The following is a 93,601-nucleotide window of genomic DNA, read 5'->3' as shown; positions in this document are numbered from 1 at the left end:
GTGGAGCGGTGGATCGACCGCCCCCGGCACATCGAGATCCAGGTCCTCGCCGACGGCCACGGGCACGTGGTGCACCTCGGCGAGCGCGAGTGCTCCCTCCAGCGCCGCCACCAAAAGATCATCGAGGAGGCGCCCAGCGTCCTGCTCGACGAGGCCACGCGCGCGGCGATGGGCGCCGCCGCCGCCCAGGCCGCCCGCAGCTGCGGCTACGCGGGCGCGGGCACCGTGGAGTTCATCGTCCCCGGCTCCGACCCCTCCGCCTACTACTTCATGGAGATGAACACCCGCCTGCAGGTCGAACACCCCGTCACCGAACTCATCACCGGCCTCGACCTGGTCGAGTGGCAGCTGCGGGTGGCGGCGGGCGAGGAACTGCCGTTCGCCCAGGACGACATCACCCTCACCGGGCACGCCATCGAGGCCCGCATCTGCGCCGAAGACCCCGCCCGGGGCTTTCTGCCCTCCGGCGGCACCATCCTCGCCCTGCACGAGCCGCACGGCCACGGCGTGCGCACCGACTCCGGCCTGAGCGAGGGCACGGAGGTCGGCAGCCTCTACGACCCGATGCTCTCCAAGGTCATCGCGTACGGCCCCGACCGCGCCACCGCCCTGCGCAAGCTGCGCGCCGCCCTCGCCGACACGGTCACCCTCGGCGTGCCCACCAACGCGGGCTTCCTGCGCAGGCTCCTCGCCCACCCGGCCGTCGTCGCGGGCGACCTGGACACCGGCCTGGTGGAGCGCGAGGCGGACGGCCTCGTCCCGGACGGCGTGCCCGACGAGGTGTACGAGGCGGCGGCCGCCGTCCGCGAGGACGCCCTCAAACCCACCGGCCAGGGCTGGCGGGACCCCTTCTCCACCCCCAGCGGCTGGCGGCTGGGCGGCACCCCCACCCCCCTCACCCACTGGCTCAAGGCGCCGGGACTCGACCCCGTCCCCCACCGCCTGCACGACCCCGCCCCCACCGTCACCCCCGACCACGTGCGCGTCACCCTCGACGGCACCCTGCACACCTTCCACCGCGCGGGCGACTGGCTCGGCCGCGACGGCGACGCCTGGCACATCCAGGACCACGACCCGGTGGCCGCTTCCCTGACCGGCGCGGCGCACGCGGGGGCCGACGCCCTCACCGCGCCCATGCCCGGCACCGTCACCGTCGTCAAGGTCTCCCCCGGCGACACAGTCACCGCAGGCCAGAGCCTGCTCGTCGTCGAAGCCATGAAGATGGAGCACGTCATCTCCGCCCCCCACACCGGCACCGTCACCGAACTCGACGTCACCCCCGGCACCACCGTCGCCATGGACCAGATCCTCGCCGTCGTCACCCCCGAGGAGGAGCAGGAATGACCGGCACCGATCCGACGGCCGCGCGGGACGAGCCGCTGGAGCTGGCGGAGGCTCCGCTCCCCATGGTCGTGCCGACCCGGGACCTGCCCGCCCGCGTCCGCATCCACGAGGTCGGCGCCCGTGACGGCCTGCAGAACGAGAAGACGGTCGTTCCCACCGAGATCAAGGCGGAGTTCATCCACCGCCTCGCGGACGCGGGCCTCACCACCGTCGAGGCGACCAGTTTCGTGCACCCCAAGTGGGTGCCCCAACTGGCCGACGCCGAGCAGCTGTTCCCGCTCCTCGGCGACCTCCAGGGCGTGCACCTGCCGGTCCTCGTGCCGAACGAACGCGGTCTGGACCGCGCCCTCGCGCTCGGCGCGCACCGCGTCGGCGTCTTCGCCAGCGCCACCGAGTCGTTCGCCAAGGCCAACCTCAACCGCACGGTGGACGAGGCCCTCGCGATGTTCGCCCCGGTGGTCGCCCGCGCCCGCGAGCAGGGCGTGCACGTCCGCGGCTATCTCTCGATGTGCTTCGGCGACCCCTGGGAGGGCGCCGTGCCGATCTCCAGGGTCGTCCGCGTCTGCCGCGCCCTGCTCGACATGGGCTGCGACGAGCTGAGCCTCGGCGACACCATCGGGGTGGCCACGCCGGGCCACGTCTCCGCGATGCTCGCCGCGCTCAACGCGGTACAGGTGCCGACCGAGCGCATCGGCGTCCACTTCCACGACACGTACGGCCAGGCGCTCACCAACACCCTCGCCGCGCTGCAGCACGGCGTGACGACGGTGGACGCGTCCGCGGGCGGCCTCGGCGGCTGCCCGTACGCGAGGAGCGCCACCGGCAACCTCGCCACCGAAGACCTCGTCTGGATGCTGCACGGCCTCGGCATCGACACCGGGGTCGACCTCGTCCGTCTCAGCGCCACAAGCGCCTGGATGGCCGACCAGTTGGGCCGGCCCAGCCCGTCCCGCACCGTCCGTGCCCTCACGGCCCGCTCCCACGACGAGCCGGCCGACTCCGAGCAGACCGCCTCCCACCAGGAGCAGTGAAGAACGATGGACCACCGTCTGAGCCCCGAGCACGAGGAACTGCGCCGTACGGTCGAGGCGTTCGCCCACGACGTCGTCGCCCCCAAGATCGGCGACTTCTACGAGCGGCACGAGTTCCCCTACGAGATCGTCCGTGAGATGGGCCGCATGGGCCTGTTCGGCCTGCCCTTCCCCGAGGAGTACGGCGGAATGGGCGGCGACTACTTCGCGCTCGGCATCGCCCTTGAGGAGCTCGCCCGCGTCGACTCGTCCGTGGCGATCACCCTGGAGGCGGGCGTCTCGCTGGGCGCCATGCCGATCCACCTCTTCGGTACGGATGAGCAGAAGCGCGAGTGGCTGCCGCGGCTGTGCGCGGGTGAGGTCCTCGGCGCGTTCGGCCTGACCGAGCCGGACGGCGGTTCGGACGCGGGCGGCACGCGGACGACGGCGGTGCGCGACGGCGACGACTGGGTGATCAACGGCTCCAAGTGCTTCATCACCAACTCCGGCACGGACATCACGGGCCTGGTCACGGTCACCGCAGTCACCGGCCGCAAGGAGGACGGGCGCCCGCTGATCTCCTCCATCATCGTGCCGTCCGGGACGCCCGGCTTCACGGTGGCGGCGCCCTACTCGAAGGTGGGGTGGAACGCCTCGGACACCCGTGAGCTGTCCTTCGCCGACGTCCGGGTGCCCGCCGCGAACCTGCTGGGCCAGGAGGGCCGCGGGTACGCGCAGTTCCTGCACATCCTCGACGAGGGCCGCGTTGCGATCTCCGCGCTCGCCACCGGGCTCGCCCAGGGCTGTGTGGACGAGTCCGTGAAGTACGCCAAGGAGCGGCACGCCTTCGGCAAGCCGATCGGCGCGAACCAGGCCATCCAGTTCAAGCTCGCCGACATGGAGATGCGGGCGCACATGGCCCGGGTCGGCTGGCACGACGCGGCGTCGCGCCTGGTCGCGGGCGAGCCCTTCAAGAAGCAGGCGGCCATCGCCAAGCTCTACTCGTCGACGGTCGCCGTCGACAACGCCCGCGAGGCCACGCAGATCCACGGCGGGTACGGCTTCATGAACGAGTACCCGGTGGCGCGCATGTGGCGGGACTCCAAGATCCTGGAGATCGGCGAGGGCACGAGCGAGGTGCAGCGCATGCTGATCGCGAGGGAGCTGGGCTTCGCGGGCTGAGGCCGCGCGGCGGACGTGAGGCGGACGCGAGGCGGACGTGAGGCGGACGTGGCGCGGACGTGACGCGAGGGGCCGCTGGATCCGGAGTTAGCTTAGGTTAGCCTAAGCTCTAGTTCCGGCCAGCGGCCCGTCGCCGTACGTCCACGAAAGCAGAGACCCTCATGCCCCAGGCCCGCTTCCCCCAGCCCTCCCGTCGCGGCATCCTCGCCGCCGGTGGCGCCCTCGGCCTCACCGCCGCCCTGGCGGCCTGCGGCAGCGAGAAGAAGGACGGGTCCGGCAAGACCGAGGGCGGCGGCAAGACCGGGCCCTGGAGCTTCAAGGACGACCGCGGCACGACCGCGAAGCGGGACGCGACGCCGAAGAACATCGTGGCGTTCACCGGCGTCGCCGCCGCCCTGTTCGACTACGGCATCGAGTGCAAGGGCGTCTTCGGCCCGACGACGACCGGCGGCGGCAAGCCCGACGTCCAGGCCGGCGACATGGACGTCAGCAAGCTGACGGTCATCGGCAACGCGTGGGGCCAGTTCAACATCGAGAAGTACGCGGCCCTCGCCCCGGACGTGCTGATCTCCACGATGTTCGACGACAAGGGCACCCTCTGGTACGTCCCCGAGGAGAGCAAGGACAAGATCCTCAAGTTCGCCCCCAGCGTCGGCATCAGCGTGTACGACCGCCAGTTGACCCACCCGTTGCAGCGCATCCAGGCCCTCGCCGAGTCGCTCGGCGCTGACGTGAAGTCCGACAAGGTCGTCAAGGCGAAGAAGCGCTTCGAGGACGCGTCCGAGCGGCTGCGCAAGGTCGCCAAGGCGCACAAGGACATCAAGGTCCTCGTCGGCTCCGCGAGCCAGGACCTGTTCTACGTCTCCGGCTCGAACCTCTCCGTCGACCTGGAGTACTTCAAGGCGCTCGGCGTGAACCTCGTCGAGCCGCCGGAGAAGGCGAAGAAGGCGTCCGGCGGCTGGTTCGAGAACCTCAGCTGGGAGAACGTCGACCAGTACGACGCGGACGTCATCATGATGGACAACCGCTCCTCCGCCCTCCAGCCGGCCGCCCTCGACAAGTCCAAGCCGACCTGGCGCAAGCTCCCCGCGGTCAAGGCGGGTCAGGTCATCCCGCGCGTCGCCGAGCCCATTTTCTCGTACGACAAGTGCGCGCCGATCCTGGAGGACCTGGCCGACGCGATCGAGAAGGCGAAGAAGCTCAAGTAAGGCTTCCGCGACCGCGGTTCACCCAACTTTCTCCGGCTTCACCCGGCTGCCCCCTCCGCCACGGAGGGGGCAGTTCCGTTTTTGCGACCCGAGCCCCCGAGCCCCCGGACAGAGGAGATACAGACAGAGGAGATTAGGTTAGGCTTACCTTAGTTACCTCACCTGGAGGCAGTTCATGCGCTCGCACCTGCTCAATGACACCACCGCGGAGCGGTACCGCAGCTCCGTGACCGAAGGGGTCGAGCGGGTGGCCGCCCGGCTCGTCACCACCTCCCGCCCGTTCACCGGGATCACCGCCGACGACCTCGCGCCCCGCATCGGGGCCGTCGACCTGGACGAGCCCCTGCACGACACCGTCGCCGCGCTCGACGAACTCGACGAGCTGTACCTGCGCGACGCGGTGTACCTCCACCACCCGCGCCACCTCGCGCACCTGCACGCCCCCGCCGTCATCCCCGCCGTCCTGGGCGAAGCCGTGCTCAGCGCCGTCAACTCCTCCCTCGACACCTGGGACCGGTCCGCGGGCGCCACCCTCATCGAACGCCGCGTCGTCGACTGGACGGCCGGGCGCATCGGCCTGGGCCGGGACGCCGACGGCGTGTTCACCGGCGGCGGCGCCGAATCCGACCTGCACGCCCTGTTGCTCGCCCGCGAGGCGGCCGGGGACCGGGACCCCGCCGCCCTGCGCGTCCTCACCTCGGAGGCAGCACGCCCCGGCATCCGCAGGGCGGCCCACGTGCTCGGCCTCGGCGAGGACGCCGTCGTGACGGTCCCCACCGACCGGAACAAGCGCATGCAGACCGTGGCCCTCGCCCGCGCCCTCGAGCGCTGCCGACGCGACGACCTCTCCCCCATGGCGGTCGTCGCCACCGCGGGCACCGCCGACTTCGGCTCCATCGATCCGCTGCCCGAGATCGCCAAGCTGTGCGCGCAGTACGGCACGTGGCTGCACGTCGACGCCGCGTACGGCTGCGGGCTGCTCGCCTCGCGCAGGTACCGGCACCTCCTCGACGGCATCGAGCACGCCGACTCCGTCACCGTGGACTACCACAAGTCCTTCTTCCAGCCGGTGAGTTCGTCGGCGCTCCTGGTGCGCGACCGGGCGACGCTGTCCCGAACGGCGTACCGCGAGCGCGTCCCCGACCAGGCGGACAAGTCCCTGCGCACGACCCGGCGCTTCGACGCCCTGAAGCTGTGGATGACGCTGCGCGTGATGGGCGCGGACGGCGTCGGCGACCTCTTCGACGAAGTCTGCGAGCTGGCCACCGAGGGCTGGAAACGGCTCGTCGCCGACCCGCGGTTCGACGTCGTCGTCGAGCCCCAGCTGTCCACGCTCGCCTTCCGCTACATCCCCGCCGCGATCTGCGCCCCCGCCACGATCGACCGCGCCAACCTGTATGCCCGCAAGGCCCTGTTCGCCGCCGGGGACGCCGTGGTGGCGGGCGCCAAGGTGGGCGACCGCCAGTTCCTGAAGTTCACCCTGCTCAACCCCGAGACGACCGTCGCCGACATCACGGCTGTCCTCGAACTGATCGCCGACCACGCCGAGCAGTACCTGGGAGAGAACCTTGATCGCGCTTGCTGACTTCCGGCCCCGCGCCCACACGGCCGACGACGGCTTCACGCTGCGCCCTCTCGACCCGCTGACCGAGGCGGAGCTGGTGCACGGCTGGCTCACCCACCCCAGGGCCGCGTTCTGGCTGATGCAGCACGCCACGCTGACCGACATCGAGCGCACGTACATGGCGATCGCCGCCGCCGAGCACCACGACGCGTTCCTCGGCCTGCACCAGGGCGTGCCCTCGTTCCTGATGGAGCGGTACGACCCCGCGCACGTCGAACTCGTCGGCCTCTACGAGCCGCTCCCCGGCGACGTGGGCATGCATTTCCTCACCGCGCCCTACGACGTCCGCGTCCCCGGCTTCAGCCGCGGCGCGCTCACCGCGGCTCTGCGGGAACTGTTCGCCGACCCCGCGACCGAGCGCATCGTGGTGGAGCCCGACCTGCGCGACACCTCGACGCTCGCCCTCATCGAGGCCGTCGGCTTCCGCGCCGAGACGATCGTCCAGAAGCCCGAGAAGGAAGCCCTGCTGAGCTTCTGCTCCCGTGAGCGCTGGCAGTAGTCCGCGGTCACCTGCGCCGACGGGCGCCCCGGAGACGGTCCTCCGGGGCGCCCGTCCCCTTCACTGCCTCTGCTTCACTGCCTCTGCGTCACTTCGCGGGCCAGGGCACCTGCGGCGACTTGTAGTACCCGATGCCGAGGGCGTCCCAGCGCGGGGCCTGCGCGGCAAGCCGCACCTTGTACGTGTCCCAGTCGTGCGTGGCTGCGGGCGACCAGCCCAGCTCGGCGATGCCGGGCAGCCGCGGGAACGCCATGTAGTCGAGGTGCGCGGAGGTGGAGAGGGTCTCCGACCACAGCGGCGCCTCGACGCCCATGACCGAGTCCGCGGGAGCGCCCGCCAGATACGTCCCCGGGTCCCAGTCGTAGGACCGCCGCACCTCGACGTAGCCCGCCCAGGAGAGGCCGAGCGGGGTGTCCTTGGTGTACTTGTGGTCGAGGTAGGAGCGGTCGGCCGGTGAGAGGACCAGCTTGGTGCCGTTCTTCGCGGCGTTGACGACCTGCTCGCGCTCGGCGGCGCCCGTCCTGTCGTAGCCCCAGTACTGCGCGACGGCGCCCGCGACGGGCTTGGCGCCGGTCAGCTGGTGCCAGCCCACCACCGTCTTGCCGTACTTGGCGACCATCGGCTGCACCTTCTCCATGAACGCCACGAAGTCCTCGTGACTGGTGGAGTGCGCCTCGTCGCCGCCGATGTGGAGGTACTTGCCGGGCGTCATCGCGGCGAGCTCACGGATGACGTCGTCCACGAAGTCGTACGTGACGTCCTTCTTCGCGCACAGCGAGCTGAAGCCGACCTCGGTGCCGGTGTAGAGCGGCGGGGCGACGCCGTCGCAGTTCAGCTCGGCGTACGAGGCGAGTGCGGCGTTGGTGTGCCCCGGCATGTCTATCTCGGGGACGACCTCCAGATACCGCGAGGCGGCGTAGTCGACGATCTCCTTGTACTGCGCCTTCGTATAGAAGCCGCCCTTGCCGCCGCCGACCTGCGTGGACCCGCCGTACGTCGTGAGCCTCGGCCAGGAGTCGATGGCGATGCGCCAGCCCTGGTCGTCGCTCAGGTGCAGGTGCAGCTTGTTCATCTTGTAGAGGGCGGCCTGGTCGATGTAGCGCTTGACCTGGTCGACGGTGAAGAAGTGGCGGGATACGTCGAGCATGGTCGAGCGGTAGCCGTAGCGCGGCGTGTCCTTGATGGTGCCGCCCGCGATCCGCCACGGACCGCGCTGCCGGGTCGTCCGCTCCGCGGCGGCGGGCAGTTGCTGGCGCACCGTCTGGACGCCGTGGAAGAGCCCGGCCCCCGTCCCGGAGGTGATCGTGAGGGAGCCGCGCGCGGAGACGACGCGGTACCCCTCGTCGCCGAGCGGCTCGTTCGCGGGATCGGCGCTGATGCGCAGCCGAATGCCGTCGCCGCCCTTGCCGGTGGTGACCGGGAGCCGGTAACCGGTGGAGGGGCGGAGGACCTTGGCGAGGTACTCGCCGACGCGCCGTTCCTCCGCGTTGCCCTTGCCGACGAGGATCCGGGTCTTGGCGGTGATCTCGAACCCGGAACCGCCCGCCTCGGCCTTCAGGGGCGCGGGGACGACCTGGCCGAGCGGGGTGACGGGCTGCTCCGCCGCTTTCGGGGCGGGCGCGGCGGCGAACGAGGAAATACCGGCGGCCGCCACGAGCAGCAGCGCGCCGAATAGTCGTGTCGATCTTGTCTGCGATCTCACAAGCGGTTCCCTCCGACGGGCCGGCGCCGCGGGGTGGGGCACGTGTGCGGCGCGTCTGTGGTGGCGCGTGGCGCATCTGTGGTGCATCGCTTCGAACGGTCCTCATTGGAAGCTCGGGCCCCACCGGGGGTCAAGGGGTGGGGGTCGAGGGGTGTAGACCATTTAGTCGAGGGGGCGGTGCGAGAATCCCCGTATGGCGGAAATCATCCAGCGCGACGGCACATGGACCTTCGACGGGGAGACGCTGCGCCTGGTGCCGGGGCACGACAAGAACGTCTCCCTGCTGCGCAGAACCCTCGGCGAACTGGCCGTGCCTCTCCAGGCGTTGGCGGGTGTCGCCTTCGAACAGGGCAAGAAGTCGGGCCGGTTGCGGCTGCGCCTGCGGGACGGCGCCGATCCGCTGCTCCAGGCGGCGGGCGGGAAGCTGGCGGACTCGGCGGACCCGTACCAGCTGCAAGTCGAGCCGGACCGGTACGGCGTCGCGGAGTATCTGGTCGACGAGGTACGCAACGCCCATCTGCTCGAACAGGTGCCGGCCACGCCCTGCGACGCCTATCTCCTCACCGGCCCTTCCGTACCGCTGTCCGTCTCCGCGGGGGACGCCACGGCGAGCTTCGACGGGGAGGCCGTCCGCCTGGAGTGGAACTGGAAGACGGAAGAGGCGAAGGCGGCGACCGGCACGCGGTCGCTGGCGCTCGCCGACATCGCGGCCGTGGAGTGGCAGCCCGCGGTCGGCCTGGAGAACGGCCACCTCCGGTTCACCGTGCGGAACGCCCCGACCAAGGCCCCGGCGAAGTACGACCCGAACTCCGTCGAGCTGTGGGGCTTCAAGAAGGACCCGCTGATGGCGCTGGTGGCGGCCGCCGTCCAGGCCCGCCTGCCGCACCCCGCAGCCCCCGTTGCCCCCGCCGCGCCCAAGGCGCTCGCGGGCGCGCCCTCCGAGGCAGCGGCCCCGGCCCCGCAGCCCCCGGCCGACGGCCACGACGCGCTGCTGCGCCGACTGCGGGAGCTGGGCGAGCTCCACCAGGCCGGGATCCTCACCGCGGAGGAGTTCGCGACGGCCAAGCAGGCGGTCCTGCGACGGATGTAAGACACAGGACGCGTGCAAGAAACGACGCACGCAAGACACGAGCCTGCCCGATTTCGGGCAGGATTCTTGCGAATGGGCATGCGATACCCCAGGATCAACGAATGCACGACGACCTGGTGGACCACCTCACCCGCAGCACCCCGCTCCAGCGGGGCGAAGCTCTGCGGGTCGTCCAGGACGTGCTCGCCTACTTCGACGAGACGACCGAAGCGTTCGTCCGTCGCCGCCACCGCGAGCTGCAGGGTCAGGGCCTGCTGAACGCGGCGATCTTCGAACAGATCTCGGCGGATCTCACATACCGCGCGGTCGCGCCGCCCGAGCTCACCCTCCGGCAGCTGCGCCGCATCATCTACGGCTAGGACACCCTCTTCATGTGTGGAATCGTCGGTTATATCGGCAAGCGTGACGTGGCCCCCCTTCTCCTCGAAGGGCTCCAGCGCCTGGAGTACCGCGGCTACGACTCCGCGGGCGTCGTCATCACCAGCCCCAAGGCCTCGGGCCTGAAGATGGTCAAGGCCAAGGGCCGCGTCCGCGACCTGGAGGCGAAGGTCCCGGCCCGCTTCAAGGGCACCACCGGCATCGCCCACACCCGCTGGGCCACCCACGGCGCTCCCTCCGACGAGAACGCCCACCCGCACATGTCGGGCGACGACAAGGTCGCCGTCGTCCACAACGGCATCATCGACAACGCCTCCGAGCTGCGCGCCAAGCTCACCGCCGACGGCGTCGAGTTCCTCTCCGAGACGGACACCGAGGTCCTCGTCCACCTCGTCGCCCGCTCCCAGGCGGACACCCTGGAGGAGAAGGTCCGCGAGGCCCTGCGCCACATCGAGGGCACGTACGGCATCGCCGTCCTGCACGCCGACTTCAACGATCGCATCGTCGTCGCCCGCAACGGCTCCCCCGTGGTCCTCGGCATCGGCGAGAAGGAGATGTTCGTCGCCTCGGACGTCGCCGCGCTCGTCTCGCACACCCGCCAGGTCGTCACCCTCGACGACGGCGAGATGGCCACCATCAAGGCCGACGACTACCGCACCTACACGACCGAGGGCTCCCGCACGACGGCCTCGCCGACCACCGTGGAGTGGGAGGCCGAGTCGTACGACATGGGCGGCCACGACACGTACATGCACAAGGAGATCTTCGAGCAGCCGGAGGCCGTGGACCGCGTCCTGCGCGGCCGCATCGACGACCGCTTCTCCACCGTGCACCTCGGCGGCCTGAACCTCGACGCGCACGACGCCCGCAAGGTGCGCCGCGTCAAGATCCTCGGCTGCGGCACCTCGTACCACGCGGGCATGATCGGCGCCCAGATGATCGAGGAGCTGGCCCGCATCCCCGCCGACGCGGAGCCCGCGTCCGAGTTCCGCTACCGCAACCCGGTCGTGGACCCCGACACCCTCTACATCGCCGTCTCCCAGTCCGGCGAGACGTACGACGTGCTGGCCGCCGTCCAGGAGCTGAAGCGCAAGGGCGCCCGCGTCCTCGGCGTCGTGAACGTGGTCGGCTCGGCGATCGCCCGTGAGGCCGACGCGGGCGTGTACGTCCACGCGGGCCCCGAGGTCTGCGTCGTCTCGACCAAGTGCTTCACCAACACCACGGTCGCCTTCGGCCTGCTCGCCCTGCACCTGGGCCGCATCCGCGACCTGTCGGTCTCCGACGGCAAGCGGATCATCGAGGGCCTGCGCAAGCTGCCGGGACAGATCTCGGAGGTCCTCAAGCAGGAGGACGAGATCAAGAAGATCGCCAAGCAGTACGCGGACGCCCGCTCCATGCTCTTCATCGGGCGCGTACGGGGCTACCCCGTCGCCCGCGAGGCCTCCCTCAAGCTCAAGGAGGTCTCGTACATCCACGCCGAGGCGTACCCCGCGTCCGAGCTGAAGCACGGCCCGCTCGCCCTCATCGAGCCCGCACTCCCCACGGTCGCGATCGTCCCGGACGACGACCTCCTGGAGAAGAACCGCGCCGCCCTCGAAGAGATCAAGGCCCGCAGCGGCAAGATCCTCGCGGTCGCGCACCAGGAGCAGGAGAAGGCCGACCAGACGATCCTCGTCCCGAAGAACGAGAACGAGCTGGACCCGATCCTGATGGGCATCCCGCTGCAACTCCTCGCCTATCACACGGCGTTGGCGCTCGGCCGGGACATCGACAAGCCGCGCAACCTCGCGAAGTCCGTGACGGTCGAGTAAGACCTGCGACATGAACGACCCCCTGTGCGTGCCACCAGCACACAGGGGGTCGTTCTTCGAAGGGCCGGGGTCGCCCATTACCCCGACCCGCGCCCGCCTCGGCCGGTGGCCGTCACCCCCCGGCCTGCGGGGCGCCCCGGCAGAGCCATGGGTCCGTCGGTGCAGTGACCCTTATGTACCCTTCACAAGGGCACATGCCACCTCTACGCGCGAGTAGATTTATCTGTCCACAATTGCGCCCCATCACGGGAGTTGAACGTGCTACCGGCCAACTCACCGGTAACGACAGGGCGTTACGGGATGACCACGACGGGCCGCTGGGCGCGGCGGGCGAGGCGTCCCGCGACGGAGCCGAAGATGCGGCCGACGATGCCGTGCGTGGAGCCGACGACGATCGCGTCCGCGCTGTACTCGCGGCCGACCTCCTCCAGCTCGTGACAGATGTCGCCGCCGCGCTCGACGAGGATCCACGGCACCTCGGAGAGGTACTCCGCACAGGCCAGTTCGAGGCCGAGCACTTCGGTGCGGTGGTCCGGCACGTCCACGAAGACCGGCGGCTCGCAGCCGGCCCACACGGTGGTGGGCAGCCGGTTGGCGACATGGACGATGATCAGACCTGATCCCGAGCGATGGGCCATTCCGATCGCGTACGCGAGGGCGCGCTCACTGGAGGTCGAGCCGTCGAAGCCGACGACGACGCCGTGCTGGAAGGCGGGATCGCAGGAGTGGCGTGGTTCTTCCGCCGCTTGGGGGGTCGCTGTCGGATCGGCGACCTGCCTCTTGCGGTCCGCGGGTTCGGAGAATTCGTGACCGGCCATCGGTGTCTCGGCGAAGGAGTCCTCTGTGGGAGGGTCGGCTTTTTCAGGTGACGCAGAAGTTCAGGACCTGGAAGGTCGTCCGGGAATCATCTTCCCAACCCCATACCCCCAAGGGTACGGCGACACTCCTCTCCTGCCCAGAGCCTGCGAAAAGCCCCGCACGGAGCCCCGCCGGGGCCATCACAGGCCGCCCGGCGTTCACCGGAGCATGCACGAGCCTCGCCCGTATGGCAATGGTTGCTGCCTCCTACAGGCGGTTTGCCCACCCGTCCGGCGCCACCCGGAGCCCTCCCCAGTGACCCACCGGGTGGCCGGACGTTGAACCTCCGTACCTCACCGCCACAGGGAGCACGCCGTGCCTGGATTCTCGACCGCGCCCCCACCCTCCACCCGCTTCCCGGATTCACCCGAGCAAGGCCCCGAGACGCAACGGGCCCAGCGGCCCCAGCGGACCCAGCACGCACAGGGAGACCGACAGGACGCCCCCGCGCAGGATGCGGCGAGCGACGTGGTCCGCTGGGCCGCGTTCAGTTGCGTGCTGGTCCCCGTCGTCCTTGTGGGATACGGGACGTCGCTGCTCGGCGCCGCCGGTTCGGCGCTCGGCCTGGTGGCCGTCACCGGGGTCTGCCGGGTGCTCCTGCGGCAGTCCGAACGGGGCGCCGCGCGACTGCTTGCAGAACAGAACAACGGGTACCGGGGGCGGCACGGCAGGACGGCCTCAGGGGCGCACAGGGGCACTCGTCACAGTGCCGACAGTGCGCCGGTGGACTGACTGATTCACACACACGCTCCCGTAGCTTTTCAGCCAACTTCCGGGGCCTGGCGATTCCCTGGCCGAACGCCCCCTCAACCCCCGTCCGACCAGGGCTGAAAGGTGCTCTCAGGCCGTCTGCACCCTACGGGGACCGGCCATGGAGCCGAGGCGCACTTCCCAGCAAGCCGCGCGAGTGCAACGCTTCGTGATCGAATGCTTCACGCCAAGTTGCCATGTCGACAATCTGCCGAGTGATGAACTGGTCACCCCGGCAGCACGGGACGCAGTAGATTCGATCTTGACTGTATTACGGCGGGGGACTGGTGGAGGACCGAGGGGAAACGTGCAGGAGCGACAGGCCCAGCAAGCACGTCAAGAACAGGGAGCCGCGACGCCCGAGGGGGGTTTAGCACCATGAGCCACGACTCCATTGCCGCGCCGGAGGCCGCGGCTCGGAAACTCTCGGGGCGGCGCCGCCGGGAGATCGTAGCGGTGCTGCTCTTCAGCGGCGGTCCCATCTTCGAGAGTTCCATACCGCTCTCCGTGTTCGGCATTGACCGGCAGGACGCAGGAGTGCCCCGGTACCGGTTGCTCGTGTGCGCCGGTGAGGAGGGACCGCTGCGGACCACCGGCGGACTCGAACTCACCGCGCCACACGGCCTGGAGGCGATCGGACGGGCAGGCACCGTCGTCGTACCGGCCTGGCGGTCGATCACATCGCCGCCACCACCGGAGGCGCTGGACGCGCTGCGGCGCGCGCACGAGGAGGGCGCCCGCATCGTCGGGCTCTGCACCGGTGCGTTCGTACTCGCCGCGGCAGGCCTGCTCGACGGGCGCCCGGCGACCACCCACTGGATGTACGCGCCGACGCTCGCGAAGCGTTATCCGTCCGTCCACGTGGATCCGCGCGAGCTGTTCGTCGACGACGGGGACGTCCTGACGAGCGCGGGCACCGCGGCCGGAATTGATCTCTGTCTGCACATCGTGCGCACGGACCACGGCAACGAAGCGGCGGGCGCGCTCGCCCGCAGGCTCGTGGTGCCACCGCGCCGGGCCGGCGGCCAGGAGCGCTATCTCGACAGGTCTTTACCTGAGGAGATCGGCGCGGACCCGCTCGCCGAGGTCGTCGCGTGGGCCCTGGAACACCTCCACGAGCAGTTCGACGTGGAGACCCTGGCCGCGCGCGCCTACATGAGCAGGCGCACCTTCGACCGCAGGTTCCGCTCGCTGACCGGCAGCGCGCCGCTGCAGTGGCTGATCACCCAGCGGGTGCTCCAGGCACAGCGGCTGCTCGAGACCTCCGACTACTCCGTCGACGAGGTCGCGGGCCGCTGCGGCTTCCGCTCGCCGGTGGCGCTGCGGGGTCACTTCCGGCGCCAGCTCGGCTCGTCCCCCGCCGCCTACCGGGCCGCCTATCGCGCCCGCAGGCCACAGGGTGAGCGGGCGCTGGAGTCCGTGTCGGCGACGGCGCAGTCCGTGCCCACCCTGGTGGAAGCGGGCCCGGTGCCGTCCCAGACCCGGCGTACGGCGGCCGCGAGCGCGCTCGGCCCATCGGCTTCGGTGCCCACCGAACCCGGCAAGCCGAGCTCGGACATCTACGCGCCAGGACGTGCTCCCCTGCCCGGCCAGAGGAGCGCGCCGTAGGGTAAGACGCATGAACGATCGCATGGTGTGGATCGACTGCGAGATGACCGGGCTCTCGTTGACGGACGACGCACTTATCGAGGTGGCCGCACTGGTCACCGACTCGGAACTGAACGTGCTCGGCGAAGGTGTGGACATCGTGATCCGCCCGCCGGACGCAGCGCTGGAGACCATGCCCGAGGTGGTGCGCACCATGCACACCGCCTCGGGGCTCCTCGACGAACTGGCCGGCGGCACGACGCTGGCCGACGCCGAGGAGCAGGTCCTGGCGTACGTACGTGAGCACGTCAAGGAGCCCCGCAAGGCTCCGCTGTGCGGTAACTCGGTCGGCACCGACCGCGGCTTCCTGCTGCGGGACATGCAGACCCTGGAGGAGTACCTCCACTACCGCATCGTCGACGTCTCTTCGATCAAGGAGCTGGCGCGCCGCTGGTATCCCCGGGCGTATTTCAACAGCCCGGACAAGAACGGCAACCACCGCGCGCTCGCCGACATCCGTGAGTCCATCGCCGAGCTGCGCTACTACCGCGAGGCGATCTTCGTCCCGCAGCCGGGGCCGGACTCCGACACCGCGCGGACGATCGCGGCCAAGCACGTCCTGCCTGCGGAATAGCCGTAGCGAGAGCCCTGTGTACGGGGTCCGGAAAACGTGTGCGCGAGCACCCCTTCGGACCCTGTACACTTTTTCTCGGCCGGTCGGAAGAACGACAAAAGACCGGACATGGTGGGTGTAGCTCAGTTGGTAGAGCACCTGGTTGTGGTCCAGGTGGCCGCGGGTTCAAGTCCCGTCACTCACCCTGATCGAAGAAGGGCCGGTCCGCGAAAGCGGACCGGCCCTTCTTCGTACCCGGAACCTACGCGGCGTACCTACGCGGCAGGCGGGCCGTTGCCGTTGCCCGGGGCCCGGTTGGCCGCGGCCCGCAGGCCCGCCACCGTGAGCGCCACGACCAGCAGTGCGGCCAGCGTCGCGGCGACCGCGGACAGGGCGGGCAGCGGTGCCGCCACCCCGTCGGGCCGCAGCGCGTAGGCGAGCGCCGTGGAGTGGACCCGGTCGTCCACGAGGTGCCCGACGGCCAGCGCCCCCGCCACCAGGGTGCTCGCCACGGCCACCACCGGCGACCTGCTCAGGAACAGGGCCACGCCCGCCACGGCGCAGATGACCGAGACGCCGATCGCGGCCGAGAGGCCGGCCGTGGGCGCGCCCGACCAGTGCGGCGGGAAGTGTGCCGCCGCGCAGAGCAGGAGCAGTACGCCCGCAGCCCGGCGCATCCACACCAGCGCTGTGCTGCCCTGGGCGCGCGCGGCCGCGGCGGCCGGGACGCGTGCGGCGGGGTGGGCGGTCCCGGTGGTCCCGGTGGACGGCGCGAGCTGCGCGGCCGCGGTGGCCGGGGTCCTGGCCTCGACGCTGTCGGAGGCCTTGTGGTCCCGCAGGCTGCCGATCAGCTGCATCAGATCCTCGACGGACCGGCTCGTGCCCGCGGCGTGCACCGCCTCGGCGCCGGTGTGCGGGTCGTGCGGCGGCCGGGAGAGCAGGTGGACGAGGCGGCTCACCTCAGGGATGGGCCGTTCCTCGGCGGCGTGCCGGATGGCCTCGTCCATGTGCCCGGCGGGGCGATCCGGCGGACCGAGGAGTTCGACCAGCCGGGTGACGTCGTCGACGGAGCGGGCCACGGCCGCAAGGCGCAGGACCGACGCGGCGGTCGGCATGTCGGCGGGCGACTGCTCCAGAAGGGTGACGAGGTCGACGACGTCGTCCAGAGGCCTGGAGACCACGGCGACGCGTATGAGCTCGTCCACCGCGTCGTCCTCGTCGTCCTGCGCCACGGGTTCCTGCGCCACGGGTTCCTGGGGTGCGGGTTCCTGGGGTGCGGGTTCCTGGGGTGCGGCGACGGGGTCGTGCGGCGGCCGCTCCGGGGGTGCGGCGCCGGATCCGTGGGCCGTGTCGTGGTCGGCGGTCTGCGGCCACGGGGTGGGCTCGGCATGGGGTGGGGCGCCGAGCTGCGCGGTGCCCCAGTGAAGCGACGTCGAAACCAGAGGGTCGCCCGCTCCGGACCTGTCCCCGGCGGCAGAGAATGACTCAGCGGCCATGTTTCACTTCTCCATTTCAGCGGGACGTCCTCGCCCCGCATGTGAGCGTGTATCCCGTTCTATGCACGGTTCATTCGCCCCGCCACTGGAGAAGTCGCCCGCCGGCGGCTCCGGACGCCGGAACGACGCAGGGGCCGACCCACGGAAACGGGTCGGCCCCTCCGGGTCTCCGGTCGGCGCCGGTCAGCCCGGCCCGGTCAGCCCTGGGCCTTGTGGATCTTCCAGTCGCCGACGTCGGAGCTGCGGTTGAAGTACGCGTTGGTGCACAGGTCGTACTTGCCGCCGACGGCCGTGGTCGTGTTGTTGGTCTCCAGGAAGCCGCCGTTGTCGTCGTAGAGGTTCCACAGGTGGACGATGTCGCCCGCCCTGACGCTCTGGTCGGCCGGGCTGGAGCTCCGGGCGAGGATCCGCCAGCGGCCGGTGCCCGCCGCGCGGTCCCGGGCCTCGGAGGTCGCCACGTCGTACTTGGCGCCCGCGTTCTTCTGCACGTCGCTCGCGTGGCCGTTGGTGTCGAGGTAACCGCCGTCGCCGCCGTACTGGTTGCGCAGGTACACGACGTCGCCGCTGATCACGGGCTGACCGGTCGACTTGCCGGTCGCGGAGAGGATCTCCCAGGTGCCGGTGCCCTTGCCGCGCGAGGGGGTGTCGGTGGTCGACACCTGGTACTTGCCGCCGGCGGCGCTGCTGTGCCCGTTGGTGTCGAGGTAGCCGCCCTGCCAGCCGTTGTATCCGTTCTGCAGGTGGATCTGGTCGCCGTACTTGAGCTCGTTCGCCATCGAACTTCCCTTCGTGGACGACACTGCGTACCGACACCCGCCCGGCAGCCCTCACCGGCGCCGGGCGGGTCAGCAGTCATCTTGGCAATTCAGCTCATTGCTGCGACCGGATTGACAAACCTGGCGAAAACTCGCGTGACGCGCTTCCGGCCACGAAGCGGACAGCACCGGTCCGGACCCAGCCGCCTCACCGGGATGGCCGGACCTGCGTAAGCGCCAGGTCAGCCGCCGCCCCGCCACTCTCCGACCCCGCTCCCGCCACCCCGCCCCCGCTCGCTGCGCCGTGCCGTTCAGCCGACTTCCTTCGTACGGGCCGTAGTTCATATGGCCGTCAGCGGTCGCGGAAGGGCCGGGACTGCGATGAGTTGGACTCGCACGCGTCCCCGAACCACTGGAGGTCCTCCATGCGTCGTGCCCGTGTTCTCACCGCCGCTGTGCTGCTGTCCGGTCTGACCGTTCTCGGAGGTGCCGGACAGGCGCTGGCCGACGACGGGCCGACCGCCACGACCGGCAACAGCCCCGGCATCCTCTCCGGCGACAACATCCAGGTGCCGGTGAAGGTCCCGGTCAACGCCTGTGGCCTCGGCGTGAACCTCCTCGGGCTCCTCAACCCGAACTCCAACAACTCCTGCGCCAACGACAACAGCTAAGGCCGGTCGCAGTGCGAAGCCCCCGACTCGACCGCGAGCCGGGGGCTCACCCACGAGGAGGCACAGTCGCCGCCGCTCAGGACGACGCCCGCTCCACCAGCTCCGTGGGCAGCACGAGCTGCGGGCGGCGCCCATGACGGACACCCGCCCGAGCCCTGTCGCCGCCCGCCCGAGCCCTGTCGCCGCCCGCCCGAGCTCCGCCGCCGCCCCCCGCGAGCGACGCGATCTCCGCGAGCAGGAGGTCCGTCATCGCGCGGCCCATCTCCGTGATCGGCTGACGCACGCTCGTCAGCGGCGGGTCCATGTGCCGGGCGATCGCCGAGTCGTCGAAGCCGATCAGCGCCACGTCCTGCGGAATGCGGCGGCCCGCCGTACGCAGCACCTGACGGGCGCCCGCCGCCATCACGTCCGAGCCCGCGAAGACCGCGTCCAATCCCGGGGCTCGCGCCAGGAGTTCGGCCATCGCGCGGCGGCCGCCCTCCTCCGTGAAGTCGCCCTGCACGATCAGCGCCTCATCGACCGGGCGGCCCGCGCTCTCCAGGGCGTCCCGGTAACCGTCCAGGCGGCGCTGGGCGCCGTACACGTCGAGGCGGCCGGTGATCGTCGCTATGGTGCGGCGGCCACGGGCCACGAGGTGGTCGACGGCCGCCCGCGCCCCCGCGAAGTTGTCCGAGTCCACCGAGGCAAGCGTCTCGTCCGCCGACCTGCGGCCGCTGATCACCGCGGGGATCTCCAGCTGCTCCAGGAGGTCGGGCAGCGGATCGTCGGCGTGCACGGATACGAGCAGGACGCCGTCCACGCGGTGCGCGGCCAGGTACTGGGCGAGCCGCCTGCGTTCCCGGTCGCCGCCCGCGAAGGTGAGCAGGAGTTGCATGTCCGTGTCGGCGAGGGCCTGGCCCACGCCGTGGAGGATGTCGGAGAAGTACGGCTCGGCGAAGAAGCGCGACTCCGGCTCGGGCACGACGACCGCGATCGAGTCCGTGCGGTTGGCGGCGAGCGCGCGCGCCGCCGTGTTCGGAACATAGCCGAGCTCGGCCACCGCCGCCTCGACGGCCGCACGGGTGGGCTCACTCACCCGGGGCGACCCGTTGATCACCCGGGACACGGTGCCGCGGCCGACTCCGGCGCGGGCCGCGACCTCTTCGAGCGTGGGCCGCCGCCCGCTCCGCCCCCTGGGCTGACCAGTCCCCATCTGTGCCTCCCAACGACGCGAATGTAACAGCCGGTTCACGCCGGGCCGCCGGTCCGGACCCCGCCCGGGGACGGCTCCCACACCGCCCGCCGACTGCCTTCAACTCTTGGCGTCCGTCGCCTTGACACCCCCGCGGCGAGCCGCGACTCTTCAAGTCATCACACATGGGAGCGCTCCCACCGTACCTGGCTCTTACACGACCCGCACGTTCCCCGCCCGCGCCCGACAGCGCCAACTCGCCGTCGCGGCACCCCGGTTGACCGAGGGCGGTCGGCACGTCAGGGCATGAGGAGGACGTCATGCGCCACAGGACCCGTACGTACCGCAAGGTGACCGTTCTCGCGGCCGTCACCGCCCTCGCCGCCGGCCTACTGGCAGGCTGCGCCGACGACGGTGACGAGCCGGGCGGCTCGTCGGGCGGCGGAGGAGGCGGCGGGAAGGGGAAGACGACGCTCACGATCGGCGTCTTCGGAGCCTTCGGCCTGCAGGAGGCCGGTCTCTACAAGGAGTACGAGAAGCTCCACCCGGACATCACCATCAAGCAGAACTCCGTGCAGCGCAACGAGAACTACTGGCCCGCGCTGCTCACCCACCTCAGCAGCGGCAGCGGCCTCTCCGACATCCAGGCCGTCGAGGTCGGCAACATCGCCGAGCTGACCACCACGCACTCCGGCAAGCTGATGGACCTCGGCAAGACCGGCGGCGTCGACAAGGACGATTTCCTGGACTGGAAGTGGCAGCAGGGCACCGCCAAGGACGGCAGAACGATCGGGCTCGGCACCGACATCGGACCGACCAGCATCTGCTACCGCAAGGACCTCTTCAAGAAGGCCGGACTGCCGACCGGCCGCGAGGAGGTCGGCAAGCTCTGGGCCGGTGACTGGGACAAGTACCTCGCGGCGGGCAGGCGTTACCAGGCCAAAGCCCCCGAAGGCACCTCCTTCGTGGACGGCGCGACCGGCGTGATGGCGGCCGTGCACGCGTCGGGCAAGGAGAAGTTCTACGACAAGGACGGGGAGCTGGTCTACAAGGACAACCCGGCCGTGAAGGAGGGCTGGGACCTCGCGGCCGAGTTCGCTGAGGCCGGGCTTACCGCCAAGCTCCAGCAGTTCCAGCCCAGTTGGGACCAGGCCATCTCCAACGGCTCCTTCGCCACCCTCTCCTGCCCGCCCTGGATGCTCGGCTACATCAAGGACAAGGCGGGCGACAAGGGCGAGGACAAGTGGGACGTCGCCCCCTCCCCCAGGCCCGGCAACTGGGGCGGCTCCTTCCTGACCGTGCCCGAGGCGGGCAAGAACAAGAAGGAGGCGGCCGAGCTCGCCGCCTGGCTGACCGAGCCCAAGCAGCTCGCCACGCTCTTCGACGAGCGGGCCAGCTTCCCGAGCGCCGACGCCGCGTACGGCCTGCCCGAAGTGAAGGACGCCAAGAACCCCTACTTCGGCGACGCGCCCGTGGGCCGGATCTTCTCCAAGGCCGCCGAGGGCGTGCCGGTCCAGCCCATCGGCCCCAAGGACGGAATCATCTCCCAGTACCTGGCCGACACCGGGATGCTCGGCGTCGACCAGAAGGGAACCGCTCCCGACAAGGCCTGGGACAAGGCCGTGAAGACGATCGACAACGCTTTGGACCAGTGACCGGGATGACGAGCGACGCCACCACCGCCGTGCCCTCCCCGGGAGAGGAGGGCGCGGCCCCCCGCGCCGGGTCGGTCACAGGGCCCGCGGACCCCGCCGATGAGCGCCGCAGGGCACGCCGCAGCCGCCGCTACCGCTGGGACGTCAAGTGGAGTCCCTACGCCCTCATCGCCCCCTTCTTCCTCTTCTTCCTCGCCTTCGGGCTCTTCCCGCTGCTCTATACGGGGTGGGCCTCGCTGCACCGCGTGGAGCTCGGCACGCCCACCGACATGGAGTGGGTGGGGCTGCGCAACTTCACCCGGCTCTGGGACGACGAGTTCTTCTGGCACGCGCTGCGCAACACCTTCACCATCGGGCTCCTGTCGACCGTGCCGCAGCTCATGATGGCGCTCGGCCTGGCCCATCTCCTCAACTACCGGCTGCGCGGCTCGATGTTCTTCCGGGTCGCGATCCTCACGCCGTACGCCACGTCGGTGGCCGCGGCGACGCTGGTCTTCGTGCTGATGTTCAGCCGCACCGACCACGGAATGATCAACTGGGGTCTCGGCCTCATCGGCATCGACGCGGTCGACTGGCAGAACGGCGACTGGACCGCGCAGTTCGCCGTCTCCTCCATCGTGATCTGGCGGTGGACGGGCTACAACGCGCTCATCTATCTCGCGGCGATGCAGGCCATCCCGCACGACCTGTACGAGTCGGCGGCGCTTGACGGCGCGAGTCGCTGGCAGCAGTTCCGGCACGTCACGATCCCTTCGCTGCGGCCGACGATCCTGTTCACCTGCGTCGTCTCGACGATCGGGGCGACCCAGCTCTTCGGTGAGCCGCTGCTGTTCAGCCAGGGCGCGAGCCCCACCGGCGGCTCCGACCACCAGTTCCAGACGCTCGGCCTCTACCTCTACGAGCAGGGCTGGTTCAACCAGCACCTGGGCCGGTCCTCGGCGATCGCCTGGACGATGTTCCTGATTCTCGTACTGATCGGCCTCGTCAACTGGGCCATCAGCCACCGGCTCCGCAAGAGCGCGTGAGGGGATGACGTGACCACCACTCTGTCCACCGGGTCCCGCGAGCAGGGCGCACAGGGCGCGCAGGGCGGGAAACGCCCGCGCAGGCGCGGCGCCGGGCGCCAGCTGCACGGCGGCAAGGTGACGTACGCCGTGCTGATCCTGTTCACCGTCGGCTCGCTCTTCCCGCTGGTGTGGACGGCCATCGCGGCCTCGCGCAACAACACCCGGCTCGCCCAGACGCCCCCTCCCTTCTGGTTCGGCGGCAACCTCTTCAAGAACCTGGAGATCGCCTGGACCGACGCCAACATGGGCACGGCCCTCCTCAACACGCTGGTGGTGGCGGGCACCATCACGGTCGGCACCGTGCTCTTCTCGACCCTGGCGGGCTTCGCCTTCGCCAAGCTCCGCTTCCGCTTCCGCGGCCTCCTGCTGCTGCTCGTGATCGGCACGATGATGGTGCCGCCCCAGCTCAGCGTCGTACCGCTGTTCATGGTCGTGGCCGACCTCGGCTGGACCGACCAGCTGCAGTCCGTCATCCTGCCCACCCTGGTCAGCGCCTTCGGGGTGTTCTTCATGCGGCAGTACCTGATGGAGGCGCTGCCCACCGAACTGATCGAAGCGGCCCGGATGGACGGCGCGAGCAGCTGGCGCGTGATCTGGCACGTGGTCTTCCCGGCCGCGCGTCCCGCGATGGCGGTCCTCGCCATGCTCACCTTCGTCATGGCGTGGAACGACTTCTTCTGGCCGATCATCGCCCTGACCCAGGAGGGCGAGCCGACCGTGCAGGTGGCGCTCGCCGGTCTGGGCCGCGGCACCATCCCCGACCAGTCCGTGATCATGGCGGGCGCGCTGCTCGGCACACTGCCGCTGCTGCTCGCGTTCGTGCTGTTCGGCAAGCAGATCGTGGGCGGGATCATGCAGGGCGCGGTCAAGGGCTGAGCCCGCTGTCATACGACCTTCCGTCCGACCTTCGGTACGACCTTCCGTACGACTTTCCGTATTCCGTACGCCTTTCCGTACGACTCATGGGAGCGCTCCTATGCCTCTGACCTCAGCGAACGCCACCTTTCCGCCCGCCTTTCTGTGGGGCGCCGCGACTGCCGCGTACCAGATCGAGGGGGCCGTGCGGGAGGACGGCCGCACGCCCTCCATCTGGGACACGTTCAGCCATACGCCGGGCAAGGTGCTCGGCGGTGACACCGGGGACGTCGCCGTCGACCATTACCACCGATGGCGCGAGGACGTGCGGCTCATGGCGGACCTGGGCCTGTCCGCGTACCGCTTCTCGGTGTCCTGGTCGCGGGTGCAGCCCACCGGGCGCGGGCCCGCCGTCCAGCGCGGCCTGGACTTCTACCGCGCGCTCGTCGACGAACTGCTCGCGCACGGCATCCAGCCGATGGTGACCCTCTACCACTGGGACCTGCCGCAGGAGCTGGAGGACGCCTTCCCCAGCGGCTCGGCGGCGGGCGGCGGCTGGCCCGAGCGGGACACCGCCTACCGCTTCGCGGAGTACGCGGGGATCGTCGCCGGTGCGCTCGGTGACCGGGTGGAGATGTGGTCGACGCTCAACGAGCCCTGGTGCAGCGCCTTCCTCGGCTACGGGTCGGGCGTGCACGCCCCGGGCCGCACCGACCCCGCCGCCGCCCTGCGCGCGGCTCACCACCTCAACCTCGCGCACGGCCTGGGCGCACAGGCGCTGCGCGACGGGCTGCCGCGCCGCGCCCGGATCGGCGTCAGCCTCAACCCGAGCGCGGTGCGTCCGCTCACCGCGTCGGCCGCCGACCAGGACGCACGGCGCCGGATCGACGCGCTGGCCAACCGCGTCTTCACCGGGCCCATGCTGCACGGCAGGTACGACGACGATCTGCTTGCGGACACCGCGGGCGTCACGGACTGGTCCTTCGTACGGGACAACGACCTGCGCACCGCCCACCACCCGCTCGATTTCCTCGGCATCAACTACTACGCCCCCTCGGTCGTATCGGCCGCCCCCACCGACACCACCGACGGGCCGCGCCCCGACGGGCACGGCGCGAGCGGCCACTCCCCCTGGCCGGGCGCCGACGAGCACGTCGCCTTCCACCGGGCACCCGGTGAACTCACCGCGATGGACTGGCCGGTGGACCCGACCGGCCTGAAGGACCTCCTCCTGGAGTACACCGCTCAGGTCCCCGGGCTGCCGCTCTACGTGACGGAGAACGGGGCGGCCTACGACGACGAGCCCGACGCGGGCGGCACGGTCCACGACCCCGAGCGCATCCGCTATCTGCACGGCCACCTCGGCGCGGTGCAGGAGGCGCTCGCGGAGGGCGCGGACGTGCGCGGCTACTACCTCTGGTCGCTGCTCGACAACTTCGAGTGGGCGTACGGCTACAGCAAGCGCTTCGGCGCGGTCCACGTCGACTACGGGACGCAGGCCCGCACCCCGAAGTCCAGCGCCCACTGGTACGCGAAGGTCGCCGCGTCCGGCGAGCTGCCCCCGAGCACCGACCTGGACTGACCGGGGAGCTCCCCGAGAGCTTCTCAAGCGCACGGAGCCGAGTGGCACGCCCCCGCTCGGCTCCCTACGTTTCGGGTATGCGAAATATTGGACATTCCGCGCCAGAACTGGCGTGGTGAGCGCCCGTGGGCGTTCTCCGCGATCACCCTGAGCTCGCGCTCTTCCTCTGCCTCGCCCTCGGCTACCTGGTGGGCAAGGTGCGTATCGGACCCATCGTCCTCGGCGGCATCTGCGGCACCCTGATCGTCTCCCTGCTCCTCGGCGCCTGGGCCGAGGTCACGGTCGCCGACGACGTCAAGACGATCTTCTTCGCGCTCTTCATCTTCGCCCTCGGCTATATGGCCGGCCCCCAGTTCTTCGCCAACCTCAACCGCAAGAGCCTGCGCTTCTTCGCGCTCTGCGGGATCGAGCTGGTCTCCGTCCTGGCCATCGCGTTCGGCCTGGCCAAGGCCTTCGACCTGGACGTCGGCACCGCCTCGGGCATCCTGGCGGGCGCCGCCACCGAATCGGCGGTGGTGGGCACGGCCACCGAGTCCATCGGCAAGCTGAGCGGGATCAGTCAGGCGCAGATCTCCGAGTACCAGGGGCACGTCGCCACGGCGTACACCGTCTGCTACCTCTTCGGCCTGATCACCATCGTGATCTACACCAGCCAGATCATGCCGATGCTCCTTCGCATCAACCTCAGGGACGCCTCGCGCGAACTGTGGGAGAAGATGCGCGGGGGCGGCGGCGGTCTGGAGGACGACGAGCGCGAGGCGCTGCCCAGCACGGTCGGGCGCACCTTCCTGGTCACGGAGGCCGACGGCAGAACCGTCGGTGACCTGGAGAGCGAGCTCGACGGGCGGATCACCGTCGAGGCCGTCAAGCGCGGCAGCAAGCTCCTCACGCCCTCGCCCGGCCTGGCGCTGACCCTCTCCGACCTGGTCCTGATGGTCGGCCGGCGCGCCAACGTCATCGAGGCGGGACGCCTCGTCGGCCCCGAGACCCCCGGCATCCCCGGCGTCGACACCCCCCTCGCCACCAGCCAGGTCGCCGTCACCGAGAAGGAGACGGAGGGCCGCACCGTCGACCAGTTGCAGCAGGCGCACCCCGAGTTCAGCAAGGACGGCGTGTACGTCACCGACGTACTGCGCGGCGATCAGCATCTGCCCGCGGCCGGCGACACGACGCTGCACCGCGGCGACGTGCTCACCCTGGTCGGCGCCCGCTCCGGCCTGAACAAGCTGGTCGAGCGGATCGGCGCGGTGGTGAAGAACGACACCACGGACTTCGTCTATCTGGGCCTCGGCATCGCGGCGGGCACTCTGCTCGGGCAGGTCGTCGTGGAGTTCGGGGACGTCCCGATGTCGCTCGGCACCGGCGGCGGCTGCCTGATCTCCGGGCTGCTCTTCGGCTGGTTCCGCTCCCGCAGACAGACCTTCGGCGCCTTCCCGCCGCAGGCCGCGAGCACCATCAAGGACATGGGCCTCGCGGTCTTCATCGCCTGTACGGGGCTGGTGTCGGGGCCACAGGCCTGGCCGCTCCTGAAGGAGTACGGGGCGCTGCTCCCGTTCGCCGGGATCGCCATGGTCCTCGTCCCCGCGACCCTCTCCCTGATCATCGGCCGCAAGCTCCTGAAGATCGAGAAGCCGCTGCTCATCGGCGCCATCGCGGGCCAGCAGTGCTCGACCCCCGCGATCACCTCCGTCACCCAGACGGCCCAGAGCTCCGTACCGATGCTCGGCTACACGATCACGTACGCCCTCTCGAACTTCCTGCTGCCCCTGACCGGACCGGTCCTCGTCGGCGTCCTGGGAGCGTGAGCCGTGATCGACTTCCTCAACCGCAACATCTTCCAGCCCCACCCCGAGCTGCTTGTCTTCATCACCGTGGCGCTGGGCTTCCTTTTCGGCAAGCTCCGCTACAAGGCCATCGCGCTCGGCGCCGTCACCGGGTGTCTGATCGCGGGGCTGCTGCTCGGCGCGCAGTTCGAGGTGGCGATCGACGGGACGGTGAAGAACCTCTTTTTCACGATGTTCCTGTTCGCCCTCGGCTACAAGGTCGGCCCGCAGTTCTTCCGCGGCCTCAAGAAGGACGGCCTTCCCCAGGTCATCAATGCCGTCGTGGTCTGTGTGACGGGCCTCCTCGTCTGCTGGGGCTTCGCGGCCCTGCTCGGCTACGGGCCCGGCCTGTCGGCGGGGCTGCTCGGCGGCGCGCTCACCCAGTCCGCCGTGATCGGTGTCGCGCAGGACGCCATCGGGAACCTGCCGGGGCTCTCCCCGGGCGAGGTCAAGAAGGAGGAGAACCTCGTCGCCATCGGGTACGCGGTCTGCTATCCGCTCGGCACGATCCTCTGCGCGATGCTCCTCGCGAACGTCCTGCCCAAGCTGTACCGCAGGGACCTGGCCGCCGAATCGGCCGCGCTGGCCAAGGAGTTGGACGCTCCCACGGACAACCCCGACCTGAGCGAGGGGTACTACGAGGTGGTCCTGCGCGCCTACCGCGTCGAGCGGCCCGACATCGTGGGCCGCACCGTCGACGACTTCGAGAACCAGCAGAAGCAGCTGGGCCGCCGCCTCTACCTCACCGGGGTGCGGCGGGACGGCGAGATCCTGCCGCACGACCAGGGCACCGTGCTGCGCGAGGGCGACGTCGTGGCCCTGAGCGCGATCCGCGGCGACCTGGTCACCTATGACGCGCGGACCCATATCGGCGGCGAGGCGGACGACGTCGAGCTGCTCGGGTACCAGACCGAGTCCCTGCACGTCGTCGTCTCGGAGAAGGCTCAACTCGGCCGTACCATCGGCGAGTTGCGGGCCTCCCCCTTCATGACCGGTGTCTACGTCGACAAGGTGTTCCGCTCCGGCTCCGCGTTCCCCTACCGGCTCTCCACCGAGCTGGAGCGGGGCGACACCCTGATCCTCACCGGTCCGAAGCGCCTGGTGGACCCGGCGGGCCGGGAGATCGGCACGCCGGTGCCGACGTCGTTCGCCACCGACATGGTCTGGGTGGGGCTCGGCATCTTCCTCGGCGGCTGCGTCGGCATCCCCGCGCTGACCGCGGGCGGCGTGCCGATCTCACTCTCCACGTCCGGCGGCGCGCTCATCATGGGCCTGGTCTTCGGCTGGATCCGCGGCAAGTACCCGACGTACGGCAATGTCCCGCCCGGCGCCCAGTGGTTCATGGACACGCTCGGGCTCTGCCTGTTCGTGGCGGTCGTCGGCATCAACGCCGGGCCGAGCTTCACCAGCGGCCTGTCGACGGCGGGCTGGGGTCTTCTGGTGTTCGGCGCCGTCGCCACCGTGGTGCCGCTGCTCGTCGGCTTCGTCGTCGGCCACTACATCCAGAAGATCCGCTTCCCGGTCCTGATGGGGGTCCTGGCGGGCGGCCAGACCACCACCGCGGCGATCGGCGCGATCAACGAGCAGTCCAGGTCCCAGGTGCCGACGCTCGGTTACACGATCCCCTACGCCGTTTCCAACGTCCTCCTGACGATCTGGGGCGCCGTCATCGTCCTGCTCCACCACTGACACCGCTGACACCACTGACACCGCTGACGCGCAGGTTCCGCAACGTAAGGAAGCACCGTGCCCAAGAGCAGCATCTCCCGCGAGCAGATCCACGAGTACTCCCAGCTCTCCCCCTTCGAGCTGAAGAACGTCTTCATCGACCTCGCCCACCGGGCACAGGCCGACAAGCCGGGGCAGAAGGGCACGTCGTCGGTCCAGATGCTCAACGCGGGGCGGGGCAACCCGAACTGGGTCGCGACGGGGCCGCGCGAGGCGTTCCACGCCCTCGGCTACTTCGCTCTCTCGGAGTCACGGCGGGTCTGGACCGCCGACAACCTGGGCGGCATGCCCGAGCCCGCGGGCTCCGGCGAGCGGTTCGACACCTTCGTGCGGCGCCACCCCGACCTGCCGGGCGTCGAACTCCTGGAGAAGTGCGTCGCGCACGCCGTGGAGCGCTTCGGATTCGACAAGGACGCCTTCGTCCACGAGCTCACGGACAGCTCGATCGGCGACAACTACCCCGTCCCCGACCGGATCCTGACCCACACCGAGCAGATCATCCGCGGCTACCTCGCGGACGAGATGTTCGACAAGAAGCCACCGGCAGACAATCTGTCCCTGTTCGCGACGGAGGGCGGCACGGCCGCCATGTGCTACATCTTCGACTCCCTCATGAAGAACGGCCTCCTGAAGAAGGGCGACAGGATCGCCCTGATGGTGCCGGTCTTCACGCCGTACATCGAGATTCCCGAGCTCGACACGTACGAGTTCGACGTCACGTACATCGAGGCGAACAAGTTCGTCGAGACGGGCGTGCGCGAGTGGCGCTACCCGGAGGAGGAGGTCGCCAAGCTGGCGGACCCCGAGATCAAGCTGCTCTGCCTGGTCAACCCCTCCAACCCGCCCTCACTCGCGCTGAGTCGGCGGGTCGTCGACCAGATCAAGTCCATCGTCGCCGAGGCCAACCCGAACCTCGTCATCGTCACGGACGACGTCTACGGCACGTTCGTGCCGGGCTTCCGCTCCATCGCCGCCGACCTGCCGCGCAACACCCTGCTCGTCTACTCGTACTCCAAGCACTACGGCTGCACGGGCTGGCGGCTCGGCGTCATCGGGCTCCACGACGACAACGTCCTCGACGAGATGATCGCCGCGCTGCCCCGGGCGGAGAAGGACCGGCTAGACAAGCGGTACGGGACGCTGACCCTGGAACCCGAGAAGATCAGGTTCATCGACCGCCTGGTGGCCGACTCCCGGCAGGTGGCCCTCAACCACACGGCGGGGCACTCGCTGCCGCAGCAGATGATGATGGTCCTGTTCTCCCTCTTCGACATGCTGGAGGAGGGCCAGGCCTACAAGGAGAAGATCCGCGCCATCGTGCGCCAGCGGCTCGACCTGCTCCTCGAAGGCGTCCAGATGAAGATCAGCGACGACGACAAGCGGGCCGCGTACTACATCGAACTCGACCTGCTCGCCGAGGCGGAGCTGGAGTTCGGCACGGATTTCGCGGCCTTCCTGGAGAAGAACTACGAGCCCATCGACCCGCTGTTCCGGCTCGCCGAGCAGACGGGTGTGGTGCTGCTCAACGGCGGCGGCTTCGAGGGCCCGCAGTGGTCGGTACGGGTCTCGCTCGCCAACCTCGACGACCTGGACTACCTGAAGATCGGCCACCACCTGCGGCGGATCTTCAACGACTACGCGCAGGAGTGGCGGGCGTCGAAGGCCTGACGGGGCGGCGCCCCGGCCGGGTGGGGGTTCCGACCGGGGCGCGTGGGGGGGGTGGTGGCCAGCGGTGGCTACTTGTAGGCCGCGAAGGCCTTGGTGAACGCGAGCGGCGACTGCTCGATCGAACTGCACGTCGGCTGCGCGGAGTTAGCGGCGCCGCCGGGGCAGGCCTTGTCGCGGGTCGAGGACCACATCGAGAGGCCGCCGAGCCCCTTCTTCTCGGCGAACTTCACGAGCTGCTCGGCGTCCTCGACCTTGAAGACCTCGGCCGCGACGTCGTTGACACCGATCATCGGCGTGACGGCGACGGCCTTCCACGCGGCCGCGTCGGAGAGCCCGAGCGCGGTCTTGACCTGCTTCTGGGTGGCGGCGGCGGCCTGCTCGGCGTACGTGCCCATGTCGCCGCTGTAGGAGGGGCCGTAGTCCATGGCCATGATGTTCACGGCGGAGGTCTTGACGCCGTTCTTCTTCGCGTTGGCGAGCAGCTCGGCACCGGGCTGGGTGAGGCCCTCCGGCATCACGGGAAGCGTGAACGACACGTCAAGGCCCGGGTGTTGCTTCTGGAGCCGGGCGATGGCCTGGGCGCGCCGGGTGTTGGCCGCGGTGTCCGGCAGGGCGGCGCCCTCGATGTCGAAGTCGACCTTCGTCAGCTTGTACGCGTCGACGACCTTGCCGTACGCCTTGGCGAGCGAGGCCGCGCTGTCGCACTTCAGGCCCAGCTCGGAGCCCGCCGCGCCGCCGAACGAGACGCGGACGTCGCCGCCCTTGGCACGCAGGGCGCCGATCTGCGCGGCGACCTTGTCGTCGCCGAGGGCTCCGGTGCCGCCCCAGAGGGGCTCGCAGCTGCCGCCGGAGGTGATGAAGGCGAGGTTGAACTCCTTGACGCCGGTCTTCGTGGCCGTGTCCACGAGGTCGTAGGCGGGGGCGAGGGAGGTGTCCACGAAGGGGGCGAACGTGGCGGCGGCCTTGGCGGTGGGGGCCTTCTCCGCCGGGTCCTGTGCCTTTGTCGCGAGGGCCGTCCCGGAGAAGAGGAAGGCGCCGCCACCGACGAGCGTGGCGGCGACGAGCCCCCCTATGACCTTGGAACGGGTGCTCACCGTGCGCCGGTGCGTGCTGCTCATCGCGTGCCTGCCTTAGCTGTACGGGGGTGGGGGTGGGTGTTGCGTGGGGGTGCGGCAGCACGCTAGCCGGGCCGGAAGCGACAAAAAGGCCATGTGGGGCCCGGGTTGAGGATCTTAGGGTGCGCTTAAGGAAGAGATCGGGGCCGATTAAAGATCGGGCGGGTGCTGCGAGGTCGCAGGCTGCACCGTGGCGCAGTACCTGGCCATGGCGGAGGGCAAAATAAAATGAGATAAAGGGAAACATGGTGACCGGAGAGCACAGAAGGACGCTTGCCGCGGGGATCGCCCTCCTCGCCGTCCTGACGGCCTGTCCGGCGGCTGCCCGCGCCACGCCGCTGCCGGTCGCCACGCCCCCGTACCGGGCCGGCCCGGCGGCCGACGTGGTCGACGAGGTCAACCGGCACCGGGCCAGGGCCGGATGTTCACCCGTACACCTCCTGGACTCGCTGAGCCGGGCCGCCCGCGAGCACAGCGCCGAGATGGCCGATCGCGAGCGCCTCACCCACGCCGGGGCGGACGGCAGCCGCCCGATCGACCGGGTGCGGGACGCCGGTTACCGCCCCCGGATGGCCGGCGAGGTCATCGCGGACGGCGCCACCACGGCGGACGCCACCGTCAGACTTTGGGTGGACAGCCCCTCCCACCGCGCCGTCGTCCTCAACTGCCGCTACACGCACGCGGGAGTCGGCGTAGTGGGCGGCTCCGGCGGGCCGTGGTGGACGCTGGACCTGGCCGCGAGGAGCTGACGCCGCCGACGCCGAGGTGCAGCAGGACGCGGTCGCGGAGCGCGTTGGCCTCGTACACGGCCTCAGCCCGCGCTGGGCGCGCGTCGGCGGCGGCGTACGGCAGGGCCCCGGTGCCCCCGCCGCCCCTCCCCCGGGCGGCGCGCGTCCAGCTGGATCCAGATGCGGACCTCCGTGCCGCCGAGTACCGAGCTGCCGACGCGCACGTCGCCGCCCGTCGACTCGGCGAGGCGGCGCACGATGTCGAGGCCGAGGCCCGTGGAGCCGTCCTCGCCGGAGCCCGCGCCCCGGGCAAGCGCGGCCTCCGGGTCGGCGATGCCGGCCCCCGCGTCGGAGACGAGGACGATCACCGCGTCCTCACCGCTGTGGAGGTCCACCGAGAAGGCGGTGCCCTCGCCCGTGTGCCGGAAGACGTTGCCGAGCAACGCGTCGAGCGCGGCGATCAGTTCGGGTCGGGCCACGGGTATCCGGACCGGCCGGTCGACGCCCGCCACCCGGACCTCGCGCCCCTCGTCCTCGGCGAGCGCCGACCAGAAGGCCATCCGCTCCCGGATCACCTCGGCCGCGTCGCAGCCCGTGCCGGGGCCGACCGTCGCCGTCTGCGGTTTGGCCTCCCGCGCCGTGCGGATGATCGTGTCGACCTCGCGCTCCAGCGTCTCGACCGCCGTACGGGTCTGTTCGGCCGCGTCTCCTTCGCCGAGCGAGGCCGCGTTGAGCCGCAGCACGGTCAGCGGTGTGCGCAGCCGGTGCGAGAGGTCGGCCGCCAGCTCCCTTTCGTTGGCGAGGAGTTGGACCACCTGGTCGGCCATCGAGTTGAACGCCACCGCGGCGAGGCGCAGTTCGGTCGGCCCCTCCTCCGGAACCCGCGCCCCCAGCTTGCCCTCGCCGAGGTCGTGCGCGGCGCCCACGAGGCGCTTCGCGGGCTGGACCATGCGGACGCCGAGCCGGTCGGCGACCGCCACCGAGCCGATGACGAGCGCGATGCCGACGCCCGCGAGCACCAGCCACGCCGTGGTCACGCCATTGCTGACCTCGGCCTCGGGCACGTAGATCTCCACGACGGCCGTGCCCGAACTGAGCGCGGTCGGCTGGAGGACCACGAAGCCGCCGGGGACCTCGGTGGTCCTGGCCCGGCCCTTCCTGCGGGTGGCCTCCACGGCCCGCGCCTCGGCCCTCGGGTCGCCGACCTCGAAGGCGGGGGCGCCGTCGACGGCCGGTACGTACACGGCCATCCGTCCTTCGCCGCCCGCCTCCGACGAGGCGACGGCGCGGTTGAGCTCACCGCGGTCGGTGGTGATGGAGAGCGTGGGTCCCATGCCCGCGCCGTGCCGTTCCGCGTTGGAGATGGCCCGGTCCCTGGCCATCTCCTTGACGACGAGGCCGAGCGGCACCGCGAAGGCGACCACGACCATCACCGTGACGGCCAGGCACACCTTGACGAGGGCCCATCTCACAGCGGTGGCTCCGGCAGCGGCGGTTCCAGCTTCACGCCGACCCCGCGCAGGGTGTGGAGGTAGCGCGGCCGGGCGGCCGTTTCGCCCAACTTCCGCCGCAGCCACGACAGATGTACGTCGATGGTCTGGTCGTCGCCGTAACTCTGCTGCCAGACCTCGGCGAGCAGCTCCTTGCGCGGTACGACGACACCGGGCCGCCCGGCCAGGAACGCTAGCAGGTCGAACTCGCGCCGGGTCAGGTCGAGCCGTCCGCCGTCCAGTTCGGCCTGGCGCCGCAGCGGGTCGATGGAGAGCCCGCCGACCTGGAGGACATCGCTCGGCGGCCCCTCACCGGCGGGGACGCGCGCACGGCGCAGCACGGCGGCCATGCGCGCCGAGAGGTGTTCCACGGAGAACGGCTTGGTGAGGTAGTCGTCGGCGCCGTCGTTCAGGAGCCGCACGATCTCCGTCTCGTCGTCCCGCGCCGTCGCGATGATCACGGGGACGTCCGTGATGCCGCGCAGCATCTTCAGCGCCTCCGACCCGTCGAGGTCGGGCAGGCCGAGATCCAGGATCACCACGTCAAAACGGAAATGGGCGACCTCCCGCAGCGCCTCCAGGGCGGTGCCGACGCTGCGCACGGTGTGCGATGCCTCGGTCAGATGCCGGATGAGGGCGGAGCGTACGAACTGGTCATCCTCGACGACGAGCACACTTGCCATGGGCGGCACCGTACGCCATTCGGCGGAGCGCGGTCCTCCCCGGCACGTGCCCGCCCACCGGGCCCGGAGCACGGGTGTTCCACGGGACAGGCGCGCGGGCCGTGGTGCAGTATGGCCCGCGATGCGCAGAGGTCTCCTACACACAATCGCGTGGTCGTTCGCCACCGGCGCGGCGGTCACGCTGTCCTGGTGGGGCGTCCACACGGTGATGGCGGGCACCGCCTACGACCCGCCGCGCGCCCTGCCGCTCGCGGGCGACGACGGTGGCGCGGATCACGCGGATCCGCTGGCGTCCTCGACGCACCGCCCGGCGGCCCCGCCCACCGAAAAGCCCTCGAAGTCCTCGGAACCCCATAAGTCCTCCACGTCTTCGCGGTCACCGAAATCGCCCGATCCCTCCGGGAAACGCACCGGCAAGCACTCCTCTCCCCCGCCCACGAGCTCCAGCACGGGCACGGTGAAGAGCTACAACACCGACGGCGGCCGGGTCGTCCTCGACCTCGGCAAGGACTCCGCGACGCTGGTCTCGGCGACCCCGGCGGCGGGCTGGTCGGTGCAGACGTGGAAGCAGGACAAGTGGATCCGGGTGGAGTTCACCGGGGGCGCGGCCCACGTCTCGGTCTTCTGCACCTGGCACGACACGGCGCCGCGGGTGGAGGTCGACACGTACTGAAGCCTGCGGTCCCGGCCGTCAGCGGAAGACCGACGGGGGCGGCGCGGGCGAGGCGACCGCGCCGGCGTCCGTGACCGCCGCGGCCCCGCCGCTGAAGTCCGTGAGCCCGCGGCCGTGTTCGACCCTGCCGGGGTGCGGGTCGCCCGCGCAGCGCCGGGTCAGCTCGGCGACGGGCAGCGCCCGGTCGCAGCCGAGCAGTACGGCGTTGCCGAAGCGCTTGCCGCGCAGTACGGCCGGGTCGGCGACGAGCGCGAGTTCGGGGAAGAGCGTGGCGGCGGTGGCTATCTGGCCGCGCAGGTGGGCGAGGGGCGGGCCGTCGGCGAGGTTGGCCGCGTAGTACCCGCCGGGCCGCAGGACCCTGCGTACGTCGGTGAGGAATTCGGTGCTGGTGAGGTGGGCGGGGGTGCGTGCCCCGCTGAAGACGTCGGCGACGACGAGGTCGGCCCAGCCGTCGGCGATCTTGGCGAGGCCTTCGCGGGCGTCGGTGCCGCGCACCCGTATTCGGTCCTGGGGGTCGAGCGGCAGTTCCCGGCGGACGAGCCGGACGAGTGCGGCGTCGCGCTCGACGACCTGCTGGGTGGAGCGGGGGCGGGTCACGGCTATGTAGCGGGCGAGGGTGAAGGCGCCGCCGCCGAGGTGCAGGGCGTGGACCGGTTTGCCGGGCGGGGCGACGAGGTCGGCGATGTGGCCGAGCCTGCGCTGGTACTCGAAGGCGAGGTGCGCGGGGTCGTCGAGGTCGACGTGGGACTGCGGGGCCCCGTCCACGAGCAGGGTCCACGCGCGCGGTCGGTCCCGGTCCGGCATGAGCTCGGCGAGTCCGCCGTCGACGTTCTCGACGACGGCTTCCCGCGCTTCCCGCGACCGCTTGTTCCTTGCCATCCGGCCATTATCGGCGTATGCGGGCCGCGCGGCCCGGCGGCGGTGGCGCAGGCCGCTCAGCGACAGTTGTCGGCGGCCTCGATGGTGCGGGCGGCCTGGCCGAGCGCGGCCCGCAGGACGGCCGGGTCGGTGACGGGGTCCGTCTCGCCGTCCGGCGGGAGCAGCCAGCCGGTGCCCGCGACGGGCGGGTCGGGGACGATGGGGCCGCCGGGGCCCGGCGCCGGTTCCGCGTACACGCTCAGGCCGCGTCCGAAGGTCTGGGTGCAGGCGCTGCCCGGCAGGTCCCAGCCGTCGGCGGTGCCGGGGGGCACCAGGAAGCCGAGGGTGTCGCAGCTCCCGTCGTGCAGGACGGGGCCGACGGTGTCGCCCGCGCCGCGGCGCAGGATGTCGACCGCTTCGAGGCCCTGCCTGGCCGGGACCGTGACGAGGTCGCAGCACTCGTCGTCGCAGGGCGCGGGGCCGGGCGGGGCGCTGCTGTCCTGGGTGGGCCGGTGCCGTGCCGTCGTCAGGGACGCCGGGGATGCCGGGGATGTCGGGGACACGTCGTGCGCCGGTGCCGGGGGCATGCCGCTCTTCGTGCCGCTCTTCATACGGGAGTCGCTGTTCGCCGTGCCGATCTCCAACAAGGGGACCCTCCTCGCCAGTGCGGGACCGCATGGCTCCCGCTCCTTGTGGTTCAACGCGGCCCGGCGTCAACAGGCACTGCGGCGCGCCGCTGCAAAGGATGGCAGTTCATGGCAGATCGGGGGTGAGATATCCGGTTTGTAGGCGAACTGGGCGTGGTGGCCCCATCACAGCGGGTACGTTCGTGCCCTGCCGGAACAGGGGCAGCCCCGTCGGAACCAGCGCACGGGCGCGGCGCCCGGTGCGCGAGCGTGGGCACGGTCCGGCACGATCCGTACGAGAGGGTCCGGCCATGGCGTCCTCACCGATGGCATCGTCAACTCAGTCCCCACGACCCAACCTTGCCTTCCGCAGGCTCCGCGGACAGCGCTCGCCGGGCGAGTTCGCCGCGGCGGTACGGCGCGCCGCACGCGAGATCGGCGAGCGGGTCAGCTGCGACGCCCGTTACGTCGGGCGGGTGGAGGCGGGCGAGATCCGCTGCCCCAACTATGCCTACGAACGCGTGTTCCTGCACATGTTCCCGGGCCGGACACTGACGGACCTGGGGTTCGCCCCCCGCGCCCTGGTGCGTGGCAGGGGGGTGCGCGCCGAACCCGACCTGCCCCCGGTCCACCGCCCGGCCGAGTCCGGCACCACGAGCCGGCCACCGACCATGCCGCCGACCATGCCGCCGATCACGATCCACCCGCCACCGACCACGATCCACTTGTACGAGTCCCATCCGTCCGGGTCCGACCCCCGCGCCTGCGATCCGTACGCGGTCCAGACCCACGAGGAGAGCGACGTGCAGCGTCGCGCATTCATGACCGGCTCCACGGCCACCGTGGCCGCGGCCCTCGGGCCCATCGGGCTCACCCTGGGCGGCCCGGCAGAGGCGGCCGCCCTGCAAGGACGCAGGATCGGCGACGCCGAGGCCTGCGCGGTCGAGGCGGCCGTCCGCGCGATCAGACTGCTCGACGACCGGCACGGCGCCGCCGGTCTCTACCGACGGGCGGCCGCGCCCTTGCGCACCGCCTACACCCTGCTCGACGCGGGCACCACGACCCGGCAGTCCACCTCCGACCGGCTGTACGCGGGCGCCGGTGAACTGGCCATCTCCGTGGGCTGGCTGGCCCACGACTCGGGCCGCTTCGACGACGCCCGCTCGCACTACGCCGAGGCCCTCGCGACCGCCCGGGTCTCCTCGAACGCCGCCCTGGAGGCGCATGCCTTCTGCAACACGGCCTTTCTCGCGCGGGACGCGGGACGGCCCCGGGAGTCGGTGCGGGCGGCGCAGGCGGCCACGCACGCCGCCCGGCGGCTCGGCTCCCACCGGCTGCTCTCGCTCATCGCGCTGCGGGAGGCCGGGGGGTGGGCCGGGCTCGGTGACCGCTCCAACTGCGAGCAGGCGCTCGCGCGCGCCCACGCGCTCTTCGACCGCGGGGCCACCGACGCCGACCCGGAGTGGATGACCTTCTTCGGCGCGGCCGAGCTGGCCGGTCTTGAGGCGCAGTGCTGGTCGGCCCTCGGCGAGTGGGCGCGGGCCGCCGGACACGCGCGCCGCGCCGCGGACATCGCCTGGGCGCAGACCCCGCAGTTCACCCGGAACATCGCCCTCTACACCGCCGAGCTCGCCGACGACCTGGCCCGCGCGGGCCGTCCCGACGAGGCCGCGACGGCGGGGCTACGGGTCCTCGCCCTCCTCGGCGAGGTGCAGTCGACGCGCATCCAGTCGATGCTGGCCACGACGGCGCGGGTGCTCCTGCCGCACCGCAGCAGCGCCGAGGTGAGCGAATTCTTGGAGGGGCACGCCTGTCTGCCGCGCGCGGTCTAGCCGCGCTCGGTCCAGCCGCGCTCGGTCCAGCGGTCTAGACGCTCTGGACGCCGCCCGGGACCAGGTGTCCCGTCTCGTTCCACGATTCGACGGCGGGCTCTCCGTAGGCCCAGCCCAGGGTCGAGAGGGACGTCGGGTTGAGGCGGATGCGGGCGGCGAACTCGATGCCGAGCCCCAGCCAGCGGGCGCCGATGACCCGCAGGATGTGGCCGTGCGCGAAGACCAGCACGTCCCGGTCCGCGCTCCTGGCCCACTCGACCACCTCGTCCGCGCGCGCGGCGACCTGCCGCAGCGTCTCGCCCTCGGGGACGCCGTCGCGCCAGATGAACCAGCCGGGGCGGACCGCCTGGATGTCGGCGGGCGTCATCCCGTCGTACGCGCCGTAGTCGAACTCCATGAGCGCGTCCCAGGTGGTGGCCCGGTCGCCGAAGCCGGCGATCTCGCAGGTCTCCCGCGCGCGGGAGAGCGGGCTCGTGCGCACCTCGACGTCCGGGAGGCCGTCGTAGGGCGCGCGGTGCAGCCGCTCCCCCAGGAGCTCGGCGCCGCGGCGGCCCTCCTCCAGGAGGGGGATGTCGGTCCTGCCGGTGTGCTTCCCGGACAGTGACCATTCCGTCTGTCCGTGCCGGGCCAGCAGGATGCGGGGTGCCATGGGACCTCTCCAAGTCGTACGCGTGCCCGCCCGGCCACCTGCGCCGACGGGACTTTTGATGCCTTTTACGGACAGCGAGTGCCTGTCCCCTCCATCATCACCCACCCGGAAACACCCACTCGCCCGGCCTGGCAACCCACTCGCCGATCTCTGCGTCTTAGACGGCCGGGGGATGCCTCGACGGCTCGTGCCCACGCCGTAAAGTGAGGCCGCGGTATACGCCGCATGAACAGAGACGATGGGGGACCGACCGGATGCCGAAGACCGACGTGCCGGGCACTACGGGCATATCCGTCCACCGGCTTCGCTGGTGGACCGAGCTGCCGCTGATCGTGCTGGTGTACGCCGCGTACTCGGCCGGCCGGCTGGTCGTCCGGGGTGACGTCGCCGGCGCCGTCGACCACGGCCTGGGGATCCTCCGGGTCGAGCGGTTCCTGCGGATCAACGCGGAGAGCCCGCTGAACTGGCTCTTCACGGCCAACTCCTGGATCGGTGTCCCCGCGGACTTCTGGTACGCCTCGCTGCACTATCTGGTCACACCGGCCGTGCTGATCTGGCTGTTCCGCAGCCGCGCGGTGCACTACCGCGCCGCACGCGCGTGGCTGATGATCTCCACCATGATCGGCCTGATCGGCTTCACGCTCCTGCCGACCTGTCCGCCGCGGCTGCTGAGCAAGGGCCACGGCTTCGTCGACACCATGGCGCAGTACAGCGACTTCGGCTGGTGGGGCGGCGAGGCGAGCGCGCCCCGCGGCCTCGGCGGGATGACCAACCAGTACGCGGCCATGCCCAGCCTGCACGTGGGGTGGGCGCTGTGGTGCGGCGTGATGCTCTGGCGCTACGGACGCTCGCCACTGACCAGGGTCGCCGCCGTCGCCTATCCGCTGATCACGACGATCGTGGTGATGGGCACCGCCAACCACTACTTCCTCGACGCGGTCGCGGGCTGCGCCGTGATGGGTGTCGGACTGCTGCTCGTACGGCCCGTGCAGCGCCTCGCGAACCCCGTGACGGAGCGGCTGCGGGCACGCTTCCTGCGGCCCTCCACGACCTCGGCCGCCCCAGAGCCCTCAATTGTCAGTGCCGGGTGCCAGACTTCGACGGGTGAGCGAATTCCCCGACAGCGCAAGCAGAGTGCCGCCGCAGGAGCCGAGCCGAGCGCCCGGTCGGCCGCCGCGGGCCGACCGGCCGACGCCGGAGAAGGCGCTCCGGCACCGGCTCACTGAGCTGCGCGGCGCGGACCTTCCCGCGCGACCGCTGGACGCCCGTGCCCTGGCCGCGCTCGCGGCCAACCCCGGGTGCAGACGGCGGGCGCTGCTCGACGGCGCGGGCGTGGACAAGACGGCGCTCGCGCAGTCCCTCGGCTCGCCCTCCGGCTTCGGCCAGTCCCAGTTCGCGTTCGTCCGGGGCAACGCCTTCGAGGCACGGGTCAAGGCCGACGGCGGCGCCGAACTGCTGCGGCTGACCCACGGGCGCCTGGGCGGCGGCCCCGATCCCGTGCCCGGCGAGTCCGCCGTGCCCGACCTGTCGGCGGCGGGCCCCGAGGGCCGCGCGGCGCGCACCGCGCTCGCCCTGCGGGAGGCCACCGGGTCCGGCGGCTGGACGCTCCTCGACCACCCCATGCTGGCCCTGGACGTCGCGGGGACACCCGCCTTCCTCGAGCCGGACGCGGTGGTGGTCCATCCCGACGGCACCTGGACGGTCGTCGAGATCAAGTCCTTCCCGATGATCGACGGCTCCGCGGACGCGGCGAAGGTGGGCGCGGCCGCGCGTCAGGCCGCGGTGTACGCACTGGCGCTCGAGCGGGTGGCCGAGCGCATGGACCCGGCTCCGCGCGTCCGGAACCACGTCCTCCTGGTCTGCCCCAAGGACTTCTCGAACCTGCCGACGGCGTCCGCGATCGACGTCCGCAAACAGCTGTCGGTGACCCGCCGCCAGCTGGACCGCCTCGCCCGCGTCGAGGACATCGCGGCGGAGCTCCCCGCGGGCATCACGTTCGACGTGCGGCGCCCCACCGAAGAGCTGACCGCGGCGGTCGAGGCGGTCCCCGCGACGTACGCACCCGAGTGCCTGGCCGCCTGCGAGCTGGCCTTCCACTGCCGGGACCGGGCCCGCGAGCAGGGCGACGTGACGGCCCTGGGGCGCTCGATCCGCGGTGAGCTCGGCGGCCTGACGACCATCGGCGAGGTCCTCGCGGCGGCTGCGGGGACGGCGGGCGATCCGGCGGATCCGACGGTGGCGGCGTTGCGGAGGGCGGCGGCTTTGCGGGCGTCTGGCGTGGGCGCGGGCGGTGCCCCGTGCTGAGGCCGCCTGCGCTGCGCGGCGCCTCGGTCGGGTGGGGCTTCTGTTGTGATGCGGCGGAGCGCCCTGCCGCTTCGCGGCGGGTTTTTCCCACCCACCCGCCCTTTTTCCTCTCCCCGGAGGTGCGTCCGTGTCGTTGATCGACAGTCTCGGCCGTCTCGAAGCGGTGCGGAGCGGGCGGGCCCAGCCGCGGGCGACCGTGCGGCATCGGCATGTCTCGCAGCGGCCCCTCGTCCTCGTGCCGCTCACCACCGCGGGCGAAACGGGCGCGCCGCTCGGCGCCCTCGTCGGGACCGAGCGCACCTCCCCCCGCCTGCTCGTCGTCCCGCAGCCCCGCGACCGCGACCTGCGCTTCGCGTTCCTCGCGGAGCTCGCCGAGGTCGTCCTGCCGTACGTCGACAGCTTCGCGGGGGACGTCGAGGCGGCCGAACGGAACGAGACCGACCCGGAGACCGGCAAGCGCGTCAAGGTCGAGGTCGAACTCTGCGCGGACGCCCCGCAGCTCATCGTCCCGAGCCGCGCGGGCATCGAGTTCGTGCGGCTGCTCGGCCGTTCCATGCGCTTTCGCCGCACCGCCGAGCAGGACCCCGAAGCGCCCTATCCGGCGCCGCCCCGCGTGCCCCTCCTCGGCCGCTGGCTGACCCACTTCGGGGAGCGTGCCCGCGTCCCCGGCTCGTCGCTGCTCGTCGCGATGACCGAGCTGCTCTCCCGGCACTGGGCGACCGGCCAGTCCAGCCTCGAGGACCAGCACCTGGGCGCGCTGCTCGCCTGGATCGAGGCCCCGGAGGGCACCTCGGGCGCCGAGGCCGCGCTCCGCGCCGAGCTGGTCCGCGACCGTGACGGCCAGCTCCTTTGCCCGCCCGCGGGCCCGGCCACCGACCCGGCGTTCGACAACGACCTGCTCGCCCCGGCCATCGAGCGCTACGACCGCGCGCGCACGGCCCTGGCCGCCGCCGAGGACGGCGTCGAGGCCGACGAGCGGCTCGCGGGGCTGACCGCCGCCGAGCGGGAGATCCACGCCCTGATCGACAGCAGGACCCGCCCCACCTGGGACGCCGTGTGGCGCGGCCTCGACTCCCTGTGCACGCTGCCCGAGGCCCCGCGCGCCGCCGACCGGTGGACCCGCGACCGCTGGTCGTTCACGGGTCACCGCGACCGCGTGACGGCGGGCGAGCCACCGCAGCCGCGCGTCGACGACGCGGTCACCGCGGCCAACAAGCTGGCGACGCGCGAGCGCGAACAGGCCCGCCTGGACGCCCAGGAGGCCCTCGACGACCCGCTGGTGATGGCCGGACGCCGACTCGCGGGCGAGGCCTTCGCCGGTGAGGTGACGGAGGTCGTCATGGCGTACAACGAGGCCAAGAGCCCGCGCCCGCGCCCCCTGGTCAGCGTCCGCACGGACGACCAACCGCATCTCGGTGAGCGCACGAAGGTGTTCCGCTCCCTGGAAGGCAAGCCGCAGACGGCGGAGTTCGTGGCGTACGAGAGCGAGGGCGTCGTCGTGCTGCGCCTCACCGACAAGATGGGCCGCGGCAAGGAGCCCGATCCGGGGTCCGTGCCCGGCAAGGGCGACCGGATCTGCTGGACTCTGTTCGAGCACGAGCAGCGCGGCGGCCCCAAGCTGCCCGATCCCGAGGCCACCCCGTGGACGCACGGCGGGCCGCCCGCCGACCCCGCCAACAGCGCCGACGGCGCCGACGGCGCCGAGCGTCCTGACCCCGTGACCGCGGAGGACACCCTGTGATGCAGCTCGGCCCGCCCGCGGGCGGCACCTTCGACCCCGGCGCCGAGGCCGCGCGCGCCACGGCGGCGATCCTCCACGACACGCTGCACGGCGCGCACCGCGGTGTCGTGGTCGACTCGCCGCCCGGCGCGGGGAAGTCGACGCTCGTGGTCCGCGCCGCCCGTGAACTGGCCGCGGCGGGGCGTCCATTGATGATCATCGCGCAGACGAACGCGCAGGTGGACGACTTGGTCCTGCGCCTCGCCGAGAAGGACCCCGAGCTCCCGGTGGGCCGCCTGCACAGCAGCGACGCCGACCCGTACGACAAGGCGCTCGACGACCTGGAGAACGTCCGCAAGTCGACGAAGGCCGGGGATCTGGCGGGCCTCGACGTCGTCATCTCGACCGCGGCGAAGTGGGCGCACGTCAACGCCGACCAGCTCGACGCGCCGTGGGGGCACGCGATCGTCGACGAGGCGTACCAGATGCGGTCGGACGCGCTGCTCGCCGTGGCGGGGCTCTTCGAGCGGGCGCTCTTCGTGGGGGATCCGGGGCAGTTGGACCCGTTCTCGATCGTCGGCGCGGAGCAGTGGGCGGGTCTTTCGTACGACCCCTCGGCGTCCGCCGTGACGACGCTGCTCGCCCACAATCCCGAGCTGCCGCAGCACCGCCTGCCGGTGTCCTGGCGGCTGCCCGCGTCGGCCGCGCCCCTCGTCTCCGACGCGTTCTATCCGTACACGCCGTTCCGCAGCGGCACGGGGCACGGGGACCGTGCGCTGAGCTTCGCGGTGCCGTCGGACGGGTCGGCGTCCGACCGGGTGATCGATGAGGCGGCGGTGGCGGGGTGGGGCCTGCTCGAGCTGCCCGCGCGCAATACGCCGCGTACGGATCCCGAGGCGGTGCGGGCGCTGGCCCAGGTGGTCCGGCGCCTCCTGGACCGGGGCGGCGCCGCCACGTCGGAGCGCGGTCCTGAGCCCGCGCCGCTCACGGCGGACCGCATCGCCGTCGGCACCGCGCACCGGGACCAGGCGGCGGCGGTCCGTGCGGCCCTCGCGGACCTGGGCGTCAGCGATGTCACGGTGGATACGGCGAACCGTCTCCAGGGCCGTGAGTACGACGTGACGGTCGTCCTGCACCCGCTCTCCGGCCGCCCCGACGCGACCGCCTTCCACCTGGAGACGGGCCGCCTCTGTGTCCTGACGTCCCGGCACCGGCACGCCTGCATCGTGGTCTGCCGCGCCGGGGTCGACGCGCTCCTCGACGACCACCCGTCCACGGAGCCGGTCCAGCTGGGCGTCACGGTGAAGTTCCCCGACGGCTGGGAGGCGAACCATGCGGTGCTTGCGCGGCTCGCGGAGCACCGCGTGCGGTGGCCTCGGTAGGGCCAGGGGGACGGTGCGTCTGCCCGGATGTGTCTGCGGCTCGCCGGTGGCTGGTCGCGCAGTTCCCCGCGCCCCTGAAAAGACCGCCAGGCCCCCCAGGGGCGCGAGGAACTGCGCGAGCAACCCACGAAAAGCCGCAGACGCGTCCGCGGCCCGGCCGTGGCTGAGCGCGCAGTTCCCCGCGCCCCTGAAGGAGCCGCAGGCCCCCCTAGGGGCGCGGGGAACTGCGCGAGCAACCCGCGACCAGCCGCAGGCGCACCCGTGCGGAACCCGGCGGACGCGACTGCGCCCCCGGCGGCGCGGGGCCCCCGGCCCCCTTGTGCGGCAAGGGAGAATGAGAGTCGGCCGGGCACCGGACGGACAGCCCGTACGTACGAGGAGGACACACCATGGCGGAGCCCGAGCGGCCCCGGACCGAGCAGCGCATGCGCCCCGCGCCACTGCTCTTCGAACCCGCGGAAGCCACCGGCGACCCCGAGCACTTCTTCGACCTGGAGTCGATGGAGGACCCGCGCGAGCTGCTCGACCGCGCGACGGAGCTGACGCACGCGTTCCGCGCCGCGACGGACCGGTCGATCGAGTTCCAGGCCATGGCGGCCGCCCAGCTCGCCGACCCGCGCCGGTTCGACCGGCTGACGCTCGCGACCATCGCGGAGCGCGCGGAGTGGACCGAGGACTACGCGCGGAAAATGGTCGAGTTCGGCCGGGACCTGCTGCGCGGCGGCGGCACCGAGAAGCGGTAGCCGCAGGCCGTGGCTACCGGCCGCGGAGGATCTTCTGGCATATGCCAGAAGGGCAAGATACTCCACCCCGCCCCCCACTGTCCCGGTTTCCCGCAACTCTCCGAACGGGAACCCTCACTACCGGTACACATGCCTGCCATGAGCAGTGCTTCCCTCCACGTCTCCACCGCCTCCGCCGCCTCCGCCGCCGTCTCCGCCGTCACCGCCGAAGGGGCCGCCTGGCTCGCCTCGGCCGAGACGTATCCGCGCAGCACCCTCGCCCTCTGGCGGAGCGCCCCCACCGCCCCCGCCGTACTCCCCTGCGGCTCCGCCTTCGACGTCGTGAGCGTCCCCGCGGTCTTCGGGCGGCGGATGCTCGACCGGCTGTGGGCGGAGGGGCCGGGGTCGGGTCCGGTCGCCGCCCACCGGGGCCGCGTCCTGCTCTTCGCCGCCCCCGGCACCGCCCAGCGCCTGCCCGCCCTCCTGGAGTGGGAGGAGTGGGGGTCGGCCGTCCCGTCCGTCCTCTGTCACGGCACCGGCGACGCGGTCACCGTGCCGCCGCTCGCCCCCACCGGCAGCGGCAGCGGCACCGGCACCGGCACCCCAGGGGCCGTCCCGGATGTCGCACCCGGCGCCGTACCCGGCGGCCACCTCGATTCCCGCTGGCTGGTGGCCCCCGACACCCGTCACCCCTGGCTCCCGGGGCCCGAGGTCATGCTCTGGGCCTGTGTCCGGGCGGCCCGCTCAGGGGCCTCCTCCGCCGTGCGCATATCGATTTTTCCTGGCGGCGATCAGGGTGCTAAGGTCTACGACGTCAGCAGGCGCCGCTAGCTCAGTTGGTTAGAGCAGCTGACTCTTAATCAGCGGGTCCGGGGTTCGAGTCCCTGGCGGCGCACAGACGGTGAGAAGCCCCTCGCGAGAGCGAGGGGCTTCTTGCGTGTCCGGGCCGCGGGGGCTCCCGGTTCAACCCGTCGTGACCTGCACCGTCCAGGCCCCGGAAGCCGTCCGCCCCGCCACCTCCACGCGTACGTCCTCGCCGGGCACCGTGAAGCTCTCCCCCGCCCGCACCGGGGCGTCCGCCAGCTGCGGGTACACCGATTCGCCCCAGCAGGCCCCGGAGTCCGGATGGGCGTCGACCACCTCGACGGGGCCGCCGCCCGACGCCGCCTCGTTGCGCACCTCGTAGAGGAGTACGCCTTCCGTGCACGTCGCGTGGTCGTTGCCGAGAGAGCCGCGCGCCTCCATGACGAGGGCCGTGCCCCGGCCCGTGCGGGCCACGGCGAGCCGGGTGCCGCCGAGGCCGCCGGGCGCTTGCGGCGCCGCCAGCGGATCCAGGGTCAGCCGCTCCGTACCCGCTCCCAGGCACCGCACCTGGCGCCGGTCCAGCCAGCCCAGCTTCCACTTGTGCCAGCCGAAGAGGTCGGGGGCGAGACCGAACTGGCTGCCCATGACGTCCCAGTCGCCGACGTAGGTGTCCCAGTCGCCCTTGCCGTCGGTCGGCCGGTGGTACAGGTCCGGCAGGTCGAAGACGTGGCCCGTCTCGTGGGCCAGGACGTTGCGGTCCGGCGGGTGCCGCTCGAAGACGGTGACGATGCGCCGGATGTCCGTACCGTCGGCGCGCATCGGCCGGTCGAAGTTCACCACCTTCGTGGCGTCCGAGTCGACGCCGGGAGCGTCCGGGTCGGCCACGAAGTACACGACGTCGTACCGCGAGAAGTCCACCTTCGGATCGGCGGCGGCCATCGCGTCGCGCAGGTAGGCGGCACGGCGCTTGGCGTTCCAGTCGCGCTGTATGGCGTACGAGAGGGAGCCGTGCGGCATCTGGACCCACTCGGGCTGCGGATGCGGGGTCAGCCGGAACTTTCCGTACGAGGCGCGCTCGAAGAACTGGCTGGTGGCCGGGAAGTAGTCGGCGGCCAGCTCCCCGGGGGTGGACAGGGGCGGGGAGTCCGGGAAGGAGAGGAACACCATCACCGCGTTCAGGTTCTCGATGGGGCGCGGGTAGGCGGTGTTCCAGGTGTCGAGGCCCTCCGAGTGGTGCGCGGTGGTGCGGCGCAGGGCGCACGGGCCCCCGGTGGGCTCGGCGATCGCGGGGCCCGCGACCAGTGAGGTGGCGGCCAGGGCGGTCAGGGAGGTGAGCAGGGCGGCGGTGCTGCGCAGACGGGAGTTCTCCCCTCCACGGGTGAGTCCCCAAGGGGGGAGCTGACGCGGCACGTCGACCTCCGGGTGCGGAATGCGGGACACCCCACCCACCTTGTGATGTTTTGTTGAAGTACGCCCTGTTTGTCTGGCCCTTCCGAGTGAGGGGGAGATGAGAGTGCGACACCCCGAGCGCTCACGGAACGTCACAAGCGATCGGGTCGGAACCGAACCAGTTCAGTGGCGAGCAGAAACGATCTGCCGACGGCGGCGGGCACCGCCCCACCCGGCGATACGGCTGGAACGGGCATCTGGCCAGCCTCTATGATCGGCACACTTTCCTACGCGGGCCCGGCCTCCACACCACCGCCCGCCCTCAGCCGGCCGCCCGACGAGACCTGTTCGAGAACAAACTGCACTGCGGGAGCAAGCGGTGAACGGAACGTCCGAAGGGCCCATCCCCACGACGGTCACAGCGCCCGGAACCCGGGCCGACGTCACGGAGCGTCGCCGCACGGCGAGCGCCGACCACCGCGCCGCCTTCGCGGTCGCGCCCCTGCCCCTCGCCGTCGTCGACGGCGAGGGTCTGGTCCTCAGCGCCAACGACGCCCTGGCCGCCCTCTTCGGCGCGGCCCCCGGGGCGCTGACCGGGAGCGTCGCCGCCGAGCTGATCGACCTGACCTCCGACGCCCGCACCTGGCACGCGTACCGCGAGGTGCTCCGCGGGCGGCAGGCCCGACTGCGCTGCACCCGGCGCCTGAAGCACCCCGACGGGCACTCGCTGTGGGTCCAGATCACGGTCTCGCCGATGCCGGAGGCCGCGGGGCGCGGCGCGGGCGGGGCCGTCGGGCACGGTGCGGGCGGGGCCGCCCTCCTCGCCGCCGCCGACATCAGCGCGCGCCACGAGCTGCAGGCCCGGCTGCGCCACGTGCAGATGCACGACCCGGTGACCCGGCTGCCCAACCGCAATCTCTTCTTCGAGCGGCTCGCCTCGGCGCTCGAAGCTGGTACGTACGACGACACGAGCACCGGCCGGATCGGCCTCTGCTACCTCGACCTCGACGGGTTCAAGGCGGTCAACGACACCCTCGGCCACCGGGTCGGCGACCGGCTGCTCGCCGCCGTCGGGGAGCGGCTCACCCGCTGCGCGGACCGGGCCGGGTACGGCAGGGCTGCGGCGCCGCTGGTCGCGCGCCTGGGCGGCGACGAGTTCGCGCTGCTCGTCGAGGACTCGACCGGCACGGACCAGCTGGTGGATCTCGCCGACACGACGCTGGCGGCGCTGCAGGAACCGTTCGACCTGGCCGGGCAGCGGCTCTCCGTCTCCGCGTCCATCGGCGTCGTGGAGCGGCGTGCCGCGGGCACCACGACGACGGGGCTCATGCAGGCCGCCGACACCACGCTGTACTGGGCGAAGGCGGACGGCAAGGCTCGCTGGACGCTCTTCGACCCCGAACGCAACGCCCACCGCATGACCCGTCAGGCGCTCGCCAGCTCACTGCGGCCCGCCGTCGAGCGGGACGAGTTCGTCCTGGACTACCAGCCGCTCGTGGGGCTCGACGACGAGGGCGTGCACGGGGTCGAGGCGCTGGTGCGGTGGCGGCATCCGCAGTTCGGTCTCCTGACGCCGAATCGGTTCATCGGACTGGCGGAGGAGGACGGGTCGATCGTGCAGTTGGGGCGCTGGGTGCTGCGGCGTGCCTGTCGGCAGGCGCGGGCGTGGCAGCTGGAGCATCCGGCGCGGGAGCCCGTGTTCGTCAGCGTCAACGTGGCGGTGCGGCAGGTGTGGGACTCGGACCTGGTCGCGGACGTCGCGGAGATCCTCGCGGAGACGGGGCTCCCCGCGCGTCTGCTGCAGTTGGAGCTCACCGAGTCCGCGGTGATGGGGTCGGCGGGGCGGCCGCTACAGGCCTTGCAGGCGCTCAGCGACATGGGGGTGCGGATCGCCATCGACGACTTCGGGACGGGGTACTCGAACCTGGCGTACCTGAGCCGCCTTCCGGTGTCCGTGCTGAAGCTGGACGGGTCCTTCGTGCGGGGTTTCCAGTACGAGGAGGGGGAGGCGCACACCGATCGCGCCGACGAGGTCATCGTCGAGGCGATGGTCCAGCTCGCGCATCGGCTGGGGCTCACGGTGGTGGCGGAGTGCGTGGAGACTGCGTCTCAGGCTGCGCGGCTTCGGAAGATCGGCTGCGACACGGGGCAGGGCTGGCTGTACTCCCGCCCCGTCCCGGCGGATCGTATCTCCGTACTGCTACGGGGCGCTTCGTAGGGCGGCGGTGTTCTGCGCGTCGCCCGGTGCGGGTCGTGGTGGGCTGGTCGCGCAGTTCCCCGCGCCCCTGAAAACACACCCCGTACCGCCCTCCGACGCGGTGCCCCGGCAGACACGTCTGCGTGGTCCCGCGCATCGGCCTGTGCGGCTCGCAGGGGGCTGATCGCGCCGTTCCCCGCGCCCCTGAAAACACACCCCGCGCCCCTGACGGGGCCGCAGGCCCCACCTAGGGGCGCGGGGAACTGCGCGACCAGCCACGCACCACCCGCACCAAAAGAACCGCCAGCTCGCCTAGCCAGGCAACCCGTACGCGTTCGCGATGAGTTCGTAGGACCGCAGCCGCACATCGCCCCCGTGCGCGTTGCCCGTGATCATCAGCTCGTCCGCCCCCGTACGCTTCGCGAGGTCGTCAAGGCCCGTGCGGACCTGGTCCGCGGTGCCGTGGATGACGTTGGAGTTCCAGGAGTGGACGAACTCCCGCTCCATCTCGGTGAATTCGTGCGCCGCCGCCTCGTCCGGGGTGGGGACGAGACCGGGGCGGCCCGTGCGCAGGCGGACCATGTTCAGGGCCGCGGCCATGACCTGGCGGCGGGCCTCGTTCTCGTCGTCGGTCGCGAGCGCCGAGACGCCGATGAGGGCGTACGGGGCGTCGAGGAGCGCGGAGGGCTTGAACGACTCGCGGTAGAGGTCGAGCGCCGGAATCGTGTTCTGCGCGGAGAAGTGATGCGCGAAGGCGAACGGCAGGCCGAGCGCTCCGGCCAGGCGCGCGCTGAAGCCGGAGGAGCCGAGCAGCCAGAGGGGCGGGCGGTGCGTGGACTGCACGCCGCCGGGCGAGGTCGCCTGGATGGGCCCGGGGACGGCGTGGATGCGCCCGTAGGGGTGGCCGTCGGGGAAGTCGTCGTCCAGGAAGCGGGTCAGTTCGGCGAGTTGCTGGGGGAAGTCGTCGGCGCCCTCGTTGAGGCGGTCCGTGCGGCGCAGCGCCGCGGCCGTCGCGCCGTCCGTGCCGGGCGCGCGGCCGAGGCCCAGGTCGACGCGGCCCGGGGCCATCGCCTCCAGCGTGCCGAACTGTTCGGCGATGACGAGCGGCGCGTGGTTGGGCAGCATGACGCCGCCCGAGCCGAGCCGGATGCGTCCGGTGTGGGCGGCGAGGTGGGCCAGGATCACGGCAGGCGAGGACGAGGCGACGCCCGGCATGGAGTGGTGCTCGGCGACCCAGTAGCGGTGGTAGCCGCGCGCCTCGGCCAGCTTGGCGATGTCGACGCTGGTGCGCAGCGCGTCGGTGGCGGTGCGCCCTGCGCCGACGGTGACGAGGTCGAGCACGGACAGGGGCACGGGCGCGGTGCCGTGCCGCTCGCCGCGGATGCCGTCGTCGGTCGGGTCCACTGTCACTTGGGGTGCCTCCTGCACTGCGTGCGTACGTCGTCTCGTGGCTCTCGTGGCTACGGAACCCAGAACAGGAGGCTCACTCCGTTTTATTCCCGGCTACCGTGCACGCCATGGCTGATCCCCTGAAGACCCTCGTCGACGGAGTCGAGGTCGACGTGCCCAACACGATCCCGGACATCCGCGCCGCCCTGCCCGAGGGACGGCGCGCCGAGTTCGACCGGGCCATCAACGGGGCAGGGGTCGACGAGATCCACGCCGTGATGCGGCACTGGATGCTGGAGGCCGTGCCCGACCCCGACGCCGAGGCCCGTCTCGCGCGGCTCGCCTCCGACGAGGCGGAGAGGCGGGGCACATCGTGAGCCCTCGCCACCGCAGGAGCCACCGCGTCACCTACGCGCCGCCCGCCGACGACACCCTCGCCAAGATGGGCGACGCCGACGCCTTCCGCGCCGTGCTCAGCCGGACGGTGGGCCGGGACCCGTACGGCCACGGCTCCACACCCGTACGGGACGACCCCGACCGCCGGGAGGCGACGGTCGACGGCGCCATCGTCCTCTACTACGTCTCCGGGTCGGTCCAGACGTTAACGGTGGTCAGGCTGATCCTCAGCCCCTGACCCCTGACCCTGGGCCTCAGGCCCTGACCTGGACAAGCGGCTCCTTCGTGAAGAGGTGTCCGAGGCCGGGCGCGTTGATCCGGCGCTCGGCGAGGCGCAGAGCCTCCCAGACCGTGACCTGGTTCGCCGTCAGGACCGGCTTGCCGAGCGCGGACTCCAGCTCCGCGACGTACGCCGCCGTGTGCAGCGCCGTGTCCGGCAGGAGCACCGCCTGGGCGTCCGGGTGGTCGCCGTCGCGGGCAAGGGCGAGGACCTCGTCGCGGCCCCACGTGCCGACCTCCGCCGCCGTGATGATGCCGCTGCCCCGCGCCGAGACGACCTCCGCCCCTGACGCCTTCAGGAACGCCGCGAAGTGCGCGGCCACGTCCTCCGGATAGGTCGCGGCGACCGCGACGCGGACCGCGCCCACCTCCCGTACGGCGTGCGCGAAGGCGAACGAGGTCGACGAGGCGGGCAGACCCGCCGCCACCGCGAGCTCGCGCACCTGGTCGTGGGCGCCGTCCCAGCCGAAGACGAAGCTGGCGCTCGTGCACGCCCAGACCACCGCCTCCGCGCCGGAGAGCCGCAGTTCCTCGACGCCCGCCGCGAGCCGCGGGGCCGCGCCCATTTCGAGGAGCGCGTCGACCCGGTGCGCGTCCTCGCCGATGTCCGTGTGCACGACCTGCAGCCGGACATCGCTGCCGAGCATCTGCTCCATGCGGGGGTAGTCGTCCTCGGCCGAGTGCCCCGGGTAGAGAAATCCGAGTGCCGTCACGTCCAGCCTCCTCCTTCTGCGGGTGGTCCTTCGGGCAGGCCCTGCGGCGGGGCCGGCGGATCGAGCGGGATCGCGCCCGGTCGTGCCGTCGGATTGATCAGTGCCTGATAGGGCCCTACCGCACGCGTACCCAGCCGACGCAGGGCGGACCACATCGTCACCTGGTTCGCGGAGATCACCGGCATCCGCAGTTCCGCTTCCAGTTGCGGGATGACGTCGTACGTCGGGAGGTTCGTACAGCTGATGAACAGGGCGTCGACGCCGCCGGCCCTGCTCTGGATCGCGCGGCGCGCCATGTCCGCCACGTCGCGGTAGGGGACCTTCCAGATGTGCCGGGTGAGCCCGAGGTAGGCGCGCGCGGCGACGGTGACGTCGGCCTCGCCCAGGTACTCCTCCAGGGACTGGGTCACCGACCAGGTGTAGGGCGTGACCAGCGCGATGCGGCGCGCGCCCAGTTCGTCGAGGGCTTCGAGGAGGGCGCCGGAGGTGGTCACCGAGGCGACCGCGCCCTCCCGCGTCATGGCTTCGCACATCGCGCGCTCGCCCGCGATGCCGCCGACGAAACTGCCCGAGGTGCAGGCGTACGCGAGGACTTCGGGCTCGGCGGCGGTCAGCGCGCGGACCGCCTCGGCGAGCGTCTCGTGCTCGCTGACCAGGCGCGCCAGGTCGAGGCTGACCTCGACGGGCACGTACGGCGTGCGGGTCAGATGGAGCGAGATCTCGTCCGGGATCCACCGCCACAGTTCGCGGTCGAGGACGAAGTCGAAAGGGGCAACGACACCTACACCTCGTTGAGGGTGTGGTCCGCCGAGGAAAGAGACGTCCATGAACAGTCCCCAAGTTCGTGCGTGTGTTCAGGGACCGGCCGGGGGCCGGGGACGAGCGATGCCGGCGACGCGCCGGGACGGCGGGACGGGGATGCCGCGCGGACGAACCACACAGAGTGTGCGAGCGGCTGCACGGAGAGTACTGGTTCGCCGCACTGCCGGTACAGCAGTGCCTCTGTTGACGAAGGTAGGTTCGGGTGCGAGCGTGGTCAATCCGCACATCTCAGACGGCTGAGTCGAGTTTCTGACGCGGCGTGGCCGTACCTCTGACCGGGAAGCGGAATCTCATTGCGAAACGGTTTCCCCTCGACGTCCGATACGACCGTTCTTGTCCTTGACGCCGCACCCCCGACGCCCCCGCCGCGGCTCGGCGGCCTGACCGGCCGCGCCCGCGTGCTGCACGCCGACGGGGACACCCTGGCCGAGCGGCTGCCGCTCGCCGACGTGCTGCTCGTCTGGGACTTCTCCTCCGACGCGGTGCGCCGCGCCTGGCCGGGCGCGGGGCCGAGACCTCGCTGGGTGCACACCGCGAGCGCGGGCGTGGACCATCTGATGTGCCCCGAACTCGCCGCGTCCGACGCGGTGGTGACCAATGCGCGCGGCGTCTTCGACCAGCCCATCGCGGAGTACGTCGCGGCGCTCGTCCTCGCCATGGCCAAGGACCTGCCGCACACCCTGGAGCTGCAGCGCGAGCGCTCCTGGCAGCACCGCGAGACGCGGCGGATCGCGGGCACGCGCGCGTGCGTCGTCGGCTCGGGACCCATCGGGCGGGCCATCGCGGGGACGCTGAAGGCGCTTGGCATCACCACGGCGCTGGTGGGCCGCACGCCCAGGACCGGCGTACACGGGCCAGCGGACCTCGACCGGCTGCTCACGCGCGCCGACTGGGTGGTGTGTGCGGCGCCGCTCACGGACGACACGCGCGGCATGTTCGACGCGCGGCGCTTCGGCGTCATGCAGCCGTCCGCCCGGTTCATCAACATCGGCCGCGGTCCGCTCGTCGTCGAGGACGACCTGGTGGCGGCGCTGGCCAAGCGGTGGATCGCGGGCGCGGCGCTCGACGTCTTCGAGCGGGAGCCGCTGCCCGCGGACAGCCCGCTGTGGACGGCTCCCGGGCTGCTCGTCTCCCCGCACATGAGCGGCGACACGATCGGCTGGCGAGACGAACTGGGCAGCCAGTTCGTCGAGTTGTACGAGGCGTGGGAGGCGGGACGGCCGTTGGCGAACGTGGTCGACAAGGAACGTGGGTATGTCCCGGGGCACTGACCACGCCTCACCCTCACCCCCGTCTGTCTTCTGAGGAGCGTGCATGACCGAGCTCACGGATCTCACCGCGGTACAACTCGTGGACGGCTATCGCAAGGGCGAATTCAGCCCGGTCGACGCGGCCCGTGCCACGCTGCGCAGGGCCGAGGAGACCCAGTCGGCGGTGAACGCGTTCGTGCGGATCGAGCCGGAGACAGCGTTGGCGCAGGCCGAGGCCAGTGCGGAGCGGTGGCGGAAGGGTGAGCCGCAGGGCCTGGTGGACGGCGTTCCCGTGACGGTGAAGGACCTGCTCCTGATGCGCGGCGGGCCGTCCCTGCGCGGTTCGAGGACCGTGCGCCCGGAGGGGAAGTGGAACGAGGACGCGCCCTCGGTCGCCCGCCTGCGCGAGCACGGCGCGGTGTTCATCGGCCGCACCACGACCCCGGAGTTCGGATGGAAGGGCGTGACGGACAGTCCGCGGAGCGGGATCACCCGGAATCCGTACGACACGTCGCGCACCTCGGGCGGTTCGAGCGGCGGCAGCGCGGTCGCCGTGGCGGTCGGCGCGGGCCCCCTTTCCCTCGGCACGGACGGCGGGGGTTCGGTGCGGATCCCGGCGTCGTTCTGCGGGATCTTCGCGATGAAGCCGACGTACGGGCGCGTGCCGCTGTATCCCGCGAGCCCCTTCGGGACCCTCGCCCACGTGGGCCCGATGACGCGGGACGCGGCGGACGCGGCGCTGATGATGGAGGTCATCACCGGCCCCGACAGCCGAGACTGGTCCCAACTGGGCCCGGTGGCCGGGAGTTTCCGCGCGGGTCTCGGCGGCGGGGTGCGCGGTCTGCGCATCGCCTACTCCCCCTCGCTCGGCGGCCAGGTCGCGGTGCGGCCCGCGGTCGCGGCGGCGGTGCGGCGGGCGGTGGAGTCCCTCGCGGCGCAGGGGGCGTACGTGGAGGAGGCCGACCCCGACTTCTCCGAGCCGGTGGAGGCCTTCCACACTCTGTGGTTCAGCGGCGCCGCGCGGGTCGTGCAGCATCTGTCGCCCGCACAGCGGGAGTTGCTCGAACCGGCGCTGCGGGAGGTCTGCGGGCAGGGCGCGCGGTACAGCGCGCTCGACTACCTCGCGGCTGTCGACGTGCGCATGGACCTCGGCCGCCGCATGGGCCGCTTCCACTCGACGTACGACCTGCTGGTCACGCCGACGCTGCCGATCACCGCGTTCGAGGCGGGGGTCGAGGTGCCGCGCGGGTCCGGGCACCGGCGCTGGACGGGCTGGACCCCGTTCACGTACCCCTTCAACCTCACCCAGCAGCCCGCCGCGACGGTGCCCTGCGGGGCGGATGACGAGGGGCTGCCCATCGGGGTGCAGATCGTGGGCGCGCGCCATGCGGACACGGTGGTGCTGCGGGCGGCGCACGCGTTGTACGAGGCGGGCAGCGCGGATCTCGCGCCGCCCACGCCGGTGGTGAGCTGAACGGCGGGGGCGCTCAGGCGCGTGTGAAGTTCAGCGTCTCCCCCTGTGCGCCCGCGCGCCACAGGTCGTTGCAGGCCTCGGCCATCTGGTCGAGGCCTTCGACGATCTGACCCCAGACGATGCCGGGGACCCAGCCGACGTCGCCGTTCAGGAGCAGGTTGTTCCGCTCGTAGAACAGGGCGAGGTCGACGACCGTGGTGCCCGCCTGTACGTCGGCCTCCGCCTCGTAGCCGTACGCCTGGGTGCCCAGTTCCGTGCCCGAGAAGGAGAAATAGCAGAGATCTCCCGGGATGGGAGTGACTGTCGGGTTCTCCAGGGGCGGCTCCCGGTCCGCGAAGGCCGGGAAGAGGGCATAGATCTCATTGCGCGCGTACTTCGCGTGATAGACGTCCGAACCGAGTGGCAGCGCCTCCCACACCGCCGCACAGGTCACCGGAGCCCGGTCGTCGAGCAGTTTTGCCGTGCACTGAACTCCCCGCTTGGCAAGGGAGACTTCGATGAATCGCTCTGGCATGTGTCCCATGCTCCTCCTTGGGTCAAGAGGACAACGATTGCATCAGGGGCCGGAATTCATCGGCATAACTCGCTTCGGGACGGGTAGCCGCGCGCCCATGGCTCCACCACTTGGGAACAACGAGGGATTCACCGGCAGAGCGGTCCGCCGCCGCGCCCTGCTCACAGGAGCGGGCGGAGCGGCTCTGGGCGTTCTCGGGGTCTCGGCATGCAGCCGGGTACCCGACGAGGGGAAGGTTGAGGGGGGCGATCTGCTGGACAGGCTGCGCGACAGCGGTACGGTCAGGATCGGTGTCGCGGGCGAGGTCCCGTTCGGCTATATCGACGAGAACGGCGAGGTCACCGGGGAGGCGCCGGCCATCGCCAAGGTCATCTTCCCGCGCCTCGGCGTGCCCAAGGTCAAGGCGGTGCCCACGAAGTTCGGCGCCCTGATCCCCGGACTCACGCAGGCGCGGCAGTTCGACGTGGTCTCGGCGGGCATGTACATCAACCCGACGCGGTGCGAGCAGGTCCTCTTCTCCGACCCCGACTACCTCATGCTCGACTCCTTCATCGTGAAGAAGGGCAACCCGCACGGCATCAAGGGCTACGAGGACATAGCCAAGAAGGGCCTCAAGCTGGCGAGCGGCACGGCCTACGCGGAGATCGACTACGCCAAGGCGGCGGGCGTGAAGTCCGTGCTCGTCCTGCCGGACCAGGTGGCGGGCATGGACGCCGTGTCCCAGGGCCGGGTGGACGCCTTCGCGGGCACCAACGTCACCGTCCGCACGGTGATCAAGAACAATCCGCGCGTCGAGGCGACGAAGCCCTTCCAGCCCGTCGTCGACGGCAAGCCGGCCTACGGCGCGGGCGGCTTCGCCTTCCGGCTCTCCGAGAAGAACCTGCGGGACGCCTTCAACAAGGAGCTGCACAAGCTCAAGGAGAGCGGCGAACTCCTTCGCATCGTCAAGCCGTTCGGCTTCACGGAGGCCGAGATGACGAAGCTGACCGTGGCCAGGCTGTGTCCCCCGGCGAAGGGCGTCTCGTCATGATGTCGTCGGAGTTCTTCGGGAACTGGTTCCTGCCGGGCGTGTGGATCACCGTCCAGGTCACCTTCTTCAGCGCGGCCCTCGCCTTCGTGATCGCCTTCCCGATCGGCGTGCTGCGCACGAACCGGCTCTGGATCGTGCGGTTCCTCGCCGGGGCCTACTTCGAGATCTTCCGCAGCACGTCGTCGCTGGTCTTCATGTTCTGGATCGCGTTCACGGTGCCGCCCCTGTTCAACATCAGCTTCCAGCCGATGTTCGCGGGCGTCCTCGCGCTCGGCATCACGTACGGCGCGTACGCCTCCGAGATCGTGCGCGGCGCGCTCGCCGCGGTGCCGCCCGCGCAGCGCGAGGCGGGCATCGCCCTGAACTTCACCCCGGCGCAGCGGCTGCGCCGCATCGAACTGCCGCAGGCCTGGCCGGAGATGATCCCGCCGTTCAACAACCTGCTCATCGAGCTCCTGAAGGGCACCTCGCTGGTCTCCCTCATCGCGGTGGCCGACATGACGTTCGCCGGTGACCTGCTGCGGCTCGTGAAGAGCGAGAGCGCGCCGATCTACACGCTGCTGCTCGGCCTGTACTTCGTCCTCGCGTTCATCCTCACGCGCGGCATGCGGCTCCTGGAGCGGCACGCCAAGAAACGGGTCGGGCAGACGCCGGAGAAGACGGGTCTGTTCGGCGGGCTGCGTTCCAAGACGTCGTTCGACGCCGTCGTCGGGTCGGGGGTCAGCAAGTGAACTGGAACTGGGATCACGTCGACGACTTCATGCCGCTCTTCTGGGACGGCGTGGAGCTCACCCTCAAGGCGCTGCTCTTCGGCTCCTTGATCGCCTTCTCCCTCGGCCTGGTCTGGGCCGTCGCCCAGCGCTCGCCGAAGAAGTGGATCCGCTGGCCGGTCACGGTCGTCACCGAGTTCATCCGGAACACCCCGCTCCTGGTGCAGCTGTTCTTCCTGTTCTACGTGGTGCCGGAGTGGGGCCCCTCGATGTCCCCGCTCACCACGGGCATCGTCGGGCTCGGGCTGCACTACTCGACGTACACGTCGGAGGTCTACCGCGCAGGCATCGACGGCGTACCGGCGGGCCAGTGGGAGGCGGCGACCGCGCTCAGCCTCTCCAAGCGCCGCACCTGGACGTCCGTGATCCTGCCGCAGGCGGTGCGCCGGGTGATTCCCGCGCTCGGCAACTACGTGATCGTCATGCTGAAGGAGTCGCCGCAGATGGCCGCCATCGGCGCGCTCGACATGCTGGGCCAGGCCCAGGGCTACAGCCAGACGACCTTCACCTACGAGGCGATCAGCGTGGTCGGTGTCGCCTTCATCGTCATCGCCTACCCGGCCTCTGTTCTTCTGCGACTTTTGGAGCGTCGTCTTGTCCGCTGACAGCAGCACTTCCCAGGAAATCCCCAACCCGGCCGTCGACGGCAGCGAGCTGATCCGCTTCGACAAGGTCATCAAGCGCTACGGCTCGAACACCGTCCTCGACGAGCTGGACTTCTCCGTCGCCTCCGGCAAGCACGTGACGCTGATCGGCCCGTCCGGCTCCGGCAAGACCACGATCCTGCGGCTCCTGATGACCCTGGTGAAGCCGGAGCAGGGCACGATCAAGGTGGGTGGCAAGTACCTCACCCACGAGGAGAAGAACGGCAAGCTCGTCCCCGCGGGCGAGAAGCACGTCCGCGAGGTCCGCAAGAACATCGGGATGGTCTTCCAGCAGTTCAACCTCTTCCCGAACATGAAGGTGCTCAGGAACATCACCGAGGCGCCCGTCAGCGTCCTCGGCATGTCCAAGGACGAGGCCGACGTACGGGCCCGCGAGCTGCTCGACCTGGTAGGACTCGGCGACCGCTGCGACGCCTACCCGACCCAGCTCTCCGGCGGCCAGCAGCAGCGCGTCGCCATCGCGCGCGCCCTGGCGATGCGTCCCCAGGTCCTGCTGCTCGACGAGGTGACGTCGGCGCTCGACCCGGAGCTGGTGGCGGGCGTCCTCGACGTGCTCCGCGACATCGCGCACACCACGGACATCACGATGCTGTGCGTGACCCACGAGATGAACTTCGCCCGGGACATCTCGGACCAGGTGCTCATGTTCGATTCGGGCCGGGTCATCGAGTCCGGGACCCCGGAGAAGATATTCACGGAGCCGGAGCACGAGCGGACCCGCGAATTCCTCAGCGCGGTGCTGTAAGCCCGTACCGGGTTTGACGTGGGCATATGCCAAAGTGGCGCGTTCCCGCCGATCAGGCGGGAGCGCGTCACCAATCTCCTCAACCGTCGCTCCGAATGCGCCACTTGACGGCTATCGTGGAAACCGAGCCCAGCTGTCCGGAACCGTTCCACGCAGGGGGATGCCGTGGCGTTGAAGCACGAGGCGACCACGCCGCACCGCTCCGTCCAGAGCGCCCTGCGGGTGCTCGAGACCGTCGCCCGGCACAGCACCGGCGTGACCGCGGCGCGGATCGCCAAGGACACCGGCCTGCCCCTCGCCCAGCTCATCCCCCTGCTCGGCATGCTGCGCCGCGAGGGGTACGTGAAGCAGCTCACCGGCGAAAGCGCCGGTGCGTACGTCACCGGGGAGACCCTCAGCCGCCTCGGCTCGGCCCACCACCACGCCGAGGCGCTGCGCGAGAAGCTCCAGAAGACGCTGGACGGACTGCGCGACTCCATCGGCGCCGCCGTCTACATCAGCCGTTATGTGGACGGCGAGGTCCGCGTCACCGACTTCGCCGCGGGCCCCCGCACCCCCGCCGTCAACGAATGGGTGGACTTCCGCTCGTCCGCCCACGCCAGCGCGGTCGGCAAGAGCCTGCTCACCCAGCTCGACGTGGATGGCCGCAGGGACCACCTCTCCCGCCACAAGATGGCCCGCCTCACCTCCCGGACGATCACGAACGAGCAGATCCTGCTCAACCGCCTCGCCCGGCAGCCCGCCACGGTCCCGATCCTCGACCTCCAGGAGTACGCGGTCGGCACGGTCTGCGCGGCCGTGCCGATCACCGCGGGCGCCGCGGTGGGGTGTCTCGCCCTCTCCCTGCCGGTCGAGCACGCGCACCGGCTGCGGGAGGCGGCGGACACGCTGAACCGCGGGGCGACACCGGTCCTGCTGTCCCTGGCGATCTAGGGCCATCGGCAGATCCAGCAGGCGAGCATGTGGTCGGACACGTGGTCGGACACGTGGTCGGACACGTGGTCGGAGGCACCCCCGCGCACCAGGTACTATTTATGAGTCAGCAGGCGCCGCTAGCTCAGTTGGTTAGAGCAGCTGACTCTTAATCAGCGGGTCCGGGGTTCGAGTCCCTGGCGGCGCACAGACACCGAAGGCCCTCCGTTCACGCGGAGGGCCTTCGTCATGTCCGGACCAGGGTCCGGCCTGAGTCCGGCCCGAATCCGGCCTCCCGGGGTGCGGTTTCCCGCACCCTCACTCAACGGCAACCCCCATACCGCCGCTGACCTGCACTTTCTAGCGTTGCCTCCATGGACCTCATGACTCTCGCCCTCCCCCAGGAACCCGCGGGGGGCATCGCGGGCTGGGCCGCCGACCTCGTCGACACGATGGGCGGCCCCGGCGCCGGACTCGCCATCGCCCTGGAGAACCTCTTCCCGCCGCTGCCCAGCGAGGTGATCCTGCCGCTCACCGGCTTCGCCGCGGGTCAGGGCGTGATCAGCCTGGCCTCCGCGCTGTTCTGGACCACGCTCGGCTCGGTGGTCGGCGCCGCCGCCCTCTACTGGATCGGCGTCCTCTTCGGGCGCGAGCGCATGCACGCCCTGTGGGCCAGGCTGCCGCTGGTGAAGACCTCCGACCTGGAGCGGACCGAGGCGTGGTTCGCCAAGCACGGCACCAAGGCCGTACTCCTCGGCCGGATGGTGCCGATCTTCCGCAGCCTGATCTCCGTACCGGCCGGAGTGGAACGCATGCGCCTGCCGGTCTTCCTCGCCCTGACCACCCTGGGCAGCCTGGTCTGGAACACCGTCCTCGTCATGGCGGGCTACTGGCTGGGCGACCAGTGGGACGCGGTCGAGACGTACGTGGGCCTCCTCTCCAAGGCCGTCCTGGTCCTCGTCCTCCTCGCGGTCGCGGTGTACGTGGTGGTGCGCGTGCGATCCCGCGACCGGACCGGGTCCGGGTCGTCCGGGTCCGGGTCGTCCGGGTCCGGGTCGTCCGGGTCCGGGCCCCGCCACCGCCGTGCGGACTAGCGGTTCCGGGACTCGGCTAATGTCGGACGATGTGAAGGAGCCCGTGGCCGCCCCGTTCGTCATGCGGGTCTGCGGTGTGCTCGTCGGCTGCCTCACCGCCCTGCTCGGCCTGCTGTACTTCGTCGGCGCCGGCGCGGGCCTCGGCGCCTTCCTGCTCTGGCCGCGCACCCGCGCCCGCGCCCACGCGCTCCTCGCGGCGGGCGCCCGTCGGCTCACCGCCCTGGAGCGGTGGCGCCGGTCCCTCTTCTTCCACGACGTCTTCCCCGAGCACCGCGCCTCCGACCCGCAGGTCCTGCGCTACCTGGCGGCCCGTACGTACTCCGGGCTGCTGTGCGCGGTCGTGGTCGGCCTCGTCGACTTCGGTGCCGTACTCGCCGGGATCTTCGCCGTGTCGCTCACCCGCTCCTCGATGACCTGGGTGGACCTGCTCAGCCAGGTCGTCCTCGGCGGCACCCTGCTCTTCCTCGCCGTGCAGGGCCTGCGCGCCCTCACCGACCAGGACGCACGCCTCGCCCGCGAGTGCTTTGGCCCCTCCGAGCGGGAGCTCCTGCAGCGCCGCATCGACGAACTGGCCACCAGCCGAGCCGCGGTGGTCCGGGCCGTCGACGTGGAGCGGCGCCGCGTCGAGCGCGATCTGCACGACGGCGTCCAGCAGCGCCTCGTCGCCCTCGCCATGCTGCTCGGCCGGGCCCGCCGCGGCCGCACCCCGGAGCGGGCCGACGCCCTGCTCGAACAGGCCCACAAGGAAGCCCAGGAAGTCCTCACCGAACTGCGCGAGGTGGCCTGGCGGGTCTACCCCACCGCGCTCGACAGCGTGGGCCTGCGCGAGGCGCTCGGCGGAGTCTCGGAGCGGTGCGCGGTGCCCGTACGCATGGAGTACGACGTGCCGGAGCCGCTGCCCTCCCCCGTCGAGACGGCCGCCTACTTCGTCGTGTCGGAGGCCGTCACCAACGCCGCCAAGCACGCGGCGGCCGATGAGGTCTTCGTACGCGTCCACGGCGACGGCGCCACGCTCGCCGTCCTCGTCCGCGACACCGGAACCGGCGGCGCCGACCCGGCGGGCAGCGGGCTCACCGGGCTGCGCAGCCGGGTCGCCGCGCTCGACGGCACACTGCATGTCGACAGCCCTCCCGGAGGGCCCACCACGATCACCGCGGAGCTGCCGTGCGCGTAATCCTCGCCGAGGACTCGACCCTGCTGCGGGAGGGCCTGGTCCGGCTGCTCGCCGAGGAGGGCCATGAGGTCCTCGCCGCCGTGGGCGACGCCGACGCGCTCCTGCGCGAGGTCGCGGCGCACACCCCCGACGTCGTCGTCACCGACATCCGGATGCCGCCGGACCACACCGACGAGGGCCTGCGCGCCGCGGTGCGGATCCGCGAACTGCGCCCCGAGATCGGCGTGCTCGTCCTGTCCCAGTACGTGGAGCGCAACTACGCCGCGCAGCTGCTCACTTCGAGCGCCGAGCGGGTCGGCTACCTGCTCAAGGACCGGGTCGCCCAGGTCGAGGAGTTCCTCGACGCGCTGGAGCGGGTGCATGCCGGGGGCGCCGCCATCGACCCCGAAGTCGTACGGCAGTTGCTCATCCGCACCACGCACGTCGACCCGCTGACCCGGCTCACGCCGCGGGAGCGCACGGTCCTCGAAGCCCTGGCGGAGGGCCACACCAACGCGGCGATCGGGCAGAAGCTGCACATCTCGCTGAGCGCGGTCGAGAAGAACCTGAACGCGATCTTCGACAAGCTGGGCCTGTCCCGCGCGGAGGGCTACAGCCGCCGGGTGCTCGCGGTGCTGCGGTATCTGGAGTCCTAGGGCCTGGGTCGGAAGTCGCTCGCGCGGGTTACGAGAGGACGAAGCCGTCCATGAGCAGTGCCGCCGTGAGACCCGCCGCCAGGAGATAGGTGCCGAGCCTCGTCCGGCCGCGGCGGCTCAGTTCGATCACTCCGCCGCAGAGGATGAGCAGCAGGCCGTAGACCCCGACGACCAGGACGGACGAGCGGCTCGCGAGGCGCAGTGCGAGGACCACCGCGGCGGCGGCCATCAGCAGCGAGGCTGCGGCGATGCGCGCGCGGCGGGCGCGGGCCGCGGGGGTGGGGCCCTGCTGGATCGGGGGCATCTCATCCTGCTCGGGGCCGGTTTCGGTCTGCTCTGGCGCGCTCATGGACGTGGATCGTAATCGGTCAGGCGAGCGGTTTTACCGACTTGTGTCCCTTCCCCACGGATTCCTCACCTCCGCCTCGGGGTCCAGGCATCGAGGGTTCAGGCCTCAGGGGTCCAGAAGCGCCGCGCGGCCCCGCGCCTCGTACTGCGCGAGCAGTTCCGTCACATCGGACGGCGTGAGCCCGCGGTAGGCGGACGAGCCCGGCGGGCGCCACCAGACGGGGTCCTGGCACCGGAACCCCTCGCGGCGCAGCTCGCCGCGGGCCACCTTGCTGGTCGCCGTCACCGGCATCCGGGGGACCACCCGCACGAAGCGGGGCGCCATTTTCGTCCCCAAGTCCGTTTGGGAGAGCAGGAATTCGGCGAAGTCGAGCGGATCGAAGGGGGCGTCGGGCGGGGGCGCGAGCGCCGCCATGACCTGGTCCCCTGCCACCGGATCCGGCACCGCGTAGACCGCCACCGCCGCCGCCCCGCCGTACCGCGCGAGGATGTTCTCGATCATCGCCGCCGCCAGGTTCTCGCTGTCCACCCGCAGCCGGTCGTCCTGGCGCCCGGCGAAGTAGAGGTGGCCGTCGGCGTCGCGGTAGAAGAGGTCGCCCGTCCAGTACCAGCCGCCCCGGACCCGTTCCGCCTGCGCCGCGTCGTTGCGCCAGTACCCCTCGAAGGGGTTCGGGCCGCGGTTCACCAACTCCCCTATCGCGGCCCGCCCGTTCAGGAGCCGTCCGTCCGGGGCGAACCGGGCCGGTTCGCACTCCCGCAGCGTCCCGGGGTCGACCACCGCGAGGTCGTCGCCCGGTGCGGCGCGGCCGATCGCCCCGGTCGGCGTGTCCGGGGTGCGCTGGATCGCCGCGCCGCCCTCGGAGGACCCGTACCCCTCGACGAGCCGTACCCCGAACCGTTCCTCGAAGCGCGCCGCGTCCACCGCCCCGGCCTCGGTCCCGAAGCCGACCCGTAGGGGGTTGTCCCGGTCGTCGGGGCGTTCGGGCGTGGCCAGGACGTACTGCACCGCGCGGCCCACGTACGTGAAGTACGTGGCCCCGAACTCCCGTACGTCCGGCAGGAACCGGGACGCCGAGAAGCGGTCGCGGAGCGCCACGCCCGCCCCCGCGGCAAGCGCGGGCGCCCAGTCCGCGATCACCGCGTTGCCGTGGAACATGGGCATGCAGATGTAGTGGGTGTCCGAGGGGCGGATGCCGAAGTGCGCGACCAGGGAGCGGCCCGCCGCCGCGAGGCGGCCCTGGCTGCAGATCGCGGCCTTGGGGGCGCCGGTCGAGCCGGAGGTGAAGTAGAGGAGCATGCGGCTGCCGGGGCCCACGGTCCGTGCGATGTCCGGCTTCGCGTCGGCGTAGGGAGTGAGCAGATCGCGGTAGGCCGCCGTGTCGGTCACCAGGATGCGGACGCCGGGGAGTTCGAGGCCGTCGAGCAGGGGCAAGTGCGCCCGCTCCGTCACCAGGACCTTGCAGTCGGTGTGCACGATGTCGCGGGCCAGTTCCGCGCCGCGCCGCGTGGGGTTGATGCCCGCCACCGCCGCGCCCGCGAGCGCCGCCGCGCTCAGCCAGAGCGGGTATTCGGGGGTGTTGTCGAGCAGGACGCCGATGTGGGGCTCGCCCCTGGGCGTCAGGAGGTCGGCGAGCAGGGCGGCCCGCGCCGCGGCGCCCGCCGCCAGCTGGTGGTGGGTCAGCTCACCGCCCGCGTGGCGCAGGCCGGTGCGGTGATCGCCCCACCGCGCCCGTACGAGGTCCGCGACGGTGGTTCCGGTGCTCTCCATGACCGCGCACCATAATTGACGTGCCATCAGATGTAGAGCCTGCGCACGCCGTGAGGTCGGCACGGCGTGCGCAGAACCTGCCTGTGGGGTGTGGGGAAGCCGCCCTCAGGCGCCGGTCAGGCAGTTGGGCCGGTCAGGCCGCTGGACCGGCGACCGGTCAGAACTGGACGTCCGAGCACGCGTAGAACGCGTTCGACGTGTCCGCGACCGTCCAGACGGCGACGATCACGTGGTGGCCGCTGCGGCCACCCGGGATGGCGCCGCTGTGCGACAGGCTCGCGGGCGGCTGCTGGCTGTTGTACGGGACGCTGAGGAACGGCGTGGTGTCCAGGGCGGACCTGGTCACCGCCTTGCTGTCGTCCCAGCCCTGCTTGGTGATGTAGTACTTGAAATCGGTGGTGCGGTGGCGCGCGGTGAACTGCCAGCGGAACGTGTAGTTCTGCCCGCCGCTCACCTTGGTCGTCGGCCAGGCCCCGCCCCCTGGCGTCTTGGGTGAGTTGAGCTGGTTGAACCCGGCTATGCCCGCCGAACAGATCTTGCCGTCGGCGGGACCGCCCGCCGGGAAGCCCTTGGGGCCCTCGGCGCTCTGCGGCTCGTACTGGATGGAGCCGCAGTTGGCCACCACGCCCTTGGCGCAGTTGATCTGCCTGCTCGCGGGCAGATCCGTGTAGCCGTGGCTGCTGGCGCCGCTGGCGGAGAGCGCGAACGCGCCGACCGTACCGAGGCCGACCAGGGCCGCGTAAATCTTCTTGTTTCGCATGTGCCGCTCCTGCCGAACGTGGGGAGTTCCGTGGGACGTGCGCGCACTGCGGTCTAGACCAAGCCTCAGATTATTGCCGTTAGTTGAACATGTCCATACCAATCGTGGAGAGGATCCGTCCGCATCGCTCGCGCGACTTCTCCACCAGTTCACCGTTGGGCGCGTCGTTCGCGGCGACCCAGCCCGCGGCCTCCTCCGGCGACCTGCCGCCCGCCAACTGCCGCTCGACGAGGCGCTGTTGCCGTACCTTTACTGGTGAGTCGAGGTACCAGCACGCCGCCATCAGGTCGTGCGCCGTGCGCCAGCCGGGCAGATCGCAGGCCAGATAGTTCCCCTCGGTGATCACGAGCCGGGCGGTGGGCGCGACGCGATGGCGGGCGGCGATCGGCTCGTGGAGTGTGCGGTCGTAATCGGGTACGTAGATGTCGTGCGCCGGATCGTCGAGCACCCGGCGGAGCAGCGCGACGTACCCCGCCACGTCGAAGCTCGGCTCCGAACCCTTGCGGTCGGTGAGGCCGAGCCGCGCCAGCTGGTCGTTGGAGAGGTGGAAGCCGTCGAGGGGCAGATAGGCGGCGCCCGCCCCGAGCCGCTCGGCCAGGGCCCGCGCGAGGGTCGACTTGCCGGTGCCGGGCGGGCCCGCGATCCCGAGGACGGCGCGCGGGACGCCGTCGGTCAGCCGCCAGGCATCGGCGGCGAGGCGGGCGAGGGGGGTACGGGGGTCAGGAAGGTCAGGAAGGTCAGGAAGGTCGGGGAGGTCGCGGTGGGGGTCATCGGTGTTCTCCATGGCCCGTATAGAACGCCACCGTCAGGTCCTTCACCAAAGCCTTGCGCTCGTAGTCGTCAAGCTCCACGAGGCCCCGCGTGGTCAGCCGCGTCACCGTGTCCTCGACCGAGTCGACCACCGAGGTCAGGACGGTGTCGCGGTGGCGCGCGTCGAGCGCGGCGACCCGGCGGCGCTGCATCACGGCGGCGACCTCGGGGGCGTACTCGATACGGGTCGGCCGGACCGAGAAGATCTCGACGCCGACCGCCTCCGTGTCCGCGGCGAGCGCCCGGGTCAGCGCGGCGCCGACGGCCTCGGCGTCGCGCAGGGTGGGCGCCTCGTCGTGGAAGGCGTCGGCGGGCAGCCGCGAGAGGACCCGGGCCGTGGCCGCCTCCACGCACTCCCGCAGATACTCCTGGTGGTCCTCGATCGCGAGCGTCGCCCGCGCGGGGTCCTTCACCCGCCATACGACGAGCACGACGACGCGCACGGCGACGCCGCCGCTGTCCACGGCAGGCATCGGCTCGCTCCGCCAGTGCCGCAGCCGTACGTCGACCCGGCGGCGCAGGAGCAGCGGGTTCACCCACATCAGGCCGGTGCGGCGGACGGTGCCCCGGTAGCGGCCGAAGAGGCTGAGCACCCAGGCCCTGCCGACCCGCCCGCGGGCAAGCCCGCCGAACCCGAAGAGGCCGAGCGCCCCGGACCCGGCGAGCGACGCCCACTGCGCGGCCCCGAGCCCGATCCCCTCGTATCCCGGCAGCCCCGGCAGCCCCGTCACCCGCAGCGCGGGCTCCGGCAGCACCCCCGCCCACCACAGCGAGAGCGCGCCCCCGGCGATCCCCGTACAGCCGCCGAGCACCCCGGCGAGGCCCGGCAGCACCCACGCCCGACGCTCCCCGATCGCGGGGTCGACGTCGGGCACGGGGCGCACCGGCGGCGCCACCGCGGGCGGCGCGGGCCGCCGGGCCGTGCGCGGTTGCTCCCCGGTCCCCTGCCTGCGCCGCACCACGGCGTGCGAGAGCGGCACGCCCGTCGCGTCGTCCGGGTCGTCGCGGAAGAGGAGGTGCACGGGGATCTCGGTGGTCGCCTCGCTCTGGATCACCCGCGCCCCGCGCGCGAGAACCTGCTCGGGCGCCTCGTCCGGCAGCGTGAACCGGTCCCGAGGGGGCTGTGGCTGGGAGGCCTGGGGCTGGGAGGCCTGGGGCTGGGAGGCCTGGGGCTGGGGAGACCGGGCCTCGGGGGACGGCTGTGACTGGGGGGACTGGGGCTGGGAAGCCGCCGTCGCACTCATCGGTGCCTCCGACTCATTCGTGCCTCGTTCTCGTTCGTGCCCGTACCGCACCGCGCCCCCACTCCGCACCGCGTCCCCGCCCCGCCCCACCCCACATCTCCGCCCCACCCCATACCTCGGCCCCGCACCGCATCTCCGCCCCGGTCGCTCACCGGAACAACCGCCGCCACGTCTCCGGCCCCGGATAGCCGTCGGCCGCCGCGCCCCGCCAGCCCTGGGACCGCTGGAACGCCTCCACATTGCGCCGGTCGCTCTCGCTCCACGCCGGTCCCGGGCCCTTGGCGTAGTGCCTGCCGAAGCCCTTCTTCACCAGCTGCCTGCCGAGCCGCTCGATCGCCGGGTCCGTCCGGCCGGGGCGGAAGACGGCCCGGCCGGGGTAGCCGGGCGCCGCCGCGCCGCTACCGGTGGCGGGGCCGTCCGCACCCGCGGCGGGGATGTTCCGCCCCTTGCCCTTCATCAGGTACGACCACGTCGTCGGCCCCGGCAGCCCGTCCGCGTCCCTGCCCCGCCAGCCCTGCGCCAGCTGGAACGCCTGCGTCGCCCTGCGGTCCGCCTCGCTCCAGCGCGGCCCCGGGCCCGACCGGTAGAACCGCTTGCCGCCCCGGGCGACCAGCGCCTTGCCGAGCCGCGTCACGTACGGGTTGTTCGCGCCGGGGCCGAAGGAGCGCGCGCCGGGGTACGGCGTCGTGACAGAGCCCGAGCCGCCCGGCGCACCCTCGCTCACGCCTTTGTAGCGATAGGCCAGATAGCGGTCCCCGTTGGTCCAGTAGGCATAGGGGGTGACTTGCTTCCTGGTGTGCGGGCGGGCCTGTTCGTACGCGGTGTAATGCGTGCGCGCGGTGTCCGTCCAGCCCCCGAAAATCGTCACGTGCGAACCTTTCGTCGGGTTCGCCGGATTGTGGAAAAGGAGAATGTCGCCGGGTTGCAGCTGTTCCTTTGCAATGCGCACGGCATAGGTACCGAGGCTGCCCGTCCATTCGTTGCCGCTGAGATTCCAGGCCATCGAGACAAAGCCCGAGCAGTCCTGCCGATAGCCGTCGGGCCAGTACTTCTCCATGTCGTACGGCACCTTCGCCGCGACCCACTTCTGGGCCCGTTCGATGATCTCCGCCCGGGTGGTCGCCCGGTATGCCGCCACCCCCGGCGCCCCCGGCGTCGAGGTGGCCGCGTCACCGTGCAGCGGGCTCACGCCGCCCTGCGGGTTGTCCGTGCCCTCGTCGGAACCGTCGTCGGCCGGGACCGTGCCCGGCACCGCCGGACGGGCCCCCACCTCGACCGATGCCGCCGCGGGCAGGGTCTGGGCGCCGAGCACCGTGCCGGCCGCCGCGGCGAGGACGAGGGCGCGGCGGGCGCCGTGCGCGGCGGGACGGCCGCCGAGCCGCGGTGGCAGGACGAGCGCCGTGCGGCGCCAGTGAATACAGCCGGGACAATCGCAGTCGCTCTCGGGAACGAATTCCTCGAACAGCGGAGCGGCCTCCATGCGATTCCCCTCACACCCCGGATCACACCCCGGAAAAGAATGTACGCGCATCTGCACGTCCGTCAGTTTCTCAACTGTCCCGGGATACCGCATGTTGACGGTCCGAATGATGCAGCGCCCCCGCCCCGGCACTCCCCCGGGCGCCCCCGGCCCCGGCGAACGGGCGCCGGGTGGTCCGGAGCATCCCTCGACGTCCGGTAGAGTTATCCAGGTCAGCAGGCGCCGCTAGCTCAGTTGGTTAGAGCAGCTGACTCTTAATCAGCGGGTCCGGGGTTCGAGTCCCTGGCGGCGCACAGACACCGAAGGCCCTCCGTTCACGCGGAGGGCCTTCGTCGTGTCCGCCTCGTAACTCCGTCTCGTATCTCCGCCGTGTCCGCGCGGGGCCGGTCCCCGTATCCGTACCGCTACGGTTGCGCCATGGCGCGCGACATCCAGGAGCGGATCAAGAAGCTCATCATCGACTCGAGACTGCCCTCCGGGGCCTCGCTGCCGACCGAGCCCGAGCTGATGGAGCGCCTGGGTGTCAGCAGGAACTCCGTCCGGGAGGCCCTCAAGGCGCTCCAGGCCATGGGGATCGTGGAGATCCGGCACGGTTTCGGGACGTATGTCGGCCCGATGTCGGTCGCCCCGATGATCGAGGGCCTCACCTTCCGCACGGTCGCGGGCCACTACCGCGGCGAGGACAGCCTGCTCCAGCTCCTGGAGCTGCGCGAGGCCGTGGAGACCGGGCTCATCGCGCGCCTCGCGGGCCGGGTACCCGCCGCCGACCTGGCGGAACTCGACGCCCTTGTGGAACGGATGGAGTCCGAGGCGGCGTCCCCGGAGGCCGCCGTGCGCGCCGAGACCGACCGCGCGTTCCACGCCACGCTCTACCGCGGCCTCGGCAACCTCCTCCTCGGCGAGGTCCTCGAGGCCTTCTGGGACGCCTTCCACAAGGTGCGGACCGATCTGGTGGACGTGCCGCAGGATCCCTCGGTCACCTGCCGCCAGCACCGGGAGATCCTTGCGGCGGTGCGCTCAGGTGACGCGTTCCGGGCCGAGCAGGCCATACGCGAGCACTTCGGCAACATTCGCACGCGTCTGAGCTCCCCCGTCCCAACAGATGCCCCAATCCCATCGTTTGACCGTTAACTCCTCGTTTCACCCTTGCGATCACACCGTAGGGCGTAGAACCCTGTCCGGGAGCCATCGGCTCTCATGAGGCGGGCGGTGCGGGGCAGTTGGGGAACCGGGTCGGCCGCGGCGGGACAGGGACGGGGGTCCCGTTCGTGAAGCGATGCCGAGGGGGGCATCATGCAACCGGAAGGTCGCCTTTCTATGTCTAAGGAGACGGTGGCCTTCCTCTGATGTGTTCGCGAAGGTCGAGGGGGACCGCAGCGGACGGAACGACCTACGAACACGCGGGGGACCCGCGTGCGGGGGGATGACTCATGACGTCGACGCCGACGGGCGGACGCCAGAACGACCCGTCAGAGACGACCCAGCTCCGGGCCGTGTCGCATCGGACGGGCGGCTTCCGCAGAATCAAGAAGTCCCTGCCGCGCTACGACTACGAGCACTACAGCCGCCTCGCCGGACCGCTCACCCAGCCCGACCCGAGCAAGCCGTACAAGGTGAAGTACCGCTCGCTGCTCTCCCAGGAGCCGCACAAGGTGCGCGCCGCGCTGATGCTCGGCGCCGCCCCGCTGCTCTCCCTTGTACTGCTCGGCTGGCTGCTGCAACCCGAGCACTGGACGAAGCGGGACTACGTCGCCAACGACTGGCTGCCGGCGCTCGACATCGTCATGCTCATATCGATCGGCCTGATCGAGTTCTTCCGCTGCATGAACGTGCTCTCCAACGCGCACGCGACGCTCGTCGCCCGCGACCCGATCCCCGTGGTGCCCGAGTCCGGCACCAGAGTCGCCTTCCTCACCTCGTTCGTGCCCGGCAAGGAGCCGATCGGCATGGTGACGAAGACGCTGGAGGCCGCGGTCAAGATCCGGCACCGCGGCCTGCTGCACGTCTGGCTCCTCGACGAGGGTGACGACCCTGAGGTCAAGGAGGTCTGCCGACGGCTCGGCGTGCACCACTTCTCCCGCAAAGGCGTGGCCAAGTGGAACCTGGCCAAGGGCCCGCACCGCGCCAAGACCAAGCACGGCAACTACAACGCCTGGCTCGACGCGCACGGCGACGCCTACGACTACTTCGCCTCGGTCGACACCGACCACGTCCCGATGCCGAACTACCTGGAGCGGATGCTCGGCTTCTTCCGCGACGAGAACGTCGGCTTCGTCATCGGCCCGCAGGTCTACGGCAACTACGACAACTTCGTCACCAAGGCCGCCGAGTCGCAGCAGTTCCTCTTCCACGCGCTCATCCAGCGCGCGGGCAACGCGTACGGCGCCCCGATGTTCGTCGGCACCTCCAACGCGGTGCGCATCAAGGCCCTGAAGCAGATCGGCGGCCTGTACGACTCGATCACCGAGGACATGGCGACCGGCTTCGAGATCCACCGGGCCACCAACCCCGGGACCGGCAAGAAGTGGAAGTCGGTCTACACCCCGGACGTGCTCGCGGTCGGCGAGGGCCCCAACGCCTGGACGGACTTCTTCACGCAGCAGCTTCGCTGGTCGCGAGGGACGTACGAGACGATCCTCAAGCAGTTCTGGAAGGCGCCGTTCTCGCTGCCCCCCGGTCGGCTCTTCAACTACACGATGATGGTCATCTTCTACCCGATGTCCGCCATGAACTGGATCCTGGCCGCGCTGAGTTGTGCGCTCTTCCTTGGCCTCGGCGCGTCCGGCGTGAACATCGACCCGACCATCTGGCTGATGCTGTACGGCAACGCGTCGGCGTTGCAGATCGGCCTCTACATCTGGAACCGCAGGCACAACGTCTCCCCGCACGAGCCCGAGGGCTCCGGCGGCATCGCGGGCATGGTGATGTCGGCGCTCTCCGCGCCGATCTACGCCCGCTCGCTCCTGGACGCCGCCCTGCGCCGCAAGAGCAAGTTCGTGGTGACCCCCAAGGGCGACTCGGCCAGCCCCGACACCCTGTTCGGGACCTTCCGCATCCACCTGTTCTTCATCCTGGTCTTCGGCGGCTCGATCACCGCGTCCTTCCTGTACGGGCACTCGCACCCCGCGATGATCACCTGGGCCACGTTCGCCCTGCTGATCACGGCGGCGCCGATCTTCGCCTGGCGCTGGGGCATGCGGCAGGACAGGAAGAAGAAGACCGAGCCCCCGGCGGGCGACGGGACGTTCGGGCCGCCGCAGGGGACGGAGACGGCGGTCCCGCAGCAGCGCGACGCCATGGCGCCCCTGCCGCACGCCCCTCAGCAGAAGCCCAGCTGGGCCGCACCCGATCAGACCATGCAGATTTCCCTTGGGGGACGTAAGAAATGAAAGACCGTTCCAGCCGCCGCCGCGCCCGCCGCATCGCGATAGGCGCGGCGGTCGTCCTCGCGCTGGCGGGGATGAACGGACCGTGGCTGTGGCGCGTGGGCTCCGAGAAGTACCACGACTACAAGATCAACAAGCCGGAGTACAAGGCGGACAACGGGCACTGGGAGGTCGTGGACTTCCCCGAGGAGTACCGCCAGAACACGATCCACGCCGCCCTCCTGCACACCGGCAAGGTCCTGCTCGTCGCCGGGTCCGGCAACAATCAGAAGAACTTCGACAAGAAGAAGTTCGACACCCGCCTGTGGGACCCGGTCAAGAACACGATCAAGAAGATCCCGACGCCCACCGACCTGTTCTGCACCGGCCACACCCAGCTGGGCAACGGCAATCTGCTGATCGCGGGCGGCACCCAGCGCTACGAGAAGCTGAAGGGCGACATCACCAAGGCGGGCGGCCTGATGATCGTCCACAACGAGGACCCGGACGAGCCGAAGACGATCCCCGCGGGCACCCGGTTCACCGGCAAGAAGAACGGCAAGACGTTCGTCTCCAAGGACAACATCCTCGTCGAGAAGGCCAAGAAGGTCTTCGACAAGCAGACCGGCGCGTTCCTGCGCACCGAGCCGGGCCTCGGCCGGGTCTACGTCGAGGCGCAGCAGAGCGGCGCCAAGCATGAGACAGGCACCCAGGACAACTACCGCATCCAGGGCCTGAAGGGTGCCGACACCCGCAACGTCTACGGCATGGCGCAGAAGCTCGCCCTGGACAAGAAGGACTTCCAGGGGATCAAGGACACCTTCGAGTTCGACCCGGTCGCCGAGCGGTACATCAAGGTCGACCCGATGAACGAGGCGCGCTGGTACCCCACGCTGACCACGCTCACCGACGGCAAGATCCTCTCCACCTCAGGGCTCGACGAGATCGGCCAGCTGGTCCCCGGCAAGAACGAGGTGTACGACCCGGCCACCAAGAAGTGGACGTACACCAAGGGCATCCGGCAGTTCCCGACGTACCCGGCGATCTTCCAGATGGCCGACGGCAAGCTCTTCTACTCCGGTTCGAACGCGGGCTACGGCCCGGACGACGTCGGCCGCAAGCCCGGCGTCTGGGACCTGGAGACCAACAAGTGGAAGGGCATTCCGGGCCTGAGCGACGACAAGCTCCTGGAGACGTCCGGCACGGTCGAGCTGCCGCCCGCCCAGGACCAGAAGTACATGGTGGTCGGCGGCGGTGGCGTCGGCGAGTCCGACGAGTCCAGCAAGAAGACCCGCATCGTCGACCTCAAGGCCGAGAAGCCGATGTTCGCGGACGGGCCCGAGATGGAGAAGGGCACGCGCTACCCGCAGATCTCCACGCTGCCCGACGACACCGTGCTGATCGCCGGCGGCTCCGAGGACTACCGCGGACGCGGCGCCTCCAACATCCACCAGGCGCGGCTCTACGACGCGAAGACGGGTGAGATGAAGCGGGTGGCCGACCCCGAGGTGGGCCGGAACTACCACTCGGGTTCGGTCCTGCTGCCCGACGGCCGCGTGATGTTCTTCGGCTCCGACTCGCTCTACGCGGACGCGGCCAACACCAAGCCGGGCGTCTTCGAGCAGCGCATCGAGATCTACACGCCGCCGTACCTCTACCACGGCTCGCAGCCGACGCTCGGCAAGGGCCCGGAGACGATTCGGCGGGGCGGCACGGGGACGTTCCCGACGAAGCACTCCTCGTCCATCAAGACGGCCCGCCTCATCAAGCCGAGCGCGTCCACGCACGTCACGGACATCGACCAGACGTCGATCGCACTCGACCTGAAGAAGACGAAGGGCTCGGTCTCCGTGACCGTCCCGAAGAATCGGGCTCTGGTGGAGTCGGGTTGGTACATGTTGTTCGTGACGGACGACCAGGGCACGCCGAGCAAGGCGCAGTGGGTGCACGTGCCCTAGGGGCTCTGGGGCGCCCCGGAGGGGCGTTCAGGGGCGCGGGGAACTGCGCGCTCAGCCCACGAAAAGCCGCAGTCGCGTCTGCTCAGTTACTCGGCAGATGCGGCTGCGGCTTCTTTGTGGCTTGTCGCGCAGTTCCCCGCGCCCCTAACGGGGCGCCTTCGCCAGGCCCATCGCGTACTCCGGCCACCACTCGCCCGCCTTCGGACCGCCCCGACACGTCCCGTCGGACTCACCCGGCCGCTTCACCCACAGGTACGCGTCGACGAGCGGGTCGGACGTCTTGGTCGTGGGCGTCTCGCCGAGCGCGCGGCCGGGCGGGTTGCACCACGGGTCCTTGCCCTTGGTGTACGGCCCAGCGCCGTTGCGCCCCGTGTCGATGACGAACGGCTTTCCGCCGATCTTCGCCGAGAGCTTCTTGCCGAACTCCGTGCTGACCTCGGTGGTCTGGAAGTTGGAGACATTCACCGAGAAGCCGTCGGCCTGCTCGACGCCGGAGCGCTTCAGGGGCTCCCAGAGCGCGTCGGGGTTCTTCCAGCCCGCGTTGCCCGCGTCGAGGTACACCTTCGTGTCCTTCAGGGACTTGAGCTTTCCGATGGCGCCCTTGAGCAGGTCGTACCGCTCCTCGTGGAACTGGGCCGGTGTGCAGTTGTCGACCATGTGGAGCACCGCGTCGGGCTCCAGGATCACCGTGGCGTGGCGGTCGCCGATGCCCTTGGCGACCTGGTCGATGAACGCCCGGTACGCGTTGCCGTCGGCCGCGCCGCCGCCCGAGTACTGGCCGCAGTCGCGGTGCGGGATGTTGTAGAGGACGAGCAGGGCGTCCCGGTCGGCCTTCTCGGCGGCCTCGGTGAAGCCGCGCGCCTGGTCCTCCGCGTTCTCCGGGACGATCCACTCGGCGACGGGCTGCTCGGCGATCTTCCGGATCAGCGCGGCGTCGTCCTTCTTGCCGTCCTCGGCGTACGAGGTGACCTGCTTGGCCGCGTTGCCGTCCGGATTGACCCAGTACGGGTCCTTCTCCTTGGGCTGCTGTTTCACCGGCGAGCTCGACGAGCCGTCCGAGTCACCGTCGGAGGACGAGCACCCGGCAAGGAGCAGCGCCGCCCCCGCGAGTGCCGCTCCCGCCCGCACCCCCCTGGCCGCGAACCCGTGCCCGCGACCGGTGTTTTTGCGGTACATCCACTCCCCCTCGCGTGCACTGTCCGGTTCTCAATCCTGACATACGCACTCGCTCGTCCACGAGGTCTGCCGGACCCGCCCGGAGACCTGTAGAACAGCTGTTACAGCGACGCCGCGCAGGGTAGTCGCAGTGCGCGGGGAGTTGAGGAGGAAGGGTCATGCGGGACCGCGACAGCGAACTGCGGCTTGCGGACGTCCTGGTGAAGACCGCGGACACCCTCACCGACGACTTCGACGCCGAGGAGTATCTGCGGTGGCTCTCGGACTGCAGCGTGGAGCTGCTCGACGCCCAGGGTGCCGGGATCATGTACACGGGCGGGAACGACGGGGTGCGCCTCATCTCGAACAGCGGCCAAGAGGGGTGCGTCCGGGACCTGTTGGCGGTGCAGCACCGCGGCGGTCCGTGTGTGGAGAGCTTCGGCACCGGGCGGCCCGTGCCGCCGGTCGGCCTCGACGAAGCGAAGGCGCGTTGGCCCGCGTTCGGCGCACAGGCCCTCAAGTACGGCGTCGCGCAGACGTACGCGGTGCCGATGCGGCGGCACGACACCATTCTCGGCGCACTCAATGTGTTCGTTCCGGTGGCCCATCAATCCACCGCCTGCGAACGGGAGTTCAGGGTCGCACTGGTACTGGCCCACGGCGCGGCGGTGGGCCTCGGCAATCACCTTATGCACGCCGAGTACCGAACCCTCTCGGAGCAGCTCCAGACCGCATTGGACAGCCGCATTCGCGTCGAACAGGCCAAGGGCTTCCTGGCCCAGCGGTGGGGCACCGACGTCGACGAGGCGTTCGAGGCGCTGCGGCGCTATGCGCGCAACGAGCAGCAGGCCATCGACCTGGTCGCCGGCCAGGTGATCAAGGGCTCGATCGGCGATGCGGCACTGCGGGACGGCGGGTCCGCACCCCGCTGAAAATCGCGCCCCACCTGCGGTGATCACGGAGGGAAAGGAAAGGGCGACTTGGCGTCATTCTGCCTCTGACACCCTCTAGGCTCGCGCGCCTGTTCGTTCTACAGTCGGTTGCACGGCCCCGGCCCCCGGCCCATGCGTGCCATTCCGCAATTCCGGAATGGCCCGACACCTCCCGCGCCGGCGCCGGGTTTCTCCCGCAGCTCGTGCGCGCGCGGTCGAGGACAGTCCGGTCGGCGGCTCCGGGGGGAGCGGGCCGCCGACCGGGCCAGGTGGACCCGCGGGGCGGTCGGGCCCGCGTGCGTCACCGCTCGACCCCCGTGAGGTAGGCCGAGACGATGACGTTGGCCGTGTAGGCGCGTGCGGTCCTGTCGAAGGTGCCGCCGCAGGTGATGAGGCGCAGCTCGGCGCGGCCGTCCTGGTGCGGGCCGTATGCCTTCTTCGCGTCGAAGCGGGCGAGGGTGACGACCCGGACGTCGTCCACCGTGAACCGGGCGACCGTGCCGTCGTCGCGGGTCACCTCGATCTTCTCGCCGGGGTGCAGGGCGCTGAGGTCGTAGAAGACGGCGCGTTCCGTCTCGGTGTCGACGTGGCCGACGAGGAGGGCGGCGCCCGCGGCGCCGGGGCGGGTGCCGCCGCCGTACCAGCCGACGGTGTCCGCGTCCGCGAAGGACGGCGGGTCGATCGCTCCTTCGGCGTCCAGGCCACGGGCCGACACCGGGGCGCGCACCTTCAGCGCGGGCACCTCGACGCGCAGCGGGCGCGCGGGCGCCAACGGTGCGTGCGCGGCGGGGAGTTCGACGGCGAGGGGGCGACCGACCGCGGCCACGTCGCCCGTGGCGGGCCCGGAGAGGCCGCCGCGCAGACCGGCGATGTCGCTGCCCCAGAGGCAGAGGCCGACCATGAGGACGGCCCAGGCGACGCCGGTGAGCAGGCGTCCCGAGCCGGAGTGTGCACCGCTGGACACGGTTGTCTCCCGCCCGTCACTCGGAGCGGCGACGGCGGACGCTGCGGATCGCGACGGCGACGGCCGCGACTCCGGCGAGGACCAGGCCGATCACGGCGTGCAGGGTGCCGGGGCCCGCTTCCTGGGCCCTTGACGAGGCGACCGCGGTCACGTGCTGCGCGGCACCCCCGCCACCGGCCCGCACCGGGGAGACCGGCTCCTTGTGGTGCTGTTCCGTGTGGTGCTGTTCCGTGTGGTGCTGTTCCGTGTGGTGCTGTTCCTGCTGGTTTCCGACGACCCGGACCGTGCCGACGCCCTGGTGGGGGTGGCCGTCGCAGGTGATGGTGATGTCGTACGAGCCGGAGATGCCGTGCCGGATCCTGGCCTTGCCGTTCAGGGCGTACTTGCCGCCGTCGCGGCCGGTGAGCTCGGCGTCCCCCTCGAAGGCTCCCGAACCGGCGGTCCCTGTCGTGCCCCCGCAGCCCGTGACGCTCACCTCCACGGTGGCACCGGGCGCCGTGCTCGACGGGGTGACATCGGCCCGCACGGAGCCGTTGTCGTGGGCCTGGGCGGCGGTGGCGGGCCACGCCACCGCCAAGGCGACCGCCACACCGGCCCCACGGACAGCAAGGGAACATATACGCATCGTGAACCTCCTGTGTATGAGGTTCACGCGCCCGGCGCCCCTCCGCATCTCGAAACAATCCGGCCGAGGGCGCGCGGAGGGCTCCGCCGCAGGTCAGGTGCGGTCTGCTCAGATGCGGTCCACGAGGTCCGCGATGGAGTTCACGACGTTGGAGGGCGTAAAGGGGTACTTCTCGATGTCGGCCCGGCTGGTCAGCCCGGTGAGCACCAGGAACGTCTCCATGCCCGCTTCGAGACCGGCCAGGACGTCCGTGTCCATGCGGTCCCCGATCATGGCGCTGGTCTCCGAGTGCGCCCCGATCGCGTTCAGACCGGTCCGCATCATCAGCGGGTTCGGCTTGCCCGCGAAGTACGGGGTCTTGCCGGTCGCCTTGGTGATCAGCGCGGCGACGGCCCCGGTGGCGGGCAGCGGGCCCTCCGTGGAGGGGCCGGTCTCGTCGGGGTTGGTGCAGATGAAGCGGGCTCCGCCGTTGATGAGGCGGACGGCCTTGGTCATGGCCTCGAAGGAGTACGTGCGGGTCTCGCCGAGGACCACGTAGTCCGGGTCGTGGTCGGTGAGGACGTACCCGATGTCGTGAAGGGCGGTGGTAAGGCCCGCCTCGCCGATGACGTACGCGGTGCCGCCGGGGCGCTGGTCGTCGAGGAACTTGGCGGTGGCGAGCGCGGAGGTCCAGATGTTCTCGACGGGCACTTCGAGGCCCATGCGGGTCAGCCGGGCCTGGAGGTCGCGCGCGGTGTAGATGGAGTTGTTCGTCAGGACCAGGAACGGCTTGCCGGACTCGCGCAGCTTCTTGACGAAGGAGTCGGCGCCGGGGATCGGCACCCCCTCGTGGATGAGCACGCCGTCCATGTCGGTGAGCCACGATTCGATGGGCTTGCGCTCTGCCATGAGGTGCACTCCTGCGGTGTACGGGTTGCCTGGGGCGCCGGGACAGCGCTGTGCCGACGCCCCACAGCCTAATCAGGAAGCCGTGATCTTGACCCCGTCGATCGTCCAGTACCAGTTGTTGCCCCCGGTGTAGCGGAAGCGGACCTGCGCCGTGCGGGCGCCCGTCGGCACCTGGAGGGCGATGTTCTCGACGACGGACGGAGTGTCCGCCGTGTACGTCTTCACCGCGACCGGGGCCCCTCCGTCGTACGAGACGAGCACCTGGCCCTTCTGCGGGGCCTCCTGGCGGTAGTACGTCGTATACGTGAGCGTCGCCGTCGCGCCGCCCCGCACCTCGTACGAGGGGCTGACCAGCGTCGAGTCGAAGGTGCCCGAGAAGGACTTGTCGGCCCACTCGTCGCCGTCGGCGACCGCGAAGACGCCGCGTGCGCGGATGTTGTTCTCGCGCTCCTGGCCGCGCTGGGCCTTCGTCCAGAACTCGTCCGTCGTGAAGGACCAGCCGCGCCACTCCGTCATGCCGCCGGTGCCCATCCTGCTGTTGTCGACGCTCCAGCCGTCCGGCGGCGTGTGGGTGAAGCCGATGACGCCGGAGCCGATGCCGCTCTCGTCGACGGGCCCGGTCAGCCTGGCGCGCAGGGCGTCGAAGTCGTCGGGGCGCGGCTGCTGGACCGCGCGGCCGTCCAGACGCCAGGCCGGGTCGACGGCGATGCCGAGGTGGGCGAGGGCGGAGACGGCGACATCGGGCATGCGGACGTCGTGGCGGACCGAGCCCGGGGTGAGGGCGGGCCCGGTGGCGATCAGGAAGGTCTGGCGTTCGGCCCAGCTTGAGCCGCCGTGGCCGCCCGCGTCGGTGTGCCCGTGGTCGGCGGTGATCATGATGAGCCAGCTCTCGTCGCCGTACGTGGCACGGGACGTGACGGCGGACACGATCTGACCGACCTGGGTGTCGACGCCGTGCAGCGCGTCGAGGTAGGCCTGGCTCGCGGCGCCGCTGCTGTGCCCCGCGTGGTCGACGTTGTCGAGCTGGACGAAGACCGCGTCGGGGTCGCCGCCCTTGAGCTCGGCGACGGCGCGGGCGGTGGTGCCCCTGTCGTACTCGGCGGCCGGTGTGGAGACCCGGGTGTCGACCTTCGCGGAGAAGATGATGTCGGTGATCGGCGCCCAGGACGCGACGGCGTACGTCCGCAGGGAGGGCTTCGCCGCCTCGGCACGGGTCATGAAGTCCGGGTAGGCGGCCAGTTGGTGGCCGGTGAACTCGTTGTTCACGACCTTGTGCTTGTCGGGCCAGACACCGGTGATGAGCGTCGACCAGCCGGGGCCCGACGAGGTGGGCGCGAGGGGGTCGCAGTAGAGGGCGCTGGGGGCGGTGAGGCCTGCCCGCATCAGGCCCTTCAGGGTAGGCGTTTCGGCGTCCTTGACTCTGTTGAGCAGGGCGCCGTCGAGGCCGATGACCAGGACCTTGGGGGTCTTGGCCGCGGCTCTGGCGACGGCGGCGAGGGGGCCTGCGGCGAGGGCGGCGGCCGCGGTGGAGGCGAGCAGGGAGCGGCGGGTGATGCCTGACGACACGTGGTCCTCCGAGACTGGAAGTGGGGGGGCGGCGCACACCAACGCCCCCGCAATCACAGGGGCGTTGGGTCCATACCCGTTATCTTTTCGCTACCGAGCACCCCGGGGCCAGAGGTGCGACGGTGAACTCTCAGCTACCCGTCGCCGACTTCCAGTCCGCCACGTACGCCTTCAGGTTCTTCGAGATGTCCGCCCAGTCCGGCTCGAAGACCTCGACGCCGTCCACGATCTCCTTGAGGGCGACCGCGTTGGCGTCGGTGGCCTTGATGTCCTCGCGGGCCGCGAAGCCGCCGCCGATCTCGCTGACCTGCTGCTGCGCCGTGGCGCTGAGCACATAGTCGAGGAATTTCTTGGCGTTGGCGTCGTGCGGGGCCTTGGTGACGAGCCCGGCCGCGTACGGCAGCGCGAACGTGGTCGGCTTGCCGCCCCGCTTGGCGGGGAACCAGATGCCGAGGTTCGGCATGTCCTTGGACTGCGCGTAGTTCATCTGGACGTCGCCGTTGGCGGCCAGGAGCTCGCCCTTGTCGACCTTGGGCGCGAGCTTGCCGGTGGAGGCGGACGGGCCGACGTTGTTGCTCTGGAGCTTCTTGAGGTACTCCATCGCCGGTTCCTTGCCGCCGAAGTCGTGCATCGCCTTGACGAGCACAGCGGTGCCGTCGCCCGCGACACCGGGCGTGGAGTACTGCACCTTGTTCTTGTACGAGCTGTCGGTGAGGTCCTCCCACGTCCTGGGCGCCTTGCCGCCGGACAGCTCCTTCTTGTTGTAGATGAAGCCGAAGTAGTTGTTCACCACGGAGGTCCATTTGCCGTCGGCGTCCTTGTCCGCGGCCCCGACCTCCTCCGCCCCCTTGGGCTTGTAGGACTGCAACAGCCCCTTCTCGTCGGCCTGTTGGATGAACGGCGGCAGAGTGATCATGACGTCGGCCTGGGTGTTGGACCTCTCGCGGACGGCACGCTGCACCATCTCCCCCGAGCCGCCCTCGACGTAGTTCACCTTGATGCCGGTCTTCTTCGTGAAGTCCTTGAAGACTTGGTCGTACCAGCCGTCGCCGTTCTCGCCCTTGAGGCCGTCGGCGCTGTAGACGGTGACGGTGTTCTCGTCGGACGCGGCGGAGTCGCCGCCGCACGCGGTGAGGGAACCGGCAAGGACGAGACTGCCGGTGACGGCGGCGGCCGAGCGCAGGTGCCGGGTCGGGGTAAGGCGGGACATGACGTTTCGTACTCCTTGAAGGGTCTGCGGGTCTGCGTTCAGCGGTAGGAGGCGCGGGTGCGGATACGGGAGACGGTGAAGAGGACGAGCAGCGTGGCGGCCATCAGGACCATCGCGACGGCGGCGCCGGTGAAGGTGGAGCCGCGGTCGGTGGCCGCGTAGATCTGCACGGGAAGCGGCAGCCAGTCCGGCGGATAGAGCATCATCGTGGCGCTCAACTCGCCCATGGACAGCGCGAAGCAGAGCCCGGCGGCCGCCGTCAGGGACGGCAGGAGCAGCGGGAGCTTCACCTTCCACAGGACGTACGAGGGCCTGGCGCCGAGCGACGCGGCGGCCTGCTCGTACGCCGGGTCGAGACGGACGAGCGCGGCCGCGACCGACTGGTGGGCGAACGCCGTGACGAGGATGGCGTGCGCGAGGATCACGATCCACCGCGTGCCGTTGAGGATCATCGGCGGCTTCGAGAACGCGACGAGTACGGCGAGGCCGACGACCACGGACGGCACGGCGACGGGGAGCATGAACAGCGCGTCGAGCAGCCTCCTGCCGCCTCTCCGCAGCGAGGCGGCGGCGAGCGCGGCCCACGCCCCGACGGTCAGCGCGAGCAGGCTGGCGCTGACTGCGGTGACGAGGCTGGTGGTCAGCGCCTGCAGCGACTCGCCGCGGGTGGCCGACGCGTAATGCCCGGCGGTGAACCCGGAGGGGAAAGCCCCCGACCAGTGTTCGGAGAACGACGCCGCGAGGATCACGAGCAGCGGCAGCGCGAAGAGCGGAAGGAAGAGGACGAGGAAGAGGGCCCAAGTCGCCCACCTCGCCCCGCGGCTATGCACCAGCACGGCGGCTCACCACCCGGTAGAGGCCGTAGAGGCCCACGGAGATCGCGATGTTGACGACGGCGACGACGCACGCCGCCGGATAGTCGGATTCGAGGATGGCCTTGCTGTAGACGAGCATCGGGAGGGTCGTGACCCCTTTCGCCCCCGTGAAGAGGACGATCCCGAACTCGTTCAGGCACATGACGAGGACGAGGCTGCCGCCGGCGGCGAGCGCGGGCAGCGCCTCGGGCAGGATGACGCGCCGCACGATCCGCCACGGCCTGGCACCCAGACTGGAGGCCACCTCCAACTGCGCCGTGTCGATCTGCGAGAACGCGGCGAGCAGCGGCCGCATCACGAACGGCGTGAAGTACGTGATCTCGGCGAGCAGCACGCCCCACGGGGTGGTGAGGAACTGGAACGGCCCCTCGGCGGCGCCGGTCGCGTCCGTCCACACCCCGTTGGCCATGCCTTTCGTCCCGTAGATGAACAGCAGGGCGAGGGTGATCAGGAAGGACGGGAAGGAGAGGAAGACGTCGATGAACCGCGACACGGCCTTCCCGCCGGGAAACGGCACGAAGGCGATGACCAGCGCGAGCGCGAACCCGAGCACAAGACATCCCACGGTCGCCCCCACCGCCAGCCACACGGTGGTCCCGAGCGCCTCCCGGAACGCCTCGGACGCGAACACATCGGAGTAGGGCTGGAGGGAGGTCCCCCCGGTATCGGGCCGCAGAGACTGCTGCACGACGAGGCCGAGGGGATACAGAAACACGACCCCGAGAACGACGACGGGCGGCAACGCCCAGACAAAGGCAGGAACCTTCCGGACCCGTTCCCGCTGTAGCCGGCCAGGCCGTTCCCGCTGTGGGCAGGCGTCCCGCACGGCGGGACGGGTGGGCACAGCCCCCGTCGCCGGTTCACTTTTCACGAGGCGCTCACGAGGACTACCCACCGTTCACCCCTCCGGCAAGGAGCACCGCATCGCCGGGCGCGAAGTGCAACGTGACCCGCTCCCCCACGCCGGGAGGCCTCCGCAGCTCACGCACATCCGCCTTCACCCGCTGCCCGCCCACATCGACGTACAGCCGGTGAGTGGCCCCCCGCCACTGGACCTCGGACACCTTCCCCACCAGCGAGTTGGGCCCCTCCCCCAGCCCCACCAGATGCGGCCGCACACACAACGTGGCAGTCGCCCCAGCGGCCACCTCCCCCGTGTCGACTTCGAGTTCGGCCCCACCGAAGGAGACGGCGCCCGCCCCCACCGTCACCGCAAGGAGATTCGCGTTGCCGACGAACGACGCCGTGAACTCGGTCCGGGGCGCGCGGTACAGCTCCTGGGGCGTCCCGCAGTCCTGAAGCCGGGCCCGGTCCATGACGGCGATGCGATCCGCCAGGGTCAGCGCCTCCACCTGGTCATGGGTGACGTACAGGATGGAGACGTCCGGCAACTCCCGGTGCAGCCAGGCGAGTTCGGCCAGCATCCCCGACCGCAACTGCGCGTCGAGCGCGGACAGCGGCTCGTCGAGGAGCAGCACCCCGGGCCGGATGGCGAGCGCCCGCGCGATGGCGACCCGCTGCTGCTGCCCGCCGGACAGCTCGCGCGGATACCGCTGGGCGTACGCGGCCATCCCCGTCATGTCCAGGGCTTCGGCGACCCGCCCGGGGATCTCGCTCTTCGCCACCTTCCGCGCCTTCATGCCGAAGGCGACGTTGTCCGCGACGCGCATGTGCGGGAAGAGCGCGTACTGCTGGACGACCATGCCGATGCCGCGCCGGTGCGGCGGCAGCGAGGTGACGTCGCGGTCCCCGATGAACACCCGCCCCGACGCGGGCCGCACGAACCCCGCGACGGCCCGCAGCGCGGTGGTCTTGCCGGACCCCGAGGGCCCGAGCAGCGCCATCACCTCGCCGGGCTCGACGGTCAGGTCGAGGGAGTCGAGGACGGTGTTGCCGCCGTAGGCGACGGACACGCGGTCGAAGCGGATGCCGCTGCCCATCAGCCGAGTCCCCGGAGTACGGCGGGCAGTTCGGCGACGGAGCCGAGGACGTGGGTGGCCCCGGCCTCGCGCAGCGCCGCGTCGCCGTGGGCGCCGGTGAGCACCCCGGCGACGACGGAGGCGCCCGCCCGTACGCCGCTGAGCATGTCGTACGCCGTGTCGCCCGCGACCGCGACGTCCTTGACCCCGTCGACGGCCCCGGTGCGCAGGAACGCGGCGAGCACCATGTCCGGGTAGGGCCGCCCCCGGCCGCCCGCGTCGGCGGGGCACAGGGTCAGCCCGACCAGCTCGCGCCAGCCCAGCGCGTCGAGGATGGCGTCCTGGGTGACGCGGGCGAACCCGGTGGTCAGGACGACGGTCCTGCCGTCCTCCTTGAGCTCCTCGATGGCCTCGCGCGCCCCGGGTATCGGTGCGATGCGGCCGCCGTCGACGAGCGTCCCGTACGCCTTCTCGAATGCGGTGTTCGCCTGCTGGGCGCGGGTCTCCTCGCCGAAGAGGTGCCGGAAGACGGAGATCTTGGACTCGCCCATCGTGGCGCGGACGTACTCCAGTTTCGCGGCGTGGTCGGCGGAGTCCGGCTCGACGCCGAGCTCCCGTGCGGCGGCGGCGAAGGCCTGTTCGACGAGGCCTCCGTCGGCGACGGTGGTCCCCGCCATGTCCAGTACGACGAGGCCCGTGCGGTGCGTGGTCACTTCGTTCACCATCCCAACTGGTCCGCGGTCTTCTCGGCGATGGCGGGCGAGCAGGTCATGCCGCGGCCCCCGGGCCCGGTGACCAGCCACACGCCGGGGCGCAGCTCCTGCCGGTGCACGACCCGGCTCGTGTCGACGCACTGCGCGTACACCCCGGCCCAGCGCCGCCTGATCTTCGGCAGCGGACGGCCGAGGAAGCCCTCGACGACCCCGGTGAGGTGGTCGTAGGGGTCTTCGAGGGTGTCGAAGGCGAAGGGGTGCTCGTACTCGTGGGTGTCGCCGATGGTCAGGCCGCCGTCCGCGCGCTGCACCATGAGGAGCTGCATCTTGTGCGCGGCGGCGGTCGGCGTCTGGGCCTGCCCGGCATTGAGCTCGTCGAGCGCGGGCGACTTGTACGCCGGGTAGTAGCGGAAGCTGTCGGCGTCGGCGACGGAGGTGGTGAGCGCCTCGCCGAGGGGCTCCGTCTGCATCATCTGGAGGCGTACGCGGCGCACGGGCAGGTCGGGGCCTGCCAGCTCCCTCACCAGGCCGCCGAGCCAGGCGCCGGTGGCGAGCACGACGACGTCGCCGTGGTGCACGTCGCCGTGGTCGTCGCGGACGCTGCCCGTGCCGACGACCTCGCGGATCTCGCGGCCGGGCAGGAAGGTGTAGCGCGGCGATTTCAACAGGGCCTCGCGCAGCGCGAGTTGGGCGGTGCGCGGCTCCACGGCCGCGTCGCGCTCGCACCACAGGGCGGCGCTGAACTCGCCCCGCAGGGCCGGGTTGAGGCCACGCGCCTCCTCCGCGGTGAGCAGCTTGTAGCCGCGGGCGGCCGCGTCCGGACGGGCGAGCGCCGCCTCGGCGACGGCGCGCTCGCGCTCGCCGCGCACCAGGGTCAGCGAGCCGATGGCCCGGAACCCGAGGCCCGGCACGCGCTCGCCGATGCCCTCCCACAGCTCACGGGCACGCAGGGCGGTGTCGAGTTCCTCGCCGCCCGCCCGGCCGCTCACCCATATCTGTCCGAAGTTGCGCAGCGACGCTCCTCGGGCCTCGCTCTCGCGCTCGATCTGTACGACCTCGTGGCCGCGCTCCACTGCGTGCCAGGCGTGCATGGTTCCCACCACACCGGCTCCTACGACGATGACTCTCACGGCGGCAACGCTCCCGGGGGCCGATGACCCGCGCGGGGCCGGTCGGCAACGGGACGGTGAACGGCCACCCAAGCTTGGACTAGACCCGTTATGTTTCCGTGACTTGAGCGGCGCTCTGGCTCGGAATGGGGTCAGCCGAGATGCGTCGTGAACGAGAACCGGTCCCCGCGGTACAACGTGCGCACCCGCTCCAGCGGACGGCCCGCCGTGTCCCGCGACAGGCGGTGGATCAGCAGCATGGGCAGCGCGGGCGGCGTCCCGATGAGCAGCGCCTCGCGCGGGGTGGCGAGGACCGTCTCGATCCGTTCGTCGGCGTCCCCGAAGGCGACACCGAGGCTGTCGCGCAGATACGCGTAGAAGGAGGAGTCCGGCTCGAAGTCCGCGTCGAGCCGCGGCACCCGCTCCACGGAGACATACGTACTCTCCAGGCCGACCCGCTCCTCGTCGGCGAGCAGCACCCGCTCCATGTGCCAGACGGGCTCGCCCGGTGCGGCGCCGATCTCGGCGGCGAGCGCGTCCGGGCAGGGAAAGCGGTCGAGGGAGATGAGATGGCGGCCGGGCGTGCGCCCCTGCCTGCGCACCCCCTCCGTGTAACTCGCCAGCGACAGCGGCTGCTCCAGCTTGGGGCCGGCGACGACGGTGCCGCGCCCCTGCCTGCGCAGCCGTCCCTCCAGGAGCAGTTCGCGCAGCGCCTGACGCACGGTCTCGCGCGCCACCTCGTACCGCTCGGCGAGATCCCGCTCGGTGGGCAGCGACTGCCCTTCCCCCAACTCCTCGATGAGCGCGGCGATCCTGGCCTTCACGGCGTAGTACTTCGGGATGCGGCCGTGCTCGGGGATGCCGGAGCGGATGGGGGCGCCCGGCGCCTGGTCGAGCAGGTGCGCGGGGGTGTGTGCGGGGAGGTGTGCGGGGTTCGGGTTGTCCACTCGGGGATGTTCGCAGACGTACGTGAACACCCAGGTGAACGCGGGGTGGCGCTCGACCGGTTCAGCGGCGCGTGACTGCTTCAGGCGCGTGGCTGCTTCAGCGGCGCGCGTGGCTGCTTCAGCGGCGCGCGTGGCTGCTTCAGCGGCGCGCGTGGCTGCTTCAGCGGCGCCTGGCCCGGAAGCGGCGGGCTCCCACGACGGCGGCCCCGGCGCCGAGAAGGACGGCGCCCGCGGCGATGCCCGTCGCCAGCGGGGTGCCCGAACCCGTCTGCGCCAGCTGCTCGGCGGTCGGCGACGCGGGGCCCTCGGGCACGACGGCGAACGGGTAGTCGTTGGAGTCGCCGACCCAGTCCCCGTCGTCGTCCCTGCGCTGCACGAGCGCGGCGGACGCCACGACGCGGTCGGCCTCGGTGTCGGAGGTGAAGGTGAGCCGCACCTCGACGCTGACGGTCCGGCCGGGCGCGACCGTGAACCCGCCGAAACCGGCACCGTCGAAGACGCCGATGTTCTCGCCCTGGCCGGTCTTCTCGAAGGGCACGGGCCACCGTCGCGCCCCGTCGTCGAACTCCAGCTGGATCTGCTCGGGCTTCAGCGTCCGCGCCCGGTCGACAAGGACGAGGATCGGGTGGACCCTGCCGCAGGTCTCGTCGGTGGTGTTGGTCAGGTCGACCGTCCACTCCTGGTAGCCGTCGCCCGGCCGGTAGGTGTCGGGCCCGCGGTGGATACGGGTGTCGATGGGGAAGTCGGCGCTGTCGTCGAGGGCGCAGGTGGGCCGGTGCGCGGAGCGGCTCCCGCCGTCGGCCGCCGCGGGCGTCCCGACCACCGCGGGCACGAGGGCGGCTGCCGCCGCGACGGTGACGCCGAGGGCGAGAGAACTGCACAAGCGCATGAAGAACCTTTGCTGAGCGGGACGCCGGGGACGGGCGGGACGGCGCTCGCGACCCTGCCACGCACCCGCGAGCGCACCGCCCTGCCACCGCCCGATAGGCCCGATCGGCCACCCCGATCCCCCTCGATCAGGCGAGATTCCCCCGGACCGGGTTTGCGGCTGCCCGGCTGGCTACTGCGGCTACCGCAGCTACCAAGGCACGGGCTCGCCGTGCCGGTCAAGGAACTGCAGCCCGGGGGCGCCCGCCTGCGCTTCGAGTACGTCGACGACGGCCGGGATGCTCTCGTGCGGCGCGAGGGGCGCGTCGGGGCCGCCGAGCCGGGTCCGGTTGTGGCCGGGGTCGATGAGCAGCTTGGTCCGGCCGTCGTCGGCGTAACGGGTGGCGTAGCTGCGCATCAGCTGGTTGAGCGCGGCCTTGCTGGCCTTGTACAGCTCGTAGCCGCCCTCGGTGTTGCGCGAGATGCTGCCCTGGTCGGAGGACATGACCGCGACGGTTCCACCGGGTACGACGAGGTCGCGGAGTGCCTCCAGGGTGCGCAGCGGGCTCAGCGCGTTGGTGACCATCACCTCGGTGAACATGCCGGTCGGCACCTCGTCGATCGGCAGGTCCCCCCGGTCGATCGCGGCGTTGACGAAGAGCAGGTCGAGCCGACTGCCCGCCAGGCGCTCGCGCAACGCGGCGAGCTGGTCGGAGCTCGTCATCTCCAGCGTCTCCAGGCGGACGCGCCCGTGGTCGGCGTCGGCGCTCGCCCGCAGCTCGTCACCGGCCTGCCGGGCCGTGGCGACGACGTGCCAGCCACGCCGGGCGAGCTCGTCGGTGAGCACGAGCCCCAACCCCCGGGAGGCCCCGATGACGAGGGCGTGCCGGGTGCCGGTGTCGGACGTACCAGCAGTCATACGTGCTCCTCAGTGGCCGGAGAAACGGCCGGAGAAGTGGTCGGAGAAGTGGTCGGGAAATTAGCCTAGACGCACCGTCGCGTCTAGGCAATGAGTTTCTGGACGATGCCAGCGCGATTCCGGACGATGCCCCCGGAACCCTCCGCCACCCCCGGGTATCGTGTCCGCATGCCCGCCCCGACCTCCCAGCCCCGCAGGCCTCACTCCGGCAGTCGGCGCGACGAGTCCGCGCGGCTGGCCGTGCTCCACGCCGCGGACGACCTGCTCGTCGAGAACGGCTTCGGCGGGCTCACCGTCGAGGCGATCGCCCGACGTGCCGGTGTCGCGAAGCAGACGATCTACCGCTGGTGGCCCTCGAAGGTCGAGATCCTCCTGGACACCCTGATCGAGGACAGCGACAAACGCCTCCCCGTCCCCGCGGAGCAGCCCACGGCCGAATCCATCCGCGGCTATCTGCGCGGCTTCGCGCGGTTCCTCACCCGTGACCCCGCGGGCAAGGTCCTGCTCGCGCTCATCGCCGAGGCGCAGCACAGCCCGGAGACGGCCCAGAGCTTCCACCAGCGCTACCTCGACCCCCGCCGCGCGCAGGAACGCGCCATGCTCACGCGCGCGATCGACGCGGGCGAGATCTCCCCGGAGCTCGGCGCCGACGCCGCGGCCGACGCGCTCGTCGGCCCGATCGTCTACCGCGCGCTGACGGGTGCGAGCATCCCCCGCGGCCTGGTGGACACGCTCGTGGACGATTTGCTCAGGCCCCGCACGTAACGGGAGACCGATCGAGCCTCAGCCGACCAGGGCCTCCACCAGCAGAAGGCCACCGATGGCGATCATCATGGCGCCGCTGACGCGGGTGACGATCCGGGCGGCCGAAGGCCGGGTGCTCAGGACCGTGCGGGCCAGGACGCCGACGGCGAGGTAGACGACGGCGCACGCGGTCAGGTGCACCGTGCTGAGCAGACCGGTCTGCGCGGCGGCGGGCCAGCCCGTGGCAGGGTCGATGAACTGCGGGAACAGCGAGAAGTACAGCAACAGGGCCTTCGGGTTGAGGCCGCTTATCCCCGCCCCCTTCAGCATGACCTGGATACGGGAGACATCCGCACTCCCGCCCGCAGCCGTGCTCCCGCCCGCAGCCGTACCCTCGCCCGCAGCCGTACCCTCGCCCGCGGCCGTGCTCCCGCCCGCGCCCGCCGGAACGGCCGGTTGCCGCAGGACTCCCCAGCCCAGCCACAGCAGATAGCCCGCGCCCGCCACGGTCAGAACCGTGAGGGTGGCCGGGGAGTTCGCCACGAGCATCGCCAGGCCCGCGACGGCCACCAGCGCATAGGCCGCGTGTCCGGCGATCAGCCCGGTGACGGCAGGCACGACCGAGCGCCCCCGCAGTCCGGCGGAGATCGCGTAGGCCCAGTCCGCGCCCGGTGTGAACACCAGCAGCAGGTCCACCGCGAGGAAGGCCGCCAGCGTCGTCGTATCCATCGATCGTTCCGTTCCCTCTCGCACTACTTGTTCCGGAGGGAAGGCTAGGTCGGATATGCCCAAAGGTGTTTGCGTCTTTACCCCATGATCGCGGGTTTTGGGGGAAACTCTTCTCCATGGACGCCATGGACCGGAAAATTCTTACCGAGCTGCAATTGGACGGCCGCCTGACGGTCACCGAGCTGGCCGCTCGCGTGCGGCTCAGCGTCTCGCCCTGCCACCGCCGACTGCGCGACCTCGAACGCGAGGGCGCCATCTGCGGCTACCGGGCCGTCGTCGACCCCGCGGCGGTCGGCCTGCACTTCGAGGCCCTCGTCTTCGCCACGCTGCGCTGGGAGACCCCCGACACCGTCACCTCCTTCGAAGAGGCCGTGGCCGCCGTCCCGCACGTGTTGCAGGCGCAGCGCCTGTTCGGCGAGCCCGACTACCTCCTACGGGTCGCGACCACCGACCTGGCCGCGTTCCAGCAGCTCTACGACCAGCAGCTCGCCCGGCTCCCCGGCGTCCAGCGCCTGACGTCCACCCTCGTCATGAAGAACGTCGTCCAGGACAGGCCACTGCCTGAATAGCCGCCCGCCCGAAGAGCGGCGCGAGGACGAGCTGGGCCGCGCCCTCGGCGACTCCTCGCTCCCCTCCCGGGGCGAGGCCCACCGGCACTTGGGCGGTGGCCCCGCCCCCGCGCCGGACGCGTTCGGCGACGACCGCGCCCACCCCTCGTACGAAGAGGTCCGCCGCGGCGAACACGGTCCGGCCACCGAGCAGCACGCGGTCGATGTCGAGCAGGCCGACGAGGTTCCCGGCGGCCGTGCCGAGCACCCGCGCCGCCTCGTCGAGCTCGCCCCGGGCGACCGCCGCGAGGCAGAGCGCCTCGACGCAGCCCCGGTCCCCGCACTCGCAGCGCGGGCCGTCCAATTGCAGCACCTGGTGGCCGAATTCACCGGCGCCGGTGCGGTCGCCGCGGTAGAGGGCGCCGCCGAGGACGAGGCCCGCGCCGAGGCCGGTGCCGAGGTGGAGGTACGCGAAGGAGTCGGCGGCACCCGCGAGGGCCAGGCCGAGGGCGGCGGCGTTGGTGTCCTTGTCCACGGTGACGGGCAGCCCGAGCCGCGCCCCCAGCGCGTCCCGCAGCGCGAACCCGTCCCACTCCGGGAACCCGGTGACCCGGTGCAGCACTCCTTCGGCGTGATCGAGCGGCCCCGGCAGCGCGACCCCGACCCCGGAAACCCGCCCCCCGCCCGCACCACCGTCCTCGCCCCCACACTCCTCGCCCCCACCGTCCTCATCCCCACCGGCGCACTCCGCACCAGCGCCCTCCCCGCCCTTCAGCAGCTCCCGCACCTCGCCCGCCGCCACCTCGACCACCGCCCGCGCGCCCGCGCCGAAGGCGAGCGGGGCGCGGCGCTCGGCGACCACCGTCCCCGTCAGATCGACGAGGACCGCCGTCAGCTCGTCGCGGTCCAGGTGGAGGCCGACCGCGTGGCCCGCGGCGGGGACCAGGCGCAGCACGGTGCGGGGCTTGCCGCCCGTCGAGGCGCGGCGGCCCGCCTCGGCGGCCAGGCCCTCGGCGCGCAGCCTCGCGGTGATCTTGCTGACGGCCTGCGGGGTCAGGCCGGTGCGCTCGGCGAGCTCCAGGCGGCTGATGCCCGCCTCGCCCGCCGCGCGCAGCAGATCGAGCACGAGCGCGGCGTTGTGCCCGCGCAGCGCCGGCAGGTTCACTCCGGGGTTCACCCTGTTCACGTACGACTTCACGGGCCCATTGTCCCGCCCGCTTGCACTTTGGCAACACCGTTGCTTAAGTGGAAGGCATGACTGGCACAGGCTCTTCACGCTCTCCCCTCCGCGTCGGCCTCGTCGGGTACGGCCTCGCGGGTTCCGTCTTCCACGCCCCGCTGATCGCCGCCACCGAGGGCCTCGTCCTCGACACGGTCGTGACGTCGAACCCCGAGCGGCAGGCGCAGGCCCGCGCCGAGTACGGCGACGATCTGCGCTGCGCCACGTCGGCCGACGAGCTGTGGGAGCGCGCGGACGAGCTCGACCTGATCGTCATCGCCTCCCCGAACAAGACACACGTGTCGCTCGCCACCGCCGCCCTCAAGGCGGGCCTGCCGACCGTCGTGGACAAGCCGATCGCGGGCACCGCCGCCGAGGCGCGCGAGCTGGCGTCCTTCGCCGACGAGCGCGGGCTGCTCCTGTCCGTCTTCCAGAACCGCCGCTGGGACAACGACTTCCGCACGCTGCGTCAACTCCTGTCCGACGGCGAGCTCGGCGACGTATGGCGCTTCGAGTCCCGCTTCGAGCGGTGGCGGCCGCAGCCGAAGGGCGGCTGGCGCGAGTCCGGGAACCCCGAGGAGATCGGCGGTCTCCTCTACGACCTCGGCAGCCACGTCGTCGACCAGGCCCTGGTGCTCTTCGGCCCGGTGGTGAGCGTGTACGCGGAGTCCGACGTGCGCCGCCCCGGCGCGGAGGCCGACGACGACACGTTCCTCGCGCTCACCCACGCGAACGGCGTCCGCTCGCACCTCTACGTCAGCGCCACCACCGCGCAGCT

The 93,601-nt window shown here is 71.3% G+C and carries 87 protein-coding genes and 4 tRNA genes (1 of these 91 cut by a window edge); 53 read left to right on the top strand and 38 right to left on the bottom strand.

Annotation, left to right across the window (positions count from 1 at the left end):
* From ABZ953_RS18265 to ABZ953_RS18240, 6 genes are all read left to right on the top strand, one after another.
* Positions 1 to 1,344 (top strand): biotin/lipoyl-containing protein (locus ABZ953_RS18265; protein ID WP_361724326.1); only part of this gene is annotated, 1,344 nt, incomplete at its 5' end.
* 62 nt (positions 1,345 to 1,406) lie between these two features.
* Complete coding sequence (locus tag ABZ953_RS18260) at positions 1,407 to 2,375, top strand: hydroxymethylglutaryl-CoA lyase (RefSeq protein ID WP_361724393.1); 969 nt, start codon at positions 1,407 to 1,409, stop codon at positions 2,373 to 2,375.
* Positions 2,376 to 2,381: 6 nt separating this feature from the next.
* On the top strand, positions 2,382 to 3,536 hold the full coding sequence (locus tag ABZ953_RS18255) for an acyl-CoA dehydrogenase family protein (RefSeq protein WP_361724323.1): 1,155 nt from the start codon (positions 2,382 to 2,384) through the stop codon (positions 3,534 to 3,536).
* Positions 3,537 to 3,697: 161 nt separating this feature from the next.
* The gene (locus tag ABZ953_RS18250) at positions 3,698 to 4,744 is read left to right on the top strand and encodes an ABC transporter substrate-binding protein (RefSeq protein ID WP_361724320.1); all 1,047 of its coding nucleotides are present in this window, start codon (positions 3,698 to 3,700) and stop codon (positions 4,742 to 4,744) included.
* Between the two features lie 175 nt (positions 4,745 to 4,919).
* On the top strand, positions 4,920 to 6,329 hold the full coding sequence (locus tag ABZ953_RS18245; protein WP_361724317.1) for an aspartate aminotransferase family protein: 1,410 nt from the start codon (positions 4,920 to 4,922) through the stop codon (positions 6,327 to 6,329).
* A complete protein-coding gene (locus ABZ953_RS18240; protein ID WP_361724314.1) occupies positions 6,313 to 6,867 on the top strand; it encodes a GNAT family N-acetyltransferase in 555 nt (184 codons plus the stop codon). Before ABZ953_RS18245 ends, ABZ953_RS18240 begins: the two co-directional genes overlap by 17 nt.
* Before the next feature lie 88 nt (positions 6,868 to 6,955).
* On the opposite strand, the gene ABZ953_RS18235 is transcribed toward ABZ953_RS18240, so the two are convergent.
* The gene (locus ABZ953_RS18235; RefSeq protein WP_361724311.1) at positions 6,956 to 8,569 is read right to left on the bottom strand and encodes a beta-N-acetylhexosaminidase; all 1,614 of its coding nucleotides are present in this window, start codon (positions 8,567 to 8,569) and stop codon (positions 6,956 to 6,958) included.
* Between the two features lie 193 nt (positions 8,570 to 8,762).
* On the opposite strand from ABZ953_RS18235, the gene ABZ953_RS18230 reads away from it, so the two are divergent.
* The 3 genes from ABZ953_RS18230 to glmS all read left to right on the top strand — a co-directional run bounded on the left by ABZ953_RS18230 (position 8,763) and on the right by glmS (position 11,848).
* On the top strand, positions 8,763 to 9,659 hold the full coding sequence (locus tag ABZ953_RS18230; protein WP_361724308.1) for a DUF4429 domain-containing protein: 897 nt from the start codon (positions 8,763 to 8,765) through the stop codon (positions 9,657 to 9,659).
* Positions 9,660 to 9,760: 101 nt separating this feature from the next.
* Complete coding sequence (locus ABZ953_RS18225) at positions 9,761 to 10,018, top strand: hypothetical protein (protein ID WP_361724305.1); 258 nt, start codon at positions 9,761 to 9,763, stop codon at positions 10,016 to 10,018.
* A gap of 12 nt (positions 10,019 to 10,030) precedes the next feature.
* Positions 10,031 to 11,848: a glutamine--fructose-6-phosphate transaminase (isomerizing) gene (gene glmS, locus ABZ953_RS18220; RefSeq protein ID WP_361724302.1), complete on the top strand. Its 1,818-nt coding sequence runs from the start codon at positions 10,031 to 10,033 to the stop codon at positions 11,846 to 11,848.
* A gap of 293 nt (positions 11,849 to 12,141) precedes the next feature.
* Here the strand turns inward: glmS and ABZ953_RS18215 are convergent, their stop codons facing one another.
* Positions 12,142 to 12,666: a universal stress protein gene (locus ABZ953_RS18215; RefSeq protein ID WP_361724299.1), complete on the bottom strand. Its 525-nt coding sequence runs from the start codon at positions 12,664 to 12,666 to the stop codon at positions 12,142 to 12,144.
* A gap of 355 nt (positions 12,667 to 13,021) precedes the next feature.
* Between ABZ953_RS18215 and ABZ953_RS18210 the strand changes: the two genes are divergently transcribed.
* The 4 genes from ABZ953_RS18210 (at position 13,022) to ABZ953_RS18195 (ending at position 15,861) form a co-directional block, all read left to right on the top strand.
* Entirely contained in the window at positions 13,022 to 13,438 is a 417-nt protein-coding gene (locus ABZ953_RS18210) for a hypothetical protein (RefSeq protein WP_361724296.1), read from the top strand.
* Between the two features lie 396 nt (positions 13,439 to 13,834).
* Entirely contained in the window at positions 13,835 to 15,064 is a 1,230-nt protein-coding gene (locus ABZ953_RS18205; RefSeq protein ID WP_361724293.1) for a helix-turn-helix domain-containing protein, read from the top strand.
* A 10-nt stretch (positions 15,065 to 15,074) separates the two neighbouring features.
* The gene (gene orn, locus ABZ953_RS18200) at positions 15,075 to 15,677 is read left to right on the top strand and encodes an oligoribonuclease (protein WP_361724290.1); all 603 of its coding nucleotides are present in this window, start codon (positions 15,075 to 15,077) and stop codon (positions 15,675 to 15,677) included.
* Between the two features lie 111 nt (positions 15,678 to 15,788).
* A tRNA-His gene (locus ABZ953_RS18195) sits at positions 15,789 to 15,861 on the top strand.
* A 70-nt stretch (positions 15,862 to 15,931) separates the two neighbouring features.
* On the opposite strand, the gene ABZ953_RS18190 is transcribed toward ABZ953_RS18195, so the two are convergent.
* Entirely contained in the window at positions 15,932 to 17,152 is a 1,221-nt protein-coding gene (locus ABZ953_RS18190) for a hypothetical protein (protein WP_361724287.1), read from the bottom strand.
* 197 nt (positions 17,153 to 17,349) lie between these two features.
* Positions 17,350 to 17,928, bottom strand: coding sequence for a hypothetical protein (locus ABZ953_RS18185; protein ID WP_361724284.1), 579 nt, complete (start codon positions 17,926 to 17,928; stop codon positions 17,350 to 17,352).
* Positions 17,929 to 18,332: 404 nt separating this feature from the next.
* Here ABZ953_RS18185 and ABZ953_RS18180 point away from each other — a divergent pair, with 404 nt between their 5' ends.
* Positions 18,333 to 18,578 (top strand): chaplin, encoded by a 246-nt coding sequence (locus ABZ953_RS18180; RefSeq protein ID WP_361724281.1) that lies wholly within the window; start codon positions 18,333 to 18,335, stop codon positions 18,576 to 18,578.
* Positions 18,579 to 18,654: 76 nt separating this feature from the next.
* On the opposite strand, the gene ABZ953_RS18175 is transcribed toward ABZ953_RS18180, so the two are convergent.
* Positions 18,655 to 19,770 carry a LacI family DNA-binding transcriptional regulator gene (locus ABZ953_RS18175; RefSeq protein ID WP_361724278.1) on the bottom strand — a complete coding sequence of 372 codons (1,116 nt, stop codon included), beginning with the start codon at positions 19,768 to 19,770 and terminating at the stop codon, positions 18,655 to 18,657.
* Between the two features lie 299 nt (positions 19,771 to 20,069).
* Here ABZ953_RS18175 and ABZ953_RS18170 point away from each other — a divergent pair, with 299 nt between their 5' ends.
* From ABZ953_RS18170 to ABZ953_RS18140, 7 genes are all read left to right on the top strand, one after another.
* Positions 20,070 to 21,404 (top strand): extracellular solute-binding protein, encoded by a 1,335-nt coding sequence (locus ABZ953_RS18170; RefSeq protein WP_361724275.1) that lies wholly within the window; start codon positions 20,070 to 20,072, stop codon positions 21,402 to 21,404.
* A 5-nt stretch (positions 21,405 to 21,409) separates the two neighbouring features.
* Positions 21,410 to 22,429, top strand: a complete 1,020-nt coding sequence (locus tag ABZ953_RS18165) for a sugar ABC transporter permease (protein WP_361724390.1) — start codon at positions 21,410 to 21,412, stop codon at positions 22,427 to 22,429.
* 102 nt (positions 22,430 to 22,531) lie between these two features.
* The gene (locus tag ABZ953_RS18160; protein ID WP_361724387.1) at positions 22,532 to 23,347 is read left to right on the top strand and encodes a carbohydrate ABC transporter permease; all 816 of its coding nucleotides are present in this window, start codon (positions 22,532 to 22,534) and stop codon (positions 23,345 to 23,347) included.
* A gap of 100 nt (positions 23,348 to 23,447) precedes the next feature.
* Positions 23,448 to 24,908: a GH1 family beta-glucosidase gene (locus ABZ953_RS18155; protein WP_361724272.1), complete on the top strand. Its 1,461-nt coding sequence runs from the start codon at positions 23,448 to 23,450 to the stop codon at positions 24,906 to 24,908.
* Positions 24,909 to 25,033: 125 nt separating this feature from the next.
* Entirely contained in the window at positions 25,034 to 26,713 is a 1,680-nt protein-coding gene (gene aspT / locus ABZ953_RS18150) for an aspartate-alanine antiporter (RefSeq protein ID WP_361724269.1), read from the top strand.
* Positions 26,714 to 26,716: 3 nt separating this feature from the next.
* Positions 26,717 to 28,420, top strand: a complete 1,704-nt coding sequence (gene aspT / locus ABZ953_RS18145; RefSeq protein ID WP_361724266.1) for an aspartate-alanine antiporter — start codon at positions 26,717 to 26,719, stop codon at positions 28,418 to 28,420.
* 57 nt (positions 28,421 to 28,477) lie between these two features.
* On the top strand, positions 28,478 to 30,127 hold the full coding sequence (locus tag ABZ953_RS18140) for a bifunctional aspartate transaminase/aspartate 4-decarboxylase (protein ID WP_361724263.1): 1,650 nt from the start codon (positions 28,478 to 28,480) through the stop codon (positions 30,125 to 30,127).
* A gap of 68 nt (positions 30,128 to 30,195) precedes the next feature.
* Here ABZ953_RS18140 and ABZ953_RS18135 read toward each other — a convergent pair whose 3' ends face one another.
* Positions 30,196 to 31,245 (bottom strand): chitinase, encoded by a 1,050-nt coding sequence (locus ABZ953_RS18135; RefSeq protein WP_361724260.1) that lies wholly within the window; start codon positions 31,243 to 31,245, stop codon positions 30,196 to 30,198.
* 242 nt (positions 31,246 to 31,487) lie between these two features.
* Here ABZ953_RS18135 and ABZ953_RS18130 point away from each other — a divergent pair, with 242 nt between their 5' ends.
* Positions 31,488 to 31,991: a CAP domain-containing protein gene (locus tag ABZ953_RS18130; RefSeq protein ID WP_361724257.1), complete on the top strand. Its 504-nt coding sequence runs from the start codon at positions 31,488 to 31,490 to the stop codon at positions 31,989 to 31,991.
* A gap of 62 nt (positions 31,992 to 32,053) precedes the next feature.
* On the opposite strand, the gene ABZ953_RS18125 is transcribed toward ABZ953_RS18130, so the two are convergent.
* Positions 32,054 to 33,442 carry a HAMP domain-containing sensor histidine kinase gene (locus ABZ953_RS18125; protein ID WP_361724254.1) on the bottom strand — a complete coding sequence of 463 codons (1,389 nt, stop codon included), beginning with the start codon at positions 33,440 to 33,442 and terminating at the stop codon, positions 32,054 to 32,056.
* Positions 33,439 to 34,143 (bottom strand): response regulator transcription factor, encoded by a 705-nt coding sequence (locus tag ABZ953_RS18120; protein ID WP_361724251.1) that lies wholly within the window; start codon positions 34,141 to 34,143, stop codon positions 33,439 to 33,441. The genes ABZ953_RS18125 and ABZ953_RS18120 overlap by 4 nt, the downstream gene beginning before the upstream one ends.
* Before the next feature lie 121 nt (positions 34,144 to 34,264).
* Between ABZ953_RS18120 and ABZ953_RS18115 the strand changes: the two genes are divergently transcribed.
* Positions 34,265 to 34,816, top strand: a complete 552-nt coding sequence (locus ABZ953_RS18115; protein WP_361724248.1) for a hypothetical protein — start codon at positions 34,265 to 34,267, stop codon at positions 34,814 to 34,816.
* Between the two features lie 18 nt (positions 34,817 to 34,834).
* Here ABZ953_RS18115 and ABZ953_RS18110 read toward each other — a convergent pair whose 3' ends face one another.
* Together ABZ953_RS18110 and ABZ953_RS18105 are read right to left on the bottom strand one after the other, a co-directional pair.
* Positions 34,835 to 35,695 carry a fused MFS/spermidine synthase gene (locus ABZ953_RS18110; RefSeq protein WP_361724245.1) on the bottom strand — a complete coding sequence of 287 codons (861 nt, stop codon included), beginning with the start codon at positions 35,693 to 35,695 and terminating at the stop codon, positions 34,835 to 34,837.
* A gap of 56 nt (positions 35,696 to 35,751) precedes the next feature.
* Complete coding sequence (locus tag ABZ953_RS18105; RefSeq protein ID WP_361724384.1) at positions 35,752 to 36,261, bottom strand: hypothetical protein; 510 nt, start codon at positions 36,259 to 36,261, stop codon at positions 35,752 to 35,754.
* Positions 36,262 to 36,611: 350 nt separating this feature from the next.
* Here ABZ953_RS18105 and ABZ953_RS18100 point away from each other — a divergent pair, with 350 nt between their 5' ends.
* Positions 36,612 to 38,132, top strand: a complete 1,521-nt coding sequence (locus ABZ953_RS18100; RefSeq protein ID WP_361724242.1) for a tetratricopeptide repeat protein — start codon at positions 36,612 to 36,614, stop codon at positions 38,130 to 38,132.
* A 34-nt stretch (positions 38,133 to 38,166) separates the two neighbouring features.
* Here ABZ953_RS18100 and ABZ953_RS18095 read toward each other — a convergent pair whose 3' ends face one another.
* The gene (locus ABZ953_RS18095; RefSeq protein ID WP_361724239.1) at positions 38,167 to 38,781 is read right to left on the bottom strand and encodes a histidine phosphatase family protein; all 615 of its coding nucleotides are present in this window, start codon (positions 38,779 to 38,781) and stop codon (positions 38,167 to 38,169) included.
* Positions 38,782 to 39,035: 254 nt separating this feature from the next.
* Between ABZ953_RS18095 and ABZ953_RS18090 the strand changes: the two genes are divergently transcribed.
* From ABZ953_RS18090 to ABZ953_RS18060, 7 genes are all read left to right on the top strand, one after another.
* On the top strand, positions 39,036 to 40,007 hold the full coding sequence (locus ABZ953_RS18090; RefSeq protein ID WP_361724236.1) for a phosphatase PAP2 family protein: 972 nt from the start codon (positions 39,036 to 39,038) through the stop codon (positions 40,005 to 40,007).
* A gap of 1 nt (position 40,008) precedes the next feature.
* Entirely contained in the window at positions 40,009 to 41,085 is a 1,077-nt protein-coding gene (locus ABZ953_RS18085; RefSeq protein ID WP_361724381.1) for a hypothetical protein, read from the top strand.
* Positions 41,086 to 41,212: 127 nt separating this feature from the next.
* The gene (locus ABZ953_RS18080) at positions 41,213 to 42,826 is read left to right on the top strand and encodes a hypothetical protein (protein WP_361724233.1); all 1,614 of its coding nucleotides are present in this window, start codon (positions 41,213 to 41,215) and stop codon (positions 42,824 to 42,826) included.
* Positions 42,826 to 44,187 (top strand): AAA domain-containing protein, encoded by a 1,362-nt coding sequence (locus ABZ953_RS18075; RefSeq protein ID WP_361724230.1) that lies wholly within the window; start codon positions 42,826 to 42,828, stop codon positions 44,185 to 44,187. Before ABZ953_RS18080 ends, ABZ953_RS18075 begins: the two co-directional genes overlap by 1 nt.
* A 389-nt stretch (positions 44,188 to 44,576) precedes the next feature.
* Positions 44,577 to 44,930 (top strand): hypothetical protein, encoded by a 354-nt coding sequence (locus tag ABZ953_RS18070; protein WP_361724227.1) that lies wholly within the window; start codon positions 44,577 to 44,579, stop codon positions 44,928 to 44,930.
* Between the two features lie 138 nt (positions 44,931 to 45,068).
* Positions 45,069 to 45,740 carry a bifunctional DNA primase/polymerase gene (locus ABZ953_RS18065; RefSeq protein ID WP_361724224.1) on the top strand — a complete coding sequence of 224 codons (672 nt, stop codon included), beginning with the start codon at positions 45,069 to 45,071 and terminating at the stop codon, positions 45,738 to 45,740.
* Positions 45,731 to 45,804, top strand: a tRNA-Lys gene (locus ABZ953_RS18060). The genes ABZ953_RS18065 and ABZ953_RS18060 overlap by 10 nt, the downstream gene beginning before the upstream one ends.
* 68 nt (positions 45,805 to 45,872) lie before the next feature.
* Here the strand turns inward: ABZ953_RS18060 and ABZ953_RS18055 are convergent.
* Positions 45,873 to 47,153, bottom strand: coding sequence for a M6 family metalloprotease domain-containing protein (locus ABZ953_RS18055; protein WP_361724221.1), 1,281 nt, complete (start codon positions 47,151 to 47,153; stop codon positions 45,873 to 45,875).
* A gap of 328 nt (positions 47,154 to 47,481) precedes the next feature.
* Here ABZ953_RS18055 and ABZ953_RS18050 point away from each other — a divergent pair, with 328 nt between their 5' ends.
* Positions 47,482 to 49,320: a bifunctional diguanylate cyclase/phosphodiesterase gene (locus tag ABZ953_RS18050; RefSeq protein WP_361724218.1), complete on the top strand. Its 1,839-nt coding sequence runs from the start codon at positions 47,482 to 47,484 to the stop codon at positions 49,318 to 49,320.
* A gap of 291 nt (positions 49,321 to 49,611) precedes the next feature.
* Here the strand turns inward: ABZ953_RS18050 and ABZ953_RS18045 are convergent, their stop codons facing one another.
* Positions 49,612 to 50,703 carry an LLM class flavin-dependent oxidoreductase gene (locus ABZ953_RS18045; RefSeq protein WP_361724378.1) on the bottom strand — a complete coding sequence of 364 codons (1,092 nt, stop codon included), beginning with the start codon at positions 50,701 to 50,703 and terminating at the stop codon, positions 49,612 to 49,614.
* Positions 50,704 to 50,816: 113 nt separating this feature from the next.
* On the opposite strand from ABZ953_RS18045, the gene ABZ953_RS18040 reads away from it, so the two are divergent.
* Both ABZ953_RS18040 and ABZ953_RS18035 read left to right on the top strand, forming a co-directional pair.
* Positions 50,817 to 51,065 (top strand): hypothetical protein, encoded by a 249-nt coding sequence (locus tag ABZ953_RS18040; RefSeq protein ID WP_361724215.1) that lies wholly within the window; start codon positions 50,817 to 50,819, stop codon positions 51,063 to 51,065.
* A gap of 65 nt (positions 51,066 to 51,130) precedes the next feature.
* Positions 51,131 to 51,322 (top strand): hypothetical protein, encoded by a 192-nt coding sequence (locus ABZ953_RS18035; RefSeq protein ID WP_361724376.1) that lies wholly within the window; start codon positions 51,131 to 51,133, stop codon positions 51,320 to 51,322.
* A gap of 16 nt (positions 51,323 to 51,338) precedes the next feature.
* On the opposite strand, the gene ABZ953_RS18030 is transcribed toward ABZ953_RS18035, so the two are convergent.
* Complete coding sequence (locus ABZ953_RS18030) at positions 51,339 to 52,076, bottom strand: decarboxylase (RefSeq protein ID WP_361724212.1); 738 nt, start codon at positions 52,074 to 52,076, stop codon at positions 51,339 to 51,341.
* Positions 52,073 to 52,903 carry a decarboxylase gene (locus ABZ953_RS18025; RefSeq protein ID WP_361724209.1) on the bottom strand — a complete coding sequence of 277 codons (831 nt, stop codon included), beginning with the start codon at positions 52,901 to 52,903 and terminating at the stop codon, positions 52,073 to 52,075. The genes ABZ953_RS18030 and ABZ953_RS18025 overlap by 4 nt, the downstream gene beginning before the upstream one ends.
* A gap of 288 nt (positions 52,904 to 53,191) precedes the next feature.
* Between ABZ953_RS18025 and ABZ953_RS18020 the strand changes: the two genes are divergently transcribed.
* Positions 53,192 to 54,169, top strand: coding sequence for a D-2-hydroxyacid dehydrogenase (locus tag ABZ953_RS18020; protein WP_361724206.1), 978 nt, complete (start codon positions 53,192 to 53,194; stop codon positions 54,167 to 54,169).
* Between the two features lie 43 nt (positions 54,170 to 54,212).
* Entirely contained in the window at positions 54,213 to 55,622 is a 1,410-nt protein-coding gene (locus tag ABZ953_RS18015) for an amidase (protein ID WP_361724203.1), read from the top strand.
* 13 nt (positions 55,623 to 55,635) lie between these two features.
* Here the strand turns inward: ABZ953_RS18015 and ABZ953_RS18010 are convergent, their stop codons facing one another.
* Positions 55,636 to 56,136: a DUF3830 family protein gene (locus ABZ953_RS18010; protein ID WP_361724200.1), complete on the bottom strand. Its 501-nt coding sequence runs from the start codon at positions 56,134 to 56,136 to the stop codon at positions 55,636 to 55,638.
* Between the two features lie 97 nt (positions 56,137 to 56,233).
* Between ABZ953_RS18010 and ehuB the strand changes: the two genes are divergently transcribed.
* From ehuB to ABZ953_RS17965, 9 genes are all read left to right on the top strand, one after another.
* Positions 56,234 to 57,166 (top strand): ectoine/hydroxyectoine ABC transporter substrate-binding protein EhuB, encoded by a 933-nt coding sequence (gene ehuB / locus ABZ953_RS18005; protein ID WP_361724197.1) that lies wholly within the window; start codon positions 56,234 to 56,236, stop codon positions 57,164 to 57,166.
* A complete protein-coding gene (gene ehuC, locus ABZ953_RS18000; RefSeq protein ID WP_361724373.1) occupies positions 57,166 to 57,897 on the top strand; it encodes an ectoine/hydroxyectoine ABC transporter permease subunit EhuC in 732 nt (243 codons plus the stop codon). Before ehuB ends, ehuC begins: the two co-directional genes overlap by 1 nt.
* A complete protein-coding gene (gene ehuD / locus ABZ953_RS17995; protein WP_361724194.1) occupies positions 57,894 to 58,541 on the top strand; it encodes an ectoine/hydroxyectoine ABC transporter permease subunit EhuD in 648 nt (215 codons plus the stop codon). Before ehuC ends, ehuD begins: the two co-directional genes overlap by 4 nt.
* Positions 58,531 to 59,346, top strand: a complete 816-nt coding sequence (ehuA, locus tag ABZ953_RS17990) for an ectoine/hydroxyectoine ABC transporter ATP-binding protein EhuA (protein WP_361724191.1) — start codon at positions 58,531 to 58,533, stop codon at positions 59,344 to 59,346. The genes ehuD and ehuA overlap by 11 nt, the downstream gene beginning before the upstream one ends.
* A gap of 165 nt (positions 59,347 to 59,511) precedes the next feature.
* A complete protein-coding gene (locus ABZ953_RS17985; RefSeq protein WP_361724188.1) occupies positions 59,512 to 60,279 on the top strand; it encodes an IclR family transcriptional regulator C-terminal domain-containing protein in 768 nt (255 codons plus the stop codon).
* Between the two features lie 113 nt (positions 60,280 to 60,392).
* Positions 60,393 to 60,466 (top strand) — tRNA-Lys (locus ABZ953_RS17980).
* A gap of 166 nt (positions 60,467 to 60,632) precedes the next feature.
* Positions 60,633 to 61,352 carry a DedA family protein gene (locus ABZ953_RS17975; protein ID WP_361724185.1) on the top strand — a complete coding sequence of 240 codons (720 nt, stop codon included), beginning with the start codon at positions 60,633 to 60,635 and terminating at the stop codon, positions 61,350 to 61,352.
* A 19-nt stretch (positions 61,353 to 61,371) separates the two neighbouring features.
* Positions 61,372 to 62,526 (top strand): sensor histidine kinase, encoded by a 1,155-nt coding sequence (locus ABZ953_RS17970; RefSeq protein WP_361724182.1) that lies wholly within the window; start codon positions 61,372 to 61,374, stop codon positions 62,524 to 62,526.
* Positions 62,517 to 63,161: a response regulator transcription factor gene (locus ABZ953_RS17965; RefSeq protein WP_361724179.1), complete on the top strand. Its 645-nt coding sequence runs from the start codon at positions 62,517 to 62,519 to the stop codon at positions 63,159 to 63,161. The genes ABZ953_RS17970 and ABZ953_RS17965 overlap by 10 nt, the downstream gene beginning before the upstream one ends.
* 28 nt (positions 63,162 to 63,189) lie before the next feature.
* On the opposite strand, the gene ABZ953_RS17960 is transcribed toward ABZ953_RS17965, so the two are convergent.
* The 6 genes from ABZ953_RS17960 to ABZ953_RS17935 all read right to left on the bottom strand — a co-directional run bounded on the left by ABZ953_RS17960 (position 63,190) and on the right by ABZ953_RS17935 (position 69,571).
* Positions 63,190 to 63,510, bottom strand: coding sequence for a hypothetical protein (locus ABZ953_RS17960; RefSeq protein ID WP_361724176.1), 321 nt, complete (start codon positions 63,508 to 63,510; stop codon positions 63,190 to 63,192).
* A 105-nt stretch (positions 63,511 to 63,615) separates the two neighbouring features.
* Positions 63,616 to 65,277, bottom strand: a complete 1,662-nt coding sequence (locus ABZ953_RS17955; RefSeq protein WP_361724173.1) for an AMP-binding protein — start codon at positions 65,275 to 65,277, stop codon at positions 63,616 to 63,618.
* 157 nt (positions 65,278 to 65,434) lie between these two features.
* The gene (locus ABZ953_RS17950; RefSeq protein ID WP_361724170.1) at positions 65,435 to 66,037 is read right to left on the bottom strand and encodes a lytic polysaccharide monooxygenase; all 603 of its coding nucleotides are present in this window, start codon (positions 66,035 to 66,037) and stop codon (positions 65,435 to 65,437) included.
* A gap of 79 nt (positions 66,038 to 66,116) precedes the next feature.
* A complete protein-coding gene (locus tag ABZ953_RS17945; RefSeq protein WP_361724167.1) occupies positions 66,117 to 66,821 on the bottom strand; it encodes an AAA family ATPase in 705 nt (234 codons plus the stop codon).
* On the bottom strand, positions 66,805 to 68,091 hold the full coding sequence (locus tag ABZ953_RS17940) for an SPFH domain-containing protein (protein ID WP_361724164.1): 1,287 nt from the start codon (positions 68,089 to 68,091) through the stop codon (positions 66,805 to 66,807). The genes ABZ953_RS17945 and ABZ953_RS17940 overlap by 17 nt, the downstream gene beginning before the upstream one ends.
* Positions 68,092 to 68,239: 148 nt before the next feature.
* Entirely contained in the window at positions 68,240 to 69,571 is a 1,332-nt protein-coding gene (locus ABZ953_RS17935) for a peptidoglycan-binding protein (protein WP_361724161.1), read from the bottom strand.
* A 219-nt stretch (positions 69,572 to 69,790) separates the two neighbouring features.
* Between ABZ953_RS17935 and ABZ953_RS17930 the strand changes: the two genes are divergently transcribed.
* From ABZ953_RS17930 to ABZ953_RS17915, 4 genes are all read left to right on the top strand, one after another.
* Positions 69,791 to 69,864: transfer RNA gene (locus ABZ953_RS17930), tRNA-Lys, on the top strand.
* Between the two features lie 124 nt (positions 69,865 to 69,988).
* Positions 69,989 to 70,702 carry a FadR/GntR family transcriptional regulator gene (locus tag ABZ953_RS17925; protein WP_361724158.1) on the top strand — a complete coding sequence of 238 codons (714 nt, stop codon included), beginning with the start codon at positions 69,989 to 69,991 and terminating at the stop codon, positions 70,700 to 70,702.
* 299 nt (positions 70,703 to 71,001) lie between these two features.
* On the top strand, positions 71,002 to 72,960 hold the full coding sequence (locus ABZ953_RS17920) for a glycosyltransferase family 2 protein (protein WP_361724155.1): 1,959 nt from the start codon (positions 71,002 to 71,004) through the stop codon (positions 72,958 to 72,960).
* The gene (locus tag ABZ953_RS17915; RefSeq protein ID WP_361724152.1) at positions 72,957 to 74,894 is read left to right on the top strand and encodes a kelch motif-containing protein; all 1,938 of its coding nucleotides are present in this window, start codon (positions 72,957 to 72,959) and stop codon (positions 74,892 to 74,894) included. The genes ABZ953_RS17920 and ABZ953_RS17915 overlap by 4 nt, the downstream gene beginning before the upstream one ends.
* 144 nt (positions 74,895 to 75,038) lie before the next feature.
* Here ABZ953_RS17915 and ABZ953_RS17910 read toward each other — a convergent pair whose 3' ends face one another.
* Complete coding sequence (locus tag ABZ953_RS17910) at positions 75,039 to 76,070, bottom strand: glycoside hydrolase family 6 protein (protein ID WP_361724149.1); 1,032 nt, start codon at positions 76,068 to 76,070, stop codon at positions 75,039 to 75,041.
* A 158-nt stretch (positions 76,071 to 76,228) separates the two neighbouring features.
* On the opposite strand from ABZ953_RS17910, the gene ABZ953_RS17905 reads away from it, so the two are divergent.
* Positions 76,229 to 76,981, top strand: coding sequence for an ANTAR domain-containing protein (locus ABZ953_RS17905; protein ID WP_361724146.1), 753 nt, complete (start codon positions 76,229 to 76,231; stop codon positions 76,979 to 76,981).
* Between the two features lie 301 nt (positions 76,982 to 77,282).
* Here the strand turns inward: ABZ953_RS17905 and ABZ953_RS17900 are convergent, their stop codons facing one another.
* The 13 genes from ABZ953_RS17900 to ABZ953_RS17840 all read right to left on the bottom strand — a co-directional run bounded on the left by ABZ953_RS17900 (position 77,283) and on the right by ABZ953_RS17840 (position 89,583).
* Positions 77,283 to 77,882, bottom strand: a complete 600-nt coding sequence (locus ABZ953_RS17900) for a class F sortase (RefSeq protein WP_361724370.1) — start codon at positions 77,880 to 77,882, stop codon at positions 77,283 to 77,285.
* A 79-nt stretch (positions 77,883 to 77,961) separates the two neighbouring features.
* Positions 77,962 to 78,534 carry a hypothetical protein gene (locus ABZ953_RS17895; protein WP_361724143.1) on the bottom strand — a complete coding sequence of 191 codons (573 nt, stop codon included), beginning with the start codon at positions 78,532 to 78,534 and terminating at the stop codon, positions 77,962 to 77,964.
* 144 nt (positions 78,535 to 78,678) lie between these two features.
* Positions 78,679 to 79,458: an HAD-IIA family hydrolase gene (locus ABZ953_RS17890; RefSeq protein ID WP_361724140.1), complete on the bottom strand. Its 780-nt coding sequence runs from the start codon at positions 79,456 to 79,458 to the stop codon at positions 78,679 to 78,681.
* A gap of 72 nt (positions 79,459 to 79,530) precedes the next feature.
* Positions 79,531 to 81,024 (bottom strand): alkaline phosphatase family protein, encoded by a 1,494-nt coding sequence (locus tag ABZ953_RS17885; RefSeq protein ID WP_361724137.1) that lies wholly within the window; start codon positions 81,022 to 81,024, stop codon positions 79,531 to 79,533.
* Positions 81,025 to 81,154: 130 nt separating this feature from the next.
* Entirely contained in the window at positions 81,155 to 82,234 is a 1,080-nt protein-coding gene (locus ABZ953_RS17880; RefSeq protein ID WP_361724134.1) for a 2-aminoethylphosphonate ABC transporter substrate-binding protein, read from the bottom strand.
* A 38-nt stretch (positions 82,235 to 82,272) separates the two neighbouring features.
* Positions 82,273 to 83,070: an ABC transporter permease subunit gene (locus tag ABZ953_RS17875; protein WP_361724131.1), complete on the bottom strand. Its 798-nt coding sequence runs from the start codon at positions 83,068 to 83,070 to the stop codon at positions 82,273 to 82,275.
* Positions 83,057 to 83,935, bottom strand: a complete 879-nt coding sequence (locus ABZ953_RS17870; protein WP_361724367.1) for a 2-aminoethylphosphonate ABC transporter permease subunit — start codon at positions 83,933 to 83,935, stop codon at positions 83,057 to 83,059. The genes ABZ953_RS17875 and ABZ953_RS17870 overlap by 14 nt, the downstream gene beginning before the upstream one ends.
* Before the next feature lie 61 nt (positions 83,936 to 83,996).
* On the bottom strand, positions 83,997 to 85,049 hold the full coding sequence (locus tag ABZ953_RS17865) for an ABC transporter ATP-binding protein (RefSeq protein WP_361724128.1): 1,053 nt from the start codon (positions 85,047 to 85,049) through the stop codon (positions 83,997 to 83,999).
* Positions 85,049 to 85,753 carry a phosphonatase-like hydrolase gene (locus tag ABZ953_RS17860; RefSeq protein WP_361724125.1) on the bottom strand — a complete coding sequence of 235 codons (705 nt, stop codon included), beginning with the start codon at positions 85,751 to 85,753 and terminating at the stop codon, positions 85,049 to 85,051. Before ABZ953_RS17860 ends, ABZ953_RS17865 begins: the two co-directional genes overlap by 1 nt.
* On the bottom strand, positions 85,747 to 86,871 hold the full coding sequence (locus tag ABZ953_RS17855; RefSeq protein WP_361724122.1) for a TIGR03364 family FAD-dependent oxidoreductase: 1,125 nt from the start codon (positions 86,869 to 86,871) through the stop codon (positions 85,747 to 85,749). Before ABZ953_RS17855 ends, ABZ953_RS17860 begins: the two co-directional genes overlap by 7 nt.
* Positions 86,872 to 87,002: 131 nt before the next feature.
* Positions 87,003 to 87,797 (bottom strand): GntR family transcriptional regulator, encoded by a 795-nt coding sequence (locus ABZ953_RS17850; protein ID WP_361724119.1) that lies wholly within the window; start codon positions 87,795 to 87,797, stop codon positions 87,003 to 87,005.
* Between the two features lie 160 nt (positions 87,798 to 87,957).
* Complete coding sequence (locus ABZ953_RS17845) at positions 87,958 to 88,686, bottom strand: LPXTG cell wall anchor domain-containing protein (RefSeq protein ID WP_361724116.1); 729 nt, start codon at positions 88,684 to 88,686, stop codon at positions 87,958 to 87,960.
* Between the two features lie 189 nt (positions 88,687 to 88,875).
* Positions 88,876 to 89,583, bottom strand: a complete 708-nt coding sequence (locus tag ABZ953_RS17840; RefSeq protein ID WP_361724113.1) for an SDR family NAD(P)-dependent oxidoreductase — start codon at positions 89,581 to 89,583, stop codon at positions 88,876 to 88,878.
* A gap of 168 nt (positions 89,584 to 89,751) precedes the next feature.
* On the opposite strand from ABZ953_RS17840, the gene ABZ953_RS17835 reads away from it, so the two are divergent.
* Positions 89,752 to 90,348: a TetR/AcrR family transcriptional regulator gene (locus ABZ953_RS17835; protein ID WP_361724110.1), complete on the top strand. Its 597-nt coding sequence runs from the start codon at positions 89,752 to 89,754 to the stop codon at positions 90,346 to 90,348.
* A gap of 18 nt (positions 90,349 to 90,366) precedes the next feature.
* On the opposite strand, the gene ABZ953_RS17830 is transcribed toward ABZ953_RS17835, so the two are convergent.
* Positions 90,367 to 91,056, bottom strand: a complete 690-nt coding sequence (locus ABZ953_RS17830; protein ID WP_361724108.1) for a LysE family translocator — start codon at positions 91,054 to 91,056, stop codon at positions 90,367 to 90,369.
* 116 nt (positions 91,057 to 91,172) lie between these two features.
* Here ABZ953_RS17830 and ABZ953_RS17825 point away from each other — a divergent pair, with 116 nt between their 5' ends.
* On the top strand, positions 91,173 to 91,625 hold the full coding sequence (locus tag ABZ953_RS17825; protein WP_361724105.1) for an Lrp/AsnC family transcriptional regulator: 453 nt from the start codon (positions 91,173 to 91,175) through the stop codon (positions 91,623 to 91,625).
* Here ABZ953_RS17825 and ABZ953_RS17820 read toward each other — a convergent pair.
* Complete coding sequence (locus ABZ953_RS17820; RefSeq protein WP_361724102.1) at positions 91,585 to 92,802, bottom strand: ROK family transcriptional regulator; 1,218 nt, start codon at positions 92,800 to 92,802, stop codon at positions 91,585 to 91,587. The two genes, ABZ953_RS17825 and ABZ953_RS17820, sit on opposite strands and share 41 nt — an antisense overlap.
* A gap of 56 nt (positions 92,803 to 92,858) precedes the next feature.
* Between ABZ953_RS17820 and ABZ953_RS17815 the strand changes: the two genes are divergently transcribed.
* Positions 92,859 to 93,601, top strand: partial view of a Gfo/Idh/MocA family oxidoreductase gene (locus tag ABZ953_RS17815; protein WP_361724099.1) — the 5' portion only. It continues 349 nt past the right edge of the window; the window shows 743 of its 1,092 coding nt (coding positions 1–743); the start codon lies at positions 92,859 to 92,861; its stop codon lies off the right edge, out of view.

It is taken from the genome of Streptomyces sp. NPDC046465, assembly GCF_040646035.1.
In the GTDB taxonomy this organism is placed as follows: Bacteria; Actinomycetota; Actinomycetes; order Streptomycetales; family Streptomycetaceae; genus Streptomyces.
Note: the sequence above shows the minus strand (reverse complement) of the source record. Positions and strands in the feature narration are given on the sequence as shown.

Coding starts and splice junctions, on each gene's coding strand:
- ABZ953_RS18260 (WP_361724393.1), top strand. CDS start 1,407: ATGGTCGTGCCGACCCGGGACCTGCCCGCCCGCGTCCGCATCCACGAG.
- ABZ953_RS18255 (WP_361724323.1), top strand. CDS start 2,382: ATGGACCACCGTCTGAGCCCCGAGCACGAGGAACTGCGCCGTACGGTC.
- ABZ953_RS18250 (WP_361724320.1), top strand. CDS start 3,698: ATGCCCCAGGCCCGCTTCCCCCAGCCCTCCCGTCGCGGCATCCTCGCC.
- ABZ953_RS18245 (WP_361724317.1), top strand. CDS start 4,920: ATGCGCTCGCACCTGCTCAATGACACCACCGCGGAGCGGTACCGCAGC.
- ABZ953_RS18230 (WP_361724308.1), top strand. CDS start 8,763: ATGGCGGAAATCATCCAGCGCGACGGCACATGGACCTTCGACGGGGAG.
- ABZ953_RS18225 (WP_361724305.1), top strand. CDS start 9,761: ATGCACGACGACCTGGTGGACCACCTCACCCGCAGCACCCCGCTCCAG.
- glmS (WP_361724302.1), top strand. CDS start 10,031: ATGTGTGGAATCGTCGGTTATATCGGCAAGCGTGACGTGGCCCCCCTT.
- ABZ953_RS18215 (WP_361724299.1), bottom strand. CDS start 12,666: ATGGCCGGTCACGAATTCTCCGAACCCGCGGACCGCAAGAGGCAGGTC.
- ABZ953_RS18205 (WP_361724293.1), top strand. CDS start 13,835: ATGAGCCACGACTCCATTGCCGCGCCGGAGGCCGCGGCTCGGAAACTC.
- orn (WP_361724290.1), top strand. CDS start 15,075: ATGAACGATCGCATGGTGTGGATCGACTGCGAGATGACCGGGCTCTCG.
- ABZ953_RS18190 (WP_361724287.1), bottom strand. CDS start 17,152: ATGGCCGCTGAGTCATTCTCTGCCGCCGGGGACAGGTCCGGAGCGGGC.
- ABZ953_RS18185 (WP_361724284.1), bottom strand. CDS start 17,928: ATGGCGAACGAGCTCAAGTACGGCGACCAGATCCACCTGCAGAACGGA.
- ABZ953_RS18180 (WP_361724281.1), top strand. CDS start 18,333: ATGCGTCGTGCCCGTGTTCTCACCGCCGCTGTGCTGCTGTCCGGTCTG.
- ABZ953_RS18175 (WP_361724278.1), bottom strand. CDS start 19,770: ATGGGGACTGGTCAGCCCAGGGGGCGGAGCGGGCGGCGGCCCACGCTC.
- ABZ953_RS18170 (WP_361724275.1), top strand. CDS start 20,070: ATGCGCCACAGGACCCGTACGTACCGCAAGGTGACCGTTCTCGCGGCC.
- ABZ953_RS18165 (WP_361724390.1), top strand. CDS start 21,410: ATGACGAGCGACGCCACCACCGCCGTGCCCTCCCCGGGAGAGGAGGGC.
- ABZ953_RS18155 (WP_361724272.1), top strand. CDS start 23,448: ATGCCTCTGACCTCAGCGAACGCCACCTTTCCGCCCGCCTTTCTGTGG.
- ABZ953_RS18135 (WP_361724260.1), bottom strand. CDS start 31,245: ATGAGCAGCACGCACCGGCGCACGGTGAGCACCCGTTCCAAGGTCATA.
- ABZ953_RS18130 (WP_361724257.1), top strand. CDS start 31,488: ATGGTGACCGGAGAGCACAGAAGGACGCTTGCCGCGGGGATCGCCCTC.
- ABZ953_RS18120 (WP_361724251.1), bottom strand. CDS start 34,143: ATGGCAAGTGTGCTCGTCGTCGAGGATGACCAGTTCGTACGCTCCGCC.
- ABZ953_RS18115 (WP_361724248.1), top strand. CDS start 34,265: ATGCGCAGAGGTCTCCTACACACAATCGCGTGGTCGTTCGCCACCGGC.
- ABZ953_RS18110 (WP_361724245.1), bottom strand. CDS start 35,695: ATGGCAAGGAACAAGCGGTCGCGGGAAGCGCGGGAAGCCGTCGTCGAG.
- ABZ953_RS18105 (WP_361724384.1), bottom strand. CDS start 36,261: ATGCCCCCGGCACCGGCGCACGACGTGTCCCCGACATCCCCGGCATCC.
- ABZ953_RS18100 (WP_361724242.1), top strand. CDS start 36,612: ATGGCGTCCTCACCGATGGCATCGTCAACTCAGTCCCCACGACCCAAC.
- ABZ953_RS18095 (WP_361724239.1), bottom strand. CDS start 38,781: ATGGCACCCCGCATCCTGCTGGCCCGGCACGGACAGACGGAATGGTCA.
- ABZ953_RS18090 (WP_361724236.1), top strand. CDS start 39,036: ATGCCGAAGACCGACGTGCCGGGCACTACGGGCATATCCGTCCACCGG.
- ABZ953_RS18075 (WP_361724230.1), top strand. CDS start 42,826: ATGCAGCTCGGCCCGCCCGCGGGCGGCACCTTCGACCCCGGCGCCGAG.
- ABZ953_RS18070 (WP_361724227.1), top strand. CDS start 44,577: ATGGCGGAGCCCGAGCGGCCCCGGACCGAGCAGCGCATGCGCCCCGCG.
- ABZ953_RS18065 (WP_361724224.1), top strand. CDS start 45,069: ATGAGCAGTGCTTCCCTCCACGTCTCCACCGCCTCCGCCGCCTCCGCC.
- ABZ953_RS18040 (WP_361724215.1), top strand. CDS start 50,817: ATGGCTGATCCCCTGAAGACCCTCGTCGACGGAGTCGAGGTCGACGTG.
- ABZ953_RS18035 (WP_361724376.1), top strand. CDS start 51,131: ATGGGCGACGCCGACGCCTTCCGCGCCGTGCTCAGCCGGACGGTGGGC.
- ABZ953_RS18025 (WP_361724209.1), bottom strand. CDS start 52,903: ATGGACGTCTCTTTCCTCGGCGGACCACACCCTCAACGAGGTGTAGGT.
- ABZ953_RS18015 (WP_361724203.1), top strand. CDS start 54,213: ATGACCGAGCTCACGGATCTCACCGCGGTACAACTCGTGGACGGCTAT.
- ABZ953_RS18010 (WP_361724200.1), bottom strand. CDS start 56,136: ATGCCAGAGCGATTCATCGAAGTCTCCCTTGCCAAGCGGGGAGTTCAG.
- ehuB (WP_361724197.1), top strand. CDS start 56,234: ATGGCTCCACCACTTGGGAACAACGAGGGATTCACCGGCAGAGCGGTC.
- ehuC (WP_361724373.1), top strand. CDS start 57,166: ATGTCGTCGGAGTTCTTCGGGAACTGGTTCCTGCCGGGCGTGTGGATC.
- ABZ953_RS17975 (WP_361724185.1), top strand. CDS start 60,633: ATGGACCTCATGACTCTCGCCCTCCCCCAGGAACCCGCGGGGGGCATC.
- ABZ953_RS17970 (WP_361724182.1), top strand. CDS start 61,372: ATGTCGGACGATGTGAAGGAGCCCGTGGCCGCCCCGTTCGTCATGCGG.
- ABZ953_RS17960 (WP_361724176.1), bottom strand. CDS start 63,510: ATGAGCGCGCCAGAGCAGACCGAAACCGGCCCCGAGCAGGATGAGATG.
- ABZ953_RS17955 (WP_361724173.1), bottom strand. CDS start 65,277: ATGGAGAGCACCGGAACCACCGTCGCGGACCTCGTACGGGCGCGGTGG.
- ABZ953_RS17950 (WP_361724170.1), bottom strand. CDS start 66,037: ATGCGAAACAAGAAGATTTACGCGGCCCTGGTCGGCCTCGGTACGGTC.
- ABZ953_RS17945 (WP_361724167.1), bottom strand. CDS start 66,821: ATGGAGAACACCGATGACCCCCACCGCGACCTCCCCGACCTTCCTGAC.
- ABZ953_RS17940 (WP_361724164.1), bottom strand. CDS start 68,091: ATGAGTGCGACGGCGGCTTCCCAGCCCCAGTCCCCCCAGTCACAGCCG.
- ABZ953_RS17935 (WP_361724161.1), bottom strand. CDS start 69,571: ATGGAGGCCGCTCCGCTGTTCGAGGAATTCGTTCCCGAGAGCGACTGC.
- ABZ953_RS17925 (WP_361724158.1), top strand. CDS start 69,989: ATGGCGCGCGACATCCAGGAGCGGATCAAGAAGCTCATCATCGACTCG.
- ABZ953_RS17920 (WP_361724155.1), top strand. CDS start 71,002: ATGACGTCGACGCCGACGGGCGGACGCCAGAACGACCCGTCAGAGACG.
- ABZ953_RS17915 (WP_361724152.1), top strand. CDS start 72,957: ATGAAAGACCGTTCCAGCCGCCGCCGCGCCCGCCGCATCGCGATAGGC.
- ABZ953_RS17910 (WP_361724149.1), bottom strand. CDS start 76,070: ATGTACCGCAAAAACACCGGTCGCGGGCACGGGTTCGCGGCCAGGGGG.
- ABZ953_RS17905 (WP_361724146.1), top strand. CDS start 76,229: ATGCGGGACCGCGACAGCGAACTGCGGCTTGCGGACGTCCTGGTGAAG.
- ABZ953_RS17900 (WP_361724370.1), bottom strand. CDS start 77,882: ATGGTCGGCCTCTGCCTCTGGGGCAGCGACATCGCCGGTCTGCGCGGC.
- ABZ953_RS17890 (WP_361724140.1), bottom strand. CDS start 79,458: ATGGCAGAGCGCAAGCCCATCGAATCGTGGCTCACCGACATGGACGGC.
- ABZ953_RS17880 (WP_361724134.1), bottom strand. CDS start 82,234: ATGTCCCGCCTTACCCCGACCCGGCACCTGCGCTCGGCCGCCGCCGTC.
- ABZ953_RS17865 (WP_361724128.1), bottom strand. CDS start 85,049: ATGGGCAGCGGCATCCGCTTCGACCGCGTGTCCGTCGCCTACGGCGGC.
- ABZ953_RS17860 (WP_361724125.1), bottom strand. CDS start 85,753: ATGGTGAACGAAGTGACCACGCACCGCACGGGCCTCGTCGTACTGGAC.
- ABZ953_RS17845 (WP_361724116.1), bottom strand. CDS start 88,686: ATGCGCTTGTGCAGTTCTCTCGCCCTCGGCGTCACCGTCGCGGCGGCA.
- ABZ953_RS17840 (WP_361724113.1), bottom strand. CDS start 89,583: ATGACTGCTGGTACGTCCGACACCGGCACCCGGCACGCCCTCGTCATC.
- ABZ953_RS17835 (WP_361724110.1), top strand. CDS start 89,752: ATGCCCGCCCCGACCTCCCAGCCCCGCAGGCCTCACTCCGGCAGTCGG.
- ABZ953_RS17830 (WP_361724108.1), bottom strand. CDS start 91,056: ATGGATACGACGACGCTGGCGGCCTTCCTCGCGGTGGACCTGCTGCTG.
- ABZ953_RS17825 (WP_361724105.1), top strand. CDS start 91,173: ATGGACGCCATGGACCGGAAAATTCTTACCGAGCTGCAATTGGACGGC.